Genomic DNA, 114,553 nt, shown 5'->3' with positions numbered 1-114,553 from the left:
AGTAACGCTCAGGGTGCCGAATCCTTACCACTCGCCACAGCCGCAGGCCGCATCACCGCCACACCAGTGCTTTCGCCGGTTTTTGTGCCACCTTTCGATAACTCGGCAATGGACGGTTACGCCGTACGTTGCGACGAATTACATGACGGCGCCGTGTTGCCGGTCGCGGGCAAAGCGTTTGCCGGTGCACCTTTTCACGGCGAATGGCCTGCCGGAACCTGTATCCGTATCATGACCGGTGCGCCGGTGCCTGCGGGCGCTGATGCGGTGATCATGCAGGAACAGGCAGAAGTGTCTGACTCGGGCGTACGTTTCACCGCCAATGTGGTGAAAGGCCAAAACATCCGCCTGACCGGTGACGACATCAAACAAGGCGACAGCGTGTTACCTGCCGGTGTGCGTCTCGGCGCAGCAGAATTGCCGCTGCTGGCATCTCTGGGCGTGACTGACGTTAACGTGTGGAAACCGCTGAAAGTGGCCGTATTCTCCACCGGTGATGAACTGCAACCCGTGGGAACGCCTTTGCAGGAAGGTCAGATTTACGATACCAACCGTTTCGCCGTCCGTCTGATGCTGGAACAACTGGGTTGTAGCGTGCTGGATCTGGGCATTATCCGCGACAATCCACAGGCCTTACGTAAAGCCTTCGAAGAAGCCAATGACTTTGCCGATCTGGTCATTTCCAGCGGGGGAGTGTCGGTCGGTGAAGCCGATTACACCAAGCAGATGCTGGATGAGCTGGGCGAAATTGGTTTCTGGAAACTGGCCATGAAGCCGGGTAAACCTTTCGCCTTCGGTAAACTGAAAAATAGCTGGTTCTGCGGGCTGCCGGGCAACCCGGTGTCTGCCGCGCTGACCTTTTATCAGCTGGTTCAGCCTTTTATTGCACAACTCTCGGGTCATACTGCCTGGCAATTCCCGCCGCGCCTGAAGGCAAAAGCGGTGACACCACTGAAAAAATCGCCGGGCCGTCTCGATTTCCAGCGCGGTATCTTCAGCACCAATGGAGAAGGTCAGTTAGAAGTGCGCACCACTGGTCATCAGGGTTCGCACGTGTTCAGTTCGTTCAGTCAGGCCAACTGTTTCATCGTGCTTGAGCGCGAACGCGACAACGTGGCCGCAGGCGACATCGTTGAAATCGAACCCTTTAACGCCCTGTTGCGGAGCTGAATATGCCTCAACTGCCGGAACTGACGGACGCTGAAACCCTGCGTTATAACCGCCAGATCGTTCTGCAAGGGTTTGATTTTGACGGTCAGGAACAGCTGAAAGCCAGCCATGCGCTGATTGTCGGGCTGGGCGGTTTAGGCTGCGCCGCCGCGCAATATCTGGCGGCAGCAGGCACCGGCACATTAACCCTGCTGGATTTCGATACGGTGTCGCTCTCAAACCTGCAACGCCAGACGCTGCACACCGATGCGCGGATCGGCATGGCGAAAGTCGCCTCCGCCGCCGTGGCACTGGCAGCAATCAATCCGCATATCCGCTTAAATCAGGTGAATGCACAGGCGGATGACGCCTTGTTGCGCGACCTGATTGCCGCCTGCGATGTGGTGGTGGATTGCACCGACAACGTCACGACGCGCAATCAACTAAACAGTGAATGTTTCGCGCAGAAAAAACCACTGGTCTCCGGCGCGGCCATCCGCATGGAAGGCCAGCTCAGCGTATTCACTTATCAGCCGCAGGAACCTTGCTACCGTTGCCTGAGCCGCCTGTTCGGTGAAAACGCCCTGACCTGCGTGGAAGCAGGCGTCATGGCCCCGCTGGTCGGCACCATCGGCAGTTTGCAGGCGATGGAAACCATCAAGCTGCTGACAAAATTCGGCGAGACTCCGCGCGGCAAACTGCTGATGTTCGACGCCATGACATTACAGTTCCGCGAAATGAAACTGATGAAAGACCCGCATTGTGAAGTGTGCGGGGAATGATGAATCAGTAAATTCAGACACAAAAAAACCGCCTTTATCGGCGGTTTTCTATTTTTTATGGCACCCAAAACAATTCGCAAAATCATTCGCGTTGTATCAAGGCGGCAACTGCACGAATCCCCGGGAGCTTACATCGGTAAGTGACCGGGGTGAGTAAAGGCAGCCAACGCCGAGACAACGCGAAGGATGCAGCGAATTAACTGTTGATGCCCTGACTACGCAGGTAGTCTTCATAATTACCGGAGAAATCGATGACGCGCGTCGGGGTCATTTCCAGAATACGCGTTGCCAGCGAGCTGACAAACTCACGGTCGTGGGAAACGAAGATCAGCGTACCTTCATACATTTCCAGCGCCATGTTCAGCGATTCGATGGATTCCATATCAAGGTGGTTGGTTGGCTCATCCATAATCAGGATGTTTGGACGCTGCATCATCAGTTTCCCGAATAACATACGACCTTTTTCACCACCGGAAAGCACTTTCACTTTCTTCTTGATATCGTCCTGACCGAACAGCAGACGGCCTAACACACCGCGCACAGCCTGCTCGTCGTCTTTCTCGGATTTCCACTGGCTCATCCAGTCGAACACGTTCAGGGTATCGTCGAATTCGTATTCGTGATCCTGCGCGTAATAACCGATTTTAGCGTTTTCGGACCATTTCACTGAACCGCTTTCCGGCTCATGCTCACCGACCAGCGTTTTCAGCAGGGTCGATTTACCGATACCGTTGGCACCCAGAATCGCGACTTTTTCGCCGACTTCCAGCATCAGGCCGAGGTTTTTAAACAGCGGACCGTTGTCGAAACCTTTGGTGATTTTTTCCACTTCCAGCGCATTACGGAACAATTTCTTGTCCTGCTCGAAACGCATGTAAGGGTTCTGACGGCTGGATGCTTTGATTTCATCAAGCTGAATCTTATCAATCTGACGGGCACGGGAAGTCGCCTGTTTAGATTTGGAGGCGTTGGCGCTGAAACGGCTGACAAACGATTGCAGTTCAGCAATCTGCGCTTTCTTCTTAGCGTTATTAGCACTGAGAAGTTCACGCGCCTGCGTTGCCGCCGTCATGTATTCGTCGTAGTTACCCGGATAAACACGCAGTTCGCCGTAGTCCAGATCCGCCATGTGCGTACACACCATGTTCAGGAAGTGACGGTCATGCGAAATGATGATCATGGTGCTGTTACGTTCGTTCAGCACCTGCTCCAGCCAGCGAATAGTATCGATGTCCAGGTTGTTCGTTGGTTCGTCGAGCAGCAGGATTTCCGGGTCGGAGAACAGGGCCTGCGCCAGCAACACACGCAGTTTAAAGCCGGGAGCGATTTCGCTCATCGGGCCGTAATGTTGTTCAACAGGAATGCCGACGCCCAGCAGTAATTCACCGGCACGGGATTCGGCGCTGTAGCCGTCCATTTCACCGTAAGCGACTTCCAGATCAGCCACTTTATAGCCGTCTTCTTCGCTCATTTCCGCCATGGCGTAAATGCGGTCGCGCTCTTCCTTCACTTCCCACAATTCGGTGTGACCCATGATCACGGTGTCCAGCACGCTGAATTGTTCGAAGGCGAACTGATCCTGACGTAATTTACCCAGACGTTCGTTCGGGTCGAGGACGACATTACCGCCGGAAGGCACTAAATCGCCACCGAGGATCTTCATGAAAGTGGACTTGCCACAACCGTTCGCGCCAATCAGGCCATAACGGTTACCGCCGCCAAATTTCACGTTAATGTTTTCAAATAACGGCTTGCTGCCGAATTGCATGGTGATGTTGTAAGTACTTAGCACAACGCTCGCTCTTAATTGGGAAATGTGATTTGGCGCGCATTATGCCACAACGGCGCGTCAGGATCGCCTGTAGTTGTGTTCATTTTTCACTCAATAGCTAAAAAAGTGCCTGATGCGCCCGGTGAGAGGGATCTAAAAAGCAAAAACCCGGCATAAGCCGGGCTTTTCAGGACAACCTCTGAAATCAGAAGTTGTAGCCGATCACGCCGTAGTAACCCCAGCCGGTGGACTTCACATCGAAGTTACCGTTACCGAAGTTCAGCTCAGCGCCGTCAGCCCACTGGCCGCCGTTGTGGAAGTAACGCGCCACGAACGAGTAATGCCAGTGTGTGTAGTTCAGCGAGAGGATATGGCTGGACGCGATAGAGTTGTTAGAACGCGCTTTGTTGCCGTTCAGATCACGGAAATCGTCGTCACCCAGTGAGGAACCCCAGTCGAAGTTGGTGAACCCGATGTAGCTCAGGTTGCCGCCCCACAGCTGCGTCAGAGGAACGAAGTATTTCACTTTGAAACGGTAACCGTCCCAGCTGTTTTCGTTTGCTGCGCCGTAGTTTTCCCACTGATATTTGGCATACACGTTCAGAGACAGGCTCATCGGTAAACCAGTATCGATGTCGGTACCCAGACCCATGTACCAGGTGTTCTGACGGTTATCGCTGTCCGGACCCATATCGTAGATATAGTTGTTGGCGAAGTACCATTCTTTGAACGGACCGAAGCTCAGGTCAGTGCCGGTCAGCTTATCGATAGAGAAACGCGGTTCGATTTCCATAAACAGCGGAGAACCGTTTTTATCCCAGATACCGGTGTCGTTGCCATTACCGGCGCCGAAGGTTTTAGGAATATCGATATAGCCGTAGAAATCAAACCAGTCTTTGTGCGCAAACGCTTCATATTCAAGGTAAACATCGTTACGCAGCGTAGGCCCGAAACGGGTATCGGCGCTGCCTACAACGTTAACACTCTGGTGCCACCAGTCAGAAACAAACTCGCCCTTGCTATCATCTGCGAGCACGGTCGCGCTGTAGGACAAAGCCATCAAAGCGCCTGCTGCAATAATTTTATTTTTCATATTTTTACCAGAAGCGGGGGGTGGAACAACGTCTTGCCACTTTCAGACGCTGCATAAAACAAACCCTAAAACTGTGATCCGCAACCGATTGCTGCACATAGTGCAAAAAACCTGCAATTTCCAGTTACTTCCTACAAGAGTTAACTTTTCTTAGCTAATAAATAGATTTGGTCAAGGTTTGTCAATTTGTGTTTCATCCTGATACATCCTCAATGTGACATTGATCACACTTATGTTTCAGTTCGATTTCATTGACGCCCTGACAGAAAAAATGATCTGCTGATAAAATGACCATTCGTTATTTGTCATGGTATAGTTATGACAAATAACGGTGCGGAGGCACATATCATGAATTCAAAAATTACCGGGCTGTCTTCCAGCCCGATGCAACACCCTGTCACACCGCTCTGGCAAACTGCGGGGCTTCCCGCAAGTAGCGGAATTAGTTTAATAAATGCCATCCAAAAAGGATTTCCGGTTGATAGCATTAACCGACTTAATACAGAGCTGGGATGGCCGAAAATGGTATTACTGGAAATCATGGGCATTAACGAGCGCAACTATGCGCGTCGAAAAGCCGGAAACGGATTGCTGAAAAGCGATGAAAGTGAGCGGGTAGCGCGGCTGGTACGCGTGATTGACGCGGCCACGGATTTGTTCGAAGGCGATCGCGTTTCTGCGCTGGACTGGATCACCCGTCCGGCACCGGCACTGGATGGCTCCCGTCCGCTGGAACTGCTGATGTCAGAAGCGGGTGCCGTCGAAGTTAACCGCTTAATTGGTCGCCTGCAGCACGGGGTATTCAGTTGAAGCTGTTTCGCATCATTCAGACTCAACATCTGGCCACGGCCTGGTCTGGTGCGGGCGCGCAGCTGTATGGCGGGCGGTGGAATCCGCCGGGTCGTCCGGTTGTGTATACCACCACCAGCATTTCACTGGCGATCCTTGAAATTCTGGTGCATTTGCAAAACAGCATGCTGATGCGCTCCTACACGCTGCTAAGTATCGACGTGCCGGAGGCGTTACTCGATACCCTTGAGGTGTCGGAACTGGCCGCTGACTGGCGCAGCCCTTCCCCGCCGGACAGCACGCAGCGTCAGGGCGAAACCTGGCTGGTGGAAGGCAGTTATGTCGGATTAAAAGTGCCGTCGGTGATTGTCCCTGCGGAATACAACGTTTTGCTTAACCCGCAACACCCTGCTTTTGCCGCCTTGCTGAGTTCGGTACAACGCGAGCCCATGATGTTTGACCCGCGTCTGCAATAGAAGCGGGTCAACTTATCGTCGCGGGTTATCCGGCTTTTCTGTTGCTGCGGTAAATCAGCACCAGCGCGATAATCAGACACGGGATCGCCGCCAGCCGGTGCCATGACAAGGCAATCAGCGGATTATCCAGCCAGCCGAAATTATCGATCAGCATCCCCATCGCGAGTTGTCCGAGGATCACCGCGACCGTTGCGACTGCCGTGCCCACACGCGGAACCGCAGTCACCATAATGATGATGTACGGCACACCGAATAATGCACCCGCCAGTTGCCATTTCGGCACGGTCAGCAATGTGGCCTGCTGGGGCGTTTGCAGAAATAAAATCAACACCGCCGTGATTGCAGCCCCCACGCTGAAGGTCAGAAACGCGCTTTTCAGTACGCCTACTTTCTCGCCTAACTGTCCGTTTACCGCCGCCTGCATACTCAGCGCAGCCCCCGCCACAATGGCCAGAATAATCATAATCAGTTCAGTCATGGTTCAGTCCCAGGCAATCAAAACAAGTGCGGCAACGATAAACAGCAGCGCCAGCAGACGTTCACCGCCCACTTTTTTATGCGGCGTACCAAACCAACCGTAATGGTCTATCAGCACACTTTTTGCGACCTGTCCGGACAAAATCGCAATCATGGTCATGCCGATCCCAATCACCGGCGTCGCCAGCGTCAGCACCACGACATAGACCGGTCCGAGCACCCCGCCGAGCAATTGCCAGCCGGGTTGCTGGGTGTAAGACGGCGCGTTACGCGGGCTGAAAAACAGCACCAGCAGGCCGGTGAGTACCGCACCCACGCCAAAAATACTCAGCGTGGCCCACAAATGCCCCACTTCCGTCCCGAGAGGACCAATCAGTCCGGCTTCCAGTGAAAGCCCCATCCCCGCCAGGATCACCAGCGGAATTAACATCAGATTCATCATTGCCCTGCTTTGTTTTTTGAGAAGCGGCGACTATAGCGTGACAGAGCTGTGCGAAAAACCGCACAATCAGGAAAATACCTTTGCAGGAAATGCACAGATGAAAGGTTTCAATCAGATCACTATTCAGTCCCTGCGTCTGTACGTCGCCGTCCTGGATCAGGGGAATTTCTCAGAAGTGGCGCGAAAGGAAGCGATGTCACCTTCCACGATCTCGCGGGTGATTTCCCAGCTGGAGCAGGCTTTACAGACGCAATTGCTGTACCGCAATACACGGGCAGTCAGCCCGACAGAATCAGGTAAGCTGCTGGCCGATCACGCCCGGCAGGTTCTGGCACAGCTTGATCTGGCGGAACTGGATTTACAGGAACAGGACAGCGAACCCGGCGGACTGGTGCGTATCAATGCGCCGGTGGTTTTCGGCCAGCGCCATCTCGCCCCCTGGCTGCATGAACTCAGCGCCCGGTATCCGCGCCTCAATATTGAACTGATGCAGACCGATGATTTTATCGACCCGTTACAGGACAGCGTTGATATGCTGATCCGCATCGGCGTGATGGCCGATTCCACCCTTCAGGCGCGTACGCTTGGCCATCAGACTTTCCGTCTTGCCGCCAGCCCCGCTTACCTTGCGCGCAACGGCACCCCGGAAACGCCCGAGGATTTGCTGCATCACAGCTGTCTGGTGTTCAAAGGCTTCGCCGGTTCGCAGCGCTGGTATTTCCGTCAACCGGACCAGGAGTGGCACTCGATGAACCTGCGTGGCGTGCTGACCAGCAATAATGCGGAAAGCCTGACACAGGCGGCCACCGACGGCATGGGGCTGGTGGTCTTCCCAACCTGGCTGATTGGCGACGCCTTACGCGACGGACGGCTGGTCAGTGTGCTGGAAGGCTATCAGGTATCGACCTCGCCGGAGCCGCAAACCATTTCAGCGCTGTACCCGAACAGCCGCCGTCCTTCGATCAAAGTACGGGCGGTGATTGATTTTCTGCTGGAGAAATTTGGGAGTCCGGCGTACTGGGAAAGGTAAACATATCCGTCTTCTGAGTTGCCATTAATACCCCCTCCCCGCCTCCCCCTTCGCAGGGGGAGGAGTAAAACCCGATCGGTTATATCCTATGCGAAGGAAGATGAGTAAAACCCGATCGGCGATATCCCATGCGAAAGGCTCGATCGGCTCCCTCCCCTGCGAAGGGGAGGGTTGGGGTGGGGTATTAATGACAAAACAATGCTGAAGCTTGCGCTTCGCCCAATATCAGGAATTCAACTCCATCCCCACATGCGCAATTCCATCTTCATCATAAATCTCGGTATACGCGACAAATCCCAGTCTGCCGTAGAACCCCTGCAAATGCGCCTGGGCGGAAATGGCGACGCGCACGCCCGGCCAGTGCTTCTGGCAGGCGATCAGCGCCTGTTCCATCAGCTGATAGCCTAGTTTCAGACCACGGGCGGAAGGGGCAACAATCACCCGCCCGATAGCCACATCCTCTTCGAAGCGCAGAATACGCGCGTAGGCGGCAATCTTGCCGTCCAGCCAGGCGACGATATGGCGGTTTTCACCGGCCAGATCCTGCCCGTCGATATCCTGATAAACACAGGTTTGCTCCACCACAAACACTTCGCTGCGCAGTGCCAGAATGGCGTAAAGCTGTGCCGCGTTCAGTTCGCTGTGATGATAATCCTGCCAGTGAAGCGATGTTGATCCCGTCATGAATTAATGCCCTGTCTGTTTCTGAAAGCCAAAAAAAAGAGATATTCCTGAGAATATCTCTTTTTAACACAGATTTTACAGCCAATTTATCAGGCCGTTTTTTTCATCGGTTGCGTGCGAACCGGTGCATCGCCTGCGGTGTAATACTCTGCGGTACTGCGCGGCAACGGCTGACGGTCACGGATTTTATCCGCGATCTTCTCCGCAATCATGATCGTCGTGGCGTTCAGGTTGCCGGTAATGATCTGCGGCATGATCGACGCATCGACCACGCGCAGCGCTTGCATACCGTGAACCCGACCCTGCCCGTCCACCACCGCCATATCGTCGGTGCCCATCTTGCAGGTGCAGGAAGGATGGAACGCCGTTTCCGCATGTTCACGGATAAACGCGTCCAGTTCTTCGTCCGTCTGCACATGTTCACCCGGACTGATTTCGCGGCCACGGTACGGGTCCAGCGCAGGCTGATGCATGATTTCACGCGTAATGCGGATCGCATCGCGGAACTCCTGCCAGTCCTGCTCCGTCGCCATGTAATTAAACAAAATGCTTGGATGCTGGCGCGGATCTTTCGATTTCACCTGCACGCGGCCCCGGCTTGGTGAACGCATGGAACCGACGTGCGCCTGAAAACCGTGTTCTTTCACCGCGTTACTGCCGTTGTAGTTGATCGCCACCGGCAGGAAGTGATACTGAATATTCGGCCAGGCAAACTCTTCGCGGCTGCGGATAAATCCGCCTGCTTCAAACTGATTGCTGGCCCCGACGCCGGTGCCTTTAAACAACCACTCCGCGCCAATCGCCGGTTGATTATGCATCTGCAATGCCGGATACAAAGAGACGGGCTGTGTGCAGCTGTACTGCAAATACATCTCCAGATGATCCTGAAGATTTTCGCCGACGCCCGGTAAATCATGCACGACCGGGATATCCAGTCGGTTCAGCAACTCAGCTGCGCCCACGCCCGAACGTTGCAGGATTTGCGGAGAGGCAATCGCGCCGCTGCACAGCAGCACTTCGCGTTTCGCCTTTGCCGTTTTGGCATTGTATTCATCACCATGAAAATAACTGACACCCACGGCGCGCTTGCCGTCGAACAGAATTCTGTCGGTCAGCGCGTGCGTCACAATGGTCAGATTGGCACGCGGTTTGGCCTGATCCAGATACCCCCGGGCCGTGCTGGCACGACGGCCTTTTGGCGTCACCGTCCGGTCCATCGGGCCGAAGCCTTCCTGCTGATAGCCATTCAGGTCATCGGTGCGCGGATATCCCGCCTGCACTCCGGCTTCAATCATCGCGCCAAACAGCGGGTTATTGCCGTTTTTTGGCGTCGCCACGCTGACCGGCCCGTCACCGCCGTGAAAATCATTCGGACCGATATCGCGGGTTTCCGCTTTACGGAAATACGGCAGGCAGTCCGGATAGCTCCAGTCTTCCAGACCCGGCGCTTTCGCCCAGTTATCGAAATCCATCGCGTTACCCCGGATGTAACACATCCCGTTGATCAGCGACGAACCGCCAAGCCCTTTGCCCCGTCCGCATTCCATGCGACGGTTATTCATATGCGGTTCCGGATCGGTTTCATACGCCCAGTTGTAGCGGCGTCCCTGTAACGGGAAAGCCAGCGCGGCAGGCATCTGGGTACGAAAATCCAGACGATGATCCGGGCCGCCCGCTTCCAGCAGCAAAACGGTCACGTCGCTGTCTTCCGTCAGACGGGTGGCGAGTACGTTGCCGGCAGAACCGGCACCGATGATGATGTAATCGTAATCCATTGAATCTCCTCTGTTGCAGCGGATCAGAATACTGAGCTGAATTCGCCCAGTTCGACCTGCACGGATTTGATTTGGGTGTAATGCTCAAGGGTGGTGATGCCGTTTTCGCGTCCCACACCGGAATGTTTGTAGCCACCGACCGGCATTTCTGCGGCAGATTCGCCCCAGGTGTTGATCCAGCAAATCCCGGCTTCGAGTTTGTGGGTAGCGCGGTGGGCGCGGTTGAGATCCTGCGTCACCAGTCCGGCGGCCAGACCGTATTCGGTATCGTTGGCGCGGCGGATCACTTCCTCTTCACTTTCATAGGTCAGGATGCTCATCACCGGCCCGAAGATTTCTTCACGCACAATCAGCATGTCATCGCGACAATCAGTGAAGACCGTCGGCGCGACATAAGCGCCTTTGGCGTATTCGCCGGTGGTGACACGTTCGCCGCCGGTCAGCAGTGTCGCGCTTTCACGCTTGCCACTGTCGATATAACGCAGCACGGATTCCATGTGCGCGAAGCTGACCAGCGGGCCGAAGTTGACGTTTTCATCTGTCGGATCGCCCATGCGGATGCGTTTTACCCGCTCCAGCACTTTGGCCTCGAACGCTTTATGCAGGGCTTTTGGCACGAACACCCGCGTGCCGTTGGTGCACACCTGACCCGAGCTGTAGAAATTCGCCATCATGGCGATGTCGGCGGCTTTATCGAGATCGGCATCATCAAAAATAATCAGCGGTGATTTACCGCCCAGTTCCATGGTCACTTCTTTCAGCGTCGATGCTGACGCGCTGGCCATCACTTTCTTGCCGGTTTTGATACCGCCGGTGAACGACACTTTGGCGATATCTGGATGATCGGTTAACGCCTGTCCGACGCTGGCCGCGCCGGTGACCACGCTGAACACGCCGTCTGGCACGCCTGCTTCAGTGTAGATTTCTGCCAGCTTCAGTGCGGTCAGCGAGGTGTTTTCACTCGGTTTGAATACCATCGCGTTACCGGCCGCCAGTGCAGGGGCGGATTTCCACAGCGCAATCTGAACCGGATAGTTCCACGCACCAATTCCGGCCACCACACCCAGCGGCTCGCGGCGGGTGTAAACGAAGGAGGAATCGCGCAGCGGAATTTGCTGGCCTTCAATCGCCGGAATTAATCCCGCGTAATACTCCAGCACATCCGCGCCGGTGACGATATCCACGGCCAGCGTTTCAGACAGCGGTTTGCCGGTATCAGCGGTTTCAATGGCCGCCAGTTCGTCGTTACGGTCGCGCAGAATGTCCACGGCACGGCGCAGAATACGGGCGCGGCTCATGGCCGTCATCGCGGCCCAGACTTTCTGGCCCTTCTGTGCCGCTTTCACCGCCAGATCGACATCAGCGTGGGTCGCGGCTGGTACCGTGGCGATCACCTCGCCGTTGGCCGGATTGATGGCGTCGAAGGTTTCATCACCGGTGCTGTCCTGAAAACGCCCGTTGATATACAGTTTTTGCTTGCCGTAGCGGGACATACTTCTCTCCTCGGTCTGTGCGGTCTGAAAGTTTTCTGCCCGGTTACTGTTCAGTAACCTGTTGAGCAATCTGTGATTCGATATGGCTATGCGTAATGTGGATGGCTTCGGCGCGGTTGAACGCTTTACCGCTCAGTGCGCCACGCAGCCACAAACCATCAATTAAGGCGGCGGTACTTTGCGCCGCAATACGCGCCTGATCCCTTGGCAGAAAACGTCTGAATTCAGAACATAAATTGGAATAGAGCCGGCGGCTGTTGACCTGTTGCAGCCGGTACAACTGCGGGTGATGCATACTGCTTGCCCAGAAGGCCAGCCAGGTTTTCATCGCCGCGCTGTTGGTCTGACTGTCGTCAAAATTAGCCTCTGCAATCGCATGCAGCCGCGCCGTCGGTGCGGTATCCGTCAGCTGCGATAACCGCAACTGCACCCCTTCTCCCAGATGACTGAGCAAATAACGCATGGTCGCTTCCAGCAGGCCGTTCTTGTCACGAAAATAGTGACTGATGATGCCGTTGGAAACGCCTGCACGGCGGGCGATCTGCGAAATCGAGGCATCGTGCATCCCGACTTCGTTGACCGCTGCCAGGGTTGCCTCAATTAATTGCTGCCGTCTGATGGGCTGCATTCCTACTTTGGGCATGGTGCCGGCTCCTGAAAATGAGCGGGTTGTAACGCGCTTAAAAAACCGTTTTTTTACGCTTTCGTACAACCTTGTTAACGCTCTGACGTCACCTATTTAACTTTTTTTTGATTGAACGTTCAATTAAAAATGCATATATTTTATTACCAATACGTTAGTAATTTGTATGTATTTTTGGTTTTATTAACAGCCAATTTATTGAAAAATAGCGTTTAATTAACAAGATTGGGGAAAAGATGGCGATTGCCGATACGACAGAGAAACAGAGCGAAAAACCTCGCGACCAGCTGAACAAGGTCGTGTTCTTCACCTCCGCCGGGCTGATTTTAGCCTTCACATTAATGACCATTTTCTTCACCGATTTATCGGGAAAATGGATCAGCCTGGCCCTTAACTGGGTATCCGCCACCTTCGGCTGGTATTACATGCTGGCTGCCACGCTGTACATCGTGTTTGTAGTGTTCATAGCCTGTTCACGTTTTGGTTCGATCAAACTGGGCCCTGAACAATCCAAACCCGAATTCAGCATGATGAGCTGGGCGGCGATGCTGTTTGCCGCCGGGATCGGCATCGATCTGATGTTCTTCTCAGTCGCGGAACCGGTCACGCAATACATGTTACCGCCGGAAGGTCACGGACAAACGCTGGAAGCCGCGCGGCAGGCCATGACCTGGACGCTGTTCCACTACGGGCTGACCGGCTGGGCGATGTACGCGCTGATGGGCATCGCGCTGGGCTATTTCAGCTACCGCTACAACCTGCCGCTGACCATCCGTTCGGCGCTGTATCCGATTTTCGGCAAACGCATTAACGGCCCTATCGGCCACAGCGTGGATATCGCTGCCGTGGTCGGGACTATTTTTGGCATCGCCACCACGCTCGGCATCGGCGTGGTTCAGCTCAATTACGGCCTGAAAGTGCTGTTCCATATTCCGGAAAACCTGACGGTGCAGGCCGCGCTGATCCTGCTTTCGGTGATCATGGCGACGGTGTCGGTCACGTCCGGCGTCAATAAAGGCATCCGTATTTTGTCGGAACTCAATGTGCTGCTGGCGCTGGGGCTGATCCTGTTCCTGCTGTTCTTCGGCAATACCGAATTCCTGCTCAATGCGCTGGTGCTCAACATCGGGGATTACATCAACCGCTTTATGGGCATGACGCTCAACACCTTCGCCTTTGACCGCCCGACGGAATGGATGAACAGCTGGACCCTGTTCTTCTGGGCGTGGTGGGTGGCGTGGTCGCCGTTTGTCGGCCTGTTCCTGGCGCGTATTTCGCGCGGGCGCACCATCCGTCAGTTCGTGCTCGGCACGCTGATTATCCCGTTTGTCTTCACCCTGCTGTGGCTGTCGATTTTCGGTAACAGCGCGCTGTATCAGATCTTGCATGGCAATCTGGATTTCGCCAACGAAGTGATTTCGCACCCTGAGCGTGGCGTGTACAGCCTGCTGGCGCAGTATCCCGGCTTTACGCTGAGTGCTTCCGTTGCCACCATTACCGGCCTGCTGTTTTATGTCACGTCGGCGGATTCCGGCTCGCTGGTGCTGGGGAACTTCACCTCAAAACTCGCGGACATTAATAACGATGCGCCAAACTGGCTGCGGATTTTCTGGTCTGTCACCATCGGCGTGCTGACGCTGGGTATGCTGATGACTGACGGCGTGTCGGCGCTGCAAAACACCACGGTGATCATGGGACTGCCGTTCAGCTTTGTGATTTTCTTCATCATGGCCGGATTGTATAAATCACTGCGTCTGGAAGATTATCGTCGCGCCAGCACCCAGCAGTCACTGGCTCCGCTGCCTGCGACCAGCGATGCGGCCCTGAACTGGAAACAGCGTCTGTCGCGGGTGATGAATTACCCCGGCACGCGCCATACGCAAAAAATGATGGATACGGTATGCCGCCCGGCGATGCAGGAAGTGGCGCAGGAACTGGAACTGCGCGGTGCCAAAGTGACCTTTACCGGGCACGAACCGCAGGACGACGAAAAAATCGGGCCGCTGGAATTGCAGGTCGCGCTGGGTGAAGAGCAGAACTTTGTCTATCAGATCTGGCCGGTGCGCTATGCGGTGCCTGCCTTTACCTATCGCGCACGCGCCGGTAAATCACATTATTACCGTCTGGAAACCTTCCTGCTGGAAGGCACGCAGGGCAATGACCTGATGGACTTCACCAAACATCAGGTGATCAACGACATTCTGGATCAGTACGAACGTCATCTGAACTTCCTGCACATCAACCGCGAAGCGCCGGGCAACACCCTCACCTTCCCGGAACAACCGGCCTGATCACCTGAGCCTTAACACAACCGCCTCACAAAAAAACCCGCGTAATGCGGGTTTTTTATGTCCGGAAACGGAAACGTGCGCTTAACGTAAAAATGGCAGGACTTTTTCCAGCAGCAGTTCCGGCTGTTCTTCGGCAATGTAATGCCCGCAAGGCAGCGCCTCTCCCTGCACGTTTTCTGCCACCTTTTCCCACTCTGCCAGCGGCGCAAAACATTTCCCTACCGTCCCCTGCTCTCCCCAGAGAACCAAAAGCGGACACTTCACTTTGCGGCCTGCATTCAGATCCACTTCGTCGTGTTGCAGGTCGATACCCGCCGACGCACGATAGTCCTCGCAAATCCCGCGTGCCGTGCCATCCAGTTGCAGACAACGCAAATAATCTGCGTAAGCTTCTTCGGTGAAAGGTTGCATACCCGCGCTGCGGCTGCCCATTACGCTGCGCAGATAGAGGTCGGCGTCGCCCATGATTAATGCTTCCGGCAGCGGTGCCGGGCGGATCAGGAAAAACCAGTGCCAGTAAGCGCGGGCAAAGGTTTCCGTCGTCTGGCGATACATGGAAAGCGTCGGCGCGATATCCATCAGCACCAACCGCTTCACCGCCTGCGGATGATCCAGCGCCAGCCGGTGCGCCACACGGGCACCGCGATCGTGAGCCACCACGCTGAACTGATGAAAGCCCAGCGCTGCCATCAGCTCAAACTGGTCCTGTGCCATTTCGCGCTTGCTGTAGCGCAGATGCTCCGCATCAGGCTCCGGTTTACCGCTGTCGCCATAGCCGCGTAAATCGGCAAGTACGACGGTGAACTGAGACGTCAGATAAGGTGCGACTTTATGCCAGATCGCCTGAGTCTGCGGGTGCCCGTGCAGCAATAACAACGGTTCGCCCTGCCCGGCAATGCGACAGGCAATTTCGGTGCCGTTAACGGACATCCTGCTTTGGGTAAAATGTTCAAACATGGGTCTTCTCCTTTTTTACCCATCTTAGTCGCTGATGAACCGGCAACAAGGCCGCAAGTGGAGATTGCCGCTTCACGGATCGTGTTTTAACGCTCCACACTCAGCCCTTTGCCCGATACGCGCGAGTTTGCGACGCTGACGTTATCCACTTCGTTTATCAGGGCAATGCAATGAAGCCAAGAACGCTATACGAAAAACATATCGACAGCCACACCGTGCGTACGCTCGACGATAAAGGACACGTGTTGTTGTACATCGACCGGCAGGTGATTAACGAATATACCAGCCCGCAGGCCTTCAGCGGATTGCGTGAAGCAGGCCGCCGCGTATGGCGTCCGGAAACGTCGCTGGCGGTGGTCGATCACGTCAACCCGACGGCCCCCTTACGTACCCGTCAGATGCCGGACGCCGGTGGCGCACGGCAGGTGTCCTATCTGGCAGAAAACTGCGAAGAATTTGGCATTGAGTTGTTCGATATTCTCGACAGCCGTCAGGGTATTGAGCACGTTGTCGCCCCCGAACAGGGCTTTATTTTGCCGGGGATGGTGATTGCCGCCGGCGACAGCCACACCACCACTTACGGCGCATTAGGCGCATTCGGGTTTGGTATCGGTACCTCAGAAATTGAACATCTTCTGGCGACCCAGACGCTGGTCTACAAACGCCTGAAAACTCTGCGGGTGACGGTTAACGGTACGCTCGCCAGAGGCATGACAGCCAAAGACGTGGTGATGGCGCTGGTGGCAAAAATCGGGGCGGCAGGAGCCACCGGTTACGCCATTGAATTCTGCGGAGAAGGCATCGACGCGCTGAGCGTGGAAGGCCGTATGACGATGTGTAATATGGCCGTTGAAGCCGGTGCCCGCGGTGCATTTATGGCTCCTGACGACAAAGTCTTTGATTACCTGAAAGACAAACCACGTGCACCGAAAGGCCCGCAATGGGCGGCGGCGGTGAATGTCTGGCGTGAGTTGCACAGCGATGCGGACGCCGTTTTCGACCGCGAAGTTGAACTGAGCGCCGCGGAAATCGCGCCGATGGTGAGCTGGGGAACAAGTCCGGATCAGGCGCTGGCGATCAGCGGCCTGGTGCCGGATCCGCGGGCAGAATCCGATGCCTCGCGCCGCAAAGATTTACAGCGTGCGTTGCAATACATGGGACTGCGCGCCGGTCAGCCGCTGAACAGCATCAGCATCAGTCATGCCTTCATCGGATCCTGCACTAACGCGCGCATCGAGGATTTACGTGCCGCCGCCGAAGTGGTTCGCGGAAAAAACGTCGCGCCCACCGTTCGTGCGATGATCGTACCAGGTTCCAGTCAGGTTCGCGCGCAGGCCGAGCAGGAAGGTCTGGCGGAGATCTTCACCCGCGCCGGTTTTGAATGGCGTCAGTCGGGTTGTTCGATGTGTCTGGCAATGAACGATGATGTGCTTTCGCCGGGCGACCGCTGTGCTTCCAGCACCAACCGTAATTTCGAAGGCCGTCAGGGCGCGGGCGCGCGTACCCATCTGATGAGCCCGGCAATGGTAGCTGCTGCGGCGATTTCCGGTCATCTGACCGATATCCGGGAATTCGAAGGAGAAAACAATGCAGTCTTTTAACGTATTAACCGGCGTGGCTGCGCCGTTACCCGCCGCGAATGTCGATACCGATGTGATCATGCCGAAGCAGTTTTTAAAAGGCATCGACCGCAACGGGTTAGATCGCGGGGTATTTTTCGATTTGCGCTTTCTGGCGGACGGTTCTCCTGATCCGGCGTTTATCCTCAATCAGCCTGACTGGCAGAATGCCAAATTCCTGCTGGTCGGGCCAAACTTCGGCTGCGGCTCCAGTCGCGAACATGCGGTATGGGGATTAAAACAGCTGGGGATCCGTGCCTTGATCGGCACGACGTTTGCGGGGATTTTTTTCGATAACTGCCAGCGTAACGGCGTACTGACGGTGCAGCTGAGTCCTGAACAATGGGAACAGGTCGCACAGGACGTGACGCTCGCGGGAAGCAACGAAATCATCGTCGATTTGCCGCAGCAGAAGATTGTTTTGCATAACAGTCAGGTGATTGATTTTGCCATTGATGAGCTGAGCAAGCTGTCCTTGCTTAACGGGCTGGATGCTGTCGGTAACACGCTGCGGTACAGCGACGACATCCGTCAGTTTCAGCAGTCACATCTGCAAAAAAATCCCTGGCTGGTCTGATGATCTCATAAGCGCCGGATAAAAACGGCGCTAGGTCAGTAACTGACTGAACCGCTGCTGAAGGAATTCGACGCATACCCGCAGTTTGGCGGAGTCTGCAAGGCGCGTCGGGTAAACCGCCCACACGCTGGCGGGTTGTGAATAGTCTGGCAATATCTGAACCAGTTCCCCTCGTTCGATATAAGGACGTACGTCCCACTCTGAGCGCAGGATAATACCGTGATCTTTCAGTGCCCATTGCAGAACCACTTCGCCGCTGTTCGATGAAAGCGGTCCTTTTACACGGGCGCGAACCTCTTTGTCTCTGGCGGTGAGAGTCCAGATGCCAAATGGGTTATCGCGCTCTTTTAATACCAGACACTGATGCTGCGCCAGCGCATCCGTTGACTCCGGCACGCCGTGCGCATCCAGATACGCCGGAGAGGCACACAAAATACGCTGATGCTGCGCCAGCTTTTTGCCGATGTGCTGCTGTGGAATATCGTCACCGACCAGAATTTCCAAGTCGATCCCGTCGGCGACCAGATCCACGACCCGGTCGAACAAATCCAGCCGCAGATTCAGCAGCGGATACTGTTCCGCCAGTTCAGCCACCGCAGGTGCCACGTGGCAGCGCCCGAAACCGAACGAACTGCAAATATGCACATTGCCACGCGGTTCGGTGCGCGAATCCGACAGGTCACCGATAAACTGCTCGAAGTTATCCAGAATTTGCAGCGCCCAGCGACGGGCTCTTTCACCCTCGTCGGTTAAGCGCACACCGCGAGTGGAACGGTGCAACAAACGGGCATTCAGCGACTCTTCAAGGATCTGGATCCGCTTGCTGACATAGGCCGGAGACTGACCAAGTTCAGTGGCGGCAGCAGCAAAACTTTGTTTATTCACCACCGCCAGAAACACCCGTAAATCTTCCGCCAGCGGCAGACGGTCGCGTTCACTTGTCATAATGATTATCCGCAGACCGGCATATTAAGTTTTTCCGCCCTGTGTACGTCAGTGCTTTTCACTCCGGCATTCGTCAGTTTTTCTTCCGCTTCTTCGAGATCTTCCTCTTCGATTTCCAGCGATTCCTGATCCTGACCCTCACAAGGTGTCAGCGCCAGTTCAACCAGGATCGGGAAATGATCTGACCCCATGAAACCGAGACGCCGCAGGTCAACCAGGGTGAAATCCTTGCTGTGGAACACGTGATCCAGCGGCCAGCGCAGGAACGGATAGCTGGCGTGAAAGGTGTTGTACATGCCACGGCCACGACGCGGATCCAGCAGGCCGCTGATTTTCATAAACAGACGCGTGGTGCGCGACCATGCCACATCGTTCAGGTCGCCGGTCACGATGGTCGGATAACGCGCCTTAGCGGCAGTATGACCGACAGCGACCAGTTCGCCATCGCGGTCAGTGGATTCGTCGGCTTCCGTCGGGCTGGGCGGCATCGGGTGCAGACAGTGCAAGATCACCTGCTCACCGGATGGCAGTTCAGCGCGAAAATGCATGGAAGGAATATCGTCAGCCACCAGATACTGAATTTTCGCGGCGTGCATCGGCAGACGTGAATACACATGCATACCGTACAGATTATCCAGCGGACATCGCAGGCTGTGCGGATAGTTGGCATCCAGTTCTGCCATCTGATCTTCCCACCACTGATCGGTTTCCAGCAGCACCAGAATATCCGGCTGGTATTGCCGGATCTGCGCCAGTAACTTTTCCGGCTTACGGTTGGTCATCAGCACGTTGCTGTTCATGATTTTGATGCGCGAATGGCTGTCGGATACTGTTTTCTTCACCTGTTTCCGGTAAAGGCGGGTATAAGGCAGGATCCACCAGGTCTGATACGCCATGCAGGCCACGGTCAGGATAATCACCGTGAAGGTAATGCCATCGCCGAACGGCATGATCGCCAGTTCCGTCAGCAGGAAAACCAGACACAGTGACGCCATCTGTAAGCGCGGAAAATCCCAGACACGCACCCACCAGCGCTGATTTCTAGAAAAGGGGAGCAGCGTCAGTAACGTCATGATGACCGTCAGGACACAGATTGTGATTCGGAGTGCTTGCATCGGTTATCGGCCCTGATAAAAAAGCAAAATTTAAATACCTTAAAGGCATGTTAACCGATTGTGACTTAAAACGCGGGGGATGTCGCCGCCCTCTTCATTGTTTAGAAAAAGGCGGCAGATTTAGCACAGATTATTTTGTTGCAGCGGCCTGATCAGGCACATGGCACCAGTTGTGCTGCTCCACAATCCCGCCGTTTGGCGAGGTGTAACCGATACAGCCCAGAATAGTGTCATACAGTTTTTCGTGGAACGCCGGCGTCTTCGCCGCTGCCATTTTTTGCAGTTGTTCGAAGCTGGCTTTGTTCTGATCGTTAGCCAGGAATTTATCTGACGCCCAGACCATGATCGGCACCGTACGCTGTTCGATCGGCGCATGATCACGCGGTGTGCCGTGGAAATGCATGCTTTGAGAAATCGACTCGCCGTGATCGGAGGCGTAGAACACAATCGCGTTCTTATCCCGCAACTGGTCAAAGACCTGCGACAGGAAGTAATCGGTATACAACAGCGAGTTATCGTACGCGTTGATCATTTCCCCGGTGGAACAGGAATCATCAATGCCCATACATTCCGGCTTATATTTGGCAAAAGAACGCGGATAGCGGTCGGAATACAGGTAATGCGAGCCTTTGGTATGCAGGATAATCAGGTGCTTACCGTCCGGATGGTTATTCATCGAATCTTTCATTTCATCGATGAGCAACATGTCATCTACCGGCTTACCGGCGTTACGCTTTTCAGAGGCGATGTTTTCGCGCAGTGAATAATCATCCGCACGGGTTTTGTTATAGAACCAGGCTTCACTTTGCATGGAATATAACTCTGAACTCCAGCCGTTGCTTTTCAGCACGGAGAAGACATTCATCTCTTTCAGGGTACGCTGCGGTTCTTCCGACGCCCCGCCTTCGCGGACAAACATACAACGCAGGGAAAGCTTGGTGGCGGTGTCACAGGAATAGCCCTGTAAGGCGACCAGATTCTTCTCTTTGTCGAGATTTGGCGTGTTGTCACGGTCATAGCCGTACAGCCCCATATGGTCACGGCGGGCACTTTCACCGATCACAAACACCACGTACATGTCTTTGGCATCTGCCGGTGCGGTATAAGTGAAATGTTTGGCCGGATCGAACAGATTTTTAGTGTCTTCCGCCTGGCTGTAACTGCTGTAGGTGTAAAGACCTAACGCCGAAAGCCAGTTGGATGGCGAGTAGGTACCGGCAACGACGCCGCCGTAACTGGCCATCATGCGGTTGTTCACGATGTCCTGGCGATCCTGCACCTTGCCCATCAGGCGCAACGGCATATAGCAGAGCAGGCCGGACACCGCGAGCAGCAAGGTTCTGACCGCCAGCTTTTTAACCGTGGTCTGTTTCAGCCCCGCGCCCGGCATTTTACTCAGCCACAGCAACAGAACCGGCAACAGGCTCACCAGTACGGTCCAGGCGATAAAATGGGTGCCGACCGATTCTTTTGATAAATCAATGGAATCAGAAGCCAGAGCCGCCGCCAGGATGCCGTAACCGATATCGACGTTAAACAGGATCATGTAATAGCTGGCCGCTGCGGAAGAAATCACGATGGCGGTCATCAGCACGCGGAAAACGGTTTTTCCGGTATACGACAGCAACATACAGAGGAAATAGACCAGCGCGAAACATGCCACCATTTCGACAGCAATCGACAAGGCATTGTCATAATGCAGTTGCTGATAACGGCGGATGAAAATCGGAAGGTTTAGCAGAAGCCCGAGATAAAGTGCAATGAACAAAGAAATGCTTTGTTGCGAAAGTGAACGTAGTTTATGCATCAGAAATAAGTGGCTCTTTGGTGAGTCTGGTTGCGTCGTACAGACCGCTCGTACCGGAGGATGGAACCCACTCCTTAGGACTAATCAGACCCCGGGCCGCGTATTTTCGTTCAAACTGATTGGTTTCTTCCAATGTGATAATGTAACGAAATTAACGAATTTCTTATGATTCAACCACATAACACAGAAATATTTAGCCAATTCTTACGCAATTTTTCCCTCTCATTGAGGAACTATTGAGAAAACGTGTGATCAGCCGCCGGAAAAGAGAGCGTGAAACGCGTTTCCCCCTGCGCTGAACTTTCCACCGTCACATGGCCCTGATGCAGCGCCATAATGGCCTGAACAATGGATAAACCGAGACCGCTGGAACTGCCGCCTTCACTGCGTGAGGCATCCGCCCGGTAGAAACGATCGAACAGTTTGCCGAGCTTATCCGCCGGGATCGGATGGCCCTGACTGATCACATGAATATCCATACCGCGGGGATGCGGTTCGGCGCGCAACACGATGGCACTCCCCGCGCGGCCATAACGCACCGCGTTAGCCACCAGATTGCTGAGCGCGCGCTGGAACAAAATGGCATCGGCGAACAGCACGCCCGCCCCTTTACCGTCCAGCGTCATCTCTCGCTCCTCGGCCAGCCCCTCAAAATAGTCCTGAATGCGGGTCATTTCCGTGGACACATCTATGGCGGTGATGGTCAGAACAGACCGCGCGTCGGAGGCCCGCGCCAGAAACAGGATGTTTTCCACCATGCGCGAAATGCGCTCCAGCTCTTCCATATTGTTCGCCAGCAGCGTTTCGTATTCTTCCACCGTGCGTGGCTGGTAGAGCGCCACCTGACAATGCCCCATCAGCGCCCCCACGGGCGTGCGGATCTCATGCGCCAGATCGGCGGAAAACTGCGTCAGCCGCTGATAGCCTTCCGCCAGCCGGTCCAGCATGTCATTAAAGGAATAAATCAGTTGCTGCAATTCCTGCGGCGCTTTTGCTGCCGTCAGCCGCGTGGACAAACTGGCCGGATGGATCTGCGTTGCCTCGTGCGCCATATGGCGCAGCGGCCGCAGTCCGCGGCGGATCACCAGATAGCCGAGTCCGGCAATCAGCAGATACGCGAACAGCACCGCGCCGATAATTTCCCAGCGGAAGGTCTGTAACAGGCGTGATTCTTCCGTCATGAAATGCGCACCGGTGATTTCAACCGTCCGCCCGTCTTCCATTTTTACCGCCGCGCGGGCAAAACGTACCGGCGTCCCGTCAGGCGCGGTCAGTTGATGCACAGTCTTCAGTGTCAGCGGCTGGCCGTCTGCCACCGCCGCAACCGGCGGCAAATCCAGCCGGGAGGGATTGACGTTGATCAGCGGTTTTTCATTGCTCAGCCCGAACGTCAGGATATCGCGTTCGTTCCCGAGCATATTTTCAAACAGCCCCGGATTGCGGCTCAGCTGCGACAGCGGGAATTCATTCGCCAGCAGATGGCGGAAATACTGCACGCGTCCGCTGACCTGATAATCCGCGCGGCGCATCAGTTCTTTATCTATCGAGTAATAAAGATAAAACCCCACGGCACTGACCACCAGCGAGGCGATCAGCGCGAAAAGTAAGGTGGCGCGCAGGGTCAGCGACATGGCGCGTTCCGGGCGACGGGCAGACGGGCGATCAGTCATGACGCACTTCGCAAACGTAGCCGATGCCACGTACGGTATGGATCAGTTTCACCTCAAAGGTGCGGTCAACTTTGGCGCGCAGACGCTTGATGGCGACGTCGACCACGTTGGTATCGCTGTCGAAATTCATATCCCAGACCTGTGAGGCGATCATGGTGCGCGACAGCACTTCGCCTTCGCGGCGCATCAGTAATTGCAACAACATGAACTCTTTGTTGGTCAGCGCGATGGTCTGATCCTGACGCGTCACCCGGCGGCGCAGCACATCAAGATGCAGGTCGGCGACAGAATAAATATCCGGCTCCCGCGCTGCCGGACGGCGCAGCAAGGTCCGGATACGCAACACCAGCTCGGTGAAGGAGAACGGTTTAATCAGATAATCGTCAGCGCCCAGTTCCAGCCCGTGAATACGATCCTGCACTTCATCGCGTGCGGTCAGAAACAGCACCGGCACGTCGCTTTTTTTCCGCAGGACTTCCATCACCTGCCAGCCGTCCAGCCCCGGCAGCATCACGTCGAGGATCACCGTGTCGTAACCCTCTTCCAGCGCCAGAAACAACCCGTCGGCACCGTTACGCGCCAGATCCACGCTGTAACCGGCTTCCGTCAGCCCTTTTTTCAGGTAGTCGCCTGTACTGACATCATCTTCAATTACCAGTATTCGCATTCAGGCCCTCAGTGCCGCATGACCATTCACCTAAAGAATGATTCACCGGAAGTTTATCAGTTTCATCAGACACCTTTGATGACAATTTTGTCATCAATTTGTCATCAGCCAATCCCGGTTTATCGTCCACTCTTAAGGAAGTTATTCGTCACTGGCAGCTTCAGTGATTCACTTAACCGAATGAAATAACGCTGTAAAATGGAGATCTCATCATGAATACACCTACACGTCTCGCTGGTCTGTTACTGGGTTCCCTGCTGATGTGCAGCGGAATGTCCCCGGCCTTTGCCGCCGATAATGTGATTAAACCCACACGCGGAACCATTGATTCAGTTAATGACTCATCGGTACAAATCACTACCCGCCAGGGCGAAAAGCTCGACGTTAAGCTCACCGATCAGACCAAAATCAATGCGGTGACCAAGGGCGAAATCAGCGATATCAAAGCCGACAGCTTTATCGGGACAGCCGCCGTGCCACAAGCCAACGGCACACTGAAAGCGCTGGAAGTGCATGTCTTCGCGCCAAGCCTGCGCGGCAGCGGTGAAGGCTTCAATCCGTTTGAATCGCCGGACGGCAAAATCAACACCATGACCAACGGCACCGTCGGCAAGCTGGTGAACAGCAATGGCCGCACGCTGACCGTGAAATACCATGACGCCGAGAAAACCGTGGTCGTGCCGGACGATGTCCCGGTGGTACTGCTGGCACCGGGCGACCGCAGCCTGCTGAAACCGGGCACAAAAATCGTGCTGTTTGCGATGAAAGATGACAAAGGTGCGCTGGTCGCACGGGGTATTGCCGCCGGTAAAGACGGCATCGCGCCACCGATGTAATCCGCTGCGTAACAGGAGATAACCCGTGAAACCTCAGCCTTCTTCACCACGTAAACGCCGGATCCATGCCTGGCCGGTCCGTATTTGTCACTGGATTAATGTGCTTGCCATGACCGGCATGGTGATGAGTGGCTGGGGCATTTATAACGCTGACCCGATTTTTGCGTTTACCTTCCCGCAAAACACCACGCTGGGCGGCTGGCTGGGCGGCAACATTGCCTGGCATCTGGCGGTGATGTGGCTGATGGCAGCCAACGCCCTGTTTTATCTGCTGTGGGGGATGTTCAGCGGGCATTTCCGCCGCGACTTTTTCCCCTTTACGCCGCGTAGCGTCTGGCGCGATACCGTTCGCGCACTGACCTTTACACTGCCGCACAAGCTGGGGCAGTACAACGCAGTACAAAAACTGATGTACAGCGGCGTGTTGTTGCTCGGTCTGTTACTGGTGCTGTCGGGGTTATCCATCTGGAAACCGGTGCAGTTCAGCGGGCTGGTGTGGCTGTTTGGCGGCTTTGATATCGCCCGCTATGTGCACTTTTTCGCGATGAGCGGCGTGATGTTGTTCGTGGTGATCCACGTACTGATGGTGCTGCTGGTGCCGAAAACATTGGTGGCCATGCTGACCGGTGGCAAAAAAACAGTGACAGAGGAAAGCACGGATGAATGATAAATCACCGCGGCCAAAAATCATTATTGAACCGGACCAGCGCAAGCAACTGGTCAATATCCAGCGCCGCTTATTGCTGCGCTCCGGGCTGACATTAGGGGCCGTGTCGATGCTGACCGGCTGTAATTTGCAGGATGGCGATCAGGTCGACAAAGTGCTGTGGGCGATGTCGCGCTGGAATGACCGCGTGCAGGGCTGGCTGTTCAGCGGGCAAAAACTGGCGCAAACCTATCGCGCTGACCAGATCACCACGCCGTTTCGCTTCAATGCTTATTATCCGGAATACAACGTACCCGAAATCGACATTCCCAATTACCGGCTTGAAGTCTCCGGTCTGGTGCAAAAGAAAGCCTCGTGGACGCTGGAACAGTTACAGCGACTGCCGCAGGAAAGTCAGATCACCCGTCTGATTTGCATTGAAGGCTGGAGCGCAATTGGTCAGTGGAAAGGCGTGCCGCTGAAAACGTTTTTACAGCACGTCGGCGCAGATCTGTCCGCTAAATACGTCGGATTCAAATGTGACGACCGCTATTATTCCAGCATCGATATGGCGACGGCGCTGCATCCGCAAACCATTCTGGCGCTGGATTTCGGCGGCAAACCGTTACCGCCGGATTTCGGTTACCCGTTACGCCTGAGAATGCCCACCAAGCTGGGCTTCAAAAACGCCAAACACATCGGCGCGATTTTCGTCACCAACGAAAACCCGGGCGGCTACTGGGAAGATCAGGGCTATAACTGGTTTAGCGGGATTTAGTCTTCGGGGGAAACGCAAAAAAGCACTTTCCCCAGACACACGGCTTCCGGTCTGCCGCGATATCTGCCGTAATTATCGATTTCCGTATAACCCCGCTTGCGATAGAAACCTACCGCGTTCAGGTTTACCCGACGGGTTTCCAGCCATAACGCCTGATAGCCTGAGGCCGCGGCCTGCGCTTCGAGAAATGCCAGAATCGCACTGCCCAGTCCCGGATGTCCGGGCGTTGCGTACATCCTTTTAAGCTCACAAGTGTCATGTTGCAGCGGCCGGATTGCGCCGCATCCGACGGCATTTTCGCAGCTGTCACGGGCGATCACAAAACACGCCCCGGCCTCCTGCATATCATCCACGGAAAACGATGAACGCCCGCTGTCGCCAGTGATGGCCGCCAGCGTCTGCGAAAGCGCATCCAGCAATTGTGCGGCATCCGGCGTACCGACATCCTCCGGCGCAATCCGCCAGTTCACACCAGCACCTTATACATCACACTGGTGGACTCCAGCATGCCTTCCGTTGACATCGCATAGTGCGGGATTGTGCCGCTCAGCGTGAAGCCCTGATCGTGGTACAGCGTTTGCGCCGGGCTGCCGGTGACGGTGTCCAGCACCAGCAAGGTTTTGCCCTCTTGACGTGCCAGCGTTTCCACGGCGTCCATCAGTTTGCGGGCGATCCCTTTACGGCGTCCGTCGGGATGCACCATCAGTTTCACCACATCACCGCGATGAATGCCGTTGGCGGGCTGATCGACCACCAGCTGTACGGTGCCGATAATTTTCCCTTCATACCGCGCCACCAGCAGCCGTTTTTCGCCACGCTCAAACGCCGGTAACAGCTTTTGCCAGAACGCCTGCGCCTGCACAAAACCAAAAGGCAGGATGAATCCGATACTCGCGCCAAGCGCCACCGACTGCATCAGCGTTTCGGCCAGCGCGTCCAGATCTTCCGCTGGCAGTACGCCGCCCTGCACTTCACTGATCACCACTTCATTGCTGTTTTGCATAGGAATAAACCTTTTTTCTCAGAGATTAAGGACGTGAAATGACGACGGCGTAACGGGCATCTTGCGGGCCGGGCACGTGGAAGGAGGAGGTACCATGAAGATGAAAACGCAGGCAGTCGCCCGGTTCCAGCCGGTAGCCGCGCCCGTTAAGGGTGAATTCCAGCACACCATCCAGCATCCAGATATGCTGTTCAAGGCCCTCTACCGGCGGTGCGTCGTAGGTGATGGTGGCACCGGCTTTCAGGACGCCGGAAATCAGTTCAGCGCGAAAACCGGGGGCGGGAGCGGAAACCGAACGGCGCTCGAAGCCGGTTTCGCGGTCATGCCACACCGGCTGTTGTGAGACACGGATCAGCTCCGGCGGATTGTCTTCCAGCGCCATCAGCAGGCGCGATGTGGTCAGCCCGTACGCCGCACTGAGTTTGCCAAGCAACGATGCCGTCGGGCTGGTTTCTGCCCGCTCCACCCGCGAGAGCGTGGCGCGGCTGATGCCGGTCAGCTGCGCCAGTTGTTCCAGCGACCAGCCCCGGCTTACCCGCAATTCTGCCAGCCTTTCCGCCAGCCGCAGATCCTGACTCTCCTGCCCTTCTTCCATCATCTTCCCCTTCATGCGTTAAATCTCAATATCGGGAAATTATCTCTTATATGGGAATTGCACAAGTTAAAATGATGTAAGCGAAAAGTTTTTGTTAAGTTGTACAAAAATAATAAAGTTGTACAGCTTTGCGATCTGGCGCTAGAGTTATCTCATAAGTGTTATGAATATTTTGGATTCAACTATGTCTCTTTACAGCATCGGCGAAGTCGCCCGTATTTGTGGAATCAATCCGGTCACCCTGCGCGCCTGGCAGCGGCGTTACGGGTTGCTGAAACCCCAGCGCACGGAAGGCGGTCACCGTCTGTTTAATGATGACGATCTCGATACCATCCGCACCATTCTGGGCTGGATCAACCGGGGCATTCCGGTCGGTCAGGTCAAATCCCTGCTGGAAGGTAAAGTCGACGCGCTGCCGGGCGGCTGGTCGCAGTCAGAGCATCAGCTGCTGAACGCCCTGCAGGACGGTCGCCCGCAAAAAGTCCGTCAGCTGATCATGGAATTCGGGCGCGAATATCCGGCGGCGGCGTTTGTGAATAATGTTCTTCGTCCGCTGCGTGCGCGGCTGAGTTCGGGCGATTCGCGGCTGCTGATGTTACGCAGCCAGCTTGACGGCCTGATCATCGAACACGCCGTCATGTGCATGAATGCCGCCCGCAAACGACCGGGACCGCCCGCCACGCTGGTGGCCTGGGGACACACCGACAGCACCGAGTTGTGGCTGGAAGCCATTGTCCGCTGTGAGGAAGGCATGCAGGTTGAGATATTGCCGGTGCCGCTCAGCGATCCGTATCTTGAAAGCCTCAGCGATTCGCAAATCCTGCTGTGGTCTGAAGGCAAGCTGACGCAGGTTCAGCGCCAGCGCCTGCTCATGTGGGTGGAACAGGGATTGTCGATCATTCTTCTGGGCAGCACCGCGCGGTTACTGGGCGCGGAAGAGTCCGACAGCGCAGAGGCTGGCGAAGACATCGCGGAAGAAGATCCCCACACTCTTTTGCATATCGTGTCTGACCGTCATGAAAGGAAAAAATAATGATTAAACCTTTCCCTGAACCCGCCATACCGGCGGATGTGCTGACCCGTGTGTGCGAATTTTATGCCCAGCTCGACATGAGCCGGCTGACCCAGCTTTCCCGTATCTATCATCCGCATATCGTGTTTATCGACCCCGTTTCGCATTACGACGGGGTGGATGCGCTTGAACGCTATTTCGAGCAGTTACTCAAAAAGGTCAACTACTGCCGTTTTGAGATCCAGCCGCCGCTGGTGCAGGGAGACGAAGCCTCGCTGTTCTGGCGGATGGAGTTTTCCCATCCGGCGCTGAGAAAAGGTCAGGCAACGTTTCTGAATGGCGCGAGCCATTTGCGGCTGAATGAAAACCGCATCGTGTATCAGCGCGATTATTACGATCTCGGGGCCATGTTGTATGAGCATGTGCCGGTGCTCGGCGGTGCCGTGCGCGCTGTTAAAGCCAGGTTGAAATAATGCGCCGTGTGCTGGTCACCGGTGCCAGTTCAGGCATCGGAAAGCAACTGGCGCTGGATTATGCCGCTGAAGGCTGGGAAGTCATGGCCTGCGGGCGCGATGGCGAAAAGCTCACGGCGGTGGCCGCAGCCAGCCCGCTGATCGTGCCGTTATCTTTTGATATCACCGATTTAGCCGCCACCCGCGAGGCGCTGGGCGGAGTACAGGCTGATATCGTGATCCTCTGTGCAGGCACCTGCGAGTATCTCGACAACGGTGTCGTCGATGCCGAAAAAGTCGCGCGGGTGATGAACACCAATTTCAACGGCCCGGTCAATTGCCTCGATGCCCTGCTCCCCGGCCTGGCGCCCGGCAGCCGTGTGGCGCTGGTCGGTTCCGTCGCCTGGCTGCTGCCGTTTTCACGCAGTGAAGCGTACGGCGCATCCAAAGCCGCACTGGCCTTTTTTGCCCGTTCACTGGCGGTGGATCTGGCAAAACGTCAGATCCACGTTTCACTGATCCAGCCGGGATTTGTCGAAACGCCGCTCACCTCGCACAATGATTTCGCGATGCCAATGATAGTAACCGCCGCACAGGCATCAAAACACATCCGGAAAAAACTGGCGCAGGGTGCCAGCGAAATTGCCTTTCCCCCGCTCTTTGTCGGTTTTCTCAAGGTGGCTTCGTGGCTGCCCGTCAGTGTGCAAAAATGGTTATGCCGGAAAATGGTGAAATAAAATGACAACAAAAGTGGCCATCGTCGGGAGTGGAATTTCAGGGCTGAGCTGCGCGTGGTTGCTGGCAAAAAGCCAGCCCGACTGCGAGATCACGGTGTTCGAAGCCTCGGCCACCTTAGGCGGACACACCGCCACGCAGGATGTGATTTCCGACGGCAAAGAGTACGCCATCGATACCGGTTTTATTGTTTATAACTCACGCACCTACCCGCATTTTATTGCCCTGCTCAAAGAGCTGGGCATCGAAGGCCAGCCGACGGAAATGAGTTTTTCCGTGCGCAATCCGGCCAGCAAACTGGAATACAACGGCCACTCGCTCAACAGCCTGTTTGCTCAGCGCCGTAATCTGTTCAGGCCGGGGTTCTGGCGGTTTATTTTCGAGATCCTGCGCTTTAACAAACTGTGCAAAGCGCGCCTGCTTAACCCGCATAACGACGAAGATACGCTGGCCGATCTGCTCGATCAAAACGGTTTTACGCCGTTCTTCGCCCTGCATTACGTGCTGCCGATGGGCGCGGCGATCTGGTCTTCGTCGCTGAGCGATATGGCGAACTTCCCGCTGTCGATGTTTCTGCGTTTCTTCAACAATCACGGGCTGCTGGAGGTGAGTAACCGCCCGCAGTGGATGGTGGTGCCCGGCGGTTCGCGGGAATATATCCGCCGGATGCAGGAAAAACTGCCGTCCCGCGTCAGGCTGCTGACCGCTACGCCGGTCAGTCAGGTGGTGCGGACGCCATGCGGCGTGACGTTGCATTCGGCGCGTGGCGAAGAGCATTTTGATCAGATTGTTTTCGCCTGCCATTCCGATCAGGCGCTGGCGATCCTCGGTGACACCGCCACCGCCGACGAACGGAGCATTCTCGGTGCGCTGCCGTATCAGAGTAACGACGTGATTTTGCATACCGACACCCATCTGCTGCCACGGGAAAAACGCGCCTGGGCGAGCTGGAATTATCAGTTGCCGAATTCGCTGCATCTGGCGGCGCGTGCGGATATGCGCGACAGCAATCCGTCGCACCGCCGCCGCGCCAGCGTGACCTATAACATGAATATTTTGCAGGGACTGGATGCGCCGCAGACGTTCTGTGTGTCGCTCAATCCGCTGACGCCGGTCGACGAAAGCAAAATCCTGTTCCGCACCACCTACAGGCACCCGGTGCTCAATCTGGCCAGCCATCATGCACAACAGGAACGCTACCGCATCAACGGTCATCACCGCACCTGGTTCTGCGGCGCGTACTGGTACAACGGCTTTCACGAAGATGGCGTCAACAGCGCGCGTGACGTGGTGGAACAGCTTAATCAGCAGCTTTTCAGTGTGCAGTTGCAGCATGAGCAGGAAAAGCGGGAGGCGTCATGAACAGCCAGTTGTATGTCGGCACGGTACGACATCGCCGCTTTACGCCGGTTGAGCACCGTTTCGATTACGATATTTTCATGCCGCTGATTGATCTTGATGAGCTGGAACAGCTGCCCGCGCGGGGGATCCGGCTGGAAAAATTCTCCCCGGCCAGTTTTCGCCGCAAAGATTATCTCGGCGGTGGCGACATCAAAACCAAAGCGCAGGCACGGATCGCCGAACTGACCGGCGAACGCCCCGACGGGCGGGTGATGTTGTTATGCCAGCTGTGCTATTTCGGCTGCTATTTCAACCCGGTTAACTTCTACTATCTTTATGATCAACAGGGTATTTTGCGCTGGATGCTGGCCGAAGTGCGCAACACCCCCTGGAATGAACGCCACACCTACGCCGTGCTCCCCGACGGCTCGCAACCTGTGCCGAAAGCCTTTCATGTGTCGCCCTTTAATCCGATGGACATGGTCTATCACTGGCGGCTGACGCCCCCGGGAAAGCAGTTACACATCACGATCGAAAATCACCGCAAAGAACGGGAATTCGATGCCGCCCTTTCACTGACAGCCCGCCCGCTGACCCGCGAGGCGCTGCGTCAGCAATTGTGGCGGCTGCCTGTCATGACCGCAAAAACCGCGCTGACGATCTACTGGCAGGCGCTGAAACTGTGGCTGAAACGGGCACCTGTTTATTCTCATCCTCCCGTTGATAAGGACTGACCATGAGCCAACCTGAAATGCAGCTCGCCCGTGCCGCGGCGAATAACAGGCGCAGCAAAGCGGCACGCGCCATGATCCTTGGCGTGCTGAAGCAGCTCAAAGGGGCCGGTCTGACACTGCGTGAACCCGGTGAGCAGGCGATATTCTTTGGCGATCCGACCGCTCTGTTGCAGGGCGAAATTGACGTCCGCCACCTGCGCGCCTACCGGCGTGTCTTACTGGGCGGCAGCGTGGCGGCGGGGGAAAGCTTTATTGATGGCGACTGGACCACGCCCGATCTGACCACGGTTTTACAGCTGCTGGCCGAGAATATGAAGCTGGTGGATAAAATCAGTGCGCGCCTCAGCTGGCTCAGCACACCCGCCAAAAAAATTATTCATTTTTTCCGCCGTAACAGCCCGGCGCAGGCGCGGAAAAATATCTCAGCGCATTACGATCTGGGCAACGATTTCTATCAGGGTTTTCTCGATGAGAAGATGCTGTATTCCTCGGCCTGGTATCAGGAACCGCAGATGACGCTGGAGCAGGCGCAGGAAGCCAAAATGCGCCGTTTGTGTGAACAGTTGCAGTTACACGCGGGCGACCATCTGCTGGAAATCGGCACCGGCTGGGGCGCGATGGCCGAATTTGCCGCGCGTGAATACGGCTGTCAGGTGACCACCACCACCATTTCCCGCGAGCAATATCGCTATGCCTGTGAGCGGATCGAAAAAGCCGGGCTGAGTGACCGCGTGACGGTGCTGTTTGAAGACTACCGCGCGCTGAAAGGCCAGTTCGATAAACTGGTGTCCATCGAGATGATCGAAGCGGTGGGTAAACGCTACCTCTCCACCTTTTTTAAACGCTGCAACGCGCTGCTGAAACCGCAGGGGCGCATGGCGATTCAGGCGATCACCATCGCCGATCAGCGATACGCCGCCTACAGCCGTAACGTCGATTTTATTCAGTGCTACGTGTTCCCCGGCGGCTTTCTGCCCTCGATCACCGCGATGAACGACGCCATGACCCGCTGCACCAGTCTGGTGGTGCGTGACCTGTTCGATATCGGTTCCGATTACGCCCGCACCCTGCATGAATGGCGCGAACGGGTGCAGCACTACTGGAATGCGCAGACTGACGGCGTGCAGGACGAATATTTCCGTCGCCTGTGGCTGTTTTATCTGTGCTACTGCGAGGCCGGTTTCCGCGCCCGCACCATCAGCACCGTGCAACTGGTCGCCGAGCGGCGCGGATGAAATCGCTGCGCTTCTGGCTGCTGACACTGGGCTTTGACGTCTGGTGGACACTGGCCGTCTGGGGGCGCGACCGTTTTATTATTTTTCTGCTGATCAGCAGTTTTCTGATGCTGGCGTTTACACCCTCCGGACGACGTTTGTGGGTCGCGACCGCCTGTACACTTGGCATCATGATGGATTCGCTGTGGTGTATTTCAGGTCTGTTTGAATTTACTGATTCTGCCGCCGTACCGCCGTGGATGATGGCATTATGGCTGGGTTTCAGCGCATGGTGGCTGTGGTTACTGGGCACTATCCGGTTGACGTGGTACTGGCTTCCTCTCATCGGCGCGGTCAGCGGCCCGCTGGCCTATTACCTCGGTATGCAGCTTGGTGCTATGCAACTTCTCGCCGCACCGGTGTATGTCTGGCTCTTACTGGCGGCGGGCTGGGCGATATTTTTACCGCTGATAAGCCTGCCGGTTTTGCTAAGCAACCATACAGTGCGGAAAACCTGATGATGCGCGTATTTCTCGCAGCACTTTGGCTGATGATGTCTTGCTCTGCCTTTGCCGCCACGCCCTGGAGCCCGTGGCAACAGGTCGGGCGCGCGACCCTGAGCTGGGGGCCGTTTGAGGTTTATCACTCGCAACTGCTGACACCCGACGGTAAGTATCAGGCCGGGAAATGGCCGCAGGCACTGAAGATTGAGTATCTGCGCAACATTGATCATCAGGAGCTGACCAAAGCCACCGAAGAACAATGGCAGGCGCTGGGATTACTGGCGCAGGCACAGGAATATGGCTGGCTGGACGCGGTGCAGAACACCTGGCCGGATGTCAGCAACGGCAGCGAAATTGTGTTTGTCGCCACTGAGAATGGCGGCCAGTTTTACAGCCAGCCCGCGAACAGCGTGCTGAGTACGCCGGTGGGCCAGCCATTCAGCCCGGCATTCCGCGATGCTTTTCTGGCGATCTGGCTCTCGCCCGCCACGCAATATCCTGATTTACGCAGCAGGCTGACCGGCGCATCTGCGTCCGATTAATACCATCTTATTGGGGGAGTTTTTATGACTGTTCTGCGAAAGATTTTTTTAACGCTGATCGTCGGCACAATGCTGCTACTGACTGGCTGTAAAGCCACTGTTCAGGATTACGCGCAGGCACAACCGAAGCTGGATATTTTCAGCTGGTTTGCCGGTGACAGCGTGGCGTACGGCATGGTGCAGGATCACAGCAACAAACAGACGCGGCGCTTCACCGTCAAAATCCATGGTGACGTGGCGGGCGATACGCTGACGTTGCATGAAGACTTTGTCTATGACGACGGCGAAAAACAGACCCGCGTCTGGCGTATCCGTAAACTGGCGGATGGCCATTACACCGGCACGGCGGGTGACATTATCGGCACCGCCACCGGGCAATCCGCAGGCAATGCCTTCAACTGGAAATACGTGATGGACGTGAAATCAGGCGACAGCACCTACCGCCTGACGTTCGATGACTGGATTTACCAGCAGGACGAACAGCACCTGTTTAACGTCACGTCGCTGAAAAAATTTGGCGTGGAAGTAGCGCGGGTGACGATCTTCTTTGAGAAAAAATGAGGTTAATTCGATCTGCTTCCTCCCCTGCGAAGGGGAGGAGTAAAACAACCCAGCTGTCACATCTGCGAAAGGGAAGCGGTTTAAACCTTCACTTCCGTGATCTTAGTTTTCTTACGCGCGAACACGAATTTCCCCAGCGTCACCAGCAGGACTGCGCAGAGGATCACGCCTAAGGCCACCCACTCCACCGGCGACAGGGATTCGCCCGCGAAACCTATGCCGAGCAATACCGCGACGATCGGATTCACATAGGCATAACTGGTGGCGACGGCGGGACGTACGGTTTTCAGCAGGAACATATAGGCGCTGATGGCAATCATCGAGCCGAATACCACCAGATAGCCGAGCGCCAGAAAGCCGCTCAGCGAGGGGGCGGCGGTCAGGTGTTCACCGCTGAACCGGCTGGCGACCAGCAACACCACACCGGCGATAATCATTTCTGCCGCACCCGCCATCAGACCTTTTGGCAGGGGCAGACGCGAACTCCATACCGAACCAAACGCCCAGCTCAGCGAGGCGAGCAGGATCAGCGCCGCGCCCCACGGGTTGCCTTGCAGATTACTGCCGGTATTGAGCAGCACAATGCCGAACAAACCGATGGCAACGCCGGTCCATTCCAGACGGCTGTTTGGCATGCCCCACAGGCGGCTGAAGCACAGGGTAAACAGCGGCACGGTAGCAACCATCACTGCCGCAATGCCAGACGGCACCTGCATATGTTCGGCAACCGTCACCAGCCCGTTACCCACCGACAGCAGCAAGATGCCCACCGCACCGGCGGCCATCCATTGTTTAAGGGTCGGAACGTGATGCCCGCGTAACAGCAGGAAAGTAAACAGAATGCATCCGGCGACGAAGAAACGCAGACCCGCCATCATCAGCGGCGGCCAGCTTTCTACCCCCACGCGGATGACGAAATAGGTAGAACCCCAGATAAAATACAACGCAAACAGTGAGGCGATTAACGGCAGCAGAGCACGTCCGGCAGAACCCATCATAGAAATAACTTATTAGCGTGATAACGAAGGCAGACAGTTAACGCTATTGGCCTGATTACCGGCAAGGAAATCTGTGCTATCGCGTCAAAATGTTGCTAAAAAGTTTCTGTATATGACAAAAAATACCTGTGCATCCGGCTAAAAGTAATCACAGCATGAATAGTCTGTTGCAGGGGTGAGGAAACGATTTATAATTCGTCGTTCAAATTTCTGAGGTATTGCACATGAATTCGCTTGGCAAAAAATTATTTATCGCGCTGTTTGGTCTGATGGCAATTGGCGCAATTGGTGGCGTGATGGTTGCCGGTTATGCCGTGGTGATCCAGGACGACGCTAAACCGGTCAGCGATAACGACGCCCCTTCTGTGGTGCCTGCGCCGCCTGCGGCATCAGCGAACTGATCCCTCTCCTGACCGCTGCTGCCAGCGTTGTAACCACAGGCTCCAGCGTTCAAACAGCATATCCACGCAAATCGCCAGCAGTGCAACAATCACCGCGCCCTGCAATACATACGCCGTGTTAAACCCGCTCAGGCCGATAATAATCGGTGAGCCGAGGCTTAACGTGCCGACCGACGAGGCGATCGCCGCCGTGCCGATATTGATGATCACTGACGTACGGATGCCGGAAATGATCACCGGCGCGGCCAGCGGAATTTCCACTTTCCGCAACATCTGCCAGCGGCTCATGCCGACGCCCTGCGCAATCTCGCGCGCCGAAGGCGGCACTGATTCGATCCCGGCAATCGTTCCCTGCAACACCGGCAGTAAACCGTAAAGCACCAGCGCGATAATCGCCGGTTTTTCACTGAATCCCATCACCGGCACCGCGACGGCCAGCACCGCGACCGGCGGAAAGGTCTGCCCCATCGCCACCAGGGTTTCCACCAGTGAGCGGAACTCTTTACCCGCCGGACGCGTGACCCCGACGCCTGCCGCCACGCCAATCACCACCGCAATCAGGCTGGAAATCCCGACCAGCAACAGATGCGCCTGCACCAGCGCGGCGAAACTTTCCTGCTGATAGACCGGCCTGCTCAGTTCAGGAAACAGCCAGTGGAACAGGCCGCCGAGCGAGGTCATGCCAAAAATCAGCGCCAGCAATAAAGCAAACAGCCAGATCAGCGGATCCGTGATGACCCGCACCACAACCCGTGTCATGCGATGCTCCTTTGCGCGGTCAGATCCGCAAAATGCAGCACGCCGAGCGGCTGCCCCTGTTCATCCACCACCGGCAAATGCTGAACCTGCTGCGCGACAAACGCCGACAATGCCTGACTCAGGCTCATGCTGTCGGTCAGCGGTTTGCCGCTGCCGGTGTACAGCTCACCGCGCCGCGTCAGCGAACCGACTTCCCGCAGCGACAGCAAACGAATACCCATGTCGCTGCCGCCGAAGAAATCGCGTACGAACGGCGTCGCCGGTTGCGTCAGCAGTTCCAGCGGCGTGCCCTGCTGCACCACCTGCCCGTCGTTAAGCAGGACGATACGGTCGGCCAGCGCCAGCGCCTCGTCGATATCATGGGTCACCAGCACAATGGTGCGGTGAGTGATTTTATGAATACGCGCCACCTCTTCCTGTAAGGTTGCGCGGGTCACCGGATCCAGCGCACCGAAGGGTTCATCCATCAGTAACACTTCCGGGTCGGAGGCCAGCGCACGCGCCACGCCGACGCGCTGCTGTTGCCCGCCGGAAAGCTGATGCGGATACCGCTGACGGAACTGTTTCGGGTCAAGATTGAGCAGGTTCATCAGCTCGGTCACGCGGTCGCGGATTTTGGCTTTCGGCCATTTCAGCAGTTGCGGCACCGTGGCGATGTTCTCTTCCACCGTCCAGTGCGGGAACAGGCCAATCGACTGGATGGCGTAGCCCATGCGGCGGCGCAAATCCTGCGCACGGAATTTTTCTATCGGTTCACCGGCAAAAAGAATTTCGCCGCGATCGTGCTCCACCAGCCGGTTAATCATCTTCAGCGTGGTGGATTTCCCCGAGCCGGACGTGCCGATCAGCACCGTGAATTCGCCTTTCGCCATTTCCAGCGTCAGGTCGCGCACGACCGCTTTTCCGGCAAAGTGTTTGCTTACCTGTTTGAAATGAATCATCTGCGTGTGGTCTCCAGCATTGAGACGGCGAATTTAAAAGCGCTGTCGACGACGACGGCCATCAGCACCGCAGGGATCACACCGAGCAGCACCAGATCCAGCGCGCTGCTGAGCAAGCCCTGGAACATGATGGCACCCAGTCCGCCTGCGCCGATCAGCGCCGCGACCATCGCCATACCGACGGTTTGCACCGCCACGATGCGGATACCGGTCAGGATCACCGGCAAGGCGATCGGCATCTGTACACGGAAGAAGATCTGCACCCGGTTCATGCCCATGCCACGCGCGGATTCGATCACCGCTTCCGGCACCGACTCCAGCCCGGCAATCACCCCGCGCACCAGCGGCAGCAATGAATAGAGCACCAGCGCAATGATCGCCGGGGCCAGCCCGATACCGCTGATACCGTGTTCCGCCAGCCACGGCACCGCTTTCGCCAGTCCCGCCAGCGGCGCGAGCAGTAAACCAAACAGCGCGATCGACGGCACGGTCTGAATAATATTGAGCACTGACAGCACCGGTCCGCGCCAGCGCGGTTTGCGGTGACACAACAATCCGGCGGGCAGACCGATCAGCACCGCAGGCACCAGCGTGCCAAACAGAATGCCGAGATGCTGCCACAGCGCGTCGTTAAACACGTCGGAACGGTTGTCGTATTCTTTGAGCAGCGAAAGCTGGGCAAGCTGACCGTACGCCAGCAGCAACACCACCGGCACGATCATCTGCACGTTGAGCACAATCCGCAGGCTGTGATTGCGGGTGAAACGGGAAATGGCGTCGGAGGCAATCAGCAGACACAGCGCGGCAGCCGACCAGAAGCCGCCGCCGAGCGAGGTGCGCGCGATGCTGTCCTCATCGCCGCCGGCCAGTTGCACAGCCCCGTGTCCGGCCAGCCAGACCAGCGCCGTCAGCAGGATTTCCGCCAGCAACATCACCAGCAAATGATGGCGGCCATACAGCGTCACGAAGGCGCAGGCCAGCAGCAATAAAGCCGGAATGAGTAATAACGCGGAGTAGCCATGCAGCAGACTCGCCAGCGAAATGCCCTTGCCGGACACCAGCCGGTTGGGCGCATGGCTGAGAAAGGCCAGGCCGAAACCGGCCAGCCACAGCAGCAAAACCAGCGTCAGCAGCACGCGGTTTTTGACGGGAGAATGATGAGTCAAAACAATACCTGAGTCCGGTGAGCACGACCCGCAGGCCGTGCTCAGGGCGTCACTGCCCGGTTATTTTTTAAAGAAACCTTTTTCCTGCAAATATTTCGCCGCGACCTTTTTCGCATCCTGACCATCCACCGCGATTTTCGCGTTCAGGCCCTGCAACGTTTTGGTATCGAGCGACGCAAACACCGGTTTCAGTAAATCAGGAATGTTCGGATGCGCTTTCAGCGCCGCCTCGCGGATGATCGGCGCTGGCGCGTAAATCGGCTGCACGCCTTTCGGATCTTCCAGCGTTTGCAGGCCCAGCGCCGCCACCGGGCCGTCCGTGCCGTAAGCCATCGCCGCATTGACGCCGGAAGTCTGTTCGGCAGCCGCTTTAATGGTGACCGCCGTATCGCCGCCCGCCAGCGACAGTAACTGCGCCTGATTCAGTTTGAAACCGTAGGCATTTTCAAACGCCGGTAACGCATCCGGGCGCTCGATAAATTCCGCCGAGGCCGCCAGTTTAAAATCGCCGCCGCTGCTGATGAATTTGCCCAAATCGCCCAGGGATTTCAGGTTATGCGCACTCGCCACGTCCTGACGCACCGCGATGGTCCAGGTGTTGTTGGCCGGAGACGGGCTGAGCCAGACAATTTTGTTCTGGTCGTAATCGAGCTTTTTCACTTTATCGAAACCGGCCTGGGCATTTTTCCACGCCGGATCTTTATCGTCAGAGAAGAAGAACGCGCCGTTACCGGTGTATTCCGGATAGAGGTCGATTTCACCGGCGGTGATCGCCCCGCGCACTACTTTGGTCGTCCCCAGCTGTAACTTATTGGTGGTGTGAATGCCATTGGCTTCCAGCACCTGAATAATGATGTTGCCGAGCAGCGAACCCTCGGTATCAATTTTGGAGCCGACACGCACGGCGTCATCCGCCGCCTGTGCGCTGAAACTGATGGCTGACACCAGTGCCAGCGCTGCCACGGAAAATCCCCGTACTCGCCCGGTTATTACAGTCATGTTCTATCCTCTTATCGGGTTATGTTGGTTTTGTCGCCCGGCGACTGCTCTTTTTTTATTCTTTCACTCATGAAAACAAGCTGCTAACAAGAATAGTCCAATTTTGCGCAGGGGAATGGATGGTGAGCCATAAAAGCAGGCGGCGGTATCGCTGTAAAATGCGTAAATGTTCGAAGCTTATCCGCCGCATCACTTAGCCCCCCTCGTCCGTTTTCCCTGCAGACAGGAGAACCCGATGTCAGTGCAACATCCACACAGAACGCATCCCCGCATGATCAGCGCGGCCATCGCTGACAGTGATCATCACCTGAAATTCGAAAAGATCCGCCTTGGCGCACCGCGTCGTAATGAAGTCGGGGTACACATTGTCGCCTGCGGGATTTGCCACACCGATCTCAGTTTTCTGTCGCCCGGCGTGGTGCCGGGTCACGAAGGTGCCGGGATTGTCGATCAGGTCGGCAGCGCGGTGACCGGGGTGAAACCGGGCGATCATGTGGTGCTGTCGTTTCAGTCCTGCGGCCAGTGCGACGCCTGCGAAAATCACCGGCCGGTGGACTGCGAACACTTCTCCACCCTGAATTTTGGCTTCTCACGCCTCGACGGCAGCAGCGCCTATCCGCAGGGTATCGACGGGCACTTTTTCGGTCAGTCGTCGTTTGCCAGTTATGCGCTGGTGACGGAACAGAATCTGGTCAAAGTGGATAAATCGCTGCCGCTGGCCACACTCGCGCCCCTCGGCTGCGGCCTGCAAACCGGCGCGGGGACGGTGATGAATACCCTGAAGGTGAAAAAAGGTGACCGCCTGCTGATCACCGGCACCGGCGCAGTCGGTATGGCGGCGGTGATGGCGGCAAAAATCGCCGGAGCGAAGGAGATTATCGCCCTCGATCAGCATCAGCACCGTCTGGATCTGGCGCGTGAACTGGGCGCAACAGACGTGCTGAAAACCGGCCAGGAGCGCAATCTGCAAGGGACGCTGGATTACGTCATTGATACGGCGGGCGTACCGGCGCTGGACACCCTCGGACAACAGGCGCTGAATGACGGCGGCGTGATGGTGCGCCTGACCGGTGCCGGTGGCGCGACGCTGTCACGCGGGCGGAAAATTCTCAGCGTCATTCAGGGGGATTCGGTCGCGCAGGAATTTATCCCGAAAATGATTTCATTGTGGCAGGCGGGGAAATTCCCCTTCGATCGCTTACTGCATTTTTACGATTTTGAGGCCATTAATCAGGCGGCAGAAGACAGCAGAAACGGCAAGGTGATTAAGGCAGTTTTGCGCTGGCGACAGCACGCTTAGATCACTTAGTTTTAACTTATAGCCATTTATTTTCACTCAACCGCTAATCAGGACTTGTGACCGGTATCACGTCGCCTCTATGCTGGTTTTTTTGTCAAAAAGCGTAAACACAACAATGTCTGATTCAATTGCGGCCTCTCAGGCCGCCTCTTCAGGGGATTACAGCGCAGCCGACACTGCGTCTGACCAGCCGGTGGTGATTCGTTCCGCTGCCGATATTACTCAGTTAGTGAACCGTGGCGCGGCCAAAATCAGCGACGCGCGCATCGTGATTGCTATCGCACTGGGCGGCGTTTTCCTCGACGCCTACGACCTCGGTGCGCTGGCTTTCGGGATGAAAGATATTACCCGCCAGTTCGGCCTGACGCCTTCCGGCGCGGGCTTTGTGGCATCGGCCATCACCTTCGGGGCGATTGTCGGCGCACTGTTCGGCGGCTATCTGACCGACAAAATCGGCCGTTACCGCGTATTTATGGCCGATATGTTCTTCTTCGTGATTGCCGCGCTGGCCTGCGCCTTTGCGCCAAACGAATGGGTATTGGGCGGCTCACGCTTTGTGATGGGTCTGGGGGTCGGTATCGATTTACCGGTCGCCATGGCGTTTCTGGCGGAGTTCTCAAAACTTCAGGGACGCGGCAATAAAGCCTCGCGCGTGGCGATGTGGTGTCCGACGTGGTATGCGGCGATCAGCGTGTCGTATCTGCTGGTTCTGCTGCTTTACGCGGTGCTGCCGGCTACCCATACCGACTGGTTATGGCGTCTGATCCTCGGTTTCGGCGCAGTACCGGCGATCCTGATTATCGCTATCCGCCACCGTTATATGAATGAATCGCCGGTCTGGGCAGCCAATCAGGGCGACCTGCAAAGTGCGGCGGCGATCCTGAGAAAATCCTATAACATCAATGCCGTCGTGGCAGACGATGCCGATAAGACACCGCAGGTGAAAGTACGTAAAGCCGCATGGCGCAACTACGGCACGCTGTTGCAGGGCGTTTATCTGCGCCGCACCGTGCTGGCGACCGTCACTGCCGTGGCCTCGTCCTTTGCCTATAACGCCGTGGCGTTCGGGCTGCCGGTGATCTTATCCAGCTTCCTGCAACAGTCGATGATCAGCACCATTCTGTTCTCACTCGGCCTGAACCTGTGCTTCGCCTTTGTCGGCGGCCTGATTGCGGTGCGTTATGTCTCGAAATTTGGCGCATGGAAAATGACCTACGCCGGTTACGCCTGCCAGCTGGTCGCGATGATCGGCCTGGCGCTGGTGGGCCGACCGGCCGACGGCGGAGAAGCGGCGATTTCCATCGCCATGCTGGCGTTATTCCTGTTCGGTCAGGGCTTCGGTCCGGGTTCGCACACCATGACATTTGCGTCACTGAGCTATCCGACGTCGCTGCGCGGCATGGGTGTCGGCTTCAACCAGACGCTGATGCGCGGCAGCTCCACGGTCTCGTTGTTCCTGTTCCCGGTCCTTTCCGCGGCGCTCGGCACCGGCGTGTTCTGGGTGATCGCGTTAGCGCCACTGGCAGGCTTAATCGTGCTGACAGCGGTACGGTGGGAACCGTCGGGATATGATGTGGATGCTGAGGATTTTCAGCCGGAAATGAGTAAATAACGGCAGATTTTTAGTTTGCTCCCTCCCCTGCGAAGGGGAGGGCTGGGGTGGGGTATTAATGGCATCTGAGTTGCCTGCTAAACCCCCTCCCGGCCTCCCCCTTCGCAGGGGGAGGAGCAAGCACTCCGCGCCGATCCCTGACATCAGACCACCGCGCTTCTCGGCGCAAACACATACCCGATGTCGTTCTCGATCATTGCGGCGACCAGTTCAAATCCGCCGTTCGGTTTGGCCTGCGCAAATTCCAGTTCGCTGGTGAATACCGGGCTGACCCAGAACTGATTCACCGGATCCCCGTATATTTTCGGCAGTTGCATTTTGTCTGCGGGTCCGCACAGGGCGGAGGAAATGACGTGTCCTTCAAAACCAAGCGGTGCCATCGGTGACATCAGCGTGTGGCCTTCGCCGAGCCAGCTGAGGGTGGTCCAGGGAACTTGTGCGTAACCGGATAACGCGCTGGCCATCTGCACCGCATTCTCTTCAGTGACGTATTCCTTGCCGACCGAAAAAGCCAGCTCTATGCGGCGGTGTTTTTCCGCTTCGTCATTAAAAACAATGTCGATTTGCGGCATCGGGCGGATGCTCATGCCGACCGTGAAGAAGTAGTAATTTTCTTCATCTTCATGCTGGGATATCGCCATCGGCGGCCAGCTGCCCTGATTGATCAGATAATATTTCAGCGAGGGACCAAAACGATCTTCGTAGGATTCCAGCAGCTTGCGCTGAATTCTCGGCCACGGATTACTAAACTCATTTTGCCAGTCACGCCAGAACAAACGGGTCTTTTCCGCCAGCTCACATTGCGTGTTCGTTGAGGCAGAACCCAGCGGGAAGGTCAGCGGATTCTGTTTAATGCATCCGGCGGAATAACACACCGAATGGTCGATATACAAACTCCAGCCGGGGATCACCGCCAGTAACAATCCCTGATACCACAGTGCCGCGCCGTCATCGCTCTCGTTCCATAAAATCTGGATTTGTGCCGGATCCAGCGGCGCTTCGCCTTCCAGATTACGGCAATACTGCGCCGCCAGCATCGGAGCCATCCCCTGCTCCATCGCATCGGTATCATCTTTCACCGGCGCGGGCACCAGATTACGCACCCAGCAGGCACGCATTTTCGGAAAACGGTCGCGCAAATCTTCACGGGCGAAAATGTAGAAATACACCACGCGGTTATCCTGCTCGACCAGCGCGGTCAGGGTTTGTTTGTCGTTACTGACTTCAGCAACAATGTCGGACTGGCGCATATGACCTCAGCAAGATTAGGAAGCTTATTATTCCCTGTGATGGTCAGTGTAGAACGGTTATGCCAGCCCGATAACGGGCAATATTCCCAAAAATCTCCGATAAGGCTTTAAAACACGCGCTTTTTTACCTAAGCGGCAAGACTTACGGATAAGTCGCACACTGGGAGAATCAGTTGAGCGCCGACCGGGCCGGGCGCATATCCGCAGCGTTAACGATCAGCGAAGACGCCCCATCCGCCGCATGGCGCGATGCCATGAGCCGTTTCTTACCGACCAGCGCAGCACGCCTGCAATGCGGCGGGTACCGAAACGCACAATTTTACGTTTAGACGGGGAATGGGAAATCCCCAGTTGCGTGGCGGCCCAGTCAGGCAATAATTCAAACCCCGCCTGAATCATCAGGCTGCCAACCGGTTTCGCCAGACGGCTTGGCGCGGGCGCATTTCGCAAGAGTTTGACCACTTCCAGCGTACGTTCGTCGCAGCGCAACTGCGGGCGCATCGCCTGCAAATAGGTTTCAACTGCCGCGACACTTTCCGGCACATTCACCGCGCCGAGGCTTTTCGCCACGCGGGAAAATTCCTGATAATAACGGTTCTGATCCGCCAGGCTGAGCGAAGGATTGCGGTAACGCAGGTGAGATTGCAGGAAACTGTAGGCTTCGGCCACATGCACCCAGACAAGGAGATCCGGGTCGCTGGCGGCATACGGCGTGCCACAGGCATCGGTTCCGGTGACCCGCAGATGAATGGATTTGACCTTGTCGATTAACAGGTTGGCCTCACCGACAGGGGCAAAAGTGGTGGCAGAAATAAACTGGCTGGTACGGCGCAAACGGCCGAGCATATCGTCACGAAACGAGGAGTGATCCCAGACACCGGCCAGCGCCAGCGGGTGCAGCATTTGCAACAGCAACGCACTGACGCCGCCGCAAAGCATGGAGGAGAAATCGCCGTGGATCCGCCAGGTGACGCTTTCCGGACCGAATAATCCCGGGTCGCCCGGCGGTTTCTCAAAGTCTATACCGCCTGACGCCAGGCCCGAAATACTCAGCACCTGGCGTTCTATTCTCTTTCTCAACAATTGTCTGAAATCCGGCATCCGTTAATGTGCAGCAGTGCTGATAACGGTCGCTTTAGCCAGTTGCGGCCAGATATTCATGACCACGTCGATAAGCCGGTTCAGTTCATCCGAACTTGCGCCATCACGCGCCTGAACCGAGAAGCCCTGAATGGTGCAGGCGAGGTATTTCGCCAGCAGGGCGCTGTCGGTTACAGCGGTCAGATCGCCGCTCTGTTTTTTCTTCTCGAAATATTCAAACAGAGTGCGTTCCTGCGAGAGGTGGCGTGCACGCAGCATTTCGGCAATATCCGCAGACGATGAAGACATCCCGGATGATGCGCTGATCATAAAGCAGCCACTTGGCGTGTCGCAGTCGGTAAACAGCTCAACGATGGCACGCAGATAGCGCCCGACCGTATCCTCGACGGACAAATCTGTTCTGCTCAGTAAACATGAGCTCTTTTCGTAAAAGTTTTTCAGATAATGTTCAACGGCTGCGCGGAAAAGCCCTTCTTTGTTGCCAAATTCGGCATACAGAGTAGGCGCTTTCGCACCGGTTGCTTCGACCAAATCAGCTAATGACGTGGCCTCATAACCATGGCGCCAGAATAAATTCAGGGCCTTGCTCAGAGCAGTTCCACGGTCGAACTGTTTTGGGCGACCGCGACTTTTCCGGACCAAAGCCGTCTGTTCAGTGCTCATACACCCTCCTTCCATCACCATTGTGATTATGGTTATAAAAACTTATCGTTGAAATAAGTTAACGATCATTATTAAAAATAGTTGCGCACAAGTCCAGCGGAGTTTATCATTTAATTATCGAGCGATAAGAAAATCACTCACACCCGCAAAGCAGCACAGCTAAAGACGCTTTTTATAAGCAATAAACCCAGGACGTAACATCATGAGTAACTTCAAAATCCTTCTTGCAGTTCTGGCATTGACCGCTGTACCGGTTGCCAACGTTGCCGCACAGCAGGTTATCATGATGCCTTTACAGAGTCAGGAAGTCGCCATGGTCAATGTGACCGGTGACAGTAACTTTTGTAACCCGGCTACCTGCGCGAACAAAAAAGTCGAACAGGGCCGAATTCCAACTTCTCCGACTCAGCCACCTGCACCTTCGACCTCTGGTCATCAGCCCCCTTCTATCTATTACTAAAGAAGAGTGGCACCTGACGACAGATTGTCAGGGCAGAAATAACGATAAGGCGGCCTGTGTCGCCTTATCTTTTTCGTCGCCGACCCCTGTTTTATCACCCTCTCCGGTCAGAACCAACCATTAACTTAGCGATCATTAAAGATTCATTCAGCTCATTTTTAGATAAGCCCTATCCCTGTGAGTTTCGTGAATCATTTTAAAAACATAAATTTAACAAAACCAAAACAAGATACCGTTTTGATGTGATGCGTGTCACAGCACAATAAGTTAACGCTCATTAAAAAAACATCTTGCACGAACTCTCAACACCCCTTACCATTTACTTATCGAACGTTAACTAATAAATAACGTTGACCCGACACTGAGGGTTCGAAAGAAGAATCCCCGAACAACAGATTAATGAACAGGACAAGACATCATGAAAAACATCGCAATGACACTCGCAGCACTGACACTGGCTACCGCTTCTTTCTCTGCCCTGGCAGCTACTGAAGTTCAGTCCGCTCCGGCAGGTGAACAAACCATCGGGACCATCAGTGCTTCTTCAAACGGCAACCTGAGCACCCTGCAGTCAAAACTGAATGCGAAAGCGACAGAAGCCGGTGCAACGTCTTACCGCATCATCGGTGCTTCTGGTGAAAACCACTTGTACGGTACCGCAGAGCTTTATAAATAAGCCCGCTGGGGTCCGCTAGAAGATTGTTCCGCACAATTAGTTAACGATTAATAAATAAATCAGTTGCGCAGTTTGTGATCAAGGTCTAACATTTACTTATCGAACGTTAATAAATAACGTCGGACTGAAAAATCACCTGCTGATAAAGAGATATAAGGAAGACCATCATGAAAAACGTAAAAATGACATTAGCTGCAATCGCCCTTGCTACCGCATCATTCTCGACACTGGCGGCAACAGAAGTTCAGTCTGCACCTGCCGGTCAGCAAGCTATCGGTGTGGTCAGTGCAACATCAAGCAATGACCTGTCCAGTCTGCAGAATAAACTGAATGCCAAAGCCAATGACGCTGGTGCAAGTTCATACCGCATCATCGGTGCATCCGGTGAAAATCACCTGTACGGCACAGCTGAGCTGTATAAATAAGCACTGAGTTTTTAAGGGTAAAACGACATTGAGTTGACGATTAAAAAACTGAATGTTGTATCGGACAGAAGACAGCTTTGCCCATTAAATGAACGTTGATGACAACGCCTGGCAAAGCTTAAAAAATCGAATTGAGGAAACCATCATGAAAAACATTACTATGACTCTCGCCGCCATTGCGCTGGCAACCGCTTCATTCTCTACCCTGGCGGCAACAGAAGTTCAGTCTGCGCCTGCTGGTCAGCAAGCAATCGGTGTGGTCAGTGCGACATCCAGCAATGACCTGTCCAGCCTGCAGAATAAACTGAATGCCAAAGCCAATGACGCCGGTGCAAGTTCATACCGCATCATCGGCGCATCCGGTGAAAACCACCTGTACGGTACTGCAGAGCTGTATAAATAAGCTGATGTAAGCAGTAAAGAGCAGTAAGCAGAAGAGGCGGCGTTTGCCGCCTTTTTCGTGTCCGGGGTTTACACCAAAAAAATCAGTGAGCCGAACTTTTCAGCTGGTTGTCCTGCTGATGTTGCTCCAGTGCGAGTTCGATCAGGCGCGTGATCAGTTCGCTGTAACCTACACCGCTGGCGGCCCAGAGTTTCGGATACATGCTGATATTGGTGAAGCCCGGCAGAGTATTGATCTCATTAATGATCACTTCCCCCTGCTCCGTCAGGAACACATCAACGCGCGCCATACCGCGACATTCCAGCACCTGAAATGCCTGTAAAGCGATAGCACGGATACGGTCGTGCGTTTCCTGCGGTAGATCCGCCGGAACGGCAATCGATGCACCGGATTCATTGATGTATTTGGTATCGTAGGAATAAAAATCGTCGTGCAGGATCACCTCGCCGCACACGCTGGCCTGCGGGAAATCATTACCCAGCACCGCACATTCAATTTCACGCCCTTTGATTGCCGATTCCACCAGCACTTTATGATCGAAACTGAACGCCTGATCCAGGGCGCGTACAAAGCCCGCTTCATCGCTGACTTTACTGACGCCCACGGAAGAACCCTGATTGGCCGGTTTGATAAACAGCGGTACACCGAGTTTTTTCGACACATCGGCAAAGGTATTTTTTTGACGGTTGGCGCGGGTCAGACAGACAAAGGGCGCCACGGATAAACCTGCATCACGCAGCAAACGTTTGGTGACATCTTTATCCATGCTGACTGCCGACCCCAGCACGCCGGAGCCAACAAAGGCGATGTTGGCCATGCGCAGCAACCCCTGCAATGAACCATCTTCGCCCAGCGTGCCGTGCACGATCGGGAAGATCACATCCACCTGCGACAGCGCGCTGGCACTGTGGGTTTCGATTAGCTGATTTTCAGTCTGACCGGGGATCAGCGCGACCTGATTATTCGAGCGGTTCAGGGCAATCAGCGACGGATTTTCAGCGTTGATCAGATAATTACTGGCATCGTTAATGTGCCACTCACCTTTCTTATCAATGCCCAGCAAAGTCACCTCAAAACGCTGTTTATCAATCGCATCCACAATGTTTTTTGCCGACTGCAGTGACACTTCATGCTCTGCCGATTTACCGCCAAAAATAATACCAACCCGTAATTTACTCACCTGCTGCTCCTTGTCGCCCGCCTCAGCGGACGGCCAATTTTCTGTAAACAATCCTGCTAAACCACCACGACTAATCAACAACAAACAGTTTCGCGCCAACCGGTGTGGATGAACGATGCGCTTCGGCGTTGTCCGCCACCTGATAACTCATGCCCGGCGACAGGGTAAAAGTACGCCCGTCTTCAAGACGCGTGTGAAGCTCTCCCTCAAGGCAAAACAAAACGTGCCCTTTACTGCACCAGTGATCGGCTTCATAACCTGCGGAGTATTCGACGATACGCACACGGATATCGCCAAATTTTTGCGTACGCCACAGCGCCATACCAGCATCACCCGGATGCTGCGTCGGTGTGACGTCGCTCCAGTCAGTCGTGCAAAAGGGAATCGCCTCAAGTTTCATGAGTTTCTCAAAGTCGGAAAATGGAAGGAAAGCCAGCATAAAAGTGAGCGGTAAATTTATCAATCGCTTGCTGAAAACAAATCATTAACAGTCTGCCGCAAAGTTACGTAAAGCCGACTTTTCTGAGAGACAGACGACAGCCCGCGTATGGCGGGGCTGCTGAGAAAGCAGGCTGAGTGCTTAAAACGGTTGTGTTGCATGAGGTGTCTCTGGGACAGAGTTCACATTTTATCGACTATGCTTAATGTTCTGTTGAGAAAGAACACAGACAGGCGCACGCACCTCAATTCCAACGCGTTGTTCATTTATTCACAGCGCGCCACAAAACAAGGAGCAACATATGCCATATCAAACAATCAATCCGTTCAACAATAAGCTCATCAAAGAATATCAAACACATAATGATCAGCAGGTTGAAGAAGCGCTCTCCACCGCCCACGCCCTGTACAAATCTGACTGGGGCCAGGGCGATATTAAGCAGCGCGTTAACGTACTGCATAAATTGTCTGAACTGATGGCTTCCCGCGTCGATGAACTGGCGGAAGTGGTCAGTGTTGAGATGGGGAAACTCATCGGTCAGAGCCGCGGCGAAGTACAAATTTGCGCAGATATTGCGAAATTCTACGCGGAAAACGCCGAAGAATTTCTCAAACCTGTGCCTTATAAATCCGATCTCGGCGAAGCCTGGGTTGAGCATCATCCGATAGGGATCATCATGGCCGTCGAGCCGTGGAACTTCCCGTTCTATCAGCTGATGCGCGTGCTGGCACCGAATCTGGCGTCCGGTAACAGTGTGGTGGTGAAACATGCCAGCATCGTGCCGCATTGTGCCCAAACATTTGAGAAACTGGTTACCGAAGCGGGCGCGCCAAAAGGGGCGTATACCAATCTGTTTATCTCTCAGGATCAGGTCAGTGCCATCATCGATGATGATCGCGTTCAGGGTGTCGCGCTCACCGGCTCGGAAAAAGCCGGTGCCGTAGTGGCCTCACGCGCTGCCAGTAAGCTGAAAAAATCGACGCTGGAACTGGGCGGCAACGATGTGTTTGCCGTGCTTGATGATGCGGATATCGACAAGGCTGCGAAAGCGGGTGCGCAGGCGCGTGTTTCCAACGCCGGTCAGGTCTGTACCGCCGCCAAGCGTTTCATTGTTCATGAAAAAATCGCCGATGAGTTCCTTAAAAAATTCACCGAACACTTTAAGGCGCTGAAGATTGGCGATCCGCTGGATACGTCCACCACGCTGGGGCCACTGTCGTCAGAAGAAGCCCTGAAAACCCTCAGCAAACAGGTCGATGACGCCGTGAAACATGGGGCGAAACTGCACTTTGGCGGTAAAAAAGTCGAAAACAATCCGGGTAATTTTTATGAGCCTACGATCCTGACGCACATCACCCGCGATAACCCGGCCTATTTCGAAGAGTTCTTTGGCCCGGTTGCACAGGTGTATGTGGTGAAAAATGATGAGGAGCTGGTGAAACTTGCCAACGACTCCCATTACGGCCTCGGCGGTTCCCTGTTCACCACCGATCTGACCCGCGCCCGTAAGCTGGCAAGCCAGATTGAGACCGGCATGGTATACGTCAATTCCCCGACGGATACCGCAGCAGAACTGCCGTTCGGCGGCGTTAAACGCTCCGGTTTTGGCCGCGAACTCTCTGATCTCGGTATCAAAGAATTTGTGAACCAGAAACTGGTGGTGCTGGCCGCGAAGTCCTGATTTCCTTGCACCTCCCCTTCGCAGGGGAGGTGCAAGCGGGAAACTACGTAAAGTAGAACCGGATAATGTGGAAGAACACCGGGGCGGCGAAGCACAGGGAATCGATGCGATCCATCATGCCGCCGTGCCCTTCGATCATGGCGCCAAAATCTTTAACACCCCGGTCGCGTTTGATCGCCGACATGCACAGGCCACCTGCGAATCCGAGCAGGGTGATAATCAGGGAAATCAGCGCCGCCTGCCACGGAGCGAACGGCGTGATCCACCACAGCAGTGTCCCCACCAGCGTGGCGCTGAGGATACCGCCGACAAAGCCTTCGAGGGTTTTATTCGGGCTGAGACGCGGCGCAATCGGGCGTTTACCGAACAGTTTGCCAAACACGTACTGCAACACGTCCGAAATCTGCACCACAATCATCAGGAACAGCAGCAGCTTGATGTTCTGATTCTCATAGCCCGGAATATTCAGCATCAGCAGCGCCGGTGCATGGCTGATGCAATACACCGCCAGCATCATGCTCCACTGAATTTTCGCGCTGCGCTCGAGGAAATTCACGGTATCGCCAGCCAGCGCCATACGGGTCGGAATAAACAGGAACGCATACACCGGAATGAAAATGGCAAAAGTGCCGTACCAGCGTTCGCCCACCAGCAGATATTGCAGCGGCAGCATGATGAAGAAACACCAGAACAGCGCCTCGTGGTCGCCGCGTCGCGTCGGGGTCAGCGTGATGCATTCGCGCAGCGCCAGAAACGACATCACCGCAAACAGCAGCGTCGAGCCAACTGGCCCGAACCACATCGCCATCACGGATAAAATACACATCATCCACCAGGCGCGGATGCGGGCATTCAGGTTAGCGACGACCGGCGTATTGCCTTTTACCAGCGCAATCAGATACCCCAGAATGCTGGCGATCAGTAACAGACCGAACAATCCGCACAGTAAATAAACTAATGATTTATCCTGAAAATTCATGATGCCAGTGCCTCCAGAGCCGTCCTTGCACGAAGCAGGAATTCCGTTTTGTCTTCCCCTTCCCTGATCCCTTCTACCGGTTCACCAAAGGTGGCGGAACACAGGATCGGCACCACCAGCCGTGAGCCTTTCGGCAACACACGGTTAAGGTTTTCGAGATACACCGGCACCAGTTCCACATCCGGATTCATTTTCGCCAAATGCCAGATCCCGCTTTTGAAAGGAGAGATTTCTTCACCGTTGCCGCGTGTGCCCTCGGGGAAAATAATCAGCGACTGGCCTTTGCGCAGCGGGTCATTCATCAGCTCCAGCGCGTTATTCGGCTGTTCGGTCTGCTTTTCGGCAGGGCGACGTTTGATAAGCACCGCGTTAAACACGCGGCGGGCGATGTAACGGCGCAATTTTGAGGAAAGCCAGTAATCGGCAGCCGCCACCGGACGAACGTTGCCGCGTAACCGCGCGGGAAGACTGGCCCAGATCACCATGCCGTCAAGATGGCTGGAGTGATTGGCGTAGTAAATCCGCGCCTGTTTTCCCGGCAAGGGTGCCAGCCAGCGGGCGCGGATGCCCGTCAGCAAACGGCATAAGCGCACCAGAAAACCCGCCACCAGACGGCCATCCAGCGGTAATTTAGTCTGATAATCCATCATCATTTCCTTGTTTGTCAGCCTGCGTATGCAGGTCACGCAAAATCCCTGCACCACGACGCCAGCAGGTTACCAGCGCGCCGAGGCAGATTATGATCAGGCAGGTCAGCAACAGCAGTTGCCCCCACTGGACGGGCAGGAAGATCGCCACTACCGCACCGGCACACAAGATCGCCATACGGTGCTGTTTCGCCATCGGCCCGAGAAATTGCTGTTTCAGCCCGCAGGTCCCGCCGAGCAGACGCAGATACGCCGTCATCAGCGCCAGCAATGCCGCTGCCCAGCCGAGGATGGCCGCCTCCGGCCAGGCCGTCAGGCTGTAACCGACGCCGAGTAAAATCAGCGTATCGGAAACGCGATCCGGCAACTCGTTATACACCGGCCCCGCCGGGCTGCCCATGCCGCCTTCGACCGCCACCATGCCGTCGAGCAGATTGCAGATCAGCCGCCCCTGAATCATCAGCGCGGCCAGCAGCAGGAAAATCCCCCGCCCGACGGCTGACCCGACATAAAATGCCAGCAGAAAACTCAGCCCGGACACCAGCGCAAACGCCATGCTGGCGACCGAAATCTGGTTGGGCGTCACACCCTTATTTTTCAGCCAGCGCGCACTGTCTTTCGCCCAACGCTTATCCCGCGTGGTAATCGGCCGCCGGTCTTTTAAATTCAGATCCATAAATAACATCCCTTTATATGTCAGGGGTTAACCCTGTTTTTTGTCCGCCCTGAACGGGCGACCAGATAGTATAAAAGTTGACTGCCTGATGACACTTTTTTGTTCTGAAATCACCGTGAACTTTTTCCATGCGACAGCTTATGCTTTTTTGACGCGGGCTTAGATTATTTAATTGGTTGCGAAAATCAGCCGATATGTTAAAACTCTGCTAAAGAGTATTAGACGGCTAAACGTCTGAATCCCCATCCGTCTATTTAATAAGGCCGAACCTCCAGTGACCTCCTCCCTCCTTGAGATGCGCAACATCTCGATTTCCTTTGCCGGTTTCCCTGCCCTGCGCCAGGTGGATTTCACGCTGGAAGGCGGATCCGTCCACGCATTAGTCGGCGCGAACGGTGCGGGAAAATCGACCCTGATGGCGGTGCTTTCCGGCACACATGACCATTACAGCGGGCAAATCAGCATCGACGGCACGGCGGTTAACATCCGTCTGCCGCATCATGCCCGCGAGCACGGTATTCATCTGGTTCAGCAGGAGGTTGATGTCGCGCTGGTGCCGACGCTTAACGTCGCCGAAAACATCATGCTCGATCGCCTTGCCGAACCGGGTCATCTGCACAACTGGCCGCAGCTTTATCGTCAGGCGCAGTTGCTGACCGAACAACTCGGGCTGAACATCAGCCTGCGGGCGCGCATCGACAGCTGTACGCTGGCAGAAAAACAGCTGATTTTGCTGGCGCGGGCGTTATCGCATAAATGTCGTTTTCTGATCCTCGATGAGCCCACCGCCCCGCTGGATCAGGCGGAAAGCGCACGACTGTTCGCGCTGGTACGCAAGCTGAAAGCCGCCGGAATGGCGATTGTGTTTATCTCGCACCGTATTCATGAACTGCGCGATATCTGCGATCGCATGACCGTATTGCGCGACGGGCGTCTGGTGAGTGATGACAGTATGGACGGCCTGAGCAATGAGCACATTATCGAGAAAATGATCGGCCATCAGCTCGACGATATTTATCCGCCGCGCCGCCCGCCGCACAGCGGTGAAACCCTGCTGAGCATTCAGGGTATGCACGATAAAGACAAACTGCGTGATATCTCTCTGCGTTTGCATCGCGGGGAAATCCTCGGTATTGCCGGGCTGGCCGGTGCCGGGAAAACCGAACTGTGCAAGGCGCTGTTTGGTGCGACGCCGAGTCAGGTCGACAGCGGTGAGCTGAACGGCAAACCGTGGAAGCCGAAAGAACCGCATCTTTCCGTGGAACAGGGACTGGCGCTGGTACCGGAAGAACGGCGCAAGGAAGGGATTTTCATTGACGAAAATATCCCGATGAACCTCAGCGTCACCGCCGACGACACCTTTTCGCGCTGGAGCATTTTCAGCGGGCGTCAGTCGTTGTCGTGGGCAAAAGACATTATCAGCCGCTTGGGCATTCGCGCTTCCGGGCCGATGCAGAAGCTGGCCCGGCTTTCCGGCGGCAACCAGCAAAAGGTCGCCATCGGAAAATGGCTGCGCAGTGAGAGTCAGGTGTTGATCTTTGACGAACCGACCAAAGGCGTAGACATCAAGGCCAAAACGGACGTGTTCAGGCTGATCGACGGCCTGGCGCAACAGGGAAAAGGCATTATTTATGCTTCCGGTGAGTTCGCCGAGCTGGTCGGTTTATGCGACCGCATTCTGGTGTTATGGGACGGCCGGATTGTCGCCGAACTGAACGCCGCAGACGTCGACGAAGAAACCTTATTAACCTATTCAACCGGAGGAATCCCCGCGTGAACAAAGCCGTGGTGAGTAAAGAAAACGTGCCCGACGCCCCACAACCGTGGCGTCATCAGCTGTTCGAGTTTTTGTATAAATGGGGCATGTTACTGACCGTGGTATTGCTGATCGCCGCGTTTGGCATCGCCTCCGATAACTTCCTCGAACCTTCGAATATCATCAATATTCTGCGCTCGATTGCCATCGTCACGGTGATTGCCATCGGCGTGTCGATCTCACTGGCCGTCGGCGGCTTCGATTTATCCGTCGGCTCAACGGCATCGCTTGCCAATGCGCTGGTGATTTCGATGTTCGTCTGGCACGGATTCGGTACCACCGAAGCCATTCTGATCACGCTGGCGCTGTGTACGCTGGTCGGCCTGTTCAACGCCTTTCTGATCGTGATCCTGAAAATTCCTGACATGCTGGCCACCCTCGCCAGTCTGTTTGTGATTCAGGGCGCAGCGATGACTTACAGCTACGGCGGCTCGATCACTGAAAACATGCTGCTGCCAAGCGGTGACATGGCCGAAGGCACGGTCCCTGCGGTGTTCAGCCTGCTCGGTCAGGTGCCGGTGATTGTGATCGTGATGGCCGTCGTGACCATTGCGGTGCAACTGTTTATGTCGCTGACCAAGCATGGCCGCCGCATGTACGCCATCGGCGGCAACCCGCTGGCCGCACGTCTGGCGGGGATCCGCACCGCGCGCTACCGGGTGATTGCTTATGTGATGTCATCGGTGCTTGCCGGTGCGGGCGGAATATTGCTGGCTTCGCGCATTGGTTCTTCTCAGGTCAATGCTGGCGGCGGTTATCTGATGGACGCCGTTGCCGCCGCGTATATCGGTTTCTCACTGGCCGGTTCCGGTAAGCCGAATGCGCTGGGAACCCTGCTCGGCGCGGTGATTTTAGGCGTGTTGTCGAACGGGCTGGTGATGTTATCGGTGCCGTATTATGCGATGGATATCATTAAAGGGCTGGTGCTGGCAGTGGCGCTGGCGCTGACGTATATTCAGAAGCGGTGATTTTTTTCCTTGATATCAGATTTCAGGCATAAAAAAACCGCTCAGCTGAGCGGTTTTTGCTTTCGTTTTCGTGTAACGACGAGACGTTACGCAAAAGCGAAGAATTAGAAGCGGTAACCCACGCCTGCGATCCAGGTGCCAACATCAACACTGCGGATGCGGGACTGTTCGTAGGAAACGTCAAGAGCAACGTTTTCGATTGGGTTGAACTGCAGACCAGCACCGTAAGAGAAACCGTAATCGCTTGAATCGTATTTTTCACGGCCAGCGGTAGATGCTGCTGATTCGGTGTACTGAGATTTACCGTAACCCACACCTACAACACCGTAGATGGAAGCCCAGTCGTTCAGACGGTAAGCAGGACCTGCAGTGATGCCGTAGTATTGACCTTTACGGTAGTCACCAGAAGCCGGAGTGCTGTCGTCTTCAATGTAAGTGAAAGAACCGATAACGCCCAGTGGGTTGTTATCTTGTTCGTAGCGGTATTTTAAGTTGAAGCCGTTTGCTTTGTTAGCAACGCCTTGCATATCACCCTGTGCGTAGCCAGCGGTAACGGTGCTGGTATCAGCGAATGCGCTTGTAGAAACGCCCAGTGCAACAACGCAAGCTAATGCGGAAAGACATGCGATTTTTTTCATAATAACCACCTCAAAAAGAGAAACCAAAGTAACCTTCACGTTTGAAAATATAACAAAAAGCAGTGTGAAACTCTGCCTGATTATAGATGTCCAAAGCATCATATGGTGTAACAGAAAGTTTCCAACATAGTGTATCCTTATAATTTTATTGTGATTTTTGCCACAAAAACTATAAGGTAAACTTATTGAACTTTTTAAGATTAGCAGATAAATCCTAAAGTTTTGGACAAAAAATGAACTATTTTCAGCCATTTTTTCAGAAAGCCGCTCCAAAAAAAACTTTTTTTCAGAGATTTTTTCTCTCCTGATTTCCCACTACACTGACTGCTCTTTACCTTTCTTTTCAAAACTATAAATCTGAAGTTCCGGATTCATGGGATCACCTCAAAAGGCGCAATGGATGACACAGTCAGGACAACATAAGCCGCAGGAATCTGCGACGCATAACAACAGCCCTCCGGTTCCCGCATTACCGAAAAAAGCCTCTCCGCTGATTGCGATTCTGTTGTTACTGATCGCCATGCTTTCCCTGCAGGGGGGCGCGTCACTGGCAAAAACCCTGTTCCCCGTGGTTGGCCCGCAAGGCGTCACGGCGCTGCGTCTGGGTATCGGCTCGATCCTGTTGCTTCTCTATTTTCGTCCGTGGCGCCTGAAAATGCGCGGCGGTAATTTGCGGGCGCTGCTGATGTACGGGCTGGCGCTCGGCTGTATGAACTATTCGTTTTATCTGGCGCTGCGGACGGTGCCGCTGGGCATTGCCGTTGCACTGGAATTCACCGGCCCGCTGGCGGTCGCGATGTTCTCCTCACGCCGTCCGGTCGATTTCATCTGGGTGGTGCTGGCGGTGCTCGGCCTGTTTTTCCTGTTGCCGCTCGGGCAAAGTGCCGGTGGCGTCGATCTGAAAGGGGCGTGTTTTGCGCTGATCGCCGGGGCCTGCTGGGCGGTGTATATTCTGGCCGGACAGCGCGCAGGCAGCAGTTACGGGCCGGGGACCGCCGCGATGGGTTCCCTGATTGCCGCGTTAATCTTCTTCCCGATCGGTGCCGTTCAGGCGCATACCTCGATTTTCAGCTGGGAAATTTTACCGCTGGGCTTGCTGATCGCCCTGCTCACTTCCGCCATCCCCTATTCACTTGAAATGATGGCGCTGACCAAACTGCCTGCCAAAACCTTCGGGACGCTGATGAGCATGGAACCGGCGATGGCCGCCCTTTCCGGCATTATCTTCCTCGGTGAATTCCTGACGGCAACCCAGTGGCTCGGGTTGGCGGCGATTATCGCGGCCTCTGCCGGTTCCACGCTGACCCTGCAACGTAAAACCAAAATCGAAACGGTGGATATTCCCGGCAATACGCCTTCCGGTAAATAATCCCGCCCCTTTTTGCGAAAAAGCCACGTGATCAGAACGTGGCTTTTTTCTTTGGTATCAAGGCATTAAAAATAACGTTCATTTATTTCCCTTTTTTTCATCTTTTCCTGCATCCAAACGCAGGGGGTCATTCGTATGTATAGATGTGAGGCAAGACCTTACCTACTTAACTTACGCAGGACACCATCATGAAAACATTACTCCGTACCGCTATCTGTGCATCTCTTCTGCTGAGCACCGCGTCAATGGCTGCAATGATGTCTCAAAGCACCACCATGGTCGGTGGCGCTGAAATGTATCCTTCCAAAAATATCGTCGAAAATGCCCTGAACTCAAAAGACCACACCACGCTGGTGGCAGCAGTCAAAGCCGCCGGTCTGGTGGATACGTTGCAGGGCAAAGGTCCGTTCACTGTGTTTGCGCCGACCAACGCCGCTTTCGCTAAATTGCCAGCCGGGACTGTCGACAATCTGGTGAAACCGGAAAACAAAGCCACGCTGACCAGCATCCTTACCTATCACGTGGTGGCGGGTAAATATGAAATGAAAGATCTGGAAAAACTGCTGAAAAAAGGCAACGGCACGGCGGAACTGAAAACCGTTAACGGCCAGCCACTGTGGATCATGAATAACGGTCCGCACAATATTCAGCTCAAAGATGGCAAAGGAAATATCGCCAATATCAGCACTTATGACGTCCAGCAGAAGAACGGTGTGATCGACGTCATTGATACCGTCCTGATGCCAAAATAATACCGACTATACTGAGGGCATGATTTCTCTTATGAAACAGCACCTCAGTAAGTCAGGACGGGCGAATGCATGACAATTTTTTAGTTAAGCCAACACCAGAGAAAGCGCCGGAAATCCAGCGCGAACTGATGAGCGCCATGGCCGTTGGCGATCGTCAGGCATTTGAGCAGTTATATCGTCTGACGTCCCCCCGGCTGTTCGCCGTCGCATTACGCATGTTGCGGCGACATGCCTGGGCAGAAGAAGTGTTACACGACAGCTATATCACCGCGTGGAACCGCGCCGCCTCTTATAATCCGGCGCTCAGTTCCCCGATGACCTGGCTCACGCACATTGTCCGCAACCGCGCTATCGACTGGATGCGCGGGAGCGACAACCAGTTAGATGAACTGGATGACACAATGGGCGACAGCGATGCCAGCGACAACGATGAACCCTTGCAACGGCTGCAACAGGACAGCGACGCCAAAATTCTCGCCGCCTGCCTCGCGCACCTTCCCGCCGAACAACGACAAAGCCTGATCCTTGCCTATTATCAGGGCCTGTCGCACGGCGAGGTGTCATCCCATCTGCAACAACCTCTGGGGACGATCAAAAGCTGGATCCGTCGCGCCCTGGATCACTTAAAGAGCTGCGTCGGACTATGAAAAGCAGAAGCCATTATCATGCTGCCCTCGCGGCTGAATATGCGCTCGGCACGTTGCGCGGCGCAGCCCGGAGACAGTTCGAGCAAAAAATGCAGGCGGATCCTGAACTGGCGGCGGAAGTTGCCCGCTGGCAGGAAGCCTTCACCCAACTGGATAATCAGATTGTGCCGGTGATCCCCCCCGCGTCGGTGTGGAAGCGTATTCAGCATAGCCTCGCGCTCCAGCCTGTGCGCCTGTTGCCGGCATCTAAAAGACCGGTGCGCGGTTATGTTGGCTGGGCGCTGGCCGCCGGGCTTGCCGCATTGCTGCTGATCCCGCGCCTGCTGGTGCAGCCAGAAGCACCGACACCGGTGGCGATTCTGGCCAGCAACGCCGGTGCGCAAAGCGGCCAGTGGGTGGTCAGTGTCGATAAAAGCACCCGCAGCCTGATGCTGACGCCGCTGAATGCGCAGAGTATTGCCACGGACCGCAGCCTCGAACTGTGGGCCATTCCGCCGGGCGGCAAACCCCGCTCGCTCGGCTTGCTGAACACCCAACAACCGACGCAACTGACGCTGGCCGCGAAGATGCCTGATCCGGGCTATACGCTGGCGATAAGCCTTGAGCCGCGCGGGGGGTCGCCGACCGGACAACCGACCGGTGCCGTACTCTACAGTGGCGCGCTGAGAATGTAGCTGAGAATATCGTAGTGGGCTTATTATCCCGGCGGCGTCATTTCTGCCGGGATAATAATCTTTGCGGATTAACACTGTAATCATTCTTATTTGTTAATATGTCTCATTCCAGTCTGGATATACCGCAACCCTCCCCCGGCGAATATATATCCCGATATTTCATGTTACATTCATTAATACTTCACCCGTAAAAAATGAAAACCACAAAAAACATGACGCCCGTTCAGGAACATTCCTATCTCACTTTGAAAACAGTGTGATACGGTAAATACCTGTGTGGTGTGACGCATCACATGGCGGGAGCTATCATAGTGATAGGAATGACTGCCCGGCAAAATGCCCATTTATTGCTATACTGTATGCAGTTCTGAAATACCTATTAATTAACAGTAAGCGAAACAAGGAGATCTAAATATGAGTACCGCTAAACTGGTCAAAACGAAATCTTCTGAACTTATCTACACACGCAACGATTTAGATGAAAGCGTTAAACTGAATACTATCAAGGTGCTGAACCGTCTGGTGACGGAATATATCGATTTATCGCTGATCACCAAACAGGCTCACTGGAATATGCGTGGCGCAAACTTTATTGCCGTCCATGAAATGCTTGATGGTTTCCGTACTGCGATTATTGATCATCAGGACACCATCGCAGAACGTGTGGTGCAATTAGGCGGCGTGGCACTGGGTACCGTGCAGGTGGTGAATGATAAAACCCCGCTGAAAAGCTACCCGACCAATATCCACACCGTGCAGGAACATCTGAAAGCACTGGCTGAGCGTTATGGCGTGGTCGCGAACGACACCCGTAAAGCCATCGGCGAAGTTGAAGATGAAGATACCGCAGATATTTTCACTGCCGCATCGCGCGACCTGGATAAATTCCTGTGGTTCATTGAATCCAATATCGAGTAATCAGGACTCGGTAGCCGCAGTGATTAGGCTGCGGCAACATGTATGAAGATCAATGCGAAGCGGGCGGGTGGAGATCACCGGCCCGTTTTTACTTTTTCTGAGGTCATTCCGGAGGTCAGTCATGGCAAGCGGTTGGGCGCAAGATGGCGCCGTTCAGGATCAGATCGATTCGACAGTCAGCGATGCCGTCGAACGCGCACGTCAGTCCCTCGGACATGGCGACAGTGCGCACTATTGCAAAGAGTGCGGAGAGCCGATCCCCGAGGCCCGCAGAAAAGCACTTCAGGGCGTTCAGTATTGTGTGAACTGTCAGGCCGCACTGGACAAAAAACAGCAGGATCATGCCGGATATAATCGTCGTGGCAGCAAAGACAGCCAGTTACGCTAGCACTTTTTCTTATATACCCATGCACCATTATGGTTCAACGAAAGCTATTTCCTGCGTGAATACTCCCTTCCCTTCCTTTACATCTGCTTCAAAACTGAGCACTCGTTTTCCCCATGTTCCGGGAAAGTTAGAGCGAGTTATCATTTGAGCAGCGCATTTGTTAATTAATGATTGTTTAAAAGACAACATCTGGTTAATGATGAGGCTGTGCACCATGAGAGAACATGACAACCTGTAACAACGCACCATAATGGTGCCTTGCTGCCGTAAATGTCAGCTTGATCGGTTCAGCACGACGTTAAACCATTGAATTTTAATATGCATCGTTTTTGGCATGAATATTGCATAAACAGGCCGTAATATAAAGTCGTTCCCATAATATGTACAAAGGAAATTCACTGATGAAGTCACTCTTAAAAGTTTCCCTGGCCGCGTTAACCCTGGCCTTTGCCGTTAGCTCCCACGCAGCAGATAAAAAACTGATCGTAGCTACCGACACTGCGTTTGTACCGTTTGAATTCAAACAAGGCGACAAGTACGTCGGCTTCGACATTGACCTGTGGGACGCGGTCGCCAAAGAGATGAAAGTTTCTTATGAACTGAAACCAATGGATTTCGGCGGCATCATTCCTGCCCTGCAAACACATAACATCGATCTGGCGCTGGCGGGTATCACCATCACGCCGGAACGTAAAAAAGCGATCGACTTCTCTGACGGCTATTACAACAGCGGCCTGATGGTGATGGTTAAGAGCAACAACGACGCGATCAAAAGCGTTGCTGATCTGAAAGGCAAAACCGTGGCAGTGAAAAGCGGCACCAGCTCCGTGGATTACATGAAAGCCAACGTGCAGACCAAAGATCTGCGTCAGTTCCCGAACATCGACAGCGCCTATATGGAACTGGGCACAGGCCGTGCTGATGCGGTGATGCACGACACGCCAAACATTCTGTACTTCATCAAAACTGCCGGTAAAGGTCAGTTCAAAGCGGTCGGTGATTCACTGGCGGGTCAGCAATACGGTATCGCTTTCCCTCAGGGCAGCGACCTGCGTGAAAAAGCCAACGCCGCGCTGAAAACCATCAAAGAGAATGGTACTTACGCAGCCATCTACAAAAAATGGTTTGATACCGAACCTAAATAAGTCATTTTTCATTTAAGTCGTTCCTTTTCAGAAAGAGCACTTGATAAGAAGCGCCTGCCGGAAAGTGATCCGGACAGGCGCAGTTTGTTGTTTTACCAGGAGATAATCCATGCAGTTTGACTGGAGCGTAATTTGGCCCGCTCTGCCTATCCTGCTCGAAGGCGCTAAAATGACCCTGTGGATTTCGGTCCTCGGTCTGGTTGGCGGTCTGATTATTGGTGTGATTGCGGGGTTTGCCCGCGCGTTTGGTGGCTGGTTCAGCAGCAACGTCGCACTGGTCTTTATCGAGCTTATTCGCGGTACGCCTATTGTCGTACAGGTAATGTTCATTTATTTCGCACTGCCGATGATGGTGCCCGATCTGCGGATCGATCCGTTCAGCGCGGCGGTGGTGACAATCATCATCAACTCCGGTGCGTATATCGCGGAAATTACGCGTGGCGCGGTGTTGTCTATTCACAACGGTTTCCGTGAAGCCGGTCTGGCACTGGGTTTATCCCGCCGTGCGACCCTGCGTTACATCATCATGCCGCTGGCGTTGCGCCGCATGCTGCCACCCCTGGGTAACCAGTGGATTGTCAGTATCAAAGACACGTCCCTGTTTATCGTTATCGGTGTCGCCGAGCTGACCCGTCAGGGCCAGGAAATCATCGCCGGCAACTTCCGCGCCATGGAAATCTGGAGTGCGGTGGCTGTTATCTATCTGATCATCACGCTGGCTCTGAGCTTTGTTCTGCGCCGCTTAGAACGCAAACTGAAAATTATATGATTGAATTCAAGAACGTCTCAAAACACTTTGGTAAAACCCAGGTGCTCCACGACATCGATCTGAACATTTCTCAGGGTGAAGTCGTGGTTATCATCGGGCCGTCCGGCTCCGGTAAATCCACGTTGCTGCGTTGCATCAACAAGCTGGAAGAAATCACTTCCGGCGAACTGATTGTTGATGGCCTGAAAGTCAACGATCCGAAAGTCGACGAACGTCTGATCCGCCAGGAAGCCGGTATGGTGTTCCAGCAGTTCTATCTGTTCCCGCACATGACCGCACTGGAAAACGTGGCGTTCGGCCCGATCCGTGTGCGTGGCGCGTCGAAAGATGAAGCCAATAAACTGGCGAAAGAACTGCTGGCGAAAGTGGGTCTGTCCGAACGGGCCAACCACTATCCGTCAGAGCTTTCCGGTGGCCAGCAGCAGCGCGTGGCAATTGCCCGTGCACTGGCAGTTAAGCCTAAACTGATGCTGTTTGATGAGCCAACCTCTGCGCTGGATCCTGAACTGCGTCATGAAGTGCTGACCGTCATGAAGCAACTGGCAGAAGAAGGCATGACGATGGTGATCGTGACCCACGAAGTCGGCTTTGCCGAGAAAGTGGCCTCTCGCCTGATCTTCATCGATAAAGGCCGCATTGCAGAAGACGGTAAACCGTCGGATCTGGTAAACAATCCGCCGAGCGAGCGTCTGCGCGAGTTCCTGCAACACGTATCTTAAGCGTGACGCGGCCGTTCTCCTCCCCCTGCGAAGGGGGAGGCAGGGAGGGGGTTTAGCAGATAAAATCCGAGTTAAAGCACACTTTGAATTTGGTTTTTGACCTTAATACCCCACCCCAACCCTCCCCTTCGCAGGGGAGGGAGTTTTTGTAACGCTGCCTGCTTATCGCACGTCACCCTACACATCGCTCGCCACAATTTCCTACACTACCCACCTTCGAAAACGCCTTATTTGAGAGAGGAACAATGCCGCATAACGACAGGACTCCGTTGGCTCACCGCATCCAGACACATTTACTTTTCACCTTGCTGTTTATCATGCTGGCTCTGTTCAGTGCCTTCAGCCACGCGGCAGAAAAACCCGCCGGTGCCGATCAGCAAAAAGCCTCTTACACCGCGCTGGCCGATATTCTTCAGGATGATAAAGCCAGGGCTGAATTGATTTCACATCTGCGTGAAGCGGCCAAAAGCGAAACGCCAGCGCCTGCTCCCGCCGCTGAAAAGAGCGAACCTAAGCCGCAACAGCTTTCCCTGATCGACGAGCTGGTCGATACCACGCAAGAGACTGTCGCGCAGTTCAGACAGCGCGTAGAAAAACTGAAAGAGACCATCGACTCCGGCCCGCAGCATCATTTTCGCGCCGATCGTTTTTTTCCGGCGCTGGGATATTTTCTGTTAACCGTTGCCGTGACGTTTGCCCTGTTTCATCTGATTCGTAAACTTGTCGGCCCGCTGTATGTCCGTCTGGGGCGCTGGGGAAATAACGCCCGCCTGAAACAGGCGCACTGGTATCAGTTGCCCGCCAGCATTCTGGGCGCGTTTGCCATTGATGTGGTCATTTTGCTGCTGACTGTCGCCGCCGGAAACCTGTTCACCCAATATGTGAACGGTGGCAGCGCACTCATTGCACGCCAGCAGGCGTTGTTTCTCAGCGCCTTTGCCGTCATTGAATTTTTCAAAGCCGTACTGCGGCTGATTTTTGCGCCCGGCTTCAGCTATCTTCGTCCGTTCCCGCTGACCGACATGACCGCACGCTACTGGAATACCCGTCTGGCATGGGTCAGCGGCCTGATTGGCTATGCGCTGATGGTCGGCGTGCCGGTCGTTGCCACGCAAATCAATTACACCACGGCGGCGGTAGTCAATTTCGTGGTGATGCTTGCGCTGACGGTGTATGCCAGCTGGCTGATTATGCATAACCGGCGCACCATCCACCGCGAATTCAATTTGCTGGCCGAACGCTCAATGGCCTTTTTCAGCGTGATCCTGCGCGCCCTCGGGCATGTCTGGCATCTGCTGGCTGTCAGTTATTTTGTGGTGCTGTTTTTCCTGTCACAGTTTGATTTTGCGGGCAGCCTGCGGTTTATGATGACGGCCACGCTGAAAAGTCTGGTGGTGATCGCCCTCGGCGCCCTGCTCTCCGGTCTGCTTTCGCGCTGGATCAACCGCCGCATTACCCTGCCCGACGACGTTAACCGCCGTTATCCCCTGCTGCAAAAACGCATCAACTCGTACATTCCGGCGGGTCTGAAAATCATCCGCGTGCTGGTGGTGCTCAGCGTCACCCTGTCGCTGCTGGATGCCTGGCACATCTTCAACCTCAATAAATGGTTTATGACCGACGCCGGTGAGAAAGTGATCAGCGGGCTGGGGCATATCCTGTTTATATTGTGCTTTGCGATTGTCGGCTGGACGCTGCTGGCCAGCATGATTGAACACCGTCTGGGGCAGGAACTGAGCAACGGCGCACGCCCGAGCGCCCGCGAACGCACGTTACTGACGCTGTTCCGTAACGTGCTCGCCATCGTAATTTGCACTATTACCGTGATGATTATGCTTTCGCAAATCGGGCTGAATATCGCGCCCCTGCTCGCCGGTGCCGGTGCGCTGGGTCTGGCGGTCAGCTTCGGTGCCCAGACGCTGGTGAAAGACGTCATCACCGGGATCTTCATCCAGTTTGAAAACGGCATGAATACCGGCGAGTACGTCACCGTCATGGGGATCACCGGCACGGTCGAAAGCATGACCATCCGCTCAATCGGCCTGCGCGACATTTACGGCGTCTTCCATATCGTGCCTTATTCGTCGATCACCACCCTGTCCAACTACGAGCGTGAATTTGGCGTCTACCGCGCCAGCTATAACATCAGCCGCGACGAAGACGTGGATAAAGCCAATGACGTCCTGCGTCAGGCCGTGGAAGAACTGCAGCAGGACGAGAAAATCAAACCGCTGTTGCTTGGCGAACCGACCTTCCAGGGTGTGGTGGGATTAGGCGACCAGTTCTTCACTATCCGCGTGCTGGTGCGCACCAAAGCGCTGGAGCAATGGACGGTGCAGTACGCGCTGGACAGGCTGGTGAAAATCCACTTCGAGAAAGCCGGCATGGCGATGCCGAGGCAGGCAGTGCAGATTTATAAAGATGAAGGCTTGCCGCCAGAAAATCCGGGGAAAATGGCTGTTTCTTAGGTTTTGACCTGCTCCTCCCCCTGCGAAGGGGGAGGCCGGGAGGAGGTTTTAAAGATTAAGCCTTGGTAAAAGTACACTTTAACGGCGGATTTTGACCTTAATACCCCACCCCAACCCTCCCCTTCGCAGGGGAGGGAGCAAAACGACAACTAATGCCTCGTCTGCCCCTGGTCCCTCGCGACAACGGAAAACTCCGCCATCATCCGCACCAGATCCTGCATGCCGAGGTTGACCTGATTGATGACATCACCGGCATTGCGGCTCAGCGCGACACCGCCGCCTGCGCGGTTAACGCAGTTGCCCATGCCGTCGATGGCGGCCATGACGCCGTCGCGGATATTCTGGGTCAGCTGATCAATCTCAACCGCCGCTTTGCGGGACTGATCGGCAAGTGAGCGGACTTCTCCGGCGACCACCGCGAATCCCCTGCCCTGTTCTCCGGCATGTGCCGCTTCAATCGTCGCGTTGATGGCCAGCAGATTGGTCTGGGATGAAATCCGGCGGATGGTATCCACCATTTCGCCAATACGTTCAGAGGTCTGTCCCAGTTGCCCGATAATCTCAGAGGTACGGCGCGCCAGCGCTTCCACTTCCTGCATATCTTCCACCGCTTTCTGCACGATGGTCACACCTTCAGCCGCCGTTTTATCGGTGGTCAGCGACAACTCATGCACATGCGTCATCATGCTTTCCTGCTGACGCTGCTGATCCATCTGCGCCGTGATGTCCTGCGCGATTTTGACAACCTTCACCACTTTGCCGTCGTCATCAATCACCGGGTTGTAACTGGCTTCCAGCCAGATGGACTGACCCCGGCCATTCACCCGCTCAAAACGGCCAAGAATAAACTCGCCGTTACGCAGGCGCTGCCAGTGATTGCGGTATTCGTGAGAGTCACGGTATTGCGGAAGACAAAACATCGCGTGGGAATGGCCTTTAATCTGTTGCAACGAATACCCCATGACTTTCATGAAGTTATTGTTTGCAGAAATGACATGACCATCAGGCGTGAAAGTAATCAGCGCCATAGAACGTTCAAGTGCTTGTAGAATTCCCTGGTGTTCGTGCGATTCGTTAATTCTTTCGGAGACATCACTGGCAATTTTAATTATTTCAGTGACTTTGCCTTGTTTATTTTTTACCGGAATGTAAGTGGCTTCCAGCCAGATTAAGTTTCCATTCTTTTGCACACGTTTAATATTTCCACTGACGGACTTCCCCTGCCGTAAACCCTCCCAGTGCAGGCGATACGCATCGCTGGCAACAAATTCCGGGGTACAGAACATCCGGTGAGGCTGGCCTATCACTTCGTTTCTGCTGTAACCCATGCTGCTGAGAAACAGATCGTTGACCTCAAGCACCACGCCCTCTGGCGAGAAGGCAATCATCGGGACTGCCTGCTGGATAGCCGCGAACTTATCACGCCATGCCGTACTAAATTGATGAGAAAATAATTGCATAGGACAGACACCCTGTGGCAGATAACGTGAATTAATGCACAAAAGGCAATTAACTGAATTAAACACGTGCTAAGTTTCACAGGTTATTAATAATGCTGATAATAACCGGCGTAACATTAGTATGACCCCTGGGTGGGTTGCAGGCAGGAACGTACAAAAACAACAGCATGCGGTGAAAAATAAAGTCACGCGCAAAATCATTACTCAGATAATTAATCAACTTTCTTATAGTGAATTAATCATAATTTATTCCACTGAAAAAGAAAGGGGGATGCCGGACTATTTTTTCCGGCGCGTTCACTGTCAGATGAACGCGCTGGACTAAGGCAATTCACCCCGTGATCAAACTGACCAGCGTTTGATTGCCCAGCTTTTTTGCTGCGAGGGAGTCAGGAAAGTCCAGGCGACGAAGCGGCTGATCTTATTACCATGCACCATTTCGATGGTGCGGACATCGGTGGCACCCTCTTCACTCAGCGCGTCATACAGTAGCGGCAGTGTGGTTTTTTTGGACACCAGAACGGTGTACCAGAAACAGTTCTGCGCCTTACCGGCACTCTCTTCCGCCATGCGGACCACAAAGGCTTCTTCGCCGCCTTCACACCACAATTCGTTGTGCTGACCGCCGAAGTTCAGTTCAGCCGTGCCTGCACGACGATCAAGACCGAGGTTCTGACGTTTGCGCTGACTGCCGGACGCCGCATCCGCCGCAGAGGCGTGGAATGGCGGATTACACAGCACCGCGTCGTAACGCTCATCGTGACGGATAATGGTGTCGAGAATGCGCTGCGGTTTGGCCTGTAAACGGAAACGCACCTGATTGGTCAGCAGCGGATTGGTCGCCACGATTTTTTTGGCCGCAGCCATAGAAACCGCATCAATCTCGCTGGCTGTGAAACGCCAGCCATATTCGCGCAGGCCAATGATCGGGTAAATACAGTTCGCGCCGACGCCGATATCCAGCACGGAAATGTCTTTGCCCTGCGGAATATTGCCCTGGTTGCTGCTGGCCAGTAAATCGGCCAGATGGTGAATGTAATCGGCACGTCCCGGGATCGGCGGACACAGATAGTCAGCCGGGATATCCCAGTGTTCAATCTGATAGCAGTCGCGCAGCAACGCACGGTTCAGGGCTTTTACCGCCTGAGGATTGGCGAAATCTACCGATAAATCGCCCCATTTGTTTTCGGTAACGAACGGTGCCAGTTCCGGGCTGCTGGCAATCAGGGCCGGGAAATCATAGCGGCTGCGATGACGATTTCGCGGGTGAAGACCGCTTTTTTCCTGAGGGAAGACTTTCTTTTTTTCCACCTGATTGACTCTCCGAAAGGTGTGCGCGACGCATAAAACATGCGATGAGGCGTTGGATATTCATGAATGGCGCACAAGATACCACAAAGCGCCGCCGCCTGCCGGAAGCATCCTGTCGCAGACGGGCACATAAAAACGCTCAACGGGGGATGAAATCCGGTAATGTACAAATCATAGTCTTTATGAATTATTTGCTGAGGAAAATCATGACCGCTGATGATCGCTATTACTACGAACCAACAAAAGGCCACGGCCTGCCCCATGACCCGCTGAACGCCATTGTCGGCCCGCGCCCGATCGGCTGGATTTCCTCCCGCAATGCTGCCGGACAACGCAATCTCGCGCCCTACAGTTTCTTTAACTGCTTCAATTACCGGCCACCGATCATCGGTTTCGCCAGCAGCGGCTGGAAAGACAGCGTGGCAAACATTGTGGAAACCGGCGAATTCGTCTGGAACCTGACCACCCGCTCGCTGGCGGTCAAAATGAATGAAAGCTCGGCCTCTCTGGAGCGCGGCGTGGATGAATTTGAATTTGCAGGACTGACCGCGCAACCCGGCACGCTGGTGGCTGCCGACCGTGTGCTGGAAAGTCCGGTCAATTTTGAATGCAAACTCACGCAATGCATCCAGCTGAAAACCGCCGCCGGCGGCGATATCGATACCTGGCTGGTGCTGGGTGAAGTGGTCGCCGTGCATATCGCGCCACATCTGCTGGTGGACGGGATTTATCAGACCGCCCTCGCCGAGCCGGTTTTACGCGCGGGCGGCCCGTCGGCGTATTACGCCATTTCCGAAGACTTACGTTTCGACCTGACGCGCCCCGACGCCCGCTGAGTTAACAATCTTGCGATAAAAAAAGCCACCGCACAGTGTTCGCTGCCGGTGGCTTTTTCATCAATGACGGTTATTCGCTGCCGTCGCTATTTACTTCCGTAGTTCTGCTCAACGAAATCCGCAAAATCCTGACACATGGCATCATCACCGTCGGCGCTGTCCGCGAGGATCAGACTGCCGTCCACCACCCGGATATGCACATTCAGGTCAAAATCGGCTGCCGGCTGCTCGCGTGCGGAGGCCTTTTCGATCGTCTGCTTTGCATCCTGCCACGCGGCTTCAATCGTCTGGTTGCAGGCCTGCGCCAGATAATCCGGATTGAAGCCTTCACCGGTCAGGCTGCGCAACGTATCGTCATGACTGACGCTGTTGCCCGGCGTCCAGTAATGTTTCGCCAGATCCGGGCCAATGGCCGGGTTATCGGTCAGGTAGCCGTCGCGTTTCAGGAAGAATGCGCGGGTCTGTTCTACGGCCATCATCGCCAGCAGATAGCCCTGATAGGAACAGGCGGATTCCATGGAAAGCAGATGCGGAATAGCCAGCGTCGGGCGCGGGCTGCCGGTCACGCCTAAAATGTGCGTTTCGACATCACGCGCCAGCGCGATCATGGCTTCCGGCGTGCGTTTCTCATCCGGCCACTGATAAAGCTGCCATTCAAAATACGGCACCAGCAGAATATGACGCTCGTTGAAAGAGCGCATCGGCTGACGGGCTTCGATGCTGGCGTGGATCAGTTCATCCGGCACCGGCTCTCCGGCGGTATTTTTCGCATAACGCTTCAGCCAGTCGGCATCGTCGAGCAAACTGTCGCAGAACATCGACTGGGTTTCGGCGTAAGCCATCGAGGTCGGCGGGAATTCCTGCGAGAAGCAAGGCGCGTTCTGACGGATATTGGCGAAATGCGCCGCGTGACCGCCTTCGTGGAACAGCGTATTCAGGCCGCTCGCACCGCTGCCAATCTGATCCGGTTTCGCCAGGCTGGTGAAGTTAATCACCGCGGGCACCCATTTGCCGTTGTCATAAAACGGCGGCACCGGCCCGTGCATAAAACCATTCTCGTATTTGCCTTCGCGCACCAGTAAATCCAGCTGCATTTCTGCGCCGTTAAAGCCGATATTCAGGCGCTTAAAGCTGTCGATCCAGCGACGCAGGGAATCGGCAAACGGGAAATACGGATCAAGCTGACGGGTCACGTCACCGGCGCTGGCAAAGCGGATATTCCACGGCAGCAGCGCGGCATCGCCTTCCCGCGCCACCAGTTCATTGAGGCTGCGCGTGTTGCTTTCCCGCGTTTGCTCTTCAAACCGGTCAAGGATGGCGAACAGTTGTTCCGGCGTCATGCGCTCGGTTTTATTCACTTTATAATCGAAATAGTTACGGTAACCGAGCTGGCGCGCAAAACGGTTACGCAGGCCGATCAGTTGCGGCAAACCGTTATGCAGCAGCCACTCTTCCAGTTCACGCAACGCATTTTGCGAACTGCGGCGGTAGGCTTCATTTTCGTTATTGGCCTGATTGGTCAGCAGCTCGCCGAGGGAGGCATTAACGCGCTCGCCTTTGCTGTTGATGTGGGTCATCCGGTACTGTTTGCGTTTACCAAACAGCACGGATTCGGCCTGAATGATTTCATCCATCAGCGCCTGCGCTTGTGGATCTTCAATCACGTTGCAGTCGAAGAAACTCAGCCAGCCGCGCAGGCCATGCAGCAACGCATCACGCGCTTCACCGGCAGGTTCTTTCTCTGCGGCGGCAATGGCATCGCGGATTTCTTTCGGACGGGAGGGTTCGGCGATAAAGCGTTTGTAGGCGGTTTCGGCAGCGGAGAATGCGTCGGAGACGTTTTCATCACCCGTGCCCATATAGTGTTGCCAGAACAAATTCTCTTTGTCCTGATGCACGTTGAGGTAGTCGCGATTGAGCGCGTTAAAATAGTCCTGAGCCTGTTTCATGCATTCTTCTCTGCTGAAAGTTAACGAGATTATGCATTGAGTGTATGTTCGCAAAGCGGTTATGTCGATATGGCAGAACCGCTTTTGAACGTCAGGCAGGATCGTGCGGAGATCAGTTTTTCTTAACGAACTCGGATTTGAGTTTCATCTGGCCGAAACCGTCAATTTTGCAGTCAATATTGTGATCGCCTTCGACTAAACGAATGCCTTTCACTTTGGTGCCGATTTTCAGCATCGAAGAACTGCCTTTGACTTTCAGGTCCTTGATCACCGTGACAGAATCGCCATCCGCCAGCAGATTGCCATTGGCATCCACCACTTTCAGCGTGTCATCTTCACCCGCTGCATCGCTGTTCATCGACCAGACATGTCCACATTCAGGGCAGTTAAGCATTTCGCCGTCCTGCCAGGTGAATTCAGATTGACATGCCGGGCAAGCTGGTAACGTTTCCATAGTTAAATCTCCATAAAACTTTATAAAAAAACGAATGAAATCAGTGAATAGATTTCGTAGTTCCTTTATTTTAGCCTTTAACCACACTTTTGAACAGGGTAACGGAGATTTTGGGGAGCTGATCCGGACTTAAACGCAGGATTTTTAGAGGAATACAGGCAGTTTTTTAACTCCTCCCCCTGCGAAGGGAGAGGCCGGGAGGGAGTATTAAAGGCGAAACCCATGCTTAAGCACACTTAAACGCCTGATTTTGACCTTAATACCCCACCCCCTTCACAGGGGGAGGAGCTAACTTAGCTCATTCCCGGCTTTTAAAATATCTGATCCACAATCATTCTGGCCTCGGCCATATCGGCACAAACCTCTGCGGCCACCAGACAACACGCCAGTTGCGTGATGATCGCCTGCGGGATCGCGCGCCCGCCATTCAGACACTGATTGATGTATTCGACGGTGGTCGCCACGTCTTTCGAGGCAGGCACGTCCGCGGCGAAAATCTCTTCTTTTTCTGCCAGCACCTGCTGAACTCCGGCGGCGATCAGGTGCGTCTGCGGGAAGCGTGACGGGTTAGCATACACTTCGCCCTCGGTGCCCTGCGTCAGTAAGGCGCGGCCATCGATCTGGCGGAAGAACGAGGAAACGCGCTGCACATATTCCGGGTGCGAAACGCTCGATAAGCGCAGGCAATCCTGACCGGTAAACGGTGTGATCAGTTTCGCCAGCGTATGGCTGCTGTTGCGAACCCCCATCTGCCAGCGCAGGGCGAGCTGTTTCTCAATGGGCGCACACAGCACGGAGATCGGCAAAAAGACCGGTCCGCGGGCGGCATCCAGCTGCTGCTGCGCTTCCTGCTGGTTTTGTGTGGCGGGTATACCCAGCGCGCGGAAAATCTCGGCACTGGTGATCCGGGTCGGATCTTCATCCACGCCATGCACCAGCACCGGCAGCCCCAGACGGCTGAGCAAGATGGCCAGCAGCGGCGTCAGGTTCGCCTGTTTACGCGCGCCGTTATAGGTGGGGATCACCACCGGCAGCGGACGGTCTGTCGGGGCCTGCAGGCGCATGACGCTTTCTTCTATCGCCTGATAAAAACCCAGCATTTCTTCTTCCGCTTCGCCTTTAATACGAAACGCAATCAGCAGCGCCCCCAGCTGTAAATCCGGCACTTCACCTGCCAGCATCTCGCGATACAGCGCGTGCGATTGTTCCCGATCCAGATCCCGGGCGTGATTTTTTCCGCGCCCCACTTCTTTGATAAGTTTGGTGTAATCCATCGTAGCCTTACCTTGTCTGTCCGAAAAAAGTCATCGTCTGCGTGCACGGCGACGAACCGGATCTTTCTTCGCGGTGTTAAGAATATCGGGGCGTTTCACCGAACCGGGCGCGGGCATTTCACGCTGCTCAATCGGGAACACCGGCAACGCCGCCAGCAGGCGTGCGCCATAGTTTTTTGTCAGCAGACGTTTATCGTAAATGACGATTTCGCCGGTGCATTCATGGCTGCGGATCAGCCGCCCGACCTGCTGGATCAGATTGAATGACGCACTCGGCAAACTCTGCACTTCAAACGGATAACGTTTCAGTGTTTTCAGCCATTCGCCTTCCGTCAGAATAACCGGACTGTCGATAGGGGGGAACGCGATCTTATGAATATGCACCTGCGTCAGCAGTTCGCCTTTCAGATCTAACCCCTCGGCGAACGATTGCAGCCCCACCAGCACGCTGGTCGTGCCCGCCGCCACCCGCTTGCGGTGCTCTTCTACCAGCCGGTAGCGAGGCTGATCGCCCTGCACCAGCAGCATCAGCCGCAGGTCCGGCAGCAGGGACACAAACTGCTGTAGCGCGCGGTTGCTGGCAAACAGCACCAGTTGCCCAGTGTGTCCGCCTTTCGCCAGTTCGGTGCGGAAAAAATCCGCCATTTCCTGAATATGTGCCGCTTCGTTAGCCATCAGCGGTTCGTGGATCATTTGCGGAATGACCAGTTTGCCCTGTTCGACGTGATTAAACGGCGAATCCAGACTGACGAAACGGTCACCGGCTTTTTCCGTCAGCCCGCTCATTTCCTGCAACCGCGAGAAACTGTTCAGCGACCGCAGCGTGGCGGAAGTGATCACCACATGCGGCACTTTACGCCAGAGCATTTTTTCCAGCTGCTCACTGACGCGGATCCCGGCGCAGTGAAACACCAGATGCGTCTGGTTATCGAAATAGGAACGCGTCACCCATTTACCGATCGGCGCGTTCGAGGCTTTATCCAGCGCCGCCAGCCGCCACAGTTTGCTCATGGTTTCGAGATAACCCTGCATCCGGCTCATGTGCAAAATGGCGCGGTGCAGCCGCATAATGTCGTGTTTGCCGGTCTTTTCGCTGAGATCATTCACCATATATTCCGCCAGACTGCGCAGGCCGTCGGTCAGCTTGAACAGGCGGCTGCATTGTTCAGTCAGTTCCGGCGGCAAGGCGCCCAGTTCGAAACGGTATTCGGCTTCCGGTTCCGCAGGCGGCAGATACTGGCTGACGGATTGCTCGACCAGCAGCAGCAATTCGCGCATTTCAGCGCAATGATTGTGCAGACGTTCAGCATTGGTCAGCGGCGGCGGATTTTTCGGGGTAAACAGCGCCAGACATTGCTCAATCTGACGCACAAAATTGTCGAGTTGCAGGTGATTCCACACAGCGGTAATTTCCGCATCGACTTCCAGCGCATCGCGCGCCACTTCCGGCAGATGATGGCCTTCGTCGAGCACCAGCAGCAAGTCTTTCGCGGGCGGAAGTACCGATTCGGATTCCAGCGCGGCCATCACCAGCGCGTGGTTGGTCACCACCACGTCGGCGCTTTCAATCTCTTTGCGCGCCACGAAATACGGGCATTCGCGGAAATAGTGACAGTTGCGGCTGAGGCAGTTGGCTTTGTCAGTGCTGATTTTGATCCACAGCGGATCGTCGATCGTTTTCTGATAGTGATCGCGCAGTCCGTCCCATTCGTAACGGGAAAGCGCGGTTTCCAGCGTTTTACAGAACTTTTGTTCTTCACCGCTCGAGGGCGCCAGTTCATCGCCGAGAAATAACCCGAGATCGCCCTGTGCATTTTCATTACTCATCGCCGCCAGATTACGCGGGCAGACATAACGGCCACGCCCGAACGCGCCGGTGAATTTCAGATCGGGAATGATTTTTTTCAGCAGCGGTAAATCTTTGCTGTAAATCTGATCCTGCAACGCCACGTTGGCGGTGCTGACGATCAGCGGCTTTTCTTCTTCGCGACTGACGGCAATGCCAGGAATGAGATAAGACAGCGTTTTCCCGACGCCGGTGGGCGCCTCGATGGCCAGATGCCGTGCGGAATCCCCCGAGAACGCTTTCGCCACCTCGGCAATCATCTGACGTTGCGGAGCGCGGGAAATGAAGTCCGGGATTTGCTGTTGCAGGGCTTTGTACCACTGGCTTATCTGATTTTTAACTGCGGGGGAAAGCGCCATGCATCTCTTTTTGGTTGAAGGTCGTGACCGGAATGTGGCCGCTATTGTCACACAGACCGGCATCGGGCGCAGCCCGAAATCTTAATTCCGGGCTTTTTGCCTGAATGAAAATTGTGCAGAAAAAACGGAGGACGTGTAAAAAAAGAAAAAGTTCATTTCTGCCTGTCATAAATTGATCACAAATATACGGTAAAAAACTCTCGCTGAGAAAAATCCGAGTCCATACGGAATGCACAGCAAACAATGATGAACAGCGTCTTTTCACAAGACTTCATATAAAGCTTTTATGAAAAGCTTTTAATAAAAGAATGCAGGGTAAAAATTGATGAAACGTAACATTCTGGCACTTTTAATTCCTGGTTTATTGATGGCATCAGGCGCACACGCAGCGGAAATTTATAATAAAGACGGCAATAAACTTGACCTGTACGGTAAAGTAAAAGGTCTGCATTATTTCTCTGATTCTGACAGCAACGACGGCGACCAGAGTTATGTGCGTTTCGGTTTTAAAGGTCAGACGCAAATTAACGACCTGATCACCGGTTACGGCCAGTGGGAATACAACATCATGGCTAACCATGCTGAATCCGACAGCAAGACAGCCAGCACCACCGGCACCAAAACCCGTCTGGGCTTTGCCGGTCTGAAATTCGGTCAGTACGGCTCTTTCGACTACGGTCGTAACTACGGCGCACTGTATGACGTCGAAGCCTGGACCGATATGTTCCCTGAGTTCGGCGGCGACGGCTACACCAAGGCAGACCGCTTCATGACGGGCCGTACCAACGGCGTGGCCACCTACCGTAACCGTGGCTTCTTCGGTCTGGTTGATGGCCTGAATGTGGCCGTTCAGTATCAGGGTAAAAACGAAAATGATGGTCGCGGCAACAGCACCGCGAACGGCGACGGTTACGCCCTTTCCACCACTTACGCACTCGGCGATACCGGCGTGAGCATCGGTGGCGCCTACGCGTCCTCTGACCGCACTATCGGCCAGAGCACCTCCGCGTACGGCAAAGGCGATAAAGCAGACGCCTGGACCGGCGGCCTGAAATATGATGACAACGGGGTATATTTAGCCGCGATGTATGCGGAAACCCGTAATATGATCGCCATTACTGTGCCGGCAGGTATTGCCAGCGCGCCAGCAGGCAGCGGTTTTGCAAATAAAACACAGACCGTGGAAGCGGTCGCACAATATCAATTTGACTTTGGTCTTCGTCCTTCTCTGGGTTATGTGCAGACCAAAGGCAAAGATATTGAAGGCATCGGTGATGTTGACCTGGTTAAATATATCGACGTCGGCGCGACCTATTATTTCAACAAAAATATGTCTGCCTATGTTGATTATAAAATCAACCAGCTGGACGACGACAACAAACTCGGTCTGAATAACGACGACGTGACGGCTGTCGGCCTGGTTTATCAGTTCTGACAATCCGTTATTAAAACAGGCGCTTTACCACCTCATTATTATTCTCTGTCTTGATTTTCTTCGGCCGGACTCACCCTCCGGCCTTTTTTATTTTTATGATTTTCCGCGACATCTCGCGTAACCCGTTATTTCTTGTTTCACATCCCGCTGAATCTGCTACAGTTTTAACGATTTTCATAAATGCGAATCTTTCTTAACAAGCATAGGGATGACCAATGAATAAAATGACACTTTGCACCACCAGTGCCTTAATCATGCTGGCCCTCAGCGGCTGTGCGCAGCAAAAACCTGATGCCCAGCAGAAACTCAATGATCAGTCGGTGATGGCGCTGAACTGGTTCCAGCAATCTGGTGAATATCAGGCGCTGGCGTATCAGGCGTTTAATACAGCGAAGATGGCTTACGATCAGGCGCAGCCGCTGGCAGGTCAGAAGAAAGCGGTGGTGGTGGATCTGGATGAAACCATGCTGGATAACAGTGCCTACAGCGCCTGGCAGGTCAAAGCCAATCAGCCGTTTGACAGCAAAACCTGGTCGCAATGGACCGCTGCACGTCAGGCCACGGCCATTCCCGGCGCTGTTGAGTTCGCTAACTATGTCAATTCCCACGGCGGCACCATGTTCTACGTGTCTAACCGTAAAACCAGTGAATACGCCGCTACCCTCGACAACATGAACCGTCTGGGCTTCACCGGTGCCAATGAAAAAACCATGCTGCTGAGTTCAGACACCTCGAATAAACAGGCGCGTTTTGATTCCATTAAAGCCGCCGGTTATCACGTGGTGATTTACATCGGTGACAACCTGAATGACTTTGGTGCCGCGACCTATCATCAGGGCAACGAGCAGCGCCGTGCGTTTGTGAACCAGAATCATCAGCACTTTGGCACCCAATATATCGTGCTGCCGAACCCGTTATACGGCGACTGGGAGAGCGGTCTGGCGAAGGATTACAACAAGCTGACGCCTGAGCAGAAATTGTCTGCGCGGGATCAGAATCTGAAGGCGTGGAACGGGAAGTAAGCCCGTTGCGGTTTGCTCCTCCCCCTGCGAAGGGGGAGGTTGGGAGGGGGTTTTAGACTGTAGATCAATGGCCTGAGCGGAAACGTCACCCAATGTGTTTGCGTTAATACCCCACCCCGGCCCTCCCCTTCGCAGGGGAGGGAGCGGATCGGTGAACGCCTGAGTAATGTCTGCCTTTTGTCAGGACATAACGTTACATCTCCGGATCCCCCACTAGCCCGTCAATCAGTATCTGCGGTGTCCCCTGCGAGCAGCGCTCAATCCTTCCGCGTACGCCGTAAACCCGCGCCAGACTGTCGGGGGTGATCACGTCTTCCGGCGCGCCATCGGCGATCAGATTACCGTCCTTGAGCATCAGCACCCGATCGCCATGACGCAGGGCGATGTTGATGTCATGCACAACAACCACGGTCACGATATGGCGTTTCTGCGTTTCCTTGCGCACCAGATCCATGACGTGGAACTGATAGTTGAGATCCAGCGCACTGAGCGGTTCGTCGAGCAGTAACAGCGAAGGCTGGCGGATCAGCGATTGCGCCAGACCCACCAGCTGTTTCTGCCCGCCGGAAAGCTGATCGAGATAACTTAGCGCCAGATGTTCGATTCCCAACTGACGCAGCAGCGCCATCACTTTATCAGTGCCCTCCGCCTGTTTGCCTTTCCCACCGGACGCGCGCTGCGCCACGATAATGGATTCCAGCACATGCAGATGGACACCCGCTGGCAGAGTTTGCGGCAGGTAAACGACCTGCTCCGCACGGCGGGCAAACGGCATCGGCATTAAGTCGTGGCCGTCGAGCAGTAACTGCCCTTCCGCACGATTAAGACCGGCAAGCGAACGCAGTAACGTCGATTTCCCGCTGCCGTTTGGCCCGAGCAGAACGGTAATTTTTCCGCGCGGCAGCATCGGCACATTGAGATGGCGGATCACATGACGCTTCGGGTAACCGGCATTGAAATCACGAATTTGCAGCCCCTGAGTGGCGGCGTTCAGGAGATCCTCAGGCTGTATTTCCGGCATAGCTGACATCAGACGTTCCCCCGGTGACGAAGAATAATACTCAGGAAGAACGGCACGCCGACCAGCGAGGTCACGATACCGACAGGAATAATGACGCCCGGCACCAGATTTTTCGACGCCACCGACGCCATGGATAACACCAGCGCGCCAATCAGCGCACTGGCAGGCAGATAGAAACGGTGATCCTCACCAAACATCAGGCGGGCGATGTGCGGCGCGACCAGACCGATAAAGCCAATCGGCCCGACAAACGCCACCGCCAGCGCGGAAAGAATACTGATACGCAGTAAGGTGCCGAGGCGCAGACGACGGACATCAATACCAAAGCTGACGGCGCGATCTTCACCCAGACGCAGCGCGGTGAGTTTCCACGCGCTCATCATCGACCACGGCAGCAAAATCAGGAAGGCCAGCACCATCACGCCGAGTTTTACCCACGACGCCCGCGCCAGACTGCCCATCGTCCAGAAGACCAGCCCCTGTAAGGTGTCTTCGGTGGCGATGAATTGCATCAGCGAAACCAGTGCGTTGAACGTAAAGACCAGCGCGATACCAAACAGCACCACGCCGGAACTGGCGACGCGCGTCCAGCGGGTAATGCCGTCGAGCATCAGTGCCGCTAACAGCGCAAAAATAAAGGCGTTGGCGGAGATAAACCACTGGTCGGGAATGCCCGGAATACCGATACCGAGCACGATCGCCAGCGCGGCACCAAACGCCGCCGCCGAGGAGACACCGAGAGTAAACGGACTGGCCAGCGGGTTGTTCAGGATGGTTTGCATTTCAGCGCCCGCCAGACCCAGCGACATCCCGACCGCCACCGCCATCAGCGCGTACGGCAGGCGGATATCCCAGACAATGACCCGCGTACCCGGATCTGCCGACGCGGCGTCAAACAGCGTTTTCCACAGCGTGCCCAGTGACAACCCCGAAGGCCCCATCACAAAATCAATCACCAGTGAGACGACAATCGCCAGAACCAGTACCAGCATGATCAACAGACGGCGGCGCACAATATTCTGATATCGCCCCATCACGCTGTGTTCGGCATTGCCTTTCACCGCCAGAGCGGGTTCGATAGTTGCACTCATTTTCGCTTCAATCTCATTAAGTTAAGAACTTACGGCGGGAGACGTGCTCTGCGGTTCCCGTAGGAAGGAAAGAAATGATAATAATTATCAATGTGTTTTGCAAAACCTATCAGGCGTTCAGATTAAACGGCGGGGTAACAAAACATGACGTGGTGTCTCCCCACCGTGGATCCCGGACATAAAAAAAGCGGAGCCGTGGCTCCGCTTATCAGCAGCAAGGACGTTCCGTCACTTATTTATCAACGTGTTCCGGGAATTCCATTTCGCTGTATTTCACCACTTTGGTGCCTTTGCTCAGCTTGTAGCCGAACCAGATGATCAGGAACAGAGGCAGGCCGATGTAAGTCGCTGCCACGCCGCCCCAGTCAATGGTGTCTTTCAGGAAGGCCTGATAGTTCTGACCCAGCGTGATGATCAGACACAGCACAAAGGCAAAGACCGGACCGAACGGGAAGAAGCCAGACAGATAAGGCAGTTTCTTCAGATCACGTCCCTGAGAGACGTAACCGCGACGGAAGCGGTAATGACTGACAGCAATGCCCAGCCAGGCGATAAAACCGGTCATGCCCGAGGTGTTCAGCAGCCACAGGTACACGGTCTGATTACCAAACATTGAACTCAGGAAGCACAGCGCAGCCACGATGGTGGTGGCGTACAGTGCGTTACGCGGCACACCGCCTTTCGACAGTTTGGCGAACATGCGCGGCGCTTTGCCTTCACTTGCCAGCGTAAACAGCATACGGGTTGAGGCGTACATCCCGGAGTTACCGGCAGACAATACCGCCGTCAGGATCACCGCATTCATTACCGCCGCAGCTGACAGCAGACCGGCATTGCGGAACACCAGCGTGAACGGGCTGACGGAGATATCGCCCACTTCATTACGCAACAGGCTTGGATCGGTATAAGGGATGATCAGGCTGATCACCAGAATCGCCAGAATATAGAACAGCAGGATACGCCAGAAAACCTGACGCACGGCGCGCGGAATATTTTTACCCGGATTTTCCGATTCGCCCGCCGCGACACCGATCAGTTCAGTGCCCTGGAAGGAGAAGCCGACAATCATCGCCACCCCAATCATCGAGGCAAAACCACCCGCAAACGGCGCATCACCGATGGTCCAGTTGTGCCAGCCCGCTGTTTCCGCACCGCGCATAATGCCGGTGATCATCAGGACGCCGACGGCGATAAAGATGATGACCGTCACGACTTTGATCAGCGAGAACCAGTATTCCGCTTCGCCAAAACCGCGCACGGAAATGTAGTTGAGCAGGAAGATCAGACCGAGGAACAAGGCGCTCCAGATCCAGCCCGGCGTGTCCGGGAACCAGTAGTTCATCACCAGTTGCGAGGCCACCAGGTCAACCGCGATGGTGACGGCCCAGTTGTACCAGTAGTTCCAGCCCAGTGCGAAACCGAAGCCTTCTTCAACATAGCGTGAGCCGTAGGTAGAGAATGAACCGGAGACCGGCATGAACGCCGCCAGCTCACCGAGACTGGTCATCAGGAAGTACACCATGATGCCGATTAATGCGTAGGAGAGCAGCGCCCCACCCGGGCCTGCCTGAGAAACCGTCGCGCCGGAGGCGACAAATAAACCCGTACCAATTGAACCGCCGATGGCGATCATCGTTAAGTGACGTGCCTTCAGCTCGCGACGCAGTGTGGGAGCCACCTGCGTATTTTTTGTAGGTTGTTGAGCCATTTTTACCCTATATCCGCTCGTCATGTGGAAATTTAAGCGCGGATTGTAGCAAAACCTGCCGCTCTGAATAGCAGGAACGACCTGTTATAAGACACCTTCATAACAGGCCGCCGATCATTAGTGAAAGACCATTATCGGGTTTCACGGCAATACGTAAGAAACCGTGATAATGCACCGGAGATATGTTTCTGGCGGTGATGGATCAGATAAAGTTTGCGCACCAGCGGGGTCACCGGCAACGGAATTTCCACCAGTGAACCGCTGCTCAGTTGTTCGGCAATGACCCGACGCGACAGACAGCTGATGCCGATGCCATGACGTACCGCGTGCTTGATCGCTTCGGAATTCCCCAGTTCCATGACCAGATTAAAATCCGGCAACTGCGGTAACAGCAGATGATCCAACACCTCGCGCGTACCGGAGCCGCGCTCACGCAGGATCCAGGGTTCCCGCGCCAGCGATTCGAGCGATGCCACTTTGCCCGCCAGCGGATTTTCCGGCGCGACAAACACCACCAGTTCGTCATCCAGCCAGGGCTGGGTGATCAGTTCCGGAACCTGACAGGGGCCTTCGATCAAACCGAGGTCAACACGAAAATCCGCCACCGCGTTAATGACGTCATTGGTGTTACCGACGTTCAGCTCCAGCGGTGTCGCCGGATAATCCAGCCGGTAATCGGCGATCATCGCCGGTAACATATAGTTGCCGATCGTGCTGCTGGCACCGATGCGCAGCGAACCGTTATCGTGATTGAACAGACGCTCGATTTCACCGGCCTGTTCAAGCAAGGCCAGCGCCTTCGGATACAACAAACGCCCGTGTTCATTAATGACCAGCCGCTTACCGACACGGTCAAATAACTGCACGCCCAGTTGACCTTCGATATCGGCCAGCGCCGCACTGACTGCCGATTGTGATAAGGAGAGCACAACCGATGCCTGCGTGGTCGAACCGCTTTTCAGCACTTCGGCGAAAACTTCAAGTTGTCGCAATGTTATGTGCATAAATGTCCCGCTATTCTCCTGCGCCTGACTGCACGCCCGTTCTTTTTAGTATAGACCCTCGCCTTGCAGGCCTCTTTTGAATGGCTGTTTTATACCAGTTTTATCGATAGGTTATAAAGTAATAATCAATTTCATTTTTATATAAGCGCGGCGTAGCCTTATGTCATCACTCCTGAACGAGGAACGGACGATGAATACATTTGCGCTTAAACGCGAAGAGAGAAAGACGACGGATAAACACGATGCTTCACTTCTGTCAGCTTTGCGCCGCGTGTTACCCGGCCTGGCACTGACCGGCGTGATCACCGCGCTGGCGGTCTGGCTGAGCGACATTCCGGCGCTGAACCATCTGGGTCTCAGCGCGCTGACGATGGCGATTGTCATCGGTATGGTGATCGGCAACACCCTGTATCCGGCGGCAAAACCCTGGTGTGAGGAAGGCGTGACACTGGCGAAACAGCGGCTGCTGCGTCTGGGGATTATTCTTTACGGCTTGCGGCTGACGTTCGCGCAAATCGCCGATGTCGGTGCCACCGGTATTCTGATCGACGCCCTGATGCTGTGTTCCACCTTCACCCTCGCCTGCTGGCTCGGTCAGCGGGTGTTTAAGCTCGACCGCGACACGTCCATGCTGATCGGCGCGGGCAGCAGCATTTGCGGCGCGGCGGCGGTCATGGCGACAGAACCCGTGCTGGAAGCCAAAGCCGAGAAGGTCACTGTCGCGGTGGCGACCGTGGTTATCTTCGGTACAGCGGCAATCTTCCTGTATCCGTGGCTGTGGCATCTGAATGCGCAATACCACTGGCTGAGCGTAACCGCTGCCCAGTTCGGCATCTATACCGGTTCAACGGTGCATGAAGTGGCGCAGGTCGTCGCGGCGGGTCAGGGTGTCAGCCCGGATGCAGAAAATGCAGCGGTGATCGCCAAAATGATCCGCGTGATGATGCTGGCACCGTTCCTGCTGCTGCTCTCTGGCTGGAAATCTCGCAAAGTGGTGCAGCAAGGTGGTCAGAATGCAGGCATGCGCAACATCACCATTCCGTGGTTTGCCCTGCTGTTTATTCTGGTGGCGGCATTTAACTCGCTGGATATTCTGCCGCACAGCTGGATCCCGGCGCTGATCACGCTCGATACCGTGTTGCTGGCGATGGCGATGGCGGCTCTCGGTCTGACCACTCACATGAGCGCATTGCGTCAGGCAGGTCTGAAACCCATGCTGCTGGCGGCTGTGCTGTTCATCTGGCTGATTGTCGGCGGTGCCGGTATCAACCAGCTGGTTCAGCGTCTTTTTGGCTGATGTTGCGACTTTTAACACTTCGGTGCTGCGCCTCCTGCCCGGAGGCGCTATCATTCGTCCATAAACGCGATGAATAACTGAGGAGCAAAAATGAAGTTTGTGGGAGCACACGTGAGTGCAGCCGGGGGTGTCGATCAGGCGGTTCTGAGGGCACACGAACTGGAAGCCACGGCTTTTGCGCTTTTCACCAAGAATCAGCGGCAGTGGAAAGCGGCAGCCTTGCCGGAAGATGTCATCGAAAAATTCAAAGCGGCCTGTGAAAAATACGGTTACAAGAGCAACCAGATTTTGCCGCATGACAGCTATCTGATTAACCTCGGGCACCCGGTGACTGAGGCGCTGGAGAAATCCCGCGAGGCGTTTCTCGATGAGCTGCAACGTTGTGAACAGCTTGGCCTGTCGCTGCTGAATTTCCATCCGGGCAGCCACCTGATGCAAATCGAAGAAGATAAATGCCTTGAGCGGATTTCTGAATCCCTGAACATCGCGCTGGATAAAACCCAAGGCGTGACCGCTGTGATCGAAAACACCGCCGGTCAGGGCAGCAATCTGGGCTTTCGTTTCGAGCATCTGGCGAAAATCATCGACGGCGTGGAAGACAAAAGCCGTGTCGGCGTCTGCATCGATACCTGCCACGCTTTTGCCGCGGGCTACGATCTGCGCACGGTAGAAGAATGCGAGAAAACCTTTCAACACTTTGAAGATGTCGTGGGCTTTAAATACCTGCGCGGTATGCACCTCAACGACGCGAAAAGCGAGTTCAACAGCCGCGTCGACCGCCACCACAGCCTCGGCGAAGGGAATATCGGCAACACGGTGTTCAGCTGGATGATGAAAGATGCCCGTTTCGAGGGCATCCCGATGATCCTCGAAACGGTGGATCCGGATATCTGGAAAGATGAAATCGCCTGGCTGAAAGCGCAGCAGAAGTCGGAGAATGACGAAGCCGCCGCGTAGTTTGTACCGTAAATTCCGGTCGGCTCCCTCCCCTGCGAAGGGGAGGGTTGGGGTGGGGTATTAAGGTCAAAAACGAAAGCTGAAGTGTGCATGGGCAAGGATGTGAGTCCTTAAACCCCCCTCCCCGCCTCCCCCTTCGCAGGGGGAGGCGCAATAAAAAAGGCGCGACATTCACATGTCGCGCCTTTTGGCTTTTAACGATTTACCGTTATGCCGCCGCTTTTGCCGCGACCGCTGCATCTGAACGTTTCAGAATCGCGTATGCACCACCCGCCAGCACGGTACCGGCGATAATCGCCACCAGATAACCGAGGATTGGGGTAATTGCACCCGGGATCAGCAGCACGAACAGACCACCATGCGGCGCCATCAGTTGCGCATGGAACGCCATAGACAGTGCACCTGTCAGCGCGCCACCGGCGATACAGCAAGGCAGAACACGCATCGGGTCACGGGCCGCGAACGGGATCGCCCCTTCAGAGATAAAGCACAGACCCAGAACCAGCGCCGCTTTACCGCCTTCGCGTTCACCCTGCTCGAACTTCTTGCTCGCCAGAATCGTTGCCAGACCCATGGCCAGCGGTGGCACCATACCGGCTGCCATGATGGCGGCCATCGGACCATAGACGGAAGAACTCAGCAGTGCGACACCAAAGGCGTAAGACGCTTTGTTCACCGGGCCGCCCATGTCGGTACACATCATCGCACCGAGGATAGCACCCAGCAGTACCGCATTCGCAGTGCCCAGAGATTGCAGCCATGCGGTCAGACCTGCCATGATTTTCGCCACCGGCGTACCGACAACATAAATCATCACCAGACCAGTAATCAGACTCGCCACCAGCGGAATGATCAGGATAGGTTTCAGCGCTTCCATACTTTGCGGTAACTTCAGCTTGCCGCTGATGGCTTTCGCCACGTAACCCGCCAGGAAACCGGCAATGATACCGCCGAGGAAACCTGCGCCCGTGCTCACCGCCAGCATGCCGCCGATAAGACCCGGGGTCAGACCCGGACGGTCAGCGATGGAGAAGGCAATAAAGCCTGCCAGCACAGGAACCATCAGGGCAAAGGCGGATGCGCCACCGATTTGCATCAGTGCCGCCGCCAGTGTGCCTTTGACTTCAAACGCTTTGATACCGAAGACAAACGACAGCGCGATACACAGACCGCCCGCCACCACCATCGGCAGCATGTAAGACACGCCGGTCAGCAGGTGACGGTAAGGGCCCGTACCGCCTGCTTCTTTTTTCTTCGCGCCTGTCGCTGCACCCTGAGAGGCCGGCGAAAACACTTCTGCTTCGACCAGGGCTTTATCCAGTTCCTGTTTGGTCTTTTTCAGTGCCAGACCGGTAGAAGTGCGGTACATCGGCTTACCGGCAAATTTCGCCAGATCCACTTCGATATCTGCCGCGACGATCACCAGATCGGCCGCTGCGACTTCTTCCGGCGTGATGGCATTGCCTGCGCCCACAGAACCGCGGGTTTCAACTTTGACCCACCAGCCACGTTTTTTCGCTTCAGTTTCAATCGCTTCCGCAGCCATAAAGGTGTGAGCCACACCGGTCGGGCAAGCGGTGATTGCAACGATACGTTTCGGACCGCTGGCAGCCGGAGCAGCAACGGCGGTCGCAACCGGTGCAACATAAGGTTTGGCTTCGGCCAGTGCGCGTTGCAGGAAAGCTTCCGGCTCACGAACGGCCTCAGCCACATCGCCGGTATACATGTTTTTGCCGGTCAGTGCCGCGTCATCTGGCACGGTTTCACCGGCAACGATCACCACATCAGCCTCAGCGATCTGTTCGGTCAGCTGGTGTCCGGCTTTCGCCGCAGCAGCAGCGAGTAATTTTTTCGCCAGTTGGCTGCGAGCTTGTCCCAGCGAACTGTCTGTCATCAGCAGCGTTTTCATTCTGCCTCCTGCGGATTAAAAGGGTTTCAGATCAACACGGGCCATCATCGCCGCGAGCTGCGGACGATCGGTGACGCCGACATTACTCTGGCTGACAGCCAGGGCGGCAACGGCAGTGGCCAGTCGCAGCGTATGTTCACTGGATTCGCGCATCAGCAAACCGTAGATCAGACCACCGACCATGGAATCACCGGCACCCACGGTGCTGACGACTTCACAGGCTGGCGGTTTGGCGATCCACGCACCGGATGCGTTAACCCACAAGGCACCTTCAGCGCCCAGAGAAATCACCACGTGGGCGATACCCTGATCACGCAAGGCGTGCGCGGCTTCGACCACATCACTCAGTTCCGGCAATTTACGGCCAGCCCAGATTTCCAGCTCACGGCGGTTTGGTTTCACCAGCCACGGCGCGGCTTTCAGACCGGCAACCAGTGCTTCACGGCTGCTGTCGAAGATGATGCACGGGCATTGAGCACGCAGACGTTTCATCCAGTCGGTGAACGCGTCAGGATCAACGCCAGCAGGCAGACTGCCGCTGACGGCAACCATGTCGAACTGACCGAGCCATGACAGGGAATCGGTCACGAAACGTTCCCAGTCGGCAGGAGTGACGTTGAAACCGGAGAAGTTGAAGTCGCTGACTTCGCCGTCTTTTTCGGTCAGTTTGACGTTAATACGTGTACGGCCATTGACCACCTGGAAGCGGTTAGCAATGCCCAGATCGCTGAATAACAGCTGGAAGCCGTCCTGATTTTCTTTCCCGAGGAAACCGCCCACGGTGACGTCGATGCCGAGATCTTTCAGCACTTTCGCCACGTTGATGCCTTTACCTGCGGCGTGCAGACCGGTGGTTTGCACCAGATTGACTTCACCGCGCTCGATTTCAGGCACATAGCCGACTAAATCGTACGCCGGGTTTAACGTAATAGTGGCAACTCTGCGGCTCATGCGCCCTCCCCAAGACCTTCAGAAATGGCTTCACCGATGGTTTTTAATGCCAGTTCGGCATCTTCACCGCTGGCAGTAAAGCGCAGGTGATGACCTTTTTTGACGCCCAGCGCCACGACTTTCATCAGGCTGCGGCCGTTAGCCGGTTTACCGCTGCCATCCAGATTGGTGACCGTAATTTCGCTGCTGAACTGTTTGATCACGTTCACCAGCGCAGTACCCGGACGCGCATGCAGACCATGTTCGTTACGGATAACGTATTCCGCAGTCAGCACGTTGGCTTGTTCTTCCACTTCACTGGTCAGCAATGCCAGCACACCGACGGAATCTGCCGTCAGCAAGCGTTCAGCTTTGTTGGCAATCAGTAAATCACTGAGATAATTCAGCACATCGAGCGGCTGGTCATCTGCGACGGAAATCGTCAGCAGCATGGAAACTTTTTCGCCATTCAGATCAAAGGCCTGCTTTGCACGGCTGACCGTGGCGGCACTTTTCAGATTGCCTTCGGTGCTGTCGCTGAGCCAGATGCCCTGCCCCAGATTCAGCGGCTGACGGCTGATGACGTCGCTGACAAACGCCGTGTCGACCGCGCCAATTTCTTTCAGGCGACCGGCGTTCAGCGCCTGTAACGTGATCAGGCTTTCAGCCGCCACGTCAACCGCGATCAGCTGGGTATCAAACAGGAATTCAGCGGCATTCTTTTCGCCCATCAGCAGGCTGCGTAATTCTTCAGCTGAATCTGTTTTTGCCAGACGATCGGCCACGCTGTCGTCACTCAGTACGTGCGTCAGCTGACGCAGCAAACCAAGGTGTTCGTCAGAGCGCGCGGCAATGCCGATAACGACATACGCCGTCTGGCCTTCGCCCCAGGTAATACCCTGTGGGAACTGGAAAACCTGTACGCCGGTGTCGAGCACCAGATCACGGGTATCGGTGGTGCCGTGCGGGATGGCGATGCCGTTGCCAAGGTACGTAGAGGTTTGCAGCTCACGCGCCAGCATGCCGTCTACATAGCCTTCGCTGACGCGACCGGCCTGTGTCAGTGCTGCTGCAACCTGACGAATAGCGTCCTGCTTATCGCTGGCAGCCGCACCGAGATGAATATCTTGCTGTGACAGTTGGAACATAATTCTCCTCTCCTGCTGAAATTGAATCGTTTCAGCTTTACTGAGAAAAAAGGAGCGCCGTCAGATTTCAGGAGAAAAGCTGACAACGCTGAAACGTTTCAGGGAGTCTCAATCCGGCCTGTTTTTAAAGCAAGCTTTCCCTGATTTTGCGTAACAATTTTTTGATGCTACGCACAGTTTCCTTTCTAAGCGCTTTCTGAAACGAATAACTTAACGCAAATGCTGAAGTCAGGCTGACGGAAAATGCTGACGCAAGCTGACCGTCAGCGTCGTGGTTTTTACGGCGTGAATGAGCGACCCTCCGGTGGGTTGTTTTTGGCACAACGTGCGGTTTTATTATTCAGTATGGCAAATTCACTCGGGTTTACATTTTTGATGATCAAAACCTGTTTTTGTTTTTTTTAAACTGACGTAACATTCGCGCAAATTTTGTCCCCTTCCTTATCTCTGGTTCACTTAGCTAATGCGAATTTCTACAACGTCAGCCCGCCGTTTACCCGACATGACGTCAACGGCTTTTCTGATCATCGCCTTTCTTACCGGTATTGCAGGCGCCTTACAGACCCCGACGCTCAGCCTGTTTCTGACATCGCAGGTCCATGTCAGCCCGTTCATGGTCGGCATTTTCTTCACCGGCAGTGCCGTGATTGGCATTTTCGTCAGTCAGTTGCTGGCGACATGGTCAGATAAACGCGGCGATCGCAAAACGCTGATCCTGTATTGCTGCATTCTCGGCGCTCTGGCGTGCGTGCTTTTCGCCTTCAACCGCAACTACTTTATTCTGCTGTTCATCGGCGTGTTGCTGTCGAGTTTTGGCTCCACGGCGAACCCGCAGATGTTCGCGCTGGCACGGGAGCATTCCGAAAAAACCGGCCGTGAAGCCGTGATGTTCAGCTCTATTTTGCGTGCGCAGGTGTCACTCGCCTGGGTGGTGGGTCCGCCGCTGGCTTTCGCCCTTTCTATGGGCTTTGGCTTTACCTTTATGTATTGCGCCGCCACCCTGGCCTTCCTGCTGTGCGGGGTGATGGTGTGGATGTTCCTGCCTTCAATGCCTAAAGCGCACATCAAGACCACCGCCACGCTGGAAGCCCCCCGCCGTAACCGCCGCGATACGCTGATGCTGTTTATCGCGTGTTCCCTGATGTGGGCGGCGAACAGTATTTATCTGATCAATATGCCGTTGTATGTGGTGCGTGAGTTGGGCTTGCCGGAGAAACTGGCGGGCGTGCTGATGGGCAGTGCGGCTTGTCTGGAAATCCCCACCATGCTGATTGCCGGGTATCTGGCGAAGCAGTTGGGGAAACGCTTCCTGATGCGGTTTGCGGTAGTCGCAGGGGTGATTTTCTACGGTTGTATTCTGTTTACCACCGGCGCGGCCATGCTGATTGCTTTACAGCTGCTGAACGCGATTTTCATCGGCATTCTGGCCGGGATCGGCATGTTGTATTTTCAGGATCTGATGCCGGGTCAGGCCGGTGCGGCCACCACGCTGTTTACCAATTCAACGCGTGCGGGCTGGATCCTTGCCGGTTCGCTGGCGGGTGTGATTGCGCAGTTCTGGACTTATCATGCTGTGTTTTATGCCGCGCTGGCGATGGTGGTCGGTTCCGTGCTGTGTATCTGGAATGTGAAAAACGTCGATAAACCGGCGGAAGAAATTCCGGCTGCGGTGGTTTAAGGCGCGGTATCCGCTTCCAGCTTAATCAGGTACGTCAGGGCCTGGTCGCGATGGGTGAAACACATCTCGCGGCTGGCCTGCAGGCTGGCGCACACTTTCGGGCGCAGCGGTGAGGTGAAAATCTTACACAGGAAATTATCCGCCAGCTGAACACAGCGGGTATTCGCCGGTTTGCCGTCTGGCATCCCCGGGATCGGGCTGGAAATTGAAGGCGCGATGCAACAGGCTCCGCAATCGGTACGACAGTCCATCAACAGCCTCCTCAGGCCTCATTTTGAGGCGCGACAATAGCAGGCGGCGTTATGCGCCACCAGCGAAATATTTACTATCCTTTAACAGGCTATACCGAACATTTTTCACGCGGACAGAACAGGCGCAAAAAATGGGTCATAAAGCGGGTTTTCGCGACTCTTTTTACGCTATCCGCTTGCCTGAATTCAGCGGCGCGGGTAACGTGTCGCAAATTATTTATCTCTCTGCTGACAGGTTATTTATATGGCACGTGCTAACGAAATTAAACGCGGCTTCGTCGTGAACTACGACGGCAAATTGCTGCTGGTAAAAGACATCGATGTTCAAAGCCCAAGCGCCCGTGGTGCCAGCACCCTGTACAAAATGCGTTTCGCTGACGTACGCACTGGCGGCAAAGTGGAAGAACGCTTCAAAGGCGACGATATTCTCGATACCGTCAGCCTGACCCGTCGTAAAGTGAACTTCTCTTACGTCGATGGCGATGAGTACATCTTTATGGATGATGAGGACTTCACGCCGTACACCTTTAATAAGGCGCAGATCGAAGACGAACTGTTGTTCATCCCTGAGGAAGGTTTGCAGGGTATGCAGGTGCTGACACTGGACAGCCAGTTACTGGCGCTGGAAATGCCACAGACGGTGGATCTGGAAATCGTGGAAACGGCACCGGGCATCAAAGGCGCTTCCGCCAGCTCCCGAACCAAACCTGCGGTCATGGCTACCGGCCTGAGCATCCAGGTGCCTGAATACCTCAGCTCTGGCGATAAAATCCGCATTCATATCGCGGAACGTCGTTATATGGGCCGTGCGGATTAATCAGACCGCCCTGCTCTGCGAAAGGAACGCTCCGGCGTTCCTTTTTTATTGTCTGCTTTTTGCCATTAATTCCACAGACTGTGGATCTGCATCACAAAATGAGTGGCTGTCTGGACTTACCAATTCCCCTTTCTATCATATGACTTTACACTCTAAGCCCTGATTTCGGCTTAAATCGTCGCTTTATCCAGCATAAAATTCAACTGACGGGTAAACAGCCCCAATTTGGCCTGACCAATTACTAATTTCTGACTTGCCTGGAGTATTGCATGAAAACTATTGCCACAGCGTCCCTGCCTGCAGAAGTGTCATTGCCTGCTTATGATCGCGATGCACTGAAAAGCCGTATTGTTCACCTGGGATTCGGCGCTTTCCACCGCGCCCATCAGGCGTTGCTGACCAACCGCGTATTGAATCAGCAGGGCGGCGACTGGGGTATCTGCGAAATCAGCCTGTTTGGCAATGAAGCGTTGATCAAACAATTGCGCGAGCAAAACCATCTGTTCACCGTGCTGGAAAAAGGCGCAGACGGCAATCAGGCCATTATTATCGGTTCGGCGCACGAATCCGTGCACGGCGGCATTGACGGTCTGGATGCCGTGCTTGAAAAACTCACCGAACCGCAGGTGGCGATTGTCTCGCTGACCATTACCGAAAAAGGCTACTGCATTGAACCGGGCACTGGCGAACTGGATCTGCAGAACCCGAAAATTCAGCAGGATCTGGCGGGCGGACAAGCACCTTGCACCGCGCCGGGGGTGTTAGTAGAAGCACTGCGTTTGCGCCATGAGCGCGGTCTGCCGGGCTTTACTGTTTTATGCTGCGATAACATTCCGGAAAATGGTCTGGTGGTAAAAAATGCCGTGCTGGGCATGGCGAAAGCCCGTTCCGCCGAACTGACGGAATGGATCACCGGCAATGTCTCTTTCCCAAGCACCATGGTTGACCGCATTGTGCCTGCCGCGACGGAAAATACGCTGGAAGAAATCACCGAGGCGCTGGGTGGCGTGACAGATCCGTGCGGTATTGCCTGCGAACCCTTCATCCAGTGGGTGGTGGAAGATCATTTTGTTGCCGGTCGTCCTGACTGGGAAAAAGCCGGTGCGCAGATGGTGTCTGACGTTCTGCCTTTCGAGCAGATGAAACTGCGCATGCTGAACGGCAGCCACTCTTTCCTGGCCTACCTCGGCTATCTGGCGGGTTATCAGCACATTAACGACTGCATGGAAGATGCCAACTATAAAGCCGCGGCTCACCAGCTGATGCTGCATGAACAGGCACCGACGCTGAGCGTTGAAGGTGTCGATCTCAGCGCCTACGCCGACAGCCTGATTGCGCGTTACAGCAATCCGGCACTGAAACACCGCACCTGGCAAATCGCCATGGACGGTACGCAGAAACTTCCGCAACGTATGCTCGACTCCATCCGCTGGCACGTAAAAAATGGCGGTTCGTATGAACTGCTGGCGCTGGGCGTGGCTGGCTGGATGCGCTATGTCGGCGGCACCGACGATGCCGGTCAGGCTATCGAGATTAAAGACCCGATGGCAGACACGGTGGCGCAAATTGTGGCGTCAACGGAAGATGGCGAACCGCGCGTGAAAGCCCTGCTGGCGCTGAATGGCGTATTTGGCGAGCAGTTGCCGCAGGAAGAAAAAGTCGTGCAGGCGATCCTCAATGCTTATGCGGACCTGCAAAGGATCGGCGCGAAGAAAACCGTCGCGAAATATGTCGGTTAATTAAGCCCGACAGGTTATACGGAAAATAGAAAGCGGCTGCTCACAGGCAGCCGTTTTTTTATTAGCGTGGAAAATCACGGGGAAAATCAGCAGCGGAGAAATCAGTCGTTCAGTTCGGAAGGCACCGATGAAAAAAGGAATCCGTCAAAAGACGGGTCATCCGCGTCAGACACCTGCAACAGCATATCCTTCACATTTTCCAGATGCTGCCACATCGCCTGCTTGGCGGCTTTCGGATCCCGCCGCAGCACGGCCTGCAAGATGGTCTGGTGATCCTGCAACCAGATCTGGCTGTAATTTTTATCACCGACATGCTGATGAATTCCCAGCCACATCGGGCTGCGCTGACGGATCTGCCATAAATCATCCACCAGTTTAACCAGCACGCTGTTTTGAGACGCCTGCGCCAGCAGGGCATGAAACCGCTGATCCTCAGCGTCGTCCGATACGCCCCGCGCAATGCATTCCCGCTGAGCATCAATCGCATCACGCATTTGCAGAATATCGGTTTTGGTGGCCTGCATCGCCGCAAAGGCGGCCACTTCACTTTCCAGCAATTGCCGCGCCTGTAACAGTTCGAATGGCCCGTATCCGCTGTCCGCGCCTTCCGGCTGGCTGTTTTCCGGCTGATGCAGAACATACACACCGGAGCCTTTGCGCACCTCGACCACTTTTTCCAGCTCCAGCATAATGAGCGCTTCACGCACCACGCTGCGGCTCACCGAGTAAGACTCGGCAATATCACGTTCCGGCGGAAGACGATCGCCAGGGGCATATTTCCCGGCATGGATATCACGACGCAGATGGCCGCCAATTTCCTGATAAAGTCGCATAATGTTGCCCCTGTCTGTGACACGCACGCAATTGGTCCGACACCTGATTACGGGTTCTGATGCCTGAAATAAGAGAGGAAATTATAACATGTCGGCAGAAAGGGAAAGGACGGGAATAGAAAACTGACGGCCCGATCAAAATTGGGCCAGCCAGTTTGTGAAGTTGTCCGGCCACCTGTGGCGGGTGTTACGCCGCACCTAGCGTGACCGGCCTGAAACTTATCAGTCCTGTTAATCTTTTTCGTGAGCTTAGTTGTAGCTCACGGTCATGACGGCGAGATGAGGATTATTGTTGACCTGCTTCGTGGTGACATGTCCGAGTGACATCGGCAGCGAGAATGAGGAAGGATTATCCACACTCAGCGCATGCACCTGCCGCACCTGTTTCCCACCGTGGTCACAGTCGCTGATCACCTTGTTGCGCGCGGTATTGAAGTTACATCCTGCTTCAACAATCGAACCCGTAATATGAATTATTCCGCCTGAAGCGGCGGCATTGGCAAACTGAATCGTCCCTGAGGCCATGACTCCCAAAAACAGTAAGCAGGTTGTTCTGTTCATGGTGACACCTCATCATTGTTGTAAATTTTAAACTTCACGTAACCGCAATTTAACATTAATACATCTAATTAAATTTTCACGCTCTCCGGCAAAATATTTTGCCGTCGCGGCGGGCAGAAATAAGCAATCCATGTTATTCATCGGCACAATGCTGGATTTTCTTAATGAGTCGCTGCACATTGGCGGGTGAATTTTTCAAAAAGGATCGGCAACCATGACGAAAACCAACCTGATCACCGGCTTTCTGGGAAGCGGCAAAACCACGACGGTGCGCCATCTGCTGGCTCAGAAACCTGAAGGTGAGAAATGGGCCGTGCTGGTCAATGAATTCGGTGAAGTCGGAATTGACGGAGCATTGCTGGCCGACAGTGGCGCAGTCCTGAAAGAAATTCCCGGCGGTTGCATGTGTTGCGTGAATGGTTTGCCGATGCAGGTTGGTCTGAATATGTTACTGCAGCAGGCCAAACCTGACCGTCTGCTGATTGAACCCACCGGTCTCGGACATCCGAAACAGATCCTGTCTTTGTTAACCTCCGACGTTTACCGCAACTGGCTGACGCTGAACGCTACCCTGTGCCTGGTGGATGCGCGTCAGCTGAGCGATCAGCGGGTAACTGAAAACGAAAACTTCCGCGATCAGCTGGCGGCAGCTGACATTATTGTCGCCAATAAGTCGGATGTGGCTCAGCCCCAGGACAGGCAGAAACTGGAAGAGTGGTATCAACGTCAAGGTCGCGAGCGTCGTCTGGTGACAGCCTCACAGGGCGTGATTGATCCGGCCCTGCTCGATTTACCCCGCCTGAATCTTGCCGACTTACCGGAAGGGAAACATCATCATGCGCATGCGGCGAAACAGGGGCTGGCGGCACTGAGCCTGCCGGGGAATCAGCGCTGGCGTCGTGCCCTCAATCAGGCGGACGGTTACACCAGTTGTGGCTGGATATTTGATGGTGACACGCAATTTGATACCGCAGGCATTCTCGACTGGGCGCGGGCGGTGCCGGTTGACCGGGTGAAAGGCATTATTCGTATTAAAGAAGGCACGATACTGATTAACCGTCAGGGCAACGATTTGCATATCGAAACCAAACCGGTGGCGCCGTCAGACAGCCGGATTGAGCTGATTACTCAAAATGAGGCACAATGGAATACAATACAATCATCCTTGTTGAAGGTTCGTTTAGGTTAAACGGATTAAGTTAACGCTGAATAAATTATTCCTTATCCTGCTAAGAATAGGTCTTCCTTTATGTGGCGCCGAAATATTCCCGCAATCCTGATACTCAATGTATTGGGTGTTGCCTTGTTTTTATCTTTCTATCTGCCGGCGAATCATGGTTTCTGGTTCCCGATTGATAAATCGATTTTCTTCTTCTTTAACCAGCATCTGGCGACTGACGCCTGGTTCCTGCATCTCGTCGCAGTGACCAATAACCGGGCTTTTGACCTGATTTCGCTGCTGGCGATGGGATTGCTCTATCTGAGCTACTTCCTGAAGCAGGATACCGCCGGGCGCCGCCGCTATATTGTGATCGGCGTGGTGATGCTGCTCACCGCCGTGGTGCTGAACCAGCTCGGGCATTTGTTGCCTGTCAGCCATAAAAGCCCGTCGCTGAGCTTCCCTGGCGTAAACCGCGTGAGCGAACTGACCGGCATTCCGACAAAAGATGCCTCCAGTGACAGCTTCCCCGGTGACCACGGCATGATGCTGATTATTTTCTCGTGCTTTATGCTGCGCTACCTGAGCAAGTCTGCGTTTGCTATCGCCGTGCTCATCACCATTATCTTCTCGCTACCGCGTGTGATGATTGGCGCGCACTGGTTCACCGATATCGCGGTCGGATCGATGTCTGTCGTGCTGGTCGGTGCCAGCTGGTGGCTGATGACCCCCGCCAGCGATGCGCTGATTAACTGGCTGGAGAAAAAATTACCCGGCACCAAAAATCCTAAGACGCCGGTCTGATTTTTAGATATATACAGAAAAGTTATGGCCCGACAGATGTTGATGATCTGCCGGGCCTTTTTTTGAGAGGTTTCTCAGGGCGTCTGTGCTGTATTATGTGCCTGCAACCCGCTTGTGATGCGGTTTTAAGCCAAATAAGTATAAAAATCACCCATCATTTTTAACATGTTTACTTACATCACCTTACATCACAATTTCTTATAAAAAATCTCATAATACCTCTCGCAATCCCCTATTCATTACGGTACTCTCCAAAACGCCCGCACACAATTGTGGCAAAAACACCCGTGTTGAAGGAAAAAACGTGCTCTGACGCACATTTTACCCCAGAGGTGTTTGTCCACCGTGTGAGTGGCAGGTAGTCTCGCTTCGTTTGGCAATTTTAATAACGATTTCATCGTTAAGGACAGCAAGGGATAACAACAATAATGGTCAAGTCTCAACCGTTTCTGAGATATATCACGCGGATGATCCCCGCGATTGGCGCAGCAATTATTCTCTCTGCGTGTAGTGGTACACATTCTTCGAACACAGAAAACGCACAAACTGATATGCGTGCAGTAAATGGCAATGATGGCCTTCTACTGCAAGCCTCTCAGGATGAATTCGAAGCAATGGTTCGCAACGTCAACGTTAAATCCAAAATTATGGATCAGTACGCTGGCTGGAAAGGCGTTCGTTATCGGTTAGGCGGTGACAGCAAGCGTGGTATCGATTGCTCAGCCTTCGTTCAGGTAACATTCCGCGAACAATTTGGTATGGATTTACCTCGTTCAACCTATGAACAGGAAGAGAAAGGCAAGAAAGTTCAGCGCACGAAACTGCGTCCGGGCGATCTGGTTCTGTTCCGCGCAGGTTCCACGGGACGTCACGTCGGTATTTATTTAGGTAATGATCAGTTTGTTCATGCATCCACCAGCAACGGTGTGATGATTTCAAATCTGAAAGAATCCTACTGGAATGCGCGTTATCGTGAAGCAAGACGAGTTTTGGCTAACGGCTGAGTACGTTACCCTATGATTTAGTTCTTGTTGTCCTGTGCCAAGCGAATAAAAAAACGTCATCTTCGGATGGCGTTTTTTTATGCCCGTAATAAAGTGTATTTAGAGTCTGTTGTTTTTTTTACTGGGTTATACTTTTATTTCTTCGGCGAGAAAAAGGGCAAAACATATGGGTTTAAAAACGGCGCTCACACACACCGTATTACCCAAGCGCCGTTATTTGAAAAGAAGTGTCCTTTTCTCCGCCCTGTTTTTTATTTTATTTACCGCTGTCACTCTCACCGTCATTAAAACCAACACGCTTCGTGAACAAAATGAAATTGCGCAGCGCACCGCAAAGTTTACTTCCGACTATTTAGATCAGTTAACCGACACCATGCGGCGGATCGGACTGCTCACGGCAGAGTCCTGTGATTCCATTGCCGGGGAGTTAAACCGCGACGCGGCATTCAGTATCGGTGTGCGTGATTTTCAGCTGGTGCGCAACGGCATGGTCTTTTGCTCTTCGGCCTCAGGAAACCAGCATATTGCTGCCAACAGCTCGCTGCACGATATCGATTTCGACAAACCGATGAGTATTGATCTGCAAATGGGCACACCCGCCGTGCCTAACCGCGCGGTGATCATTGTGTGGCAGCGTAATCCCGGTGCTTCCGATGACGGTGTGATTGCCACGCTTGAACTCACCCTGTCACCCTACATGCTTTTTGCGCAGCCCGGTTCCGGCTACCGGGGTTTTGCCCTGCTGGTGGGGGATACCGCGCTGATTTCCTCGCAGGCCGGGCTGGTGCCTGTCAAAAATTTACCGCGCAGTCATTTTACCGAAGTCAAAATCGACAGTTATCCGTTTAATATCCGCCTCTACTCCCCTTCCCTGACCCGCGATAACGTACTTTTTACCCTCTCCGGCGGTCTGCTGCTCAGCCTGCTGGTATGCGCGCTGATTTATCACAGCCTGCTCAACCGCCACAATGTCGAACGTGAAATTCTGCGCGGACTGAAAAATAAAGAGTTCTTTGTCGAATACCAACCGGTGATCGACGCCAGAAACCTGAAAGTCATCGGCGTGGAAGCCTTGCTGCGCTGGCAGCATCCTATCGAGGGACGTATTCCGCCGGATGTCTTTATTGGCTACGCGGAAAATCAGGGGCTGATTGTCGAACTGACGCAGCACATGATGTCGATGGTGGCGGCGGATGCGCATAAATTACAGCATGCGTTTGCCGAAAAGGGAAAACTGAGCATCAACATTTCTCCTCATCATATGGGTAAAGTCAGTTTTCATGACGATGTGATGAATTTTATCGAAGCATTGCCGGAGAATGCGTTTCAGGTGGTGTTTGAAATCACCGAACGCGGCATGATTGATACCGAAGGGGCGCTGCGTGAATTTAACTGGCTGCGCCGCCATAAGATCGAAATCGCCATCGACGATTTTGGCACCGGCCACAGCGCGCTGATTTATCTTGAGAAGTTTACCCTGGATTATCTGAAAATTGACCGCGGCTTCGTGATGTCGATTGATCAGAAAACCCTGATCGCACCGGTGCTGGACACTGTTCTTAAACTCACGGAAGAGCTGAAGCTGAAAACCGTGGCGGAAGGCGTCGAGACGGAGACGCAGGCGGAATATCTGCGCAATCACGGGGTGACCTATTTGCAGGGATATCTGTACAGTAAGCCGTTGGGCGTGCCCGAACTGCTGGACTTTATCCGCGATTTCAATGAGAAAGAAGCCACCTGGCAGATTTGACCTGCATCAGCCCCGCACCTTTTGTTCCATTTTTCTCTTAGGCGTCTGCATCCGGTTGTGATAAAAAGGCCGAAATCAGGGGCGGGATCTAAGATTTGCAGGTTACAACATCTTAGCTTTCAATTGATTAATACCGGACATTCGGCTGCGGCCCTGTCCGACTCATGCTGTCGTCATCACAGGAGTGGAGATTCAGGATGTTTTCCCGTGCGTTCGCCGTTGTGCTCTGTCTGCTGAGTTTCAGCACACAGGCTGAAGTCATACAGGACAGTTATGCGTTCGCCATTTTGGGCGAGCCTAAGTACGTCTCTAACTTCACCAGTTTTGACTATGTGAATCCGGCTGCCCCGAAAGGCGGACAGATCACGCTGGCAGCAATCGGCACGTATGACAACTTCAACCGCTTCGCGACCCGTGGCAATCCGGCCGCACGCAGCGGTTCGCTTTACGACAGCCTGTTCACCACCTCCAGCGATGAAATCGGCAGCTACTACCCGCTGATCGCCGATTCTGCCCGCTATGACAGCCAGTACCGCTGGGTTGAAGTGGATATTAATCCCCGCGCACGATTCAACGACAACACGCCGATTACCGCCAGCGACGTGGCGTTCTCCTTCAAAAAATTCATGACCGAAGGCGTGCCGCAGTTCCGCGTGGTCTATAAAGGCGTGGAAGTGAAAGCCATTTCACGACTGACGGTACGCATGGTACTGCCGAAACCGGATAAAGACATGATGCTCGGCCTGCTCGGTTTACCGATTTTGCCGCAGACATTCTGGGAAAAGCATAAATTCAACGAACCGCTGAGTACGCCGCCGCCGGGCAGCGGGCCTTACCGCATCAGCGATTACAAACTGGGTCAGTACGTCACCTATTCGCGGGTCACGGATTACTGGGCGGCCAATCTGCCGGTCAACCGGGGACGCTATAATTTCGACACCATCCGCTACGATTATTACCTCGACGATAACGTCGCGCTGGAAGCATTCAAATCTGGCGCATTCGATTTCCGCATGGAGTCCTCGCCGAAAAACTGGGCGACGCAATATCAGGGCGGTAATTTCAGCAAAAACTTTATCGTCAAAGCTGACGAGGAAAATCAGGCGGCACAGGACACCCGCTGGCTGGCATTTAATATCCATCGCCCGCAGTTTGCCGACCGTAAGGTGCGTGAAGCCATCACGCTGGCCTTTGATTTTGACTGGATGAACAAGGCGCTGTATTTCGGCGCATACCAGCGCGTGAACAGCTATTTTCAGAATACGGAATATGCGGCAACAGATTATCCCAACTCTGCCGAACTGGCGTGGCTGGGGCCGCTGAAAGGCAAGGTTCCGCCGGAAGTCTTCACCACGTTGTATCAGCCTCCCGCTTCGGACGGCAGCGGTAACGACCGGACGAATTTACTAAAAGCCACCGCTTTGCTGAAAGAAGCGGGCTGGGAAATCAAAAATCAGGTGCTGGTGAACAGCAAAACCGGCAAGCCGTTGACCTTTGAACTGCTGCTGCCAAGCGGGGGTAACTCGCAGTATGTTCTGCCGTTCCAGCATAATTTACAGCGGCTTGGCATTAAGATGTCGATCCGTGAGGTGGACAACTCCCAGTTTGTCCGCCGTATGCGCCAGCGTGATTACGATATGCTGCCGACCGTTTACCCCGCCACTTCGTACCCCAGCAGTGATTTACGCATTTACTGGAACACCCGGTATCTCGATTCCACTTACAACAAATCCGGTGTCAGCGATCCGGCCATTGATAAGCTGACCGATGAAATTGCCGCGAATCAGGGCAAACCTGAGGCGCTGTTGTCGCTGGGCCATGCGCTCGACCGCGTGCTGACCTGGAACATGCTGATGATCCCGATGTGGTACACCCACCACGAACGCTATGCCTATTGGGATAAATTCTCGATGCCCGCGGTCACGCCGTCTAATGGTATGGAACTCGATACCTGGTGGTATGACATGAACCGCGCAGCCCGCTTACCTGCGCAACGTCGCTGAGGAGCACATTGTGGCCGCCTATCTGTTAAGACGACTGCTGCTGGTGATCCCGACATTATGGGCGATCATCACCATTAACTTTTTTATCGTGCAGATCGCCCCCGGCGGTCCTGTGGATCAGGCCATCGCGGCGATAGAAATGGGACAATCCGGCGGCTTACCCGGTGCGGGAGGCGGCAGCGGAAATGGCAAGGCGTCTCCGGGACTGGCGCAGTTCAGTGAAGGCCAGTACCGTGGCGCACGCGGTCTGGATCCGGAAGTCATTGCGGAAATCACCCACCGCTTCGGTTTCGATAAACCCCTGCATGAACGCTATTTTGAGATGTTATCGAACTACGTTCGCTTTGATTTCGGCGACAGTCTGTTCCGCGGTTCTTCCGTGATGGGGCTGGTGAAAAGTGCCTTGCCGGTGTCGGTTACCCTCGGCTTATGGAGCACACTGATAATCTATCTGGTGTCGATCCCGCTTGGGATCCGCAAAGCCGTCCGCAACGGCTCGAAATTCGATACCTGGAGCAGTTCGGTGATTATCGTCGGCTACGCCGTGCCCTCTTTTTTGTTCGCCATCTTACTGATCGTGCTGTTTACCGGCGGCAACTACCTCGACTGGTTCCCGCTGCGTGGTCTCACCTCACCGAATTTTGATACGTTACCCTGGTATGGCAAAGTGACCGATTACCTCTGGCACATTACGTTGCCGGTGCTGGCGACGGTCATCGGCGGGTTCGCCACGCTGACGATGCTGACCAAAAACTCGTTTATGGATGAAGTCGGTAAGCAATATGTGGTGACTGCACGCGCCAAGGGGCTGAACGAGAAACAGATTTTGTACCGCCACGTTTTCCGCAACGCCATGCTGCTGGTGATCGCCGGTTTTCCGGCCACCTTTATCAGCATGTTTTTCACCGGTTCCTTACTGATTGAAGTGATGTTCTCCTTGCAGGGGCTGGGGTTGCTGGGCTACGACGCGATCGTGCAGCGCGATTTCCCGGTCATTTTCGGCACGCTGTACGTCTTTACCCTGATCGGTTTACTGCTGAATATCATCAGTGACCTCACTTACACGCTGGTTGACCCGCGTATCGATTTTGAGGGCCGCCACTGATGAGCGTGAGTCTCTTTAAGCTGAACATCGTCAATCAGGCGCGCTGGGCGCGTTTTTGCCAGAACCGGCGGGGCTTCTGGTCACTGTGGATATTCATGGCGATGCTGATTCTTGTATTGTTATCCAATGTGCTGGCCAATGATAAACCGCTGCTGGCACGCTATCAGGGACATCTGTACGTGCCCTTTATGGTGAATTACAGCGAAACCACGTTTGGCGGAGAACTGGAAACCCCGACCGATTATCAGGATCCCTTTGTCCTGCGCCAGATTGAAGACCACGGCTGGGCAGTGTGGGCACCGATCCGCAGCAGTTACCACTCCATCAATTTTTCCACCACGCAGCCCTTCCCTTCGCCGCCTTCCACGCAGAACTGGCTGGGCACCGACAGCAACGGTCACGACGTGCTGGCGCAGATCCTCTATGGCCTGCGCATTTCACTGTTCTTCGGGATTTTATTGACCGTGCTGACCTCGGTGATGGGCATTATGGTCGGGGCCACGCAGGGTTATTACGGCGGGCTGACCGACCTGCTGGGGCAACGCTTTATTGAGGTCTGGTCGAGTATCCCGACCCTGTTTTTAATCATCATTTTGGCCAGCGTGGTGCAGCCGAATTTCTGGTGGCTGCTGCTGATAACCGTACTTTCCGGCTGGATGACGCTGGTCAGCGTAGTGCGCGCGGAATTCCTGCGCACCCGTAATTTCGATTATATCCGCGCTGCACAGGCGATGGGCGTCAGTGACCGCGCCATTATGTGGCGACATATGTTGCCGAATGCAATGGTTGCGACCCTGACCTATCTGCCGTTTATCCTTTGTGGCTCCATCACCACCCTGACGTCGCTGGATTTCCTCGGCTTCGGTCTGCCGCTGGGTTCTCCGTCGCTGGGTACGCTGCTGATGGAAGGCAAGAATAATTTGCAGGCGCCCTGGCTTGGGATCAGTGCGTTCGTGGTGCTGGCCACCCTGCTGTCATTGCTGATTTTCATTGGTGAAGCGGTTCGCGACGCCTTCAATCCGTCCGCACACCACAACAGTGAGGCACTCTGACATGACAGACGCCGCGTTATTGCAGATCAGAAACCTCAGCGTCGCTTTCCGTCAGGGGAACGAACAGCGCGAAGTGGTCAGCGACGTGTCGCTGAATATCCATGCGGGAGAAACGCTGGCGCTGGTCGGCGAATCCGGTTCCGGTAAAAGCGTCACCGCACTGTCGGTATTGCGCCTGCTGCCCTCTTCCGTGGTCTGGCCGCAGGGCGATATCCTTTTTGCCGGGCAGTCGCTGCTGAAGGCCGACGCCATGACATTGCGGCAGATCCGCGGCAATCAGATTTCGATGATCTTTCAGGAACCGATGGTGTCGCTCAATCCGCTGCATACCATTGAAAAACAGCTGACCGAAGTGCTGACGCTGCACCGCAATCTGCGCGGAGAAGCAGCGCGCGGCGAAATTCTCCGCTGTCTGGACCGCGTGGGTATCCGTCAGGCCGCCTCGCGTCTGCGGGATTTTCCGCATCAGCTTTCCGGCGGTGAACGGCAGCGCGTGATGATTGCGATGGCGGTGCTGACGCGGCCAAAATTGCTGATTGCTGACGAACCGACCACCGCGCTGGACGTCTCCGTTCAGGCGCAGATTTTATCGCTGCTTGCCGAACTCAGGCAGGAAATGGGCATGGCGATGCTGTTTATCACCCATAACCTGCGCATTGTGCGCCGTCTGGCGGACACCGTGGCGGTAATGCAACACGGACGCGTTGTTGAGCAGCAACCGCGCAGCACGCTGTTCAGCCAGCCTCAGCATCCCTACACCCGCCAGCTGTTACTGGCCGAACCTCAGGGACGCCCACAGCCGCTGAATGGCGAACAGCCCGTTCTGCTGGAGGTGAAAAATCTGGATGTCGGTTTTCCGGTCCGGCGTGGCCTGTTGCGCCGCACGGTCAGCATCAAACATGCGGTGAATCAGGTCAGTTTTCAGCTGCGTCGCGGAGAAAGTCTCGGCGTGGTGGGCGAATCCGGTTCCGGCAAAAGCACCACCGGGCTGGCACTCCTGCGTCTGATGAAGTCACAGGGCGAAATCTGGTTTGACGGCCAGCCGCTGCATACGTTCTCCCGCAAGAAAATGCTGCCGTTCCGCAGCCGGATCCAGGTGGTGTTTCAGGATCCCTTCTCGGCACTGAATCCGCGTTTTACCGTCGGGCAGATTATTGCCGAGGGGTTGTTAGTGCACCGCAACGTGAGTGAACAGGAACGCGACGCAGAAGTGATCCGCGCGATGCAGGAAGTGGGGTTAGATCCGCAGTCCCGCCACCGTTACCCGACCGAGTTTTCCGGCGGCCAGCGCCAGCGTATTGCGATTGCCCGCGCACTGATCCTCCAGCCGGAAATGCTGATCCTTGATGAACCCACATCGTCCCTGGATAAGTCGGTACAGGCGCAAATCCTGACCATTTTGAGTGAATTACAGCAACGCCACGGCCTGACCTATCTGTTTATCAGCCATGATTTGCATGTGGTGCGGGCGTTGTGCCATCAGTTGTTAGTGTTACGCAACGGGGAAGTGGTGGAACAGGGAGATTGCGAGCAGATTTTTACCGCGCCGCAGCAGGCTTACACCCGCGAATTGCTGGCCGCGTCAGATGCTTTCGATACGACATCCTGATACACAGGATCAACGCGCCTGAAGGAGTGACAATTCAGGCGTGTCAGAAAGGATAAAGTGCGGTGACAGATTCCGCGATCGCCGCGCCGATGTTTTTCAGGCAGCACAAGGTGGCGCTTTCATCTTCACGATGCACGAACAGACAAGGCTCACCGTCAATTTCAACAATCGCCGCTTTTACCTGAATATCTTCTAAGGCATCGGTCAGCTGATGCATCACCTGCCAGGCGAATTCGCCCTCATGGCTGAGCAGTTTCAGGCCGATCAGATTGTTATCTTCCTCGTTACCCGGCAGCGGAATCGGTTCAACTTTGATACCCGCAAACCCTGATAACCAGCGATAACTTTGCGGCAAACGATGTACTACCGAAAGTTGGATATTATTCACGTGGTTCCCCAGACAATGATTCATTCAAATCATTTACACGATATTTTTACAAAATGGCTACAACCGCACTGTTTAAGTTATAGCCGACAGGCTGAGCTTTGCCCACATTCCGTTCAAATAATTAACATTAAATTAACGTCACCGGATACAAAACGGCAGACCACCGTCATTTTTATCTCTGCTCTCACCTGTTCTGCGAGGCAGATCTCATTTTGGCTTATTTGTAACCTTTTCCGTGTTGATTCACAACCATTTTAATCAATTGACGCTACTTTTAATTGCTTATTTGTTTACATTTTATATACAAATAGAAAGCTTTGGAAACTCAGGTAAATCTCACAAAACTCTTATTATCAATAAGATAGTGAATTTTTACCTCAGCGGGTCGTTCAGTCACTCTGTTAATTTCAGTCTGAAATGAACCGGTTGGTTACAATTTTTACCGCCGCGCATCATACGTTAAATTGCGGATCTAATGTTAATAAATCCGCACAATTTGTTTGCACAAATCCCTCTTCTTTGGCTTATCATCCGCACCGTTATAAGTGGTATACCCTATCGCGACACACATCGGCAGAAACTAACCCGCTGATAAATCTCGCATTACGCAAATTATAATAAGAATCAGATACGCGAATTCACTGCCGTTTGGCAAAACAACCCAATCCCAGCGAGAAAGAGATGGAAAACGATCCTTCAATCATTGGAAGCAATACACCCGAAAATGGAACCGGTTTCAGTCGTCGTGAACTGCTGAAAGGACTGACGTCCGCCATGGTGGCCACCACCCTGCTCGGCTTCCCGTTCCTCAGCCAGGCGGAGAAAGAAACCGCTGCTCAGGATCCGGTCATTTTCGGTCAGTTCTATCTGGTTTCACAGGCCATCACTGAGCATAAAAATATCAGCGAAGGGACTTCCGCCCAGATTTTCAACGCCTTTTACCGCTCTCAACCCGACTTCCCTGCGCAGGTCAGCAAACTGCACGCGCTGGTGAAACCAGGTCAGGCGGCAAAAGATTTGCAGGAAGTGGCGAAACAAAATGGTCTGGGTGAACTGGTGACCGCCATCGTCACCGCCTGGTATACCGGCACGGTCGGGCATGGAACCGATTCCATTCTTATCTCCTATAAAGACGCGCTGATGTATCGCCCGGTCAGTGACGGCCTGATTGTGCCGACTTACTGCGGCAACGGTCCGCTGTATTTCACCGCTGCGCCGCCTGCTGCCGCGATGCCTGAATCCATGAACGCCGATCGTTTTACCAATCCTTCTGAAACAAATGTTGTGAGCAAAGCCTGATGAAAAAACCAGAATTTACTGCAGACGGCGATGCGTCTGCTGATGTGATTGTTGTCGGTTCCGGCGTTGTAGGCGGCATGATTGCCGATCAACTGGTCAGTCAGGGACATTCTGTTCTGGTGCTTGAAGCCGGGTTGCGTATTGAACGTGCTCAGGCGGTGGAAAACTGGCGCAACATGCCGTTTGAAAACCGTGCCGGTTCGGATTTCCAGGGGCTTTACCCGCAGTCCAAAAACGCGCCTGCGCCGCTGTACTTCCCGGAAAATAACTACGTCCATCTGACCGGACCGAGCGCCAGCAGCTTCAAACAGGGTTACCTGCGCACTGTGGGCGGCACCACCTGGCACTGGGCGGCTTCCTGCTGGCGTCATGTTCCTAACGATTTCAAAATGAAAACCCTGTATGGCGTGGGACGTGACTGGCCGATTTCTTACGATGAGCTGGAACCTTATTATTGCCGCGCTGAGGAAGAAATCGGCGTAGCGGGTCCGAACGATCCGGAACTGCAATCCCCTTCTGAACGCAGCAAACCCTATCCGATGGAACAGGTCCCTTACGGTTACGGCGACACCCGTTTCGCTGAAATCGTTAACCCGCACGGTTACCGCTCCGTACCGATCCCCCAGGGCCGCAGTACCCGTCCGTGGAACGGCCGTCCGACCTGTTGTGGCAACAACAACTGCCAGCCGATCTGCCCGATTGGCGCGATGTATAACGGCATTGCCCACGTGGAACGCGCGGAGAACAAAGGTGCGGTCGTGCTGGCTGAAGCGGTGGTCTACAAAATTGACACCGACGAGAACAACAACGTGACCGCCGTTCACTGGCTGGACAGTGAGAAGAAATCGCACAAAGCCACGGGTAAAGTGTTCGCGCTGGCCTGTAATGGCATCGAAACGCCGCGTCTGCTGCTGATGGCGGCCAACGACAAGAACCCGAACGGTATCGCCAACTCTTCTGATCACGTTGGCCGTAACATGATGGACCACTCCGGTTTCCACTGTACGTTCATTGCCAAAGAACCGCTGTGGATCGGTCGTGGTCCGGCACAAAGCAGCTGTCTGGTGGGGCCGCGCGACGGCGATTTCCGCAAAGATTATTCTGCCAACAAAATGATCCTCAACAACATCAGCCGTGTGATCCCGGCCACCTCAAAAGCCTTGCAGATGGGGCTGGTGGGTAAAGAGCTGGATGAAGAGATCCGCCGTCGTTCAATCTTCGGTGTGGATTTGTCCATCAGCCTCGAACCGCTGCCGGATCCGAATAACCGCCTGACGCTGAGCACCACCCGTAAAGATCCCCACGGACTGCCGTGCCCGGACATTCATTACGACGTCGGCGATTACGTGCGTAAAGGCGCAGAAGCCGCGCACAAGCAGCTGGAGCACATCGGTTCCCTGTTTATGGCGGAAGAATTCAATATCACCACCAGCCTGAATGCCAACAACCACATCATGGGCGGCACCATCATGGGCAGCGATCCGAAAGATTCGGTGGTGAACGGCAACTGTCGTGCGCATGACCACGCTAACCTGTGGTTACCGGGCGGCGGCGCGATCCCGTCTTCCAGCGTGGTAAACAGTACGCTGACCATGGCCGCTCTCGGCCTGAAAGCAGCCGATGATATGGCGAAAAAACTGGCAGGTGCCGCATGAAAAAACTTCTCACCGCCTGCCTGTTAAGCGCATCCCTTAGCGGAATGGCTTTTGCTGCCGATAATCAGGCAGAACTGATCCGTCAGGGTCAGGAAGTGGCGACCGCCGCTGACTGTCAGGCTTGTCATACCGCCCCGGAAGGCGGCAAACCTTTTGCCGGGGGTTATGAAATTCACTCGCCGATGGGCACGATTTATACCACTAACATCACGCCATCGAAGCAGTCTGGTATCGGCAATTACACCGAAGCGCAGTTCATCCGCGCGGTACGTGAAGGGGTTCGACCTGACGGTGCCAATCTGTATCCGGCCATGCCTTACACCTCTTACAGCCATATGAGCGATGCCGACATGCACGCGCTGTATGTCTATTTCCAGCAAGGGGTGAAACCGGTTGAGCAGCCGAATGTGGAAACCGCCCTGCCGTTCCCGTTCAACATGCGTATCGCCATGGCGGGCTGGAACATGATGTACCTCGACAGCACGCCGTTTAAGCCGGATCCGTCGAAAAGTGAGCAATGGAATCGCGGCGCTTATCTGGTGAACGGTGCCGGTCACTGTGATACCTGCCATACCCCCCGTAACCTGATGATGGGGTCGGTGACGGATAAACCGCTGGCAGGGGGCATGGTCGGGCCGTGGTATGCGCCGAATATCAGTTCAGATCCGGTCAGCGGTATCGGCAACTGGTCGCAGGCGCAACTGGTGGAATACCTGAAAACCGGCCGTACCGCCGGGAAAAATCAGGCAGCAGGCGGCATGGCGGAAGCGGTACAGAACAGTCTGCAATACATGTCTGACAGCGATCTGAACGCGATTGCCTTCTACCTGAAAAACAGCACGCCGGTTCGCGACCCGCGTGATACGCAGGCGGCGGATACCTTTGGCAAACCAGTCAATGTGGAAGAAGGTTTACGCGGCGCACATCCGTTTAACGCCAATAAAACTATCGACAACGGTGCTGCACTGTTCAGCGGCTATTGCGCCAGTTGCCACCAGCCGGATGGCTCAGGCAGCGAAAATCAGGCTTATCCGTCACTGTTTAACAACACCGCCACCGGCATGGGCAACGCCTCTAACCTGATTTCTGCCATTCTGTACGGCGTGGATCGTCAGGTCGGTGACCATCACGTGCTGATGCCGAAATTCGGCGTGGGATCCTATGTCGGTCAGTTAGACGACCAGCAAATTGCCGACATCTCCAACTACGTGCTGAAAAACTACGGCAACGCCGGTGTGCAGGTCAGCGCGCAGGATGTGGCGGTGTTACGGGCAGGCGGTCCGGTGACATTGCTGGCAAAATTGCAACCGTTCATGGCACCGGCGATGGTGGCTGGCGTAATTGTTCTGCTGGTGCTGATTTTCTGGCTTGGCCGGAAACGCAAAACCAAAGCGGCGTAATCCGTACACTGACATGCAAAACGGCCCATAACGGGCCGTTTTTTTATGCCTGAAACTCAGCTTAACCGCGCCCGACCAGCGGCATGGCGCTCGCCATCACCGTCATGGTCAGCACGTTGGTATCGAGCGGCAAACCGGCCATAAACGCCACCGCCTCACCGACGCGCTCCACCGGGATCACCGGTTCCTCAGCGATATGTCCGTCCGCCTGCATTCTGCCTGCCAGCGCTTTATTGCCCATGTCCGTCGCGGCGTTGCCGACATCTATCTGTCCGCAGGCAATGTTAAACGCCCGGCCATCCAGCGCGGTGGATTTGGTCAGACCGGTGATGGCATGTTTGCTGGCCGTGTAAGGCGCGGAATTCGGACGCGGCGACTGCGCCGAAATCGACCCGTTGTTGATGATACGGCCGCCCTGTGGCGATTGCTGTTTCATCAGTTTTACCGCCGCTTGTGTACATAAAAACGCGCCGGTGAGATTGGTATTGATCACCGACAGCCAGTCTTCCACCGGCAGTTCTTCGATTGGCACATCTTTCACGTTATTACCGGCGTTATTGAACAGCACATCCAGCCGCCCGAAGGTTTCCTGAATATCCTGAAACAGCGCGGCCACCGATGGCGGACTGGTGACATCCAGCTGACGCGCCACCGCCTGCCCCGGCGTAAACAACGCCACCGCCTGATCCAGCTTTTCTTTGTTGCGTCCGGCCAGGATCACAATAAAGCCGATCGCTTCCAGCGCTTTGGCGGCGCTCAGGCCGATGCCGCTCCCGCCGCCGGTTACCAGTGCAATTTTGGTGTCTTCAGTACTCATTATGTTTCCTTTTAAACCGCCGCCAGCATGCCGCCATCAATAAAGAGTAAATGACCATTCACGAAATCTGATGCCTTAGAGGACAGATAAACTGCACCACCCACCAGCTCTTCCGGATTGCCCCAGCGTGCAGCCGGCGTGCGTTTGCACAGCCATTCGGAGAACTCTTTGTTATCCACCAGCGCCTGCGTCATGTCGGTTTTGAAATAGCCCGGCGCGATGCCGTTCACCTGAATATTGTAGCGCGCCAGTTCGACGCACATGCCGCGGGTCAGCATTTTCACCGCGCCCTTTGAGGCGGCATACGGCGTGATGGTGTCGCGGCCCAGTTCGCTTTGCATCGAACCGATATTGATGATTTTGCCGCGCTCACGCTGGATCATGTAACGCGCCACCGCCTGCGACACCAGGAATACGGATTTCTGGTTTACGGCGATCACGTCGTCCCAGTCTTTTTCCGGAAACTCGGTGAATTTATGGCGGCGCTGAATACCGGCGTTATTCACCAGCACATCAATCGGTCCTATGGTGCTTTCAATATGGTCAATCGCCTGATTCACCGCCTGACTGGAGGTGACATCAAAGGAGACCGCATGGGCAATAAAGCCTTCCGCACGCAGGGCTTCCGCCGCTTTTTGCGTCGATTCAGGTTGCGTGCCGTTGACGATAATCTCCGCGCCATGCTGCGCCAGCCCTTTCGCCAGCAGGAAACCCAGACCGCGCGTCGAGCCGGTAACCAGAATCTTTTTATTATCCAGTGAGAAGAGATTTGTCATGACGTTGGCCTTATTGAATGCTGATTTAAAAAGTTAGCTTCACTACACCGGTTTACCCAGCGCTAAACTGTGATGCAGATCACCTCGCGGGATGTTAAAAAACCCTGTTACTCCCGCTGTGATCCTCATCATTTTGATAACAATCTTCGGCGCTTTCTGTTTCAATAATCAGGTATATTTGCCGCCCCAACCAGGAACATTCCGCATGAGAAACCAGCGCGTGACACTACAGGACATCGCCCAACTGGCGGATGTCACGAAGATGACGGTGAGCCGTTTTCTGCGCACGCCGGAAAAGGTGTCTCCTGAAACCCGTGAGCGCATCACGAAGGTCATGGAAGAAGTGGGTTATCCGCTGGAAGAAGCCCGCGGACCGGCCAAAGCGCCGCGTATCGGCATATTAGTCCCCTCGTTCAATAACCAGATTTTCTCCGATTTGCTGGCAGGCATTGAATCGGTCACTTCCGCGCAGGGCTTTCAGACGCTGGTGGTCAATTATGATTACAGCAAAGAGCGCGAAGAAGAACACATCATCAACCTGCTCGGTTATCAGCTGGCGGGGCTGATCCTCACCGACTCCGTGCATACGCTGAAAGCCGATAAGTACCTGAATGCGAGTGAGATCCCGGTGGCGCAGGTGATGGATCTGGATGACCCGCACGGGCGTATCGCGGTGGGATTTGATAATCAGCAGGCCGGTTACGACATGGCCAATACCCTGCTCGCCAGCGGCAAAGAGCATGTGGTGTATTTCGGATCGATGTCAGATGCCCGCGACCAGAAACGCTATCAGGGCTACAGCCGCGCGATGTCTGAACGCGGACTGACGCCGGTGCATATCACGCCCAATAAAGTGTCATCGGTGTCTATCGGCGCAGGCATGTTATCTATGGCGCGCCAGCTCTATCCGCAGACCAATGCCATTTTGTGTACCAACGACGATATTGCGGTAGGCGTGTTACAGGAATGTATCAAACTGGGCATCCGCGTACCGCAGGACATGGCGATTTCCGGCTTCCACGGGCTGGATATCGGGCTGGCGACGACCCCATTATTAGCCAGTGTGATTACGCCACGCTTTGAAATGGGCAAGGTCGTGGCTGAGATATTGCTCAAAAAAATCAGAAACCTGCCGACCATTGAACGGGTGGATTTGCACTACCGCATCTCCCTCGGCGGCACGATTTAATCCTCTTTTCTTACTGAATTTCCCTCTTCCATCCTGCACGCCAACTCCGGTGCAGGATCACGTATGTAGTAACACCTTTTCTTAACATAATTCAACGTGACTCCTGTCACGAAATACTTTCCTCAAAATGCTTTTATTAAGCCATCGCCGATTACAAGCACACAGAGGAAAGAACATGGATAATAAGATTCCTAAGGCTCGCTGGCTTCGTGTAATAACACCTATTCTTATCGCCTGTATTATTTCCTTCATGGACAGGGTCAATATTAGTTTCGCCATGCCAGGCGGAATGGATGCTGAATTAGGGATCACCGCGTCAATGGCCGGTCTGGCCGCCGGTATTTTCTTTATCGGTTATTTATTCCTGCAGGTTCCCGGCGGCAGTCTGGCCGTGCACGGCAGCGGACGTAAATTCATCGCCT

Annotated in this window: 111 protein-coding genes and 1 pseudogene (2 of these 112 cut by a window edge); 62 read left to right on the top strand and 50 right to left on the bottom strand. The window is 54.7% G+C overall.

Annotation, left to right across the window (positions count from 1 at the left end; translation table 11 throughout):
- Both moeA and moeB read left to right on the top strand, forming a co-directional pair.
- Window positions 1–1,170 carry the 3' portion of a molybdopterin molybdotransferase MoeA gene (gene moeA / locus EYY67_RS05450; RefSeq protein WP_119822191.1) on the top strand. Its footprint begins 72 nt before the window's first position, so the window shows 1,170 of its 1,242 coding nt (coding positions 73–1,242); the start codon falls outside the window, past its left edge; the stop codon is at window positions 1,168–1,170.
- Window positions 1,171–1,172: 2 nt separating this feature from the next.
- The gene (gene moeB, locus EYY67_RS05445; RefSeq protein WP_131693004.1) at window positions 1,173–1,931 is read left to right on the top strand and encodes a molybdopterin-synthase adenylyltransferase MoeB; all 759 of its coding nucleotides are present in this window, start codon (window positions 1,173–1,175) and stop codon (window positions 1,929–1,931) included.
- 196 nt (window positions 1,932–2,127) lie between these two features.
- Here the strand turns inward: moeB and EYY67_RS05440 are convergent, their stop codons facing one another.
- The gene (locus tag EYY67_RS05440) at window positions 2,128–3,723 is read right to left on the bottom strand and encodes an ABC-F family ATPase (RefSeq protein ID WP_013574725.1); all 1,596 of its coding nucleotides are present in this window, start codon (window positions 3,721–3,723) and stop codon (window positions 2,128–2,130) included.
- A 184-nt stretch (window positions 3,724–3,907) separates the two neighbouring features.
- Window positions 3,908–4,795, bottom strand: coding sequence for a nucleoside-specific channel-forming protein Tsx (locus EYY67_RS05435; protein ID WP_013574724.1), 888 nt, complete (start codon window positions 4,793–4,795; stop codon window positions 3,908–3,910).
- A 318-nt stretch (window positions 4,796–5,113) separates the two neighbouring features.
- Here EYY67_RS05435 and parS point away from each other — a divergent pair, with 318 nt between their 5' ends.
- Together parS and EYY67_RS05425 are read left to right on the top strand one after the other, a co-directional pair.
- Window positions 5,114–5,605, top strand: a complete 492-nt coding sequence (gene parS / locus EYY67_RS05430; RefSeq protein ID WP_341352837.1) for a type II RES/Xre toxin-antitoxin system antitoxin — start codon at window positions 5,114–5,116, stop codon at window positions 5,603–5,605.
- A complete protein-coding gene (locus EYY67_RS05425; RefSeq protein ID WP_095922707.1) occupies window positions 5,602–6,060 on the top strand; it encodes an RES family NAD+ phosphorylase in 459 nt (152 codons plus the stop codon). The genes parS and EYY67_RS05425 overlap by 4 nt, the downstream gene beginning before the upstream one ends.
- A gap of 25 nt (window positions 6,061–6,085) precedes the next feature.
- On the opposite strand, the gene EYY67_RS05420 is transcribed toward EYY67_RS05425, so the two are convergent.
- On the bottom strand, window positions 6,086–6,538 hold the full coding sequence (locus EYY67_RS05420) for a DMT family transporter (RefSeq protein WP_095922708.1): 453 nt from the start codon (window positions 6,536–6,538) through the stop codon (window positions 6,086–6,088).
- Between the two features lie 3 nt (window positions 6,539–6,541).
- On the bottom strand, window positions 6,542–6,976 hold the full coding sequence (locus EYY67_RS05415; RefSeq protein WP_095922709.1) for a DMT family transporter: 435 nt from the start codon (window positions 6,974–6,976) through the stop codon (window positions 6,542–6,544).
- Between the two features lie 100 nt (window positions 6,977–7,076).
- Here EYY67_RS05415 and EYY67_RS05410 point away from each other — a divergent pair, with 100 nt between their 5' ends.
- On the top strand, window positions 7,077–8,009 hold the full coding sequence (locus EYY67_RS05410) for a LysR family transcriptional regulator (protein ID WP_131693003.1): 933 nt from the start codon (window positions 7,077–7,079) through the stop codon (window positions 8,007–8,009).
- A 225-nt stretch (window positions 8,010–8,234) separates the two neighbouring features.
- On the opposite strand, the gene EYY67_RS05405 is transcribed toward EYY67_RS05410, so the two are convergent.
- From EYY67_RS05405 to betI, 4 genes are all read right to left on the bottom strand, one after another.
- A complete protein-coding gene (locus EYY67_RS05405) occupies window positions 8,235–8,693 on the bottom strand; it encodes a GNAT family N-acetyltransferase (protein WP_131693002.1) in 459 nt (152 codons plus the stop codon).
- Between the two features lie 89 nt (window positions 8,694–8,782).
- A complete protein-coding gene (gene betA, locus EYY67_RS05400) occupies window positions 8,783–10,468 on the bottom strand; it encodes a choline dehydrogenase (protein WP_095922712.1) in 1,686 nt (561 codons plus the stop codon).
- 23 nt (window positions 10,469–10,491) lie between these two features.
- Window positions 10,492–11,961: a betaine-aldehyde dehydrogenase gene (gene betB, locus EYY67_RS05395; RefSeq protein WP_131693001.1), complete on the bottom strand. Its 1,470-nt coding sequence runs from the start codon at window positions 11,959–11,961 to the stop codon at window positions 10,492–10,494.
- 43 nt (window positions 11,962–12,004) lie between these two features.
- A complete protein-coding gene (gene betI / locus EYY67_RS05390) occupies window positions 12,005–12,604 on the bottom strand; it encodes a transcriptional regulator BetI (protein ID WP_095922714.1) in 600 nt (199 codons plus the stop codon).
- 236 nt (window positions 12,605–12,840) lie between these two features.
- Between betI and EYY67_RS05385 the strand changes: the two genes are divergently transcribed.
- Window positions 12,841–14,895, top strand: a complete 2,055-nt coding sequence (locus tag EYY67_RS05385) for a choline transporter (RefSeq protein WP_131693000.1) — start codon at window positions 12,841–12,843, stop codon at window positions 14,893–14,895.
- A gap of 81 nt (window positions 14,896–14,976) precedes the next feature.
- Here the strand turns inward: EYY67_RS05385 and EYY67_RS05380 are convergent, their stop codons facing one another.
- The gene (locus tag EYY67_RS05380) at window positions 14,977–15,852 is read right to left on the bottom strand and encodes an alpha/beta fold hydrolase (RefSeq protein ID WP_131692999.1); all 876 of its coding nucleotides are present in this window, start codon (window positions 15,850–15,852) and stop codon (window positions 14,977–14,979) included.
- 170 nt (window positions 15,853–16,022) lie between these two features.
- Between EYY67_RS05380 and leuC the strand changes: the two genes are divergently transcribed.
- Window positions 16,023–17,453 (top strand): 3-isopropylmalate dehydratase large subunit, encoded by a 1,431-nt coding sequence (leuC, locus tag EYY67_RS05375; protein ID WP_131692998.1) that lies wholly within the window; start codon window positions 16,023–16,025, stop codon window positions 17,451–17,453.
- On the top strand, window positions 17,440–18,048 hold the full coding sequence (gene leuD, locus EYY67_RS05370) for a 3-isopropylmalate dehydratase small subunit (protein WP_131692997.1): 609 nt from the start codon (window positions 17,440–17,442) through the stop codon (window positions 18,046–18,048). The genes leuC and leuD overlap by 14 nt, the downstream gene beginning before the upstream one ends.
- A 30-nt stretch (window positions 18,049–18,078) precedes the next feature.
- On the opposite strand, the gene EYY67_RS05365 is transcribed toward leuD, so the two are convergent.
- The 5 genes from EYY67_RS05365 to EYY67_RS05345 form a co-directional block, all read right to left on the bottom strand.
- Complete coding sequence (locus EYY67_RS05365; RefSeq protein ID WP_095922719.1) at window positions 18,079–18,993, bottom strand: LysR substrate-binding domain-containing protein; 915 nt, start codon at window positions 18,991–18,993, stop codon at window positions 18,079–18,081.
- 5 nt (window positions 18,994–18,998) lie between these two features.
- Window positions 18,999–20,108, bottom strand: coding sequence for an endonuclease/exonuclease/phosphatase family protein (locus tag EYY67_RS05360; protein WP_131692996.1), 1,110 nt, complete (start codon window positions 20,106–20,108; stop codon window positions 18,999–19,001).
- Between the two features lie 130 nt (window positions 20,109–20,238).
- A complete protein-coding gene (gene eptB / locus EYY67_RS05355; protein ID WP_131692995.1) occupies window positions 20,239–21,915 on the bottom strand; it encodes a kdo(2)-lipid A phosphoethanolamine 7''-transferase in 1,677 nt (558 codons plus the stop codon).
- A 233-nt stretch (window positions 21,916–22,148) separates the two neighbouring features.
- Window positions 22,149–23,585, bottom strand: a complete 1,437-nt coding sequence (locus EYY67_RS05350) for a heavy metal sensor histidine kinase (protein ID WP_242675574.1) — start codon at window positions 23,583–23,585, stop codon at window positions 22,149–22,151.
- The gene (locus EYY67_RS05345) at window positions 23,578–24,252 is read right to left on the bottom strand and encodes a heavy metal response regulator transcription factor (RefSeq protein WP_095922722.1); all 675 of its coding nucleotides are present in this window, start codon (window positions 24,250–24,252) and stop codon (window positions 23,578–23,580) included. The genes EYY67_RS05350 and EYY67_RS05345 overlap by 8 nt, the downstream gene beginning before the upstream one ends.
- Window positions 24,253–24,464: 212 nt before the next feature.
- On the opposite strand from EYY67_RS05345, the gene EYY67_RS05340 reads away from it, so the two are divergent.
- Genes EYY67_RS05340 through EYY67_RS05330 form a run of 3 tightly spaced genes read left to right on the top strand, consistent with a single transcriptional unit; the run spans window position 24,465 to window position 26,512 of the window.
- Window positions 24,465–25,088, top strand: a complete 624-nt coding sequence (locus tag EYY67_RS05340; protein ID WP_095922723.1) for a hypothetical protein — start codon at window positions 24,465–24,467, stop codon at window positions 25,086–25,088.
- Window positions 25,089–25,113: 25 nt separating this feature from the next.
- On the top strand, window positions 25,114–25,755 hold the full coding sequence (locus EYY67_RS05335; protein WP_131692994.1) for a cytochrome b/b6 domain-containing protein: 642 nt from the start codon (window positions 25,114–25,116) through the stop codon (window positions 25,753–25,755).
- The gene (locus EYY67_RS05330) at window positions 25,748–26,512 is read left to right on the top strand and encodes a molybdopterin-dependent oxidoreductase (RefSeq protein WP_131692993.1); all 765 of its coding nucleotides are present in this window, start codon (window positions 25,748–25,750) and stop codon (window positions 26,510–26,512) included. The genes EYY67_RS05335 and EYY67_RS05330 overlap by 8 nt, the downstream gene beginning before the upstream one ends.
- Here EYY67_RS05330 and EYY67_RS05325 read toward each other — a convergent pair.
- The 3 genes from EYY67_RS05325 to EYY67_RS05315 are packed head-to-tail and all read right to left on the bottom strand — an operon-like array spanning window position 26,509 to window position 28,110.
- Complete coding sequence (locus EYY67_RS05325) at window positions 26,509–26,982, bottom strand: GNAT family N-acetyltransferase (RefSeq protein WP_242675573.1); 474 nt, start codon at window positions 26,980–26,982, stop codon at window positions 26,509–26,511. The two genes, EYY67_RS05330 and EYY67_RS05325, sit on opposite strands and share 4 nt — an antisense overlap.
- Window positions 26,979–27,515 carry a GNAT family N-acetyltransferase gene (locus tag EYY67_RS05320; RefSeq protein ID WP_095922726.1) on the bottom strand — a complete coding sequence of 179 codons (537 nt, stop codon included), beginning with the start codon at window positions 27,513–27,515 and terminating at the stop codon, window positions 26,979–26,981. Before EYY67_RS05320 ends, EYY67_RS05325 begins: the two co-directional genes overlap by 4 nt.
- Before the next feature lie 25 nt (window positions 27,516–27,540).
- A complete protein-coding gene (locus EYY67_RS05315; protein ID WP_131693011.1) occupies window positions 27,541–28,110 on the bottom strand; it encodes a helix-turn-helix domain-containing protein in 570 nt (189 codons plus the stop codon).
- A 184-nt stretch (window positions 28,111–28,294) separates the two neighbouring features.
- Between EYY67_RS05315 and EYY67_RS05310 the strand changes: the two genes are divergently transcribed.
- The 9 genes from EYY67_RS05310 to EYY67_RS05270 are packed head-to-tail and all read left to right on the top strand — an operon-like array spanning window position 28,295 to window position 35,204.
- Window positions 28,295–29,143 carry a MerR family transcriptional regulator gene (locus EYY67_RS05310; RefSeq protein ID WP_242675572.1) on the top strand — a complete coding sequence of 283 codons (849 nt, stop codon included), beginning with the start codon at window positions 28,295–28,297 and terminating at the stop codon, window positions 29,141–29,143.
- Window positions 29,143–29,595 (top strand): nuclear transport factor 2 family protein, encoded by a 453-nt coding sequence (locus tag EYY67_RS05305; protein ID WP_095922728.1) that lies wholly within the window; start codon window positions 29,143–29,145, stop codon window positions 29,593–29,595. The genes EYY67_RS05310 and EYY67_RS05305 overlap by 1 nt, the downstream gene beginning before the upstream one ends.
- On the top strand, window positions 29,595–30,311 hold the full coding sequence (locus EYY67_RS05300; RefSeq protein WP_131692992.1) for an SDR family NAD(P)-dependent oxidoreductase: 717 nt from the start codon (window positions 29,595–29,597) through the stop codon (window positions 30,309–30,311). The genes EYY67_RS05305 and EYY67_RS05300 overlap by 1 nt, the downstream gene beginning before the upstream one ends.
- A gap of 1 nt (window position 30,312) precedes the next feature.
- Window positions 30,313–31,671 carry an NAD(P)/FAD-dependent oxidoreductase gene (locus EYY67_RS05295; RefSeq protein ID WP_131692991.1) on the top strand — a complete coding sequence of 453 codons (1,359 nt, stop codon included), beginning with the start codon at window positions 30,313–30,315 and terminating at the stop codon, window positions 31,669–31,671.
- The gene (locus EYY67_RS05290; RefSeq protein WP_131692990.1) at window positions 31,668–32,384 is read left to right on the top strand and encodes a DUF1365 domain-containing protein; all 717 of its coding nucleotides are present in this window, start codon (window positions 31,668–31,670) and stop codon (window positions 32,382–32,384) included. The genes EYY67_RS05295 and EYY67_RS05290 overlap by 4 nt, the downstream gene beginning before the upstream one ends.
- Window positions 32,385–32,386: 2 nt before the next feature.
- A complete protein-coding gene (locus EYY67_RS05285; RefSeq protein WP_095922732.1) occupies window positions 32,387–33,619 on the top strand; it encodes an SAM-dependent methyltransferase in 1,233 nt (410 codons plus the stop codon).
- A complete protein-coding gene (locus EYY67_RS05280; RefSeq protein WP_131692989.1) occupies window positions 33,616–34,116 on the top strand; it encodes a DUF2878 domain-containing protein in 501 nt (166 codons plus the stop codon). The genes EYY67_RS05285 and EYY67_RS05280 overlap by 4 nt, the downstream gene beginning before the upstream one ends.
- Window positions 34,116–34,643: a hypothetical protein gene (locus tag EYY67_RS05275; protein WP_119822174.1), complete on the top strand. Its 528-nt coding sequence runs from the start codon at window positions 34,116–34,118 to the stop codon at window positions 34,641–34,643. The genes EYY67_RS05280 and EYY67_RS05275 overlap by 1 nt, the downstream gene beginning before the upstream one ends.
- Window positions 34,644–34,667: 24 nt before the next feature.
- Window positions 34,668–35,204, top strand: coding sequence for a DUF3833 domain-containing protein (locus EYY67_RS05270; RefSeq protein ID WP_119822173.1), 537 nt, complete (start codon window positions 34,668–34,670; stop codon window positions 35,202–35,204).
- Window positions 35,205–35,284: 80 nt separating this feature from the next.
- On the opposite strand, the gene yedA is transcribed toward EYY67_RS05270, so the two are convergent.
- Entirely contained in the window at window positions 35,285–36,202 is a 918-nt protein-coding gene (gene yedA, locus EYY67_RS05265; protein WP_131692988.1) for a drug/metabolite exporter YedA, read from the bottom strand.
- Between the two features lie 224 nt (window positions 36,203–36,426).
- Between yedA and EYY67_RS24880 the strand changes: the two are divergent.
- Window positions 36,427–36,528, top strand: a pseudogene (locus EYY67_RS24880) (hypothetical protein); the annotation flags it as partial.
- 63 nt (window positions 36,529–36,591) lie between these two features.
- Here the strand turns inward: EYY67_RS24880 and EYY67_RS05260 are convergent.
- From EYY67_RS05260 to osmF, 4 genes are read right to left on the bottom strand one after another with little or no spacing between them, the layout of a single operon-like run.
- Window positions 36,592–37,362: an ABC transporter permease gene (locus EYY67_RS05260; protein ID WP_162928543.1), complete on the bottom strand. Its 771-nt coding sequence runs from the start codon at window positions 37,360–37,362 to the stop codon at window positions 36,592–36,594.
- Window positions 37,359–38,303 carry an ABC transporter ATP-binding protein gene (locus EYY67_RS05255; protein ID WP_095922737.1) on the bottom strand — a complete coding sequence of 315 codons (945 nt, stop codon included), beginning with the start codon at window positions 38,301–38,303 and terminating at the stop codon, window positions 37,359–37,361. The genes EYY67_RS05260 and EYY67_RS05255 overlap by 4 nt, the downstream gene beginning before the upstream one ends.
- Window positions 38,300–39,469, bottom strand: a complete 1,170-nt coding sequence (locus EYY67_RS05250) for an ABC transporter permease (RefSeq protein WP_095922738.1) — start codon at window positions 39,467–39,469, stop codon at window positions 38,300–38,302. Before EYY67_RS05250 ends, EYY67_RS05255 begins: the two co-directional genes overlap by 4 nt.
- A 60-nt stretch (window positions 39,470–39,529) precedes the next feature.
- Window positions 39,530–40,468, bottom strand: coding sequence for a glycine betaine ABC transporter substrate-binding protein OsmF (gene osmF / locus EYY67_RS05245; protein ID WP_131692987.1), 939 nt, complete (start codon window positions 40,466–40,468; stop codon window positions 39,530–39,532).
- A gap of 235 nt (window positions 40,469–40,703) precedes the next feature.
- On the opposite strand from osmF, the gene EYY67_RS05240 reads away from it, so the two are divergent.
- On the top strand, window positions 40,704–41,768 hold the full coding sequence (locus EYY67_RS05240; protein WP_131692986.1) for an NAD(P)-dependent alcohol dehydrogenase: 1,065 nt from the start codon (window positions 40,704–40,706) through the stop codon (window positions 41,766–41,768).
- A gap of 115 nt (window positions 41,769–41,883) precedes the next feature.
- Complete coding sequence (locus EYY67_RS05235; protein WP_131692985.1) at window positions 41,884–43,380, top strand: MFS transporter; 1,497 nt, start codon at window positions 41,884–41,886, stop codon at window positions 43,378–43,380.
- A 143-nt stretch (window positions 43,381–43,523) separates the two neighbouring features.
- Here EYY67_RS05235 and EYY67_RS05230 read toward each other — a convergent pair whose 3' ends face one another.
- The 3 genes from EYY67_RS05230 to EYY67_RS05220 form a co-directional block, all read right to left on the bottom strand.
- Complete coding sequence (locus EYY67_RS05230; protein ID WP_119822523.1) at window positions 43,524–44,630, bottom strand: suppressor of fused domain protein; 1,107 nt, start codon at window positions 44,628–44,630, stop codon at window positions 43,524–43,526.
- Window positions 44,631–44,846: 216 nt separating this feature from the next.
- A complete protein-coding gene (locus tag EYY67_RS05225) occupies window positions 44,847–45,731 on the bottom strand; it encodes an oxygenase MpaB family protein (protein WP_131692984.1) in 885 nt (294 codons plus the stop codon).
- A 3-nt stretch (window positions 45,732–45,734) separates the two neighbouring features.
- Window positions 45,735–46,394 (bottom strand): TetR/AcrR family transcriptional regulator, encoded by a 660-nt coding sequence (locus EYY67_RS05220; protein ID WP_095922743.1) that lies wholly within the window; start codon window positions 46,392–46,394, stop codon window positions 45,735–45,737.
- 202 nt (window positions 46,395–46,596) lie between these two features.
- Between EYY67_RS05220 and EYY67_RS05215 the strand changes: the two genes are divergently transcribed.
- The 4 genes from EYY67_RS05215 (at window position 46,597) to bhsA (EYY67_RS05200) (ending at window position 48,358) form a co-directional block, all read left to right on the top strand.
- Window positions 46,597–46,854: a hypothetical protein gene (locus EYY67_RS05215; RefSeq protein WP_095922744.1), complete on the top strand. Its 258-nt coding sequence runs from the start codon at window positions 46,597–46,599 to the stop codon at window positions 46,852–46,854.
- A 418-nt stretch (window positions 46,855–47,272) separates the two neighbouring features.
- The gene (bhsA, locus tag EYY67_RS05210; RefSeq protein WP_095922745.1) at window positions 47,273–47,530 is read left to right on the top strand and encodes a multiple stress resistance protein BhsA; all 258 of its coding nucleotides are present in this window, start codon (window positions 47,273–47,275) and stop codon (window positions 47,528–47,530) included.
- A 167-nt stretch (window positions 47,531–47,697) separates the two neighbouring features.
- Complete coding sequence (gene bhsA / locus EYY67_RS05205; RefSeq protein ID WP_095922746.1) at window positions 47,698–47,955, top strand: multiple stress resistance protein BhsA; 258 nt, start codon at window positions 47,698–47,700, stop codon at window positions 47,953–47,955.
- A gap of 145 nt (window positions 47,956–48,100) precedes the next feature.
- Window positions 48,101–48,358: a multiple stress resistance protein BhsA gene (bhsA, locus tag EYY67_RS05200; protein ID WP_095925175.1), complete on the top strand. Its 258-nt coding sequence runs from the start codon at window positions 48,101–48,103 to the stop codon at window positions 48,356–48,358.
- Between the two features lie 82 nt (window positions 48,359–48,440).
- Here bhsA (EYY67_RS05200) and ddlA read toward each other — a convergent pair whose 3' ends face one another.
- Entirely contained in the window at window positions 48,441–49,538 is a 1,098-nt protein-coding gene (gene ddlA / locus EYY67_RS05195) for a D-alanine--D-alanine ligase (protein WP_095922747.1), read from the bottom strand.
- A gap of 70 nt (window positions 49,539–49,608) precedes the next feature.
- Window positions 49,609–49,938 (bottom strand): DHCW motif cupin fold protein, encoded by a 330-nt coding sequence (locus tag EYY67_RS05190; protein WP_095925176.1) that lies wholly within the window; start codon window positions 49,936–49,938, stop codon window positions 49,609–49,611.
- Between the two features lie 340 nt (window positions 49,939–50,278).
- On the opposite strand from EYY67_RS05190, the gene EYY67_RS05185 reads away from it, so the two are divergent.
- The gene (locus EYY67_RS05185) at window positions 50,279–51,658 is read left to right on the top strand and encodes an NAD-dependent succinate-semialdehyde dehydrogenase (RefSeq protein WP_131692983.1); all 1,380 of its coding nucleotides are present in this window, start codon (window positions 50,279–50,281) and stop codon (window positions 51,656–51,658) included.
- Window positions 51,659–51,701: 43 nt separating this feature from the next.
- On the opposite strand, the gene EYY67_RS05180 is transcribed toward EYY67_RS05185, so the two are convergent.
- From EYY67_RS05180 to EYY67_RS05170, 3 genes are read right to left on the bottom strand one after another with little or no spacing between them, the layout of a single operon-like run.
- The gene (locus EYY67_RS05180) at window positions 51,702–52,637 is read right to left on the bottom strand and encodes a phosphatidate cytidylyltransferase (protein WP_095922749.1); all 936 of its coding nucleotides are present in this window, start codon (window positions 52,635–52,637) and stop codon (window positions 51,702–51,704) included.
- The gene (locus tag EYY67_RS05175) at window positions 52,634–53,284 is read right to left on the bottom strand and encodes a lysophospholipid acyltransferase family protein (protein WP_095922750.1); all 651 of its coding nucleotides are present in this window, start codon (window positions 53,282–53,284) and stop codon (window positions 52,634–52,636) included. Before EYY67_RS05175 ends, EYY67_RS05180 begins: the two co-directional genes overlap by 4 nt.
- Window positions 53,268–53,960: a CDP-alcohol phosphatidyltransferase family protein gene (locus EYY67_RS05170; protein ID WP_095922751.1), complete on the bottom strand. Its 693-nt coding sequence runs from the start codon at window positions 53,958–53,960 to the stop codon at window positions 53,268–53,270. The genes EYY67_RS05175 and EYY67_RS05170 overlap by 17 nt, the downstream gene beginning before the upstream one ends.
- 295 nt (window positions 53,961–54,255) lie before the next feature.
- Between EYY67_RS05170 and EYY67_RS05165 the strand changes: the two genes are divergently transcribed.
- Both EYY67_RS05165 and EYY67_RS05160 read left to right on the top strand, forming a co-directional pair.
- Complete coding sequence (locus tag EYY67_RS05165; protein ID WP_095922752.1) at window positions 54,256–55,737, top strand: sugar ABC transporter ATP-binding protein; 1,482 nt, start codon at window positions 54,256–54,258, stop codon at window positions 55,735–55,737.
- A gap of 11 nt (window positions 55,738–55,748) precedes the next feature.
- A complete protein-coding gene (locus EYY67_RS05160; protein WP_131693010.1) occupies window positions 55,749–56,744 on the top strand; it encodes an ABC transporter permease in 996 nt (331 codons plus the stop codon).
- Between the two features lie 104 nt (window positions 56,745–56,848).
- On the opposite strand, the gene ompX is transcribed toward EYY67_RS05160, so the two are convergent.
- A complete protein-coding gene (gene ompX / locus EYY67_RS05155) occupies window positions 56,849–57,382 on the bottom strand; it encodes an outer membrane protein OmpX (protein WP_095922753.1) in 534 nt (177 codons plus the stop codon).
- Between the two features lie 400 nt (window positions 57,383–57,782).
- Here ompX and rhtA point away from each other — a divergent pair, with 400 nt between their 5' ends.
- The 10 genes from rhtA to ybiO all read left to right on the top strand — a co-directional run bounded on the left by rhtA (window position 57,783) and on the right by ybiO (window position 67,231).
- The gene (gene rhtA / locus EYY67_RS05150) at window positions 57,783–58,751 is read left to right on the top strand and encodes a threonine/homoserine exporter RhtA (protein ID WP_095922754.1); all 969 of its coding nucleotides are present in this window, start codon (window positions 57,783–57,785) and stop codon (window positions 58,749–58,751) included.
- Between the two features lie 188 nt (window positions 58,752–58,939).
- The gene (locus EYY67_RS05145; protein WP_120164107.1) at window positions 58,940–59,503 is read left to right on the top strand and encodes a fasciclin domain-containing protein; all 564 of its coding nucleotides are present in this window, start codon (window positions 58,940–58,942) and stop codon (window positions 59,501–59,503) included.
- Window positions 59,504–59,568: 65 nt separating this feature from the next.
- Window positions 59,569–60,150: an RNA polymerase sigma factor gene (locus tag EYY67_RS05140; protein ID WP_119822527.1), complete on the top strand. Its 582-nt coding sequence runs from the start codon at window positions 59,569–59,571 to the stop codon at window positions 60,148–60,150.
- Window positions 60,147–60,824: an anti-sigma factor gene (locus tag EYY67_RS05135; protein WP_095922757.1), complete on the top strand. Its 678-nt coding sequence runs from the start codon at window positions 60,147–60,149 to the stop codon at window positions 60,822–60,824. Before EYY67_RS05140 ends, EYY67_RS05135 begins: the two co-directional genes overlap by 4 nt.
- Window positions 60,825–61,238: 414 nt before the next feature.
- The gene (dps, locus tag EYY67_RS05130; RefSeq protein ID WP_015689551.1) at window positions 61,239–61,742 is read left to right on the top strand and encodes a DNA starvation/stationary phase protection protein Dps; all 504 of its coding nucleotides are present in this window, start codon (window positions 61,239–61,241) and stop codon (window positions 61,740–61,742) included.
- 121 nt (window positions 61,743–61,863) lie between these two features.
- Window positions 61,864–62,130 carry a DksA/TraR family C4-type zinc finger protein gene (locus EYY67_RS05125; RefSeq protein WP_131692982.1) on the top strand — a complete coding sequence of 89 codons (267 nt, stop codon included), beginning with the start codon at window positions 61,864–61,866 and terminating at the stop codon, window positions 62,128–62,130.
- Window positions 62,131–62,531: 401 nt separating this feature from the next.
- Window positions 62,532–63,275 (top strand): glutamine ABC transporter substrate-binding protein GlnH, encoded by a 744-nt coding sequence (glnH, locus tag EYY67_RS05120; RefSeq protein ID WP_013574683.1) that lies wholly within the window; start codon window positions 62,532–62,534, stop codon window positions 63,273–63,275.
- 109 nt (window positions 63,276–63,384) lie between these two features.
- Window positions 63,385–64,044, top strand: coding sequence for a glutamine ABC transporter permease GlnP (gene glnP / locus EYY67_RS05115; protein ID WP_013574682.1), 660 nt, complete (start codon window positions 63,385–63,387; stop codon window positions 64,042–64,044).
- Window positions 64,041–64,763: a glutamine ABC transporter ATP-binding protein GlnQ gene (gene glnQ / locus EYY67_RS05110; RefSeq protein ID WP_095922760.1), complete on the top strand. Its 723-nt coding sequence runs from the start codon at window positions 64,041–64,043 to the stop codon at window positions 64,761–64,763. Before glnP ends, glnQ begins: the two co-directional genes overlap by 4 nt.
- Window positions 64,764–65,032: 269 nt before the next feature.
- Window positions 65,033–67,231: a mechanosensitive channel protein gene (gene ybiO, locus EYY67_RS05105; RefSeq protein WP_462938069.1), complete on the top strand. Its 2,199-nt coding sequence runs from the start codon at window positions 65,033–65,035 to the stop codon at window positions 67,229–67,231.
- A 149-nt stretch (window positions 67,232–67,380) separates the two neighbouring features.
- Here ybiO and EYY67_RS05100 read toward each other — a convergent pair whose 3' ends face one another.
- Window positions 67,381–68,691 (bottom strand): methyl-accepting chemotaxis protein, encoded by a 1,311-nt coding sequence (locus EYY67_RS05100; protein ID WP_131692980.1) that lies wholly within the window; start codon window positions 68,689–68,691, stop codon window positions 67,381–67,383.
- A 342-nt stretch (window positions 68,692–69,033) separates the two neighbouring features.
- A complete protein-coding gene (rlmF, locus tag EYY67_RS05095; protein ID WP_131692979.1) occupies window positions 69,034–70,002 on the bottom strand; it encodes a 23S rRNA (adenine(1618)-N(6))-methyltransferase RlmF in 969 nt (322 codons plus the stop codon).
- A gap of 206 nt (window positions 70,003–70,208) precedes the next feature.
- On the opposite strand from rlmF, the gene EYY67_RS05090 reads away from it, so the two are divergent.
- Complete coding sequence (locus tag EYY67_RS05090; RefSeq protein ID WP_095922764.1) at window positions 70,209–70,838, top strand: flavin reductase family protein; 630 nt, start codon at window positions 70,209–70,211, stop codon at window positions 70,836–70,838.
- 86 nt (window positions 70,839–70,924) lie between these two features.
- On the opposite strand, the gene EYY67_RS05085 is transcribed toward EYY67_RS05090, so the two are convergent.
- The 4 genes from EYY67_RS05085 to dinG form a co-directional block, all read right to left on the bottom strand.
- The gene (locus EYY67_RS05085; protein WP_131692978.1) at window positions 70,925–72,787 is read right to left on the bottom strand and encodes a M3 family metallopeptidase; all 1,863 of its coding nucleotides are present in this window, start codon (window positions 72,785–72,787) and stop codon (window positions 70,925–70,927) included.
- A gap of 112 nt (window positions 72,788–72,899) precedes the next feature.
- A complete protein-coding gene (locus EYY67_RS05080; RefSeq protein WP_095922766.1) occupies window positions 72,900–73,241 on the bottom strand; it encodes a zinc ribbon domain-containing protein YjdM in 342 nt (113 codons plus the stop codon).
- A gap of 311 nt (window positions 73,242–73,552) precedes the next feature.
- Window positions 73,553–74,515 carry a DNA-binding protein YbiB gene (gene ybiB / locus EYY67_RS05075; protein ID WP_131692977.1) on the bottom strand — a complete coding sequence of 321 codons (963 nt, stop codon included), beginning with the start codon at window positions 74,513–74,515 and terminating at the stop codon, window positions 73,553–73,555.
- 30 nt (window positions 74,516–74,545) lie between these two features.
- The gene (gene dinG, locus EYY67_RS05070; protein ID WP_131692976.1) at window positions 74,546–76,720 is read right to left on the bottom strand and encodes an ATP-dependent DNA helicase DinG; all 2,175 of its coding nucleotides are present in this window, start codon (window positions 76,718–76,720) and stop codon (window positions 74,546–74,548) included.
- A gap of 325 nt (window positions 76,721–77,045) precedes the next feature.
- Between dinG and ompC the strand changes: the two genes are divergently transcribed.
- A complete protein-coding gene (ompC, locus tag EYY67_RS05065) occupies window positions 77,046–78,155 on the top strand; it encodes a porin OmpC (RefSeq protein ID WP_095922769.1) in 1,110 nt (369 codons plus the stop codon).
- A 215-nt stretch (window positions 78,156–78,370) separates the two neighbouring features.
- Window positions 78,371–79,177, top strand: a complete 807-nt coding sequence (locus EYY67_RS05060) for a 5'-nucleotidase, lipoprotein e(P4) family (RefSeq protein ID WP_119822537.1) — start codon at window positions 78,371–78,373, stop codon at window positions 79,175–79,177.
- 193 nt (window positions 79,178–79,370) lie between these two features.
- On the opposite strand, the gene EYY67_RS05055 is transcribed toward EYY67_RS05060, so the two are convergent.
- The 4 genes from EYY67_RS05055 to yieE form a co-directional block, all read right to left on the bottom strand.
- Complete coding sequence (locus EYY67_RS05055) at window positions 79,371–80,207, bottom strand: ABC transporter ATP-binding protein (RefSeq protein ID WP_119822538.1); 837 nt, start codon at window positions 80,205–80,207, stop codon at window positions 79,371–79,373.
- Window positions 80,207–81,289: a FecCD family ABC transporter permease gene (locus EYY67_RS05050; RefSeq protein ID WP_131692975.1), complete on the bottom strand. Its 1,083-nt coding sequence runs from the start codon at window positions 81,287–81,289 to the stop codon at window positions 80,207–80,209. The genes EYY67_RS05055 and EYY67_RS05050 overlap by 1 nt, the downstream gene beginning before the upstream one ends.
- A 232-nt stretch (window positions 81,290–81,521) precedes the next feature.
- On the bottom strand, window positions 81,522–82,997 hold the full coding sequence (locus tag EYY67_RS05045) for an amino acid permease (protein WP_119822539.1): 1,476 nt from the start codon (window positions 82,995–82,997) through the stop codon (window positions 81,522–81,524).
- A gap of 131 nt (window positions 82,998–83,128) precedes the next feature.
- Window positions 83,129–84,001, bottom strand: a complete 873-nt coding sequence (gene yieE, locus EYY67_RS05040; protein WP_131692974.1) for a DNA-binding transcriptional regulator YeiE — start codon at window positions 83,999–84,001, stop codon at window positions 83,129–83,131.
- A 190-nt stretch (window positions 84,002–84,191) separates the two neighbouring features.
- On the opposite strand from yieE, the gene EYY67_RS05035 reads away from it, so the two are divergent.
- Together EYY67_RS05035 and nfo are read left to right on the top strand one after the other, a co-directional pair.
- Entirely contained in the window at window positions 84,192–85,298 is a 1,107-nt protein-coding gene (locus EYY67_RS05035) for a YeiH family protein (protein ID WP_131692973.1), read from the top strand.
- Between the two features lie 90 nt (window positions 85,299–85,388).
- On the top strand, window positions 85,389–86,255 hold the full coding sequence (gene nfo / locus EYY67_RS05030) for a deoxyribonuclease IV (protein WP_119822541.1): 867 nt from the start codon (window positions 85,389–85,391) through the stop codon (window positions 86,253–86,255).
- A gap of 208 nt (window positions 86,256–86,463) precedes the next feature.
- On the opposite strand, the gene fruA is transcribed toward nfo, so the two are convergent.
- Genes fruA through fruB form a run of 3 tightly spaced genes read right to left on the bottom strand, consistent with a single transcriptional unit; the run spans window position 86,464 to window position 90,242 of the window.
- The gene (gene fruA / locus EYY67_RS05025) at window positions 86,464–88,164 is read right to left on the bottom strand and encodes a PTS fructose transporter subunit IIBC (protein WP_119822542.1); all 1,701 of its coding nucleotides are present in this window, start codon (window positions 88,162–88,164) and stop codon (window positions 86,464–86,466) included.
- Between the two features lie 15 nt (window positions 88,165–88,179).
- Window positions 88,180–89,115 (bottom strand): 1-phosphofructokinase, encoded by a 936-nt coding sequence (gene fruK, locus EYY67_RS05020; protein WP_056778537.1) that lies wholly within the window; start codon window positions 89,113–89,115, stop codon window positions 88,180–88,182.
- Window positions 89,112–90,242: a fused PTS fructose transporter subunit IIA/HPr protein gene (gene fruB / locus EYY67_RS05015; protein ID WP_131692972.1), complete on the bottom strand. Its 1,131-nt coding sequence runs from the start codon at window positions 90,240–90,242 to the stop codon at window positions 89,112–89,114. Before fruB ends, fruK begins: the two co-directional genes overlap by 4 nt.
- 243 nt (window positions 90,243–90,485) lie before the next feature.
- On the opposite strand from fruB, the gene EYY67_RS24455 reads away from it, so the two are divergent.
- Both EYY67_RS24455 and EYY67_RS05010 read left to right on the top strand, forming a co-directional pair.
- The gene (locus EYY67_RS24455) at window positions 90,486–90,647 is read left to right on the top strand and encodes a hypothetical protein (RefSeq protein WP_165497943.1); all 162 of its coding nucleotides are present in this window, start codon (window positions 90,486–90,488) and stop codon (window positions 90,645–90,647) included.
- Between the two features lie 58 nt (window positions 90,648–90,705).
- Window positions 90,706–91,920: a sugar efflux transporter gene (locus tag EYY67_RS05010; RefSeq protein WP_095922779.1), complete on the top strand. Its 1,215-nt coding sequence runs from the start codon at window positions 90,706–90,708 to the stop codon at window positions 91,918–91,920.
- Here EYY67_RS05010 and EYY67_RS05005 read toward each other — a convergent pair.
- Window positions 91,917–92,171, bottom strand: coding sequence for a YkgJ family cysteine cluster protein (locus EYY67_RS05005; RefSeq protein ID WP_095922780.1), 255 nt, complete (start codon window positions 92,169–92,171; stop codon window positions 91,917–91,919). The two genes, EYY67_RS05010 and EYY67_RS05005, sit on opposite strands and share 4 nt — an antisense overlap.
- A gap of 244 nt (window positions 92,172–92,415) precedes the next feature.
- Between EYY67_RS05005 and yeiP the strand changes: the two genes are divergently transcribed.
- Together yeiP and EYY67_RS04995 are read left to right on the top strand one after the other, a co-directional pair.
- Window positions 92,416–92,988: an elongation factor P-like protein YeiP gene (yeiP, locus tag EYY67_RS05000; protein ID WP_095922781.1), complete on the top strand. Its 573-nt coding sequence runs from the start codon at window positions 92,416–92,418 to the stop codon at window positions 92,986–92,988.
- A gap of 269 nt (window positions 92,989–93,257) precedes the next feature.
- Window positions 93,258–94,727, top strand: a complete 1,470-nt coding sequence (locus tag EYY67_RS04995) for a mannitol dehydrogenase family protein (protein WP_095922782.1) — start codon at window positions 93,258–93,260, stop codon at window positions 94,725–94,727.
- 101 nt (window positions 94,728–94,828) lie between these two features.
- Here the strand turns inward: EYY67_RS04995 and EYY67_RS04990 are convergent, their stop codons facing one another.
- Window positions 94,829–95,560 (bottom strand): FCD domain-containing protein, encoded by a 732-nt coding sequence (locus EYY67_RS04990; protein ID WP_119822544.1) that lies wholly within the window; start codon window positions 95,558–95,560, stop codon window positions 94,829–94,831.
- A gap of 249 nt (window positions 95,561–95,809) precedes the next feature.
- Entirely contained in the window at window positions 95,810–96,121 is a 312-nt protein-coding gene (locus EYY67_RS04985; protein WP_119822545.1) for a hypothetical protein, read from the bottom strand.
- A gap of 214 nt (window positions 96,122–96,335) precedes the next feature.
- Between EYY67_RS04985 and EYY67_RS04980 the strand changes: the two genes are divergently transcribed.
- The 8 genes from EYY67_RS04980 to yejF all read left to right on the top strand — a co-directional run bounded on the left by EYY67_RS04980 (window position 96,336) and on the right by yejF (window position 106,607).
- Window positions 96,336–97,310, top strand: coding sequence for a CobW family GTP-binding protein (locus EYY67_RS04980; RefSeq protein WP_119822546.1), 975 nt, complete (start codon window positions 96,336–96,338; stop codon window positions 97,308–97,310).
- Window positions 97,311–97,370: 60 nt separating this feature from the next.
- On the top strand, window positions 97,371–98,084 hold the full coding sequence (locus EYY67_RS04975; RefSeq protein WP_095922786.1) for a phosphatase PAP2 family protein: 714 nt from the start codon (window positions 97,371–97,373) through the stop codon (window positions 98,082–98,084).
- Between the two features lie 428 nt (window positions 98,085–98,512).
- A complete protein-coding gene (gene mepS / locus EYY67_RS04970; protein WP_095922787.1) occupies window positions 98,513–99,088 on the top strand; it encodes a bifunctional murein DD-endopeptidase/murein LD-carboxypeptidase in 576 nt (191 codons plus the stop codon).
- 217 nt (window positions 99,089–99,305) lie between these two features.
- The gene (locus EYY67_RS04965) at window positions 99,306–100,838 is read left to right on the top strand and encodes a cyclic di-GMP phosphodiesterase (RefSeq protein ID WP_242675571.1); all 1,533 of its coding nucleotides are present in this window, start codon (window positions 99,306–99,308) and stop codon (window positions 100,836–100,838) included.
- Window positions 100,839–101,035: 197 nt separating this feature from the next.
- On the top strand, window positions 101,036–102,841 hold the full coding sequence (locus tag EYY67_RS04960; RefSeq protein WP_131692971.1) for an extracellular solute-binding protein: 1,806 nt from the start codon (window positions 101,036–101,038) through the stop codon (window positions 102,839–102,841).
- Window positions 102,842–102,851: 10 nt separating this feature from the next.
- Complete coding sequence (gene yejB, locus EYY67_RS04955; protein WP_095922789.1) at window positions 102,852–103,946, top strand: microcin C ABC transporter permease YejB; 1,095 nt, start codon at window positions 102,852–102,854, stop codon at window positions 103,944–103,946.
- The gene (locus EYY67_RS04950; protein ID WP_162928546.1) at window positions 103,946–104,998 is read left to right on the top strand and encodes an ABC transporter permease; all 1,053 of its coding nucleotides are present in this window, start codon (window positions 103,946–103,948) and stop codon (window positions 104,996–104,998) included. Before yejB ends, EYY67_RS04950 begins: the two co-directional genes overlap by 1 nt.
- A gap of 1 nt (window position 104,999) precedes the next feature.
- On the top strand, window positions 105,000–106,607 hold the full coding sequence (gene yejF, locus EYY67_RS04945) for a microcin C ABC transporter ATP-binding protein YejF (protein WP_131692970.1): 1,608 nt from the start codon (window positions 105,000–105,002) through the stop codon (window positions 106,605–106,607).
- Window positions 106,608–106,650: 43 nt separating this feature from the next.
- Here the strand turns inward: yejF and EYY67_RS04940 are convergent, their stop codons facing one another.
- Complete coding sequence (locus EYY67_RS04940) at window positions 106,651–106,995, bottom strand: YejG family protein (protein ID WP_095922791.1); 345 nt, start codon at window positions 106,993–106,995, stop codon at window positions 106,651–106,653.
- Between the two features lie 681 nt (window positions 106,996–107,676).
- Between EYY67_RS04940 and EYY67_RS04935 the strand changes: the two genes are divergently transcribed.
- Genes EYY67_RS04935 through EYY67_RS04925 form a run of 3 tightly spaced genes read left to right on the top strand, consistent with a single transcriptional unit; the run spans window position 107,677 to window position 111,349 of the window.
- The gene (locus EYY67_RS04935) at window positions 107,677–108,294 is read left to right on the top strand and encodes a sorbitol dehydrogenase family protein (protein WP_119822549.1); all 618 of its coding nucleotides are present in this window, start codon (window positions 107,677–107,679) and stop codon (window positions 108,292–108,294) included.
- Window positions 108,294–109,949, top strand: a complete 1,656-nt coding sequence (locus EYY67_RS04930; RefSeq protein WP_095922793.1) for a GMC family oxidoreductase — start codon at window positions 108,294–108,296, stop codon at window positions 109,947–109,949. Before EYY67_RS04935 ends, EYY67_RS04930 begins: the two co-directional genes overlap by 1 nt.
- Window positions 109,946–111,349: a cytochrome c gene (locus EYY67_RS04925; RefSeq protein ID WP_095922794.1), complete on the top strand. Its 1,404-nt coding sequence runs from the start codon at window positions 109,946–109,948 to the stop codon at window positions 111,347–111,349. The genes EYY67_RS04930 and EYY67_RS04925 overlap by 4 nt, the downstream gene beginning before the upstream one ends.
- A 61-nt stretch (window positions 111,350–111,410) precedes the next feature.
- Here EYY67_RS04925 and EYY67_RS04920 read toward each other — a convergent pair whose 3' ends face one another.
- Complete coding sequence (locus EYY67_RS04920; RefSeq protein WP_131692969.1) at window positions 111,411–112,166, bottom strand: SDR family oxidoreductase; 756 nt, start codon at window positions 112,164–112,166, stop codon at window positions 111,411–111,413.
- 11 nt (window positions 112,167–112,177) lie between these two features.
- Entirely contained in the window at window positions 112,178–112,942 is a 765-nt protein-coding gene (gene idnO / locus EYY67_RS04915) for a gluconate 5-dehydrogenase (protein WP_095922796.1), read from the bottom strand.
- A gap of 205 nt (window positions 112,943–113,147) precedes the next feature.
- On the opposite strand from idnO, the gene EYY67_RS04910 reads away from it, so the two are divergent.
- Window positions 113,148–114,131 carry a LacI family DNA-binding transcriptional regulator gene (locus tag EYY67_RS04910; RefSeq protein ID WP_095922797.1) on the top strand — a complete coding sequence of 328 codons (984 nt, stop codon included), beginning with the start codon at window positions 113,148–113,150 and terminating at the stop codon, window positions 114,129–114,131.
- A gap of 175 nt (window positions 114,132–114,306) precedes the next feature.
- Window positions 114,307–114,553, top strand: the start of a protein-coding gene (locus tag EYY67_RS04905) for an MFS transporter (RefSeq protein WP_095922798.1). The gene runs 1,106 nt beyond the window's last position; the window shows 247 of its 1,353 coding nt (coding positions 1–247); the start codon lies at window positions 114,307–114,309; its stop codon lies off the right edge, out of view.

The organism is Rahnella victoriana, assembly GCF_004330295.1.
GTDB classification, from domain to species: domain Bacteria; phylum Pseudomonadota; class Gammaproteobacteria; order Enterobacterales; family Enterobacteriaceae; genus Rahnella; species Rahnella victoriana.
This window is presented reverse-complemented; position numbering and strand designations above follow the sequence as displayed.

Excerpts from the sequence above, each read along its gene's own strand:
- betA (WP_095922712.1), bottom strand. The coding sequence starts at position 10,468 with ATGGATTACGATTACATCATCATCGGTGCCGGTTCTGCCGGCAACGTA.
- EYY67_RS05060 (WP_119822537.1), top strand. The coding sequence starts at position 78,371 with ATGAATAAAATGACACTTTGCACCACCAGTGCCTTAATCATGCTGGCC.
- EYY67_RS05305 (WP_095922728.1), top strand. The coding sequence starts at position 29,143 with ATGATTAAACCTTTCCCTGAACCCGCCATACCGGCGGATGTGCTGACC.
- ybiB (WP_131692977.1), bottom strand. The coding sequence starts at position 74,515 with ATGGATTACACCAAACTTATCAAAGAAGTGGGGCGCGGAAAAAATCAC.
- yieE (WP_131692974.1), bottom strand. The coding sequence starts at position 84,001 with ATGCACATAACATTGCGACAACTTGAAGTTTTCGCCGAAGTGCTGAAA.
- EYY67_RS05290 (WP_131692990.1), top strand. The coding sequence starts at position 31,668 with ATGAACAGCCAGTTGTATGTCGGCACGGTACGACATCGCCGCTTTACG.
- EYY67_RS05005 (WP_095922780.1), bottom strand. The coding sequence starts at position 92,171 with ATGGACTGTCGTACCGATTGCGGAGCCTGTTGCATCGCGCCTTCAATT.
- yejF (WP_131692970.1), top strand. The coding sequence starts at position 105,000 with ATGACAGACGCCGCGTTATTGCAGATCAGAAACCTCAGCGTCGCTTTC.
- mepS (WP_095922787.1), top strand. The coding sequence starts at position 98,513 with ATGGTCAAGTCTCAACCGTTTCTGAGATATATCACGCGGATGATCCCC.
- EYY67_RS05310 (WP_242675572.1), top strand. The coding sequence starts at position 28,295 with ATGTCTCTTTACAGCATCGGCGAAGTCGCCCGTATTTGTGGAATCAAT.
- EYY67_RS05180 (WP_095922749.1), bottom strand. The coding sequence starts at position 52,637 with ATGAATTTTCAGGATAAATCATTAGTTTATTTACTGTGCGGATTGTTC.
- EYY67_RS24455 (WP_165497943.1), top strand. The coding sequence starts at position 90,486 with ATGCTGACGCAAGCTGACCGTCAGCGTCGTGGTTTTTACGGCGTGAAT.
- EYY67_RS05420 (WP_095922708.1), bottom strand. The coding sequence starts at position 6,538 with ATGACTGAACTGATTATGATTATTCTGGCCATTGTGGCGGGGGCTGCG.
- EYY67_RS05085 (WP_131692978.1), bottom strand. The coding sequence starts at position 72,787 with ATGAAACAGGCTCAGGACTATTTTAACGCGCTCAATCGCGACTACCTC.
- EYY67_RS05050 (WP_131692975.1), bottom strand. The coding sequence starts at position 81,289 with ATGAGTGCAACTATCGAACCCGCTCTGGCGGTGAAAGGCAATGCCGAA.
- EYY67_RS04980 (WP_119822546.1), top strand. The coding sequence starts at position 96,336 with ATGACGAAAACCAACCTGATCACCGGCTTTCTGGGAAGCGGCAAAACC.
- EYY67_RS05280 (WP_131692989.1), top strand. The coding sequence starts at position 33,616 with ATGAAATCGCTGCGCTTCTGGCTGCTGACACTGGGCTTTGACGTCTGG.
- EYY67_RS05240 (WP_131692986.1), top strand. The coding sequence starts at position 40,704 with ATGTCAGTGCAACATCCACACAGAACGCATCCCCGCATGATCAGCGCG.
- EYY67_RS04960 (WP_131692971.1), top strand. The coding sequence starts at position 101,036 with ATGTTTTCCCGTGCGTTCGCCGTTGTGCTCTGTCTGCTGAGTTTCAGC.
- EYY67_RS05145 (WP_120164107.1), top strand. The coding sequence starts at position 58,940 with ATGAAAACATTACTCCGTACCGCTATCTGTGCATCTCTTCTGCTGAGC.
- osmF (WP_131692987.1), bottom strand. The coding sequence starts at position 40,468 with ATGACTGTAATAACCGGGCGAGTACGGGGATTTTCCGTGGCAGCGCTG.
- EYY67_RS05035 (WP_131692973.1), top strand. The coding sequence starts at position 84,192 with ATGAATACATTTGCGCTTAAACGCGAAGAGAGAAAGACGACGGATAAA.
- EYY67_RS05140 (WP_119822527.1), top strand. The coding sequence starts at position 59,569 with ATGCATGACAATTTTTTAGTTAAGCCAACACCAGAGAAAGCGCCGGAA.
- bhsA (WP_095925175.1), top strand. The coding sequence starts at position 48,101 with ATGAAAAACATTACTATGACTCTCGCCGCCATTGCGCTGGCAACCGCT.
- EYY67_RS05275 (WP_119822174.1), top strand. The coding sequence starts at position 34,116 with ATGATGCGCGTATTTCTCGCAGCACTTTGGCTGATGATGTCTTGCTCT.
- bhsA (WP_095922746.1), top strand. The coding sequence starts at position 47,698 with ATGAAAAACGTAAAAATGACATTAGCTGCAATCGCCCTTGCTACCGCA.
- dinG (WP_131692976.1), bottom strand. The coding sequence starts at position 76,720 with ATGGCGCTTTCCCCCGCAGTTAAAAATCAGATAAGCCAGTGGTACAAA.
- EYY67_RS05185 (WP_131692983.1), top strand. The coding sequence starts at position 50,279 with ATGCCATATCAAACAATCAATCCGTTCAACAATAAGCTCATCAAAGAA.
- EYY67_RS05175 (WP_095922750.1), bottom strand. The coding sequence starts at position 53,284 with ATGGATTATCAGACTAAATTACCGCTGGATGGCCGTCTGGTGGCGGGT.
- EYY67_RS05235 (WP_131692985.1), top strand. The coding sequence starts at position 41,884 with ATGTCTGATTCAATTGCGGCCTCTCAGGCCGCCTCTTCAGGGGATTAC.
- EYY67_RS04920 (WP_131692969.1), bottom strand. The coding sequence starts at position 112,166 with ATGAGTACTGAAGACACCAAAATTGCACTGGTAACCGGCGGCGGGAGC.
- EYY67_RS05345 (WP_095922722.1), bottom strand. The coding sequence starts at position 24,252 with ATGCGAATACTGGTAATTGAAGATGATGTCAGTACAGGCGACTACCTG.
- EYY67_RS05270 (WP_119822173.1), top strand. The coding sequence starts at position 34,668 with ATGACTGTTCTGCGAAAGATTTTTTTAACGCTGATCGTCGGCACAATG.
- EYY67_RS04935 (WP_119822549.1), top strand. The coding sequence starts at position 107,677 with ATGGAAAACGATCCTTCAATCATTGGAAGCAATACACCCGAAAATGGA.
- eptB (WP_131692995.1), bottom strand. The coding sequence starts at position 21,915 with ATGCATAAACTACGTTCACTTTCGCAACAAAGCATTTCTTTGTTCATT.
- EYY67_RS04990 (WP_119822544.1), bottom strand. The coding sequence starts at position 95,560 with ATGCGACTTTATCAGGAAATTGGCGGCCATCTGCGTCGTGATATCCAT.
- EYY67_RS04930 (WP_095922793.1), top strand. The coding sequence starts at position 108,294 with ATGAAAAAACCAGAATTTACTGCAGACGGCGATGCGTCTGCTGATGTG.
- betB (WP_131693001.1), bottom strand. The coding sequence starts at position 11,961 with ATGTCCCGCTACGGCAAGCAAAAACTGTATATCAACGGGCGTTTTCAG.
- yedA (WP_131692988.1), bottom strand. The coding sequence starts at position 36,202 with ATGATGGGTTCTGCCGGACGTGCTCTGCTGCCGTTAATCGCCTCACTG.
- EYY67_RS05165 (WP_095922752.1), top strand. The coding sequence starts at position 54,256 with ATGCGCAACATCTCGATTTCCTTTGCCGGTTTCCCTGCCCTGCGCCAG.
- EYY67_RS05190 (WP_095925176.1), bottom strand. The coding sequence starts at position 49,938 with ATGAAACTTGAGGCGATTCCCTTTTGCACGACTGACTGGAGCGACGTC.
- leuD (WP_131692997.1), top strand. The coding sequence starts at position 17,440 with ATGCAGTCTTTTAACGTATTAACCGGCGTGGCTGCGCCGTTACCCGCC.
- EYY67_RS05225 (WP_131692984.1), bottom strand. The coding sequence starts at position 45,731 with ATGCCGGATTTCAGACAATTGTTGAGAAAGAGAATAGAACGCCAGGTG.
- EYY67_RS05435 (WP_013574724.1), bottom strand. The coding sequence starts at position 4,795 with ATGAAAAATAAAATTATTGCAGCAGGCGCTTTGATGGCTTTGTCCTAC.
- EYY67_RS04975 (WP_095922786.1), top strand. The coding sequence starts at position 97,371 with ATGTGGCGCCGAAATATTCCCGCAATCCTGATACTCAATGTATTGGGT.
- fruB (WP_131692972.1), bottom strand. The coding sequence starts at position 90,242 with ATGTTCCAACTGTCACAGCAAGATATTCATCTCGGTGCGGCTGCCAGC.
- EYY67_RS05215 (WP_095922744.1), top strand. The coding sequence starts at position 46,597 with ATGAGTAACTTCAAAATCCTTCTTGCAGTTCTGGCATTGACCGCTGTA.
- EYY67_RS05080 (WP_095922766.1), bottom strand. The coding sequence starts at position 73,241 with ATGGAAACGTTACCAGCTTGCCCGGCATGTCAATCTGAATTCACCTGG.
- EYY67_RS05405 (WP_131693002.1), bottom strand. The coding sequence starts at position 8,693 with ATGACGGGATCAACATCGCTTCACTGGCAGGATTATCATCACAGCGAA.
- bhsA (WP_095922745.1), top strand. The coding sequence starts at position 47,273 with ATGAAAAACATCGCAATGACACTCGCAGCACTGACACTGGCTACCGCT.
- glnP (WP_013574682.1), top strand. The coding sequence starts at position 63,385 with ATGCAGTTTGACTGGAGCGTAATTTGGCCCGCTCTGCCTATCCTGCTC.
- EYY67_RS05055 (WP_119822538.1), bottom strand. The coding sequence starts at position 80,207 with ATGTCAGCTATGCCGGAAATACAGCCTGAGGATCTCCTGAACGCCGCC.
- EYY67_RS05260 (WP_162928543.1), bottom strand. The coding sequence starts at position 37,362 with ATGACACGGGTTGTGGTGCGGGTCATCACGGATCCGCTGATCTGGCTG.
- EYY67_RS05295 (WP_131692991.1), top strand. The coding sequence starts at position 30,313 with ATGACAACAAAAGTGGCCATCGTCGGGAGTGGAATTTCAGGGCTGAGC.
- leuC (WP_131692998.1), top strand. The coding sequence starts at position 16,023 with ATGAAGCCAAGAACGCTATACGAAAAACATATCGACAGCCACACCGTG.
- EYY67_RS05365 (WP_095922719.1), bottom strand. The coding sequence starts at position 18,993 with ATGACAAGTGAACGCGACCGTCTGCCGCTGGCGGAAGATTTACGGGTG.
- EYY67_RS04995 (WP_095922782.1), top strand. The coding sequence starts at position 93,258 with ATGAAAACTATTGCCACAGCGTCCCTGCCTGCAGAAGTGTCATTGCCT.
- EYY67_RS04950 (WP_162928546.1), top strand. The coding sequence starts at position 103,946 with ATGAGCGTGAGTCTCTTTAAGCTGAACATCGTCAATCAGGCGCGCTGG.
- EYY67_RS05380 (WP_131692999.1), bottom strand. The coding sequence starts at position 15,852 with ATGTTTGAACATTTTACCCAAAGCAGGATGTCCGTTAACGGCACCGAA.
- EYY67_RS05220 (WP_095922743.1), bottom strand. The coding sequence starts at position 46,394 with ATGAGCACTGAACAGACGGCTTTGGTCCGGAAAAGTCGCGGTCGCCCA.
- EYY67_RS05385 (WP_131693000.1), top strand. The coding sequence starts at position 12,841 with ATGGCGATTGCCGATACGACAGAGAAACAGAGCGAAAAACCTCGCGAC.
- glnH (WP_013574683.1), top strand. The coding sequence starts at position 62,532 with ATGAAGTCACTCTTAAAAGTTTCCCTGGCCGCGTTAACCCTGGCCTTT.
- EYY67_RS05360 (WP_131692996.1), bottom strand. The coding sequence starts at position 20,108 with ATGCAAGCACTCCGAATCACAATCTGTGTCCTGACGGTCATCATGACG.
- EYY67_RS04925 (WP_095922794.1), top strand. The coding sequence starts at position 109,946 with ATGAAAAAACTTCTCACCGCCTGCCTGTTAAGCGCATCCCTTAGCGGA.
- EYY67_RS05300 (WP_131692992.1), top strand. The coding sequence starts at position 29,595 with ATGCGCCGTGTGCTGGTCACCGGTGCCAGTTCAGGCATCGGAAAGCAA.
- rhtA (WP_095922754.1), top strand. The coding sequence starts at position 57,783 with ATGACACAGTCAGGACAACATAAGCCGCAGGAATCTGCGACGCATAAC.
- EYY67_RS05170 (WP_095922751.1), bottom strand. The coding sequence starts at position 53,960 with ATGGATCTGAATTTAAAAGACCGGCGGCCGATTACCACGCGGGATAAG.
- yeiP (WP_095922781.1), top strand. The coding sequence starts at position 92,416 with ATGGCACGTGCTAACGAAATTAAACGCGGCTTCGTCGTGAACTACGAC.
- nfo (WP_119822541.1), top strand. The coding sequence starts at position 85,389 with ATGAAGTTTGTGGGAGCACACGTGAGTGCAGCCGGGGGTGTCGATCAG.
- EYY67_RS05285 (WP_095922732.1), top strand. The coding sequence starts at position 32,387 with ATGAGCCAACCTGAAATGCAGCTCGCCCGTGCCGCGGCGAATAACAGG.
- betI (WP_095922714.1), bottom strand. The coding sequence starts at position 12,604 with ATGCCCAAAGTAGGAATGCAGCCCATCAGACGGCAGCAATTAATTGAG.
- EYY67_RS05415 (WP_095922709.1), bottom strand. The coding sequence starts at position 6,976 with ATGAATCTGATGTTAATTCCGCTGGTGATCCTGGCGGGGATGGGGCTT.
- fruK (WP_056778537.1), bottom strand. The coding sequence starts at position 89,115 with ATGAGCCGCAGAGTTGCCACTATTACGTTAAACCCGGCGTACGATTTA.
- EYY67_RS05255 (WP_095922737.1), bottom strand. The coding sequence starts at position 38,303 with ATGATTCATTTCAAACAGGTAAGCAAACACTTTGCCGGAAAAGCGGTC.
- glnQ (WP_095922760.1), top strand. The coding sequence starts at position 64,041 with ATGATTGAATTCAAGAACGTCTCAAAACACTTTGGTAAAACCCAGGTG.
- ompC (WP_095922769.1), top strand. The coding sequence starts at position 77,046 with ATGAAACGTAACATTCTGGCACTTTTAATTCCTGGTTTATTGATGGCA.
- EYY67_RS05090 (WP_095922764.1), top strand. The coding sequence starts at position 70,209 with ATGACCGCTGATGATCGCTATTACTACGAACCAACAAAAGGCCACGGC.
- EYY67_RS05230 (WP_119822523.1), bottom strand. The coding sequence starts at position 44,630 with ATGCGCCAGTCCGACATTGTTGCTGAAGTCAGTAACGACAAACAAACC.
- ompX (WP_095922753.1), bottom strand. The coding sequence starts at position 57,382 with ATGAAAAAAATCGCATGTCTTTCCGCATTAGCTTGCGTTGTTGCACTG.
- EYY67_RS05330 (WP_131692993.1), top strand. The coding sequence starts at position 25,748 with ATGAATGATAAATCACCGCGGCCAAAAATCATTATTGAACCGGACCAG.
- EYY67_RS05135 (WP_095922757.1), top strand. The coding sequence starts at position 60,147 with ATGAAAAGCAGAAGCCATTATCATGCTGCCCTCGCGGCTGAATATGCG.
- EYY67_RS05100 (WP_131692980.1), bottom strand. The coding sequence starts at position 68,691 with ATGCAATTATTTTCTCATCAATTTAGTACGGCATGGCGTGATAAGTTC.
- EYY67_RS05350 (WP_242675574.1), bottom strand. The coding sequence starts at position 23,585 with ATGACTGATCGCCCGTCTGCCCGTCGCCCGGAACGCGCCATGTCGCTG.
- fruA (WP_119822542.1), bottom strand. The coding sequence starts at position 88,164 with ATGAAAACGCTGCTGATGACAGACAGTTCGCTGGGACAAGCTCGCAGC.
- EYY67_RS05315 (WP_131693011.1), bottom strand. The coding sequence starts at position 28,110 with ATGGAAGAAGGGCAGGAGAGTCAGGATCTGCGGCTGGCGGAAAGGCTG.
- EYY67_RS04910 (WP_095922797.1), top strand. The coding sequence starts at position 113,148 with ATGAGAAACCAGCGCGTGACACTACAGGACATCGCCCAACTGGCGGAT.
- EYY67_RS05320 (WP_095922726.1), bottom strand. The coding sequence starts at position 27,515 with ATGCAAAACAGCAATGAAGTGGTGATCAGTGAAGTGCAGGGCGGCGTA.
- EYY67_RS05045 (WP_119822539.1), bottom strand. The coding sequence starts at position 82,997 with ATGGCTCAACAACCTACAAAAAATACGCAGGTGGCTCCCACACTGCGT.
- parS (WP_341352837.1), top strand. The coding sequence starts at position 5,114 with ATGACAAATAACGGTGCGGAGGCACATATCATGAATTCAAAAATTACC.
- EYY67_RS05125 (WP_131692982.1), top strand. The coding sequence starts at position 61,864 with ATGGCAAGCGGTTGGGCGCAAGATGGCGCCGTTCAGGATCAGATCGAT.
- EYY67_RS05340 (WP_095922723.1), top strand. The coding sequence starts at position 24,465 with ATGAATACACCTACACGTCTCGCTGGTCTGTTACTGGGTTCCCTGCTG.
- moeB (WP_131693004.1), top strand. The coding sequence starts at position 1,173 with ATGCCTCAACTGCCGGAACTGACGGACGCTGAAACCCTGCGTTATAAC.
- EYY67_RS05410 (WP_131693003.1), top strand. The coding sequence starts at position 7,077 with ATGAAAGGTTTCAATCAGATCACTATTCAGTCCCTGCGTCTGTACGTC.
- idnO (WP_095922796.1), bottom strand. The coding sequence starts at position 112,942 with ATGACAAATCTCTTCTCACTGGATAATAAAAAGATTCTGGTTACCGGC.
- EYY67_RS04985 (WP_119822545.1), bottom strand. The coding sequence starts at position 96,121 with ATGAACAGAACAACCTGCTTACTGTTTTTGGGAGTCATGGCCTCAGGG.
- EYY67_RS05010 (WP_095922779.1), top strand. The coding sequence starts at position 90,706 with ATGCGAATTTCTACAACGTCAGCCCGCCGTTTACCCGACATGACGTCA.
- dps (WP_015689551.1), top strand. The coding sequence starts at position 61,239 with ATGAGTACCGCTAAACTGGTCAAAACGAAATCTTCTGAACTTATCTAC.